Raw genomic sequence first — 115,343 nt, 5'->3', positions numbered from 1 at the left:
AGCTGGTGCTGGAGAGCCAGGGCGACATCGAACTCAATTTTGCCGATACGCTGATCCTGACCTGGCAGCAGAACGCGCTGCGTCTTGCCCGTCGCAGTCTGGTGTCAGGGGAATGGACTTATCGCTACTGGACTGGCGCTGCACGCCGGTTGCAGATCCTGTGTGACCACTCCAGCGTTGAGATCTTCATTAACGATGGGGAAGGGGTGATGAGCAGCCGCTATTTCCCGGACCATCCGGCGATGCTCACGCTGCGCGGGTGCGCAGAACTGCAGGCGCGCTACTGGTCGTTGCGTCGCTGCATGGTAGAATAAACGCTTGTTTCACTAACCGAAGCTTTGCTGTGAGAAAAACAAAACGCGTTACCATCAGTGACATCGCCGGGCTGGCTGGGGTTTCAAAAGCCACAGCCAGTCTGGTGCTCAACGGCCGTGGCGAAGAGTTGCGGGTCGCGAAGGAGACGCGTGAGCGGGTACTGACGCTGGCCCGCGAACACCATTATCAGCCCAGCATCCATGCGCGGATGTTGCACGATGCCCGCAGTCATACGCTCGGCCTGGTGGTGCCGGAGATCACTAACCACGGTTTTGCCGCCTTTTCTCATGCACTGGAAAATCTCTGCCGCGCAGCGGGCCTGCAGCTGCTGATCTCCTGCACGGATGAAAATGCCGGTCAGGAGAGGGTTGTGGTCAACAATCTGGTCGCGCGTCAGGTCGACGGGCTGATCGTTGCCTCCAGTATGCTGACCGATAGCGACTATGTCAGCCTCAGCGAACAGTTACCGGTGCTGCTGTTTGACCGCCACATGAACAACACAAAGTTGCCGTGGGTCATCACCGATGCGGTGACGCCGACTGCTGAGCTGGTTGAAAAGCTGGCGCGTGCCTGCCCGGAGGAGATCTACTTTATGGGGGGGCAGGCGGAGCTCTCCCCGACCCGGGATCGTCTGGCAGGATTCAGAGAAGGTCTGGCGCGGGCCGGTGTGACGCCGCAGCCTGCGTGGATAATCCAGGGTAACTACCATCCCGGCAGCGGTTACGAGATGTTCGCCGCCCTCTGCAGCCAGCTGGGAAGACCGCCCAAAGCGATGTTTACCGCGGCCTGCGGTCTGCTTGAGGGAGTACTGCGCTACATGAGTGAGCATGATCTGCTGACCAGCGATATCCGCATCGCCAGTTTCGATGACCACTATCTGTATGATTCACTGTCGATTCCGATCGACACCGTAGAGCAGAATGTCCCGGCGCTGGCGCAGGCCTGTTTTTCGATGCTGACCACGATGATCGCGGGTGATGATCCCGCTGACAGCCAGCTGGTGCTGCCTGCCACGCTGCGCCTGCGCGGCTGACAGTCGGGTTCGTTTGACCCGGCGGCCTCTTCACCTGGGTGCTGACACCCCGCAGACCGGACCCGCGGGTGCGGTGAACCCCGGCGGTTACCGGCCGCACCTCTGGCGGGCGGGTCAGCCATCCCTGTCACGCCAACGCCTGTTCTGCCACTGCCAGCCCCTCCACGAATGATGCTATCTCCGGCAGGGACAGGCTGCCCCTGCCGGTGCGCTTTCTGTTAAAGCGGAAAAGGATTGTCAGAGCGGCCGGGGGTCATGAGTGCCTGAAGCTGCATAACCTCCAGTTGCTTAAGGATTAGTGCGAGCGCTGAATGCGGGTGAGGGACGCAAAAAGGGTATTTTTATCACCCTCACTCAGGTGGGGTGCGGTGAGTTGTGACATCAGAAACACCTTGTCCTGCTGCGAAAAGGTGCCAACCATCAGGCGCTGACTGATCGCGGTCAGGAGCTGTGTATCCAGCTGCTCTATCTGCTGACGGGTTTCGGTCAGATCGGCCACAGACATCGCGCTATCAGGGGTGGAAAGCCAGTCTGCCCGATACCGATACTGAATAGCCTTACTGGCGTTCATTAACGCGTGAACAAACGGTTCAACGGAGTGGGGATCAAGCCCGGCATGCTGCGCATTCTGCAGCATGTGGTCCAGCACCACCTGTTCCCGAGGCAGATCTTCAACAGGTAAATGATGGAGTGCTTTATAACCCGCCACGACTTTCATTACCTGCATACGCTCATTGAGTGCGCGGGAAAGCGCCTCCAGCGAGACGGATGAAACTGAACCTGCAAAAACGTTACTGCACACGAACAGTGAAGAGAAAAAAATAGCGATAAAGTGAGTCATCTGCCTGCTCCATTAATAAAGACTGGCGCTAATTTAGGCATGAAAATGTCACTGTGTGTGATTATTTTGTTTTCAAAATGTGTACAGGGCGGGTGCCAGCGTGATTTGTTCAGGTGGCTGATTTAAATCTGTTTTTTTAAGCCTGAATTCATAAAAATTTCATTTTGATATGAAATTATCAAAAGTTGATTCAGGCTCAGTAATCCGGTGTTTCCCGCCCGCTAGTGGCGTGTTTGTCAGGATTCGGAGCAGCTCCGCCAGGGCGGCAGCACCGCCCTAACCGGTTCAGGCGTTGTCAGGGAACGAACACGGCACGCACGCAGCCATCTTCTTTTTGTTTAAACATCTCATAGCCTCGCGGAGCCTCTTCCAGGGGAAAGCGATGCGTCGCCATAAAAGCCGGATTCAGTTCGTTTCTGGCAACATGTTCCAGCAGACGGTGCATGTAGCGTTGCCCATGCTGCTGGGCGGTACGAATGGTCAGACTCTTGTTAATCATCAGCCCCAGCGGAAACTTATCCATCACGCCGTAAACGCCCAGAATGGCAATGTTGCCGCCTTTACGACAGGCGTACAACGCCTGGCGCAGTGCGGCACCGACATCGGTTTCAAGATGCAGCATCTGTTTTGTCTTGTCGTAGACCTGACTCAATCCTTCACCACGAGCTTCCATACCGACAGCATCAATACAGCTGTCCGGGCCGCGCCCGCCGGTTAACTCCAGCAGTGCTTCGTTAACATCGACCTCGGTGTAATCCAGCGTTATGCTGCCTGCGAAGTCGCGTGCCATTGCCAGCCGTTCAGGATAGCGATCGATACCGATGACCTGATGAGCCCCCATCAGCCAGGCACTTTGCTGTGCCATCAGTCCGACACCGCCACAACCCCAGACCACCACGGTGTCACCGGGATGAATATTACAGAAGTCAGCGCCCATATAACCGGTGGGCGTCGCGTCTGAAAGGAACAGCGCCTGCTCATCAGTTACGCCGTCGGGCACCACGAAGCAATCATTGTCGGCAAAGGGCACGCGGACATATTCTGCGTGTGAACCTGCATAGCCACCAAACGCGTGGCTGTAGGCGTAAATACCGCCCGTTGCATGACCCAGCACCGTTTCTCCTTTCTCCCACTGCGGATGGGTATTGTCACAGCAGGAGGGCAACTGATGCTGGCAATACCAGCAGGAACCGCAGGAGATAAAAGAGGGCACCACGACCCGATCGCCGCGACGGATATTTTTGACGGCACTGCCCACCTCCACGACTTCGCCCATGAATTCATGACCGAGAATATCGCCTTCCCGCATACTCGGGATCAGACCATCAATGACGTGCAGATCGGATCCGCAGGTGGTGGTCAGCCTGACGCGAATAATCGCATCATGAGGATTAAGCAGACCGGGGTCGGCGACGGTTTCAACGCTTAAATTGTTTACGCCATTCCAGCAGAGAGCACGCATTTATTTCTCCTTATCCTGACGTCCGGCGTGACGGCCCGCAGGCTGCCCCTGCAGGGTCGGAATTTCACCGGTCTCAGCCAGACTTTTAAAGCGATGCAACGCTTTGCTGGCCACCTCTTTTGGCAGCAGATCAAATAACGTCGTGACTTTTTTTCCCAGGACGCCACCTGGTGGCGTGAACTGCAGCGTCAGGGCCAGTTCGGTGCCCCATTCACCCGGAGCCGGGCGCAGGCGCAGTTCACCTTCGTTAGGAATCTCTGCGTCATCAAGCGAGCGCCAGGCAATAATTTCGCCTGGCTGGGCTTCGACAATGCGGGTATTCCAGCGGTAGTGCTTACCCAGCGGCCCCTGAATCTCCCAGTGTGCATCGCTCTTATTGAGCGGCGTCACACTGGCAAAATGGCTCATAATGCGGGGCAGGGTATCGGGTTCAAGCCACAGGTTAAAAAGCTCGGTAGCGGGCAGGCCCACCGTAATCCAGCGCCGTAGCGTGAGGGGATGATCACTGGCGGTACTCAGAGATGTTGTTGTCAAAACGTCCTCCGATAGTTTTCTCAGTGAAACAAAAATCATTCATGCTGAGTTAAGAACAGCCGGGGGGATTTTGCGAGCGAAGCCGTGTCCCGCAGGCCGTGTGTGCACGGCCGTAAAGGTTCTGCGATGTATGCCGGGTGATGCGCACAGTGGGCGTGATTCCTGTGAGAGACGCGGTGTAGCATGTGCCGCCAGCAGGGTTATTTTTAGCAGAAAAAAGAGGCAGATATGTTTGTAACAGAAACGTCCACCGGTGATAAAAATGTCGCGGAACGTGTCGCCACGCTGGAAAAACAGGCGGCAAATCGTGCAGATGTTAACTGGCATGAAAATTTGAAAAGTCGCACCAGAATCGCACTGGAAAAAATCAATCATGCTGCTGATGCAAAATGGATCGGTGCAGAAGAGAGTCTGAATCTGAAGCAGCGCGTTTACAGCATTCAGGATAAGTTGATTGAGCTGGCGCTGTGGTGAGTTAAATAGCCCGCCGCGCCGACCGTAAATCAGCGGGGGTAAAAAAGTGATATTTCAGCACACAACGCCGTCCGGCATTTTGCGCGCTTCGCAGAGACGGTGTATTGCCGGGCAGAATAGTGCCGGTCAGCATAGTATTATTGCCATAGTTATGGTGAAGATGCTGCAGCAACCGTTGCTGAGCCCGTGCAGCAAGTCCGCGCCCCTGAAACGCCGGAATAATCACCTCGTCCATAATCTGAAATCCCCTGATGAACGCCAGCTGTCGCGGCACGCAGATCATCAGCCCCGCCACCCAGCCCTGCCAGACAATCAGAAACACATGTTTCCCGGTGATATCATCCCGTAATTCCTGTCTGCTGGTGGCCACCAGCTGATTCCGAAGATGCGGCAGCGTGTGCCAGCTGGCGCGGTAGGCGTGGTTAATGGCTGTGCTGCAGAAGGCGTAATCTTTACGGCTGGCTGTGACAAGCGACATTTCCTCGTCGTCAGGCGCGGCGTGTGCGGCCGGAACGCCGAGGTAAATCAGCTGATCGGTTATCCCGATATCAGGAACGGTCGCGGGCAACAGAATACGCATCTTCAGCGGCCTGAGCGCTTGCCACTCACGCATAATGGCAGTCGCGGCTGCGTAATCCAGCGCCCCATCACGTGCAACGATCTCAATGAAAGGCTGGGCAGGATCGCATCCAAGATAGCGCGGGCCGGTAAGAAACCGCTGGCCGTTAATCGTCAGTTCGCGCTGCTGGAACAGATGCCGGGGCAGGCCGGTTTCTCGCCAGGGAAAGGCGTCGGAGAAATGATGATCGTGGCACAGAGCCTGCTGCTGCGCCAGCCAGCTGGCAAGCCAGTCGCTGAGACAGTCAGTTGAGACAGGAACAGTACGGTAGAGCGACACCATATAATCCAGCATAAGATTCCTTATTGCCTGCCGTCAGCGATCTCCTGCCTCTCTGCCTGCACGTTCAGCGCCGCACAGACAGGGCTGGTGAGAGTGTAAACGATGTGCTTGCTTAATGACCATCCCGAACGTAGCGGTCAGCACGATTGCGTTGCCTCGGCACCCCCTGTCCGGGCCTGCCGCACCGTTGATTGCTGAAAACAGGGGCAGATACATCCTCCTGCCGTGCGCGTAGTGTGGCCGCCGACTGTGCTGTTTTAAACACCCGAATAATAATCGACCCGGCGTCAGGCAAGCTACGCTCACATGGTCAAATTAATTGATGAAATAGTGCGAAGTTGCCCAAAAATTAAATGAAAAATAAAATATCCGTTTTTTACGTAAATATTACGGAATCAGATAATCGGCGGGCGATAAATGGATTATGCTAAACAGGCAGTTCAATAATTATAAAATGCACGATCTTTTTAACACCGGGGGTTACATGGTCCATATTGATTTATGTACCAAAGAGGGCGTGATGAAAGCGTATGCTTTCCAGACGCCCATGCAGGCGATGAGCCTGCTGAATAAAATTAAAGATGATGAATTTCAGTGGTTTAATCTTGAGTGGGAAGGGTGTCGCTTTACCTGCCCGCATCAGTTTATTAAAAGACTCAGCAGCCGTTCTTATATTAAATCGTTCTGGCGTTAATCCGATCTCAATCATTAAGCAGAGGCATAATGGCGTATTCATAACGCTGATTTAATTTAACGGTTGTACGCTTATTTCAGTGGTTATGATAAACGGGGCAGGTTCTGCCCCGTAATTTTCCGTGCCTGTATGATCTCATCATGGTGCCTGGCAATAATAAGATCGCCTCACCTGAGCAGATTGCGGCTGAATCATTATTACTGCTTAATCCTTTATGGCTGCTGATGGCAGGCTCCGCGAAATGCTCAACAATGCTTCAGGCAAGGCCGTGCGGATGGGCGCTGCGCCCGGCAATGCATCGTGATGCCGCATAAATCCTCTTCTGTTCTTCCTTTGACATTAAGCATCCACTGTTACAATCAGGTGATAATTCATCCGGATCCCGACTGCAATGCTCCATGAAAAAATGCGCCTTCGTTCGCTTCTGACTTTGCTTTCCATTGGGGGCGTCATTCTGACCTCCGGTCTGTTGCTCGGTGCGCTGCTGCTGTTTCAGAAGGCCAACATTGAAGACAGCCTGCTTGAAGGAAACATCGCGTATGCCCGCAAACTGGCTGATACCACCGATCGTTACCTGGCAACAGCGCAACGGGAGCTGGCCTGGAGTGCATCGCAAATCAAAGGCCTTAACGATCCGAAACAGTTAAAAGCGGAAACCGAGCGCCTGCGCATGCAGTCGGGCTTTTTTAATTCGGTAGTGGTGGTCAACCATGATGCCATCATTGCGGCGACCTCACCTGAGAGCCTGAATCTGATTGGCGTGAAACTTCACTCGGCTGCCAGTCTGCAGGCTATTGCCACCCGGAAGCCTTTTATCTCCGCGCCTTTTACCTCTGCCGCCGGTAACTATGTGGTGTTTTTATCCCAGCCGCTGTTCAGCGAAGCGGGGCACTATCTGGGCTACATTGGCGGGAGTATCTACCTTAAAAAGCAGAGCATGCTGAGCGAGATCCTGAGCCAGCATTTTTACACTAAAGGGTCGACGGTCAGTGTGGTCAGCAATGAGGGACTGATTATTTTCAGTCATGACCCGGCGCTCGTCGGCACAAAGATGCTGCTGAGTCTGGCGCTGCAGAAGCGCCTGACCAACACGGAAAGCGGGCATTTCACGCTTGAAAAAGGGGGGAAGCACTTTCTTACCGGCTATGGCACGCTGCATAAAACCGGCTGGAACGTGTTTATTACCGGCACCTCTGAAACGGTCAGGCATCTGTTGTGGCGTACGGCGGAAAGCGCCGCCTGGTTCGTTCTGGGCATTATTATCGTGACGGCAGGCGTGATTGCTTTTATGGCTGGCCGGATCGCGTCCCCACTGGAAAAGCTGGCGGACAGAGTGCGCGATGGCGGCAGTGAAGCGCAGGCGGAATCGCTCGCCACCGTCAAAACCTGGTATTACGAGGCTGACCGGCTCAGGGAGGCGGTGCAGGCGCATCGCCACGCCGTAGCGGGGCATCTGGCTGCGCTTAACGATGAGGCGATGACCGACCCGCTGACCGGGCTCTGTAACCGATGCGGATTTTCGGCGCTGGCGGCGCAGGCAGACAGCGAGCACGAACAGTGTGTCATCGCGATTGATATTGACCATTTCAAGAAGATAAATGACTGGTACGGGCATGACGCAGGCGATGCGGTATTGGTAAGCCTGGCGGCATTGCTGCGTCATGCCTGCCGCACCGGCGATATCGTCAGCCGGTTTGGTGGCGAGGAGTTTATCCTGCTGCTGCCGCACACCACGCTGGCTGATGCCGCCCGCACCGCGGAACGCATCCGGGAAACCGTCAGCGCCACCACCTTCCCGTTCGCCGGGACGATGACCATATCAGCAGGTGTGGCCTCACAGGATGCTCAGAGCAGCGATCGCGAGGCGCTGCTGCGCCGTGCGGATGAGGCGCTTTACGAGGCAAAAGCGGCCGGACGCAATACCGTCATCATTGCCGGGCCGGACGGATTCAGCACGCCGGAGTCTGACAGGTAAGCGCGGGACACAGGAAGGAGAGGCTCAGCACTTACTGCGTAATCGCCAGCCGAGCCACTCATCCAGCGCCGCTTCCGGCAGTGGCCTGGAGTAGAAAAATCCCTGCGCCTGGTCGCAGCCTAACTCGGTCAGCGCCGTGTCGGTTTCCGCATTTTCTACGCCTTCAGCCAGCACCGTGTAATCGAGGTCTTTGAGCATCGCAATAATCGTGCGGGCGATGACGCGCGAAGCGGTATCCGATGACATTTCGCTGATCAGCGAACGGTCCAGCTTGATCACATCCAGCGGCATGCGCCGCAGATAACTGATGTTGCTGTAGCCGGTCCCAAAGTCATCCAGTGAAAGAGTAAACCCCCGTAATTTCAGCATTTCAAGCCCCTGCATCGCGGCCGGGCTCTCCAGAATCCGTTCCGTTTCGAGACACTCAATGCCCAACAACGAAACCGGCAGCTTCGCCTTCAGCATCTGCTCTTCCAGTTCGTCAGCAAAACCCTCACGGGAAAAATCGCTGCTGCTGATGTTCAGGGTGATGGGCAGCTGAATATAACTGTCGCGAAGACGGGATAGCCGGGCGATAGCGTGCTCTGTAACCCAGGCGGTCAGCTCGCTAAGCAGGCCGGTTTGCGCGGCAAAAGGTAAAAACCGGGCAGGCGAAATTTCGCCACGCTGCGGATGCTGCCAGCGGATAAGCGCTTCCAGTCCAATCGGCTTACCGCTGCAGAGACAGATTTTAGGCTGGTATGCGAGCCACAACCCTTTATCCTGGCGTAGTGCAACGGCCAGATCATTCATCAGGGTAAAATCCTGGGTATGGCGTGTATCGCTGGCTTCACTGAACGGCATTGAGGCAACGTTGCGGGTAATCGCTTCGTGCAACGCGCTGACCGCCCGTCGCAGGATCTCCTGCGCAGGCATCTCACCCGTATTGAAACTCACCTCACCGGTGTGCGTCATCAGCGCAACCGACAGCCCATCGCCCAGGTCTGCGCTAATCCCGGCCAGCTCACTGGCCACCCAGCTGGCCGTGAGCCTGCTTTCCTGCCGTGTCAGCAGGGCAAAGCGTCCGGTTGCCACGGTGTAAAGCATCTCACCCGGGGCAGGGCGCAGGCGAAGCGGCAGCAGAGTCGCTACATCCTTCAGCAGGATCTCAACCGGCCCCATGCCCATTGAGCGTGCAAGCTCATAGGCTCGCGGCATATCGACACAGTCAATCAGCACCAGCCGTCGTGGCGTGGTGTCCCCCGAGGCGGCAAGGAACTGCAGGTCACGAATCAGACGCTGACGGTTAGGCAGGGCGGTTACCGGGTCGGCAAAGCCCGTCGAATACCAGGCATCAAGAAAGGACATCACCAGTGCCGCCAGCATTTTCAGCATGCTCACCTTCTCATCACTGAAGCAATGAGGTGCAGTGTCAGTCACGCAGAGCGTGCCCAGTATCAGACCGGTGCTGCTTTTCAGCGGCACGCCAGCGTAGAAACGGATAAAAGGCGCGCCAGTAATCAGCGGATGGGCAGCAAAGCGGGTATCCAGCAGGGTATCGGACACCACCACGGTGCTGTCACTGTCCACGGCGTGACGGCAGAGCGAGTCCTGCCGCGTGGATTGAGTGAGGGTGAAATTGTGCGCCGCTTTGACGTGCTGCATCTCATCATCCAGTACGGAGATAAAGCTGCCGGGAATGCCAATGGCCTGGCTGGCCAGCCGGACGAACTGTCGTAACACATTGTCACGGCTTTCGTCGTTACTGCGCAGCGCGTACAGGGTTCGCGAACGGCAATCGTTGCCGCCGCTAAGGCTCATAAGCATGGATTCCTCCGCACCGGCTGGTTACGGAGCGAAACTAAACAGAAAAATTGAAGGTTATAGCGTCATGACTACAGGCTATTTCTGTAAAAAGAAAGAGCCGCGACGATTTATTTTTTATTACGCTGCTTGCCAGGCCTGGGCAGAATAGCAAATCCCGTTTCTTTAACGAAATATTTTATGAATAACGATTCTATTATTTTGTCGTTAAAAACTTTTAATTTCTGAAATATCCTGCCAGGATAACAGGCATAAATATAGTGCGCTATATAATAACGCATTAAAGTAGATGACATAACTTATTTTTGTTCAATTTTAATTACACCAATAATAACACCGGGGAAAACCTCATGAACTCACTCAGGCATTTCACCATTCGCCGCGTTGTGCTGTGGATAATGATCGTCTCACTGGGCGTGATCGTGCTGGCAGGTGCCTGCACCAGCCAGATCGTGCGAGACATCTATCGTCAGACCGACCGTTCAGCCGTGCTGACGCAACAGCTGGGCTTTCTTGCGCACAGTGCTCTTGTTATGCAGAGCGGAACGGCCGCAGATAAAAATGCTCTCGTCGCCTTAACGCCAGCCGGTGCTGACTGGGATAACTTCCGCGCCGCGCTGACGACCACCCCCTCAGGCTATGCCACGGTTGCGCGTGCGCAACTGGATAACGTGACGCAGCAGCTGGCACAACAGCAGGCGCCGCTTAACGCTGACCGGCGTCAGCTTGAGCAGGTACTGCTGGCAGCACTGCTGGCGGCAGTGGCGTTGCTGCTGTTCTGCGACCGCTATCTGGTGGTCCATCTGGTGCGGCCGGTGGGTAAAATCCGCGGTCACTTAAAAATTATTGCCGGAGGTGATTTGACGCGCGAGCCGGAAGATCTGGGGCGTAACTGCGTCGGGCAACTGGTGCCGCTGGTCAAAGAGATGCAGCACAGTCTGTTGCAGACGGTCAGCGCTATCCACGACAACGCAGCCATTCTTCACCGTGAGGCTGGCGACATTGCGGCGGGTAATGCCGATCTTTCCGACCGGACCTCCACCCAGGCCGCTGCGCTGGAGCAGACCGCAGCCAGCATGGAGGAGATCACGGTGACAGTACGCCACAATGCACAGAATGCCCGTGAAGCGCGTGAACTCGCCGCCAGCACCACGGATACCACCCATCAGGGTGTGGAACTGGTTCAGCAGGTGTCGGCGGCCATCACCAGCATCGCGCAGGGATCAGAAAAAATCCGGCAGTTCACCGCCACCATCAATGGCATCGCATTTCAGACCAATATTCTGGCGCTGAACGCCGCTGTAGAAGCCGCCCGTGCAGGCGAGCAGGGACGTGGTTTCGCAGTCGTCGCCAGTGAGGTTCGTTCACTGGCGCAGCGAAGTGCTGCTGCCTCGAAAGAGATCGAAGAACTGATAGCCGATACCGTGGCGCGCGTGGAGGATGGCCGACGGGCCGCAGAGAGTGCAGGAACCACGATGGAAGCGGTTCTGCGTGGCGTTGGTGGCGTCAATGAACTGATTGGACAGATTGCCCTGGCGTCGGATGAGCAGAGTAAAGGGATTGCCCAGGTCACTGTCGCAGTGGCTGAGCTTGACCGCGTTACGCAGCAGAACGCCACGCTGGTCCAGCAGGTTTCGGCAACGGCAGGCAGCCTCAGTGGACAGACTGAAACGCTGGGCAGCGTCATTACGCGCTTCACTCTGCCGCTTCATGCTGTCGGGGTCGTGAACTGACGCGTGACAGCGATAAAAAACTGCACGCTGCGCAAATACCGGTCAGGCGTAACCTGTTCGGATAATGTGTTAATCAGCAGATCATGACGCGATGACGCAACATAACGGTTAACAGGCGATATTTTTATTGCTGAATGAAACGGTCATCTTTTTGATGCTGTTATTCACTGTGATTATTCGCTCACCGCATTCACGATTAACAATGGCGATGATTATTTTCAGCAGTGCAATAATTATCCGGTTAATGAATTAACGATAATTACCGTAAATTCCGGCGTTTGACGTTTACCTGAAGGTGCAAGATTGCCGCGTCTTAAAAACTTAACTCAAATTGATGTGTTGGCCGCAGGCATATTCCGTTGCCCGGTCAGCACACCGGGGCACCGTATGCGGAGCATATTTTATGGGAAATCAGCTTTTACAGCGGCCTGTTGCCGTCCAGCGTAACGTGCGTGAACTGCGCCTTGCCGCCGGTTTTTCGCAGGAGATTGCAGCAGAACGCTTCGACCTTAGCCAGCGCGTCTGGCAGACCAAAGAAGCCTCAAAAAATCCTGCGCTGCTCAGTCAGGGAGAATATGAACTGCTGATGCTGCTGGCGGGAGAGCATCCGCACTACGCACTGGTTCCAAAGCCTGGAAAGTAACGTGTCCTGCCGCTATTTTCCCTGAAGTTAACGTATTTCAGGCCGATATAAAGAGCCAGGCGAAGCGGATTAAACCGCTCGTCTTAAATGCTCTGGCAGGATTATTCTGGCACGGTTCGCTGTTCATCGCCGAACCGTCACAACCGCCCTGCCCGGCAGAACGTATCTACTGGCACCGCGCTGACTGCGATGCCAGCTTTAACGGGCTCAGCGCGGCAGGCTTTTGCTGCAGAGTTCACTGACGGGCCTTTCTTCCGGCAGCGGGGCGGCAGCAGATTCTGCGCGTCCTGTCTGATTGAACGTGTCCTCTTAATGCTGCGTCATGCCGGCCACAGCAGATAACATCAGAGGGAAGTTACGCTGAAACGTCCAGTTTATCATGATGCCGAGGCGGCCCGCCTTGACGCCCTTAAGCAGTATCATCTGATGGATTCGCCGCCGACGGATGCGCTGGATCGTCTTACCACGCTTGCCGCACGACTGTTCCGGGTGCCGGTTGCGTTTGTGTCGCTGATTGATGAAAAGCGGCAGTTCTTCGCCTCACGCTACGGTTTAAATATTTCCGGTACGTCGCGCAATGTCGCCTTCTGCCACCATACGCTGGTGCAGGGCAACATCCTCTGCGTGCCCGATACGCTGAACGATCCGCGCTTCCGCGACAGTCCACTGGTTCTCGGCTACCCCTTTATCCGCTTTTACGCAGGCATTCCCCTCACGACGCCGGATGGCCATCACATTGGCACCGTCTGTCTGACTGACAGTCATCCGCGAGAGCCGCTGACGGCAGAGGACCGGAAGCATCTGACCGATATTGCTGCGCTGGTGATGGATCGCATGGAGATGCATCGTCTGGAGTTGCTGCGCTACACCAGTCAGCAGCGGCTCCAGGCAATCTCATCCACGTCCCCCGACGCCATCGTCTGCACCGACCTGCGACGCGGCATCACCTTCTGGAACCCGGCTGCCACGGCGCTGTTCGGCTACAGTGCAGAGGAGATGAGAGGCCAGTACATCAGCGAGCTGATTCCGGCGCGCTGCCAGACTGACTACCGGAGTGAACTGGCCCGGATAACCTCTGACGAAGCGGCTATCTCGCATCCACGCTCATTGCAGATATGGGGTGTCACGCGTGACGGCCGGGAATTCCCGGCAGAAGTCTCATTTTCGGGCTGGCGTGAAGAGGGCGAGCGGCTGGTCGGCATGATCATCCGCGACGTCACGGCCCGCTATGAAAGTGAGGCGCGACTCTGTGAGCTGGCTTCTCTGGATATGCTGACGCGACTCGCCAGCCGCAGTGCGTTCATGGATCAGGTCGGGCTGCTGACGAAAGCGGGCGTTCCCTATACGTTACTGATGACCGATCTGGATGGGTTTAAAGAGGTTAACGATACGCTGGGCCATGCCGCAGGTGATGCGCTGCTGTGTCATGTTGCCGAACAGATTCGCGCGGTATGCGCAGGTGCCGTGACGGCGGCCCGCCTGGGGGGCGATGAATTTGTGATCCTGCTGGCGGGCGGCAGCGAAGAGGCCGCCGTCACGGCAGAAAAATTGATTGCGGCCGTACAGACGCCGTTCCGCTATCACGATTCGCCGGTTGTGGTCGGTGCCAGCACCGGCATCGCTTCTTACCCTGAACACGGCCGCGATCCCTCTTCGGTCATGTCCGCTGCCGATCTGGCGCTCTACCGTGCGAAAGCGTCAGGAAAAGGCTGCAGTATTCTGTTTATGCCCGCGTTCCGTGAAGCGGAGCAGCAGCGCCGCCGCTTTGAGCGCGAGCTGGAAACGGCGGTGCGGCAGCAGCAGTTCACGCTTTACTATCAGCCGCGCTTCGACGTGGAAAGCGGAAAGCTGGTTGGCTGCGAAACGCTGGTGCGCTGGCAGCACCCGACACGCGGACTCCTGTTGCCTGCTGACTTCATCGGCATGCTGGTTAAAAGCCCGCTTTCCATCACACTGGGCGAATGGATCATCCGCACGGCCCTGGCACAGGTGCGGCAGTGGCAGGTGCGATCGCCTGAGCTTCGCGTCAGCATCAATCTGTTTCCGCGTCAGCTGACCGTAAACAGCCTGGAAACCGTCATACGCGAGAGTGCGGGCGGCGATGCCGGTTTTGTTGAGCTGGAAGTGGACGAGCCACTGCTGGCTGTGCTGGTGCAGGATATGCCGGTTCAGCTTGACGCGGTGCGCCGGACCGGTGCTTCATTCGTTATCGATCATTACGGACGCACGCTGGGGGCCATTAACCTGCTGCGCCACAGCTTTGTTGCGGGTTTCAAAATCGATAAATCGCTGACGCACGAGCTGGGCTCCAGCATGCGGGTGCGCATGATGTTCCGGGCAATCACCGCGCTCGGCAAAAGCCTGGGTATTCATGTGGCTGCTGAAGGGGTCGAAGACAACGAGCAGGCAGCCTTCGTGAAGACAGCCGGATGCAACATCATGCAGGGCAATGGTCTGTGTCGGCCGATGACACCGGCTGACTTTGAGGCGATGCTCTGTGGGGAGGAGCATTCTCCTTCTGTCGCTGCCAGCGGTTACGATGTCACCTCACGCTGAACCCCCTGAACAGGGTAACCGAAGAGGAGGCAATCAACGCCTGTTCGGTTGCCGGTCGGGGTCAGCGTGCGGGCCGGTAATCCTGTTTCAGTAATCCGAAAACCCAGTCATCCTGCCACTGACCATCAAGAAAGTAATTCTCCCGCAGTGTCCCTTCCTGAACAAACCCCGCTGCGAGCAGCGTGCGGCGCGAGGCCTCGTTTCCTGCCGTCACCGTTGCGGTCATTTTGCGGTAAGCCTGTTGCGCAAAGCAAAACGCGATGATGGCACGCAACGACTCGCTGCCGTAGCCTTTGCCCTGTGCGTCTGCGGCCAGCATAAAACCAGACTCCGCAATACCGTCTCCGCGATCGATAAACCCGCAGAAGCCCGCCGGAAGGCCCGTCGATTTCTCCTCTATGACCAGGCAAAGCCAGTGTGTGCAGCCCCTGTACCAGGCTGGCAGGCGTACATCGAATGAGCGGGTTCGGATCTCTTCAGCGCTGCGCGGATCGCTGATGTACTTCATCACAGACCTGTCCTGACTGACCGCAAGATAAAAAGGCCAGTCCGCCTCGCGCAGTGGCCGATAGGTCAGGCGCGGCGAGGTGACGTCAAAAGGCATTTCTGGCTGAGCTTCAGCGGGCATGTCAGCAGACATCGTGCAATCTCCTGCGGAACGAAACGGTAAGTGATGGCGCAAAAATAGCACAACGCGGCAGACTGGCGGGACGCACGTTCACGACGTTGCGAGGCGTTACGCAATCCTGCTGATCTCTTTCCTTGCTCCGGTATTGCGCGGCGACCTCGGGTTTCGCGGATCATTTTTTCATGCTGCGGCTGAACTGGCGCATCTGCTCACATCATTGCTACGCTTTTAGCCAGATGCTGACATTGACCCCGATAAGAGTAATTTCCAATGGATCTGAAAACGTTTGAAGCTGACGCCTGGAGAGCACTGGCAGAGGCTGCCGCCGATCCACAGGCCGGATTTCGTTATCTGACGCTTGCTACGGTTGATGCTGCCCGACACCCCCAGGCTCGCACTGTGGTATTGCGCAAGTGCGATGATGCCCGCCGGATACTGACCTTTCATACCGATGTGCGCAGCCCGAAGTGGCTGGAGATGGCGGCGAACCCACAGGTCACCGTGCTGGGATATTGCCACCAGCGTCGTTTGCAGCTGCGGCTGGCCGGGCAGGTTGAATGTTATGCTGCGGGAAGTGCTATTGCCCGTGACGCCTGGCGTGCATTGCCCCGGCACACGCGCCAGACGTATAACGGCGGCCCACCGGGTGAAGCGCTGGCAACGCTTAACGAGACACCTGATGCGACGGCGGTGGAGGCTGGCGAATCGCGTTTTGGCGTAGTGATGGTGCAGGTCAGCGTGCTGGATGCGTATCAGCTTCAGCGCAATGAAAATCAGCGCGCCCTGTTTCGTTATCCGGCCAGTGGCGAGCAGCAGGAAAGCGGGTGGATTCACCCCTGACCTGAGGCCAGGCCTGGTTAATGCCTGATCACTGCCGTTTTACGCACCCGAAAAGAGATTTCACTGTGATTTATCCTGTCTGCCTCTTTTTATCTGCCGCATCGGTTATCTGATTTTAGCGCCATGTTATCTTCATATCGCGGCATATTTCTGCTTTTTTCTTTTCTTTACCCCTGTTTGTGCCAGGCTTTAACTACCCGTAAAGCAGTGACTTATGCTCAGGGTCTGGGGCAGTACAAATGATCGCTCTGTATGACAGGCAGGTTAACCATGAACAATCAACCTCCTGAAAAACCAGGGGCAGAGGGTAGCGAACAGGTGTTAAGTCTGGCGGAGGAAACCGTTGAGGTCCTGAAACAGCGCGTCATCGACGGGCATGTCAGGGTCACCCGCCAGGTCACTGAACATCAGCAGAAGATTGCGCTGATGCGTCGGCAGCAGACGGCGGACATTAAACGCATTCCTAAATCGGAGCGGCTGGCTGAGATGCCTGCGATCCGTGAAGAAAATGGCGTCCTGATCATTCCGATTGTCGAAGAAGAGATCGAGATCGTCCGTCATCTGGTGCTGAAAGAGGAGTGGCACATTCGCCGGGTTGTCAGCGAGGAGGAGACCGAACAGACGGTTTCCCTGCGCCGACAGCACGCCCATCTGACCCGCATACCCTGTTCGGAGCCGTCCGAATCCATCACCGAGGAACACAACATGGCGCGTGAAACGATCGTAACAATGTTCAGCAATCTCCCTCTGGCAGAAGGTGCAAAGCGTAACCTGATCAAGGCCGGGTTCCTGGATGATGACATTGATATCATCTCGGGTGACCGGTTGCGCACCGAAGGACATGAAGCCCGTCACCCTGGCTTCTGGCAGCGCCTGTTTGGCAATACGCTGGAAGAGGATCAGGCCGAAGTTTATGAAGACGCGATGCGCACCGGTGGTGTGGTGCTGTCGCTGCGGGCCGATGAGGATGAGCTCCCGCGCGCACTGGGCATTCTGGATGCGCATGAAGAGCTGACGGATCGCAGTGCCGCACGGCCTGACGACAATGCTACCGATCATGGCCTGTCTGCGCCCGTCAGGGGAACGCTTCAGGATAAAGGGGCCGTCGATCCGCTGCTGACCGATCCTGCTCAGCGCGGCGCTGCCCGTACTGCCCTGACCGGTGATGAGAGTGACGAGGATGTGCTGCGTCTGGCCGAAGAGCGCCTGGACGTGGGCAAACGGCTGGTCAGCGAAGGTTCAACACGCGTCCGTCGCTACACTGTCACCGATCGGGTGTCAGAAAATGTCTCCCTGCATGAGCAGCATGCCGAAATCTTCCGCCGTCCGGTGAATCAAACGGGGTCACCGGATTCGGTTGACTGGTCTGAGAAAACGGTTGAAGTGGAAGAGACGCATGAGCAGCCGGTCGTCAATAAAACCGCGCAGATCATTGAAGAGGTCGTGTTGCGTAAAGAGGCCAGCGATCGGGTCGAAACCATCAATGATTCGGTACGTCGTCAGGAAGTGGACATTGACCATGCCCGTACCCGCGACGATACCCATCCGGTGACGCCAGGCAGTGCGCCCGCGCACAAAGAGGGATTCGCGGAAAAAGCCGGGGATAAAATCGCCGAAGCAAAAGAGAAGGTCGAAGACAAGTTTAAAAAGCCGTAATGCTTTAACGGTGATTGTTCACTTTCAGACCTGAAACCCGTCTCTGACGGGTTTTTGCGTTCAGGCTACCTCGTGAAGGATATCTCCGACGCGGCATCACCTTAAATGTTTACTGTTCCGCACGCACCACCTGCAGCCGCTGGCGAGTCCTGAATCCTATCCCTGCGTTGTGAACACCGCGATCCCTGACTACCCTTGCTGATGTTTCTGTCCCGGAACGGGCCGGATAGCCCGGACGCCGGGTCAGCCTCTGCAATTTTTCCGTCATTAGCGGCAGGCGATCGTTAATCTGCCGTACTTTATTAAACAGGGACATCATGACAGAACAACACAACGCCGAAACTTACCGCGCTGATGAGCACATTGATCCTTATGTCTCGGTACAGGGTGCAAGAACCCATAATCTCAGGGACATTTCGCTGCGGTTTCCCCGCAATGCCATGGTGGTGTTTACCGGGGTGTCAGGCTCCGGGAAATCCTCACTGGCCTTTGATACCCTCTATGCAGAAGCGCAGCGCCGGTTTATCGAGTCGGTTTCACCGCATGCCCGTCGCCTGATCGATCAGGCGGCTGCGCCGGATGTGGACAACATCGACGGACTCCCGCCTGCGGTGGCGCTTCAGCAGAGCCGGGCTGGCGCGCAGGAGCGCTCAACGGTGGGCAGCCTCACCCGAATTTCCGTCACGCTGCGGCTGCTGTTTTCCCGTGCGGGCACAAGGCCCGACGGTGTGCCCTTTATGACCGCCGATTATTTCTCGCCCAACAATCCCAAAGGTGCCTGTCCGCATTGCCAGGGGCTGGGACGCGTGCATACCGTCAGAACCGAGGCGATGGTACCGGATGACTCGCTGAGCATCCGTCAGGGTGCTATCGCCTCATGGCCCAGAGGCTGGCATAACAAAAACCTGCGAAGCATTCTTGAGACGCTCGGCTACGATGTCGATGCGCCCTGGCATTCGCTTTCAGCCCGCGATCAGCAGTGGATACTGCTGACTGACGAGCAGCCCTCGGTGCCGATTTTTATGGGGCTGAACGCGGAGCAGCGTGAAAAGGCGTTAGCGGCTGGCGAAGCGCCTGCCTATACCGGCACCTACACCAGTGCAGCCCGCATCGTGTTGCAGAGTTATTCCGGTGGCAGCGAGACGACGAAGAAGCGGCTGGCACGCTTTGTGACGGTCACGCCCTGCTCTGCGTGCCACGGTAAAAGATTAAACCGGGATGCGCTGTCCGTGACCTTTGCCGGTGAAGACATTGCCAGCCTGAGCGCGCTGTCGGTGTCAGAGCTTGCTGAACGGCTCAGGCCTTATGCGGGCGGCGCATCGCCCGATCTGCCTGCCGAGGCGGCGCTGCGTGAGGCGGTTATCAGGATGGCATCGGACATCTGCATGCGCCTGGAGCAGCTGGAGACGCTGGGTCTGGGACACCTGGCACCGGGACGCCGCACTACGCTGCTTTCATCCGGCGAGCTGCAGCGCGTGCGTCTTGCCACTCAGCTGATTTCCCGGCTGTTTGGCGTGCTGTATGTGCTGGACGAGCCTTCAGCCGGACTGCATCCCGATGATGTTAAATCGCTGCTCGCGTCGCTGAAATCCCTGGTGCGTGCAGGTAACTCGCTGGTGGTTGTTGAACATAACATTGATCTCATTGCCGAGGCGGACTGGCTGGTTGAGGTCGGCCCCGGTCCGGGAACGCATGGCGGTGAAATTGTTTATAACGGCGAACCGGCAGGCCTGAAAGACGTCAGCGCGTCACCAACCTCAGGCTATCTCTTCTCGCAGCGCTACACCGGCCTGCGCCAGCGTCAGACCGCTGAGAACTGGCTCAGGCTTGAGCAGGTTCATTGCAACAATATTACCGGCGCAGATTTCGCCATTCCGCTGGCGAGAATGACAGCCATTACCGGCGTGTCCGGCTCCGGCAAATCGACGCTGCTGAATCGCGTGCTGCCGGAATTGCTCGGCCGTTTTGACAGCACACCTGACAGTGATGAGGGTGAGGAAGAGGATCCGGTGCCGGACGTCAAAGGTCAGGTTGTCAGCGGAAATGACGCCATAGGCCGACTGGTCAGAATCGATCAGCGTCCTATCGGGCGGACGCCACGCTCCAATCTGGCCACCTACACCGGATTTTTCGACATCGTCCGCAGGCTGTTTGCCGAGACCCCTGCGGCGAAAGCGAAAGGCTTCAGTGCCAGCCGGTTTTCCTTCAACCTGCCAGCCGGGCGCTGTCCTGCCTGTGAGGGACAGGGACAGATTTCGATTGAGCTGCTCTTTATGCCCAGCGCCACCGCAACCTGCTCAGTCTGCGCGGGAAGCCGCTATAACCCGGAAACGCTGGCGGTGAAGTGGAACCAACTGACGATAGCGGATGTGCTGGATCTCACCGTCGACGACGCCACTGAGGTGTTCAGGGGGTATGACGGGATAGAGCGTTCGCTGTCGGCATTGCGCGCGCTGGGGCTGGGATACCTGACGCTCGGTCAGCCCGCCACGGAACTCTCCGGCGGTGAGTGTCAGCGCATCAAGCTCGCCTGGGAACTGCAACGCGTTCAGCGGACCTCCACGCTTTATCTGCTTGATGAACCGTCAACAGGACTCCACCCCGCCGATATGGACAAGCTGCTGATTGTGCTGGATGAACTGGTGACACGCGGTCACACCGTCGTGATGGCAGAACACACGATGCGCATTGTGGCAGAGGCGGACTGGGTGATTGATCTGGGACCCGGTTCAGGGCTTAAGGGGGGAAAAATTGTCTCATCCGGTACGCCGGACGCGGTCAGCACAACGGCAGAAAGTCTGACAGCCCCCTGGCTTCTCGCACAGCTGAAAAAAAGGGCAGGCGACCCAGAGTAATCGGGGCAGAAGCTTACGCCGCGTAAACCGGTGCAGTGGAAGGGCCCAGGGCGAGGATCCTGAGCCCATCAGTAATGATAACGGCATGAGGCGATTAAAAGCGCATCCTGACTGACGGCATACACCAGCCGGTGTTCTGCCGAGATTCTGCGTGACCAGAAACCGGCAAGATTATGCCTGAGCGGTTCGGGTTTTCCCTTGCCTTCAAACGGTGTCCTGCTGGCATCTTTCAGCAGCTCGTTGATCTTTTTAACGGTTTTTTTATCGGTATCCTGCCAGTAGAGATAATCTTCCCAGGCTTCAGCGGACCAGGTCAGTTTCACTCAATCAAATCCCTGTCTGTTCCGTTGCCGCTTTGCAGGCTTTCAATAGAATCCATCAACCTGCGCGCATTCTTCGGCGACCGCAGCAGGTAGGCCGTCTCTTCCAGTGAGTTATATTCTTCCAGCGACATCAGCACGCAGGATTCACCGTTCTGACGGGTGATCAACACGGGCGCTTTATCTTCAACCGTCTGCACCATCGTAGCAGACAGATTCTGTCGGGCTTCGCTGTAACTGATTGTTCTCATAAAACCTCCTTAGCAGGCAATACAAATCATTGTACAATGATTTGTATTGCCTGGGAAGATTGTGTGATGAAGCAGGGCGTCTGAGGGTGATGAGGCGCGGGAAGCTCCGGGGGCGTGGCGTCGCCGGTGCAGAACGGAACGGCATCGTCCTGAGGCGGATTTCCTGATTGCCACGCCATTTCATCAGCGCAGTGGCGTATTCACCTGCAACGCATCCAGCTCGCGAGCATCGTGACTGCAGAAAAAGGTTATCTCGCTGCCGTGCTGGCAGGAGAGCTCACGCAGACGCTGCTGATTGTGTCGTCTGGCCACGTTATCCATGCCCATCATCCACTGGTAAAAGCGCAGTCCCGGCGTGCAGTGGCGCGTCTGCTGTCGCATTTCGCCGCGGTAGAACCAGGCATCCCCGCCGTGCAACAGCCAGCCGTCGGGTTGCTGAATCGCGATACCCGCATGACCCGGCGTGTGGCCTGCCAGCGGCACCAGCAGAATCTCCGGCGGTAACGCCCGCAGGCGGTTAACCGCCTCAAAACCAAACCATGTCTCCCCCTGAGGCTGATAGGTCTCCCAGGTGCTGATCCCGCCCCATTGTCCGGGACGATAACGCTCCCGTGACAGCCAGCTATGACGCTGATGGGCGGTGTCGACCTCCTGCTGCAACAGATGGATGCGCGCCTGCGGAAAATCGGTCAGTCCGCCTGCATGATCAAAATCGAGATGGGTCAGAATAATATGCCGCACATCTTCAGCGCGGAATCCCAGCGCCTTAACCTGTGACAGCGCGGTGAGATCGTCACGCCGCTGGATGTTGTTTAATGCGCGGAAAAAGCCGGAGAGGCGACTGCCGGGCGCGTGGATATCCTGGCGGCCAAAACCGGTATCCACCAGCACCAGCCCGTCGCGGTCAGTCTCAATCAGCAGACAGTGACAGACCAGATGTGCCTTCAGGCCTTTACTGAATCCATCATAGAACGCGCCGCCCAGCGGACACATACAGCCACAGTTCAGGTGGTGAATTTTCATCGGGCCTCCATAGGTCATCGGCAACATTGCTGAGCGACTACGGCCTGTCCGGCGCGCAGCACTTCAGCCTGGCTATAGAGTGTAGAGAGGGTTGAAACAGTAGGCGGAGCGGTGAAGCGGATAACCGGGCAAAATTGCCGGTTATCCGCCATAAAGCAGAGGATTAACTGTGGAACAGCGGGAAAGCACCGGTCAGCAGACCGCCTGCCATCAGCACCAGACTGACCAGGATACCCCACTTGATGGCAAAGCGCTGATGGTCACCGATATCAACTTTCGCCAGACCCACCAGCAGGTAGACTGACGGCACCAGCGGGCTCAGCAGGTGGAACGGCTGGCCGACAATGGACGCACGGGCAATCTCTTCTGCGGTAATGCCGTAGCTGGCCGCCGTCTGCGCGATAACCGGCAGAATGCCGAAGTAAAAGGCATCGTTCGACATAAAGAAGGTGAACGGCAGGCTGACCAGCGCGGTAAACACCGCCAGATAAGGCCCGAAGCTGGGCGGGATAACCGCCAGCAGGCTCTTCGCCATCGCATCCACCATGCCGGTGCCGGAGAGAATCCCGGTGAAGATACCGGCGGCAAAAATCAGCGCGGTCACCGCCAGCACGTTACCGGCGTGAGAGCTGATGCGTGCTTTTTGCTCCTCCAGCGTGGGATAGTTGAGCATCACCGCAATGGCAAACGCCAGCATAAACAGGATCTGAATGGGCATTAACCCCACCACCAGCAGCACCAGCAGAACAGTGGTCAGGATGAAGTTAGGCCAGAACATCTTAGGACGGCGGTTGGCGGCGCACTCTTCGGCATCGCCCAGACCCAGCTCGATGTTGTCGAGATGGTGATCTTTCATGGTCATCACACCTAACCGCTTACGCTCACGCAGGCCAAACAGCACCGCCATCGCCACCAGGCTGACGCAGGCGAGCAGCATTGCTGGCAGCATCGGAATAAAGATGTCGAGGGCGTCAATGCGCAGTGCCGCAGCGGCACGCGCCGTCGGGCCACCCCAGGGGGAGAGGTTCATGATGCCGCTGGCGAGGTTGACCAGACAGGTCATCATCAGCACGTTCATGCCCAGCCGGTGATAGAGTGGCAGGAAGGCGGCGATAGCGATCATATAGGTGGTCGAGCTGTCGCCATCCAGTGAAACCAGTAGCGTCAGCACCGCAGTACCGACCAGCACTTTCAGGGGATCGCCGCGCACCAGCCGGAGAATAAAGCGGACCAGCGGGTCAAACAATCCGGCATCGATCATCAGACCAAAATAGAGAATGGAGAAGGTCAGCATCACGCCGGTTGGGGCCAGCTTTTTGACGCCATCCAGCATCATGGCCCCCAGTCCCGCGTAAAACCCGCCAATCAGCGCAAATATGGTTGGTATCAGGATCAGCGCAATTAAGGCTGACATGCGTTTGGTCATGATCAGATACATGAAGCAAACAACCATGGAAAAACCCAGAATCGTCAGCAAATTAGCAGCCCTCACAATGGCGTAAAAGTAATGAAAAAGTAACATGAAGCCAGGAAAATTCAGGTAATTAGTTAGCGTGGTAACAATTAACCTGTTGTTTTAATTAACCCTGTACTGCAGGATGATAATAAAGTGTTGGCAGGATTTAGCATTTCTTTAACAAAGAAGGGTGATCACGATCATCTTTAAACGAATCTTAAACGAGTTTGTGTGACTGAGATCAAAAGGCACAAAAGCGTAACCCGGCACGTCGGGCCATGACGAGCCAGACTCCGGGGGAGGGCGATGCGTGATAAGCGCTGCAGGAATGCGGCTGAGCGAGAACGCTCAGCCGGTTTAGGGCGTTAGCTGCCGAGCAGCTGGATGATCATTTCAGGGGTTTTATTTGCCATCTTGCTGACGGCTGTCTGCCCCTGCTGGATGATCTGGCTGCGTGCCAGCTGACTCGCTTCTTCCGCATAGTCTGCATCCTGAATCCGGCTGCGTGCTGAGGCGGTATCCACGCCCTGCTGCGACAACACATTACGATTGGATTCGTAACGGTTTATTTTTGCACCGTAGAGCGACTGATACCCGCTGATCTTCTCCAGCGCTTTATCGAGCGCTTTCATGGTGGCTGAGATGCCGCCACTGGTCAGCAGCGTGGTGTTGTTTAACCCCAGCGTTTTGGTGTCCGATGGCGTTGCCGGAAGGGTATCCGACTGTATCGGCTGACCGTAATCGGCGCTGGTGATCACCTCCATCGGCTCACTTTTATTCGGCGGCGTTGCAGGCACGCCTTTGGGCTGCGGCAGATTGCCCCACGTCAGACTGCCGGTGAAGGAGCCGTTGCCCACCACCACCACAATCAGGTCCTCGCTGACGGTGTCCAGCGAAATGCGCTCCAGCCGGGTGCCGGTATTGGTGCCGTTGTTGAAATCGCCGCTGGCGACATCTTCATAACGGTCGCCGTCACCGCTGTAGGTGATGTTCATCCCGTTGTAACTGCCGCTGTTACTGCCTGCCAGCGCCCAGCTCGCCCCGCCTTCCAGCAGCTGTGAGCCGTCATAGGTTGCGCCAGTGGCAAAACCGTTACTGCTGGTCAGCAAGCGGGTTTGTGCCGTCGTCGCATCGGTAATGCCCTTGCTGACCCAGGTGTAATCAGGCGCACTGCCGTCCAGCGGTGTACCGGCCAGGTGTTTACCGTCGCGGGTAAACAGCTGGAGATCGTCATCCTGACCCAGTGAGTCAATGGTAATGCTGATTGACGTTGAGCCTGCCGGGATGTAGGCCAGCGGGATCACACCCGAGGTAAACGAGTAACTGGTGCCCGGCACCGGAAACTTAACGTTGATGGGATCAACGTTACCCAGTCTGGCAGGCGGCAGATCGGGATTGTCGGTTGCCAGCGGATAACGCCCAAAAATCTCGGTGTGGTCTGCGACATCATTGATGCCAGCCAGGATCTGCTGATACTGGCCATCGACGCTCTGGCGATCCGCGTCTGACAGCGTGCCGTTAGCGGCCTGGACCGACAGCGCACGCGCCTGAACCAGCAGATTGACGATACTGCCCAGGCCGCCACTGGCCGTCTGGGAATAGCTGATGGCGTCATTAAGGCCGCGTGCCACCACCGCGTCGGCATTGATATTGGCCGTCATACGGTTGGCAATCGCCTGACCCGCTGCGTCATCTTTAGCACTGTTAATCCGCATCCCTGATGATAGTCGTTCAACCGTTCGTCCCAGAACAGAGTCAGTGCCGTACCGCAATGTGTTCGCAATCGCGGCGGTTTCGTTATGGTTGATCGTTAACATGGTCGCTTCGAACAGGGAGAGGAGTCTCTGTTTTATCGGCAGGCTGATAAGCGGCTTTAATCTCTGCGGCAACAAAAACAGCGGCAATACGCGGGAAAGAGGGCAACCGGCTGATGGGTAACCGCTTTTCAGATAAAATAAATTAACGGTTCGGTCAAAGCAGGAAAAGTGCCTGCTGCACAGAGAGGCAGCAGGCGAGGGCCGATCAGTTAAACACCATGCCGCCGTCAATCAACAGCGACTGACCGGTCATGTAATCGGAGTCCGGACTGGCGAGGTAGGCGACGCAGGCGGCCACATCTTCCGGTTCAGAAAGACGTCCCAGCGTGATGCGCTTCGCAAACTCTGCTGTACCGTAACCGGCAGGTTTTCCGGCGGCTTCAGAGATCTGTCGGTCGATCGCTTCCCACATGGGCGTTCTGACAATGCCGGGGCAGAAGGCGTTGACCGTGATGCCGGCCGGGGCCAGATCGCGCGCGGCGGTCTGGGTCAGGCCGCGAACCGCAAACTTACTGGAGCTGTACACGGCCAGTTCCGGGTTGCCGACGTGACCGGCCTGCGAACAGGCATTGATAATTTTGCCGCCGTGGCCTTCTGCCTCAAATGCTTTGATCGCCGCCTGCATGCCCCAGATCACGCCTTTGACGTTGACGTTGTAAACCTTGTCGACCACCGCTTCCGTGATCTCAGCAATCGGCGTCGAGGGGGCAATACCAGCGTTGTTAACGATGACGTCAAAACCGCCCAGCGTACGACGCGCCTCGTCTACCGCTGCCATCACCTGATCGCGCTGCGAGACATCAACTTTCAGGGCTATCGCTTTTCCGCCCTGTCGGGTAATCTTCTCCGCCACCTGGCGGGCAGTCTCCTGGTTGAAGTCGGCTACGGCAACAGCCAGCCCATCTTTTGCCAGACGCAGGGCGATTGCTTCACCAATGCCCTGGCCTGCGCCGGTTACAAATGCCACTCTGTTTTTCATCATGATGTCCTTTTTGTGAAATTAAAGAAGCTGGCTCAGATGCAGCTGGCCCATCAGCAGCGGGTTGTCGGCGTAATCCACCGGCACAGCCACCACCGCAGGTCCCTGAACATCCATCGCTTTACGCAGCGTCGGCTCCAGTTCTGCCGCGCTGGTCACCGCAAAGCCTGCTGCCCCAAACGCTTCGGCGTAGGCTTTGAAATCGACCGGGCCAAAGTTGACGCCCGAGACGCGGTGATATTTTTTCTCTTCCTGCATGGCCACCATGTTGTAGGCGTTATCAACCCAGACGATGTGCAGGATGTTGGCTTTCAGCCGGACGGCGGTTTCCAGTTCCATGCTGGACTGCAGGAAGCCACCGTCGCCGGACACCGAGACGACTTTGCGCTGCGGATCGACCAGCCAGGCCCCAATCGCCCACGGCAGCGCCACGCCCATGGTCTGCTGACCGTTGGAGATCATGATCTGACGGGCGCGGAAGCTGTAGAGATAGCGGGCAATCCAGATGTGGAAGCTGCCCATATCGACGGTGAGGCTGACGTCGCTGTTAATGATGTCCTGCATGGCACGCACGATACGCAGCGGATGAAGGGCAAACTGATTGAGGCTGGCACCCTGCATCGCCAGCAGTTTGCGCTGCTGCTGACGATCCTCAAGAATGCTGGCTGCTTCCGCTGTCAGCTGCAAGGGTGTGGTAATGCGCGCCGCCAGTTTACGCACCGTGGCGGCGATATCGCCCACCAGCTCGGCGTCCGGCAGGTAGCGGTTGTCGGTCTCAGCGGGTATGACGTCGATGTGAATCAGGGTGGCGTTGCCGCTGTTCCACATCGCCGGTTCATATTCTACCGGGCTGTAGCCGATGGTGATGATCAGGTCAGCCTGTTGCAGCAGCCGGTCACCCGCCTGGTTGTTGAACAGGCCGACGCGGCCAGCGAAGCGTGAGAAGTGATCCTGTCGGATGGCGCCTGCGGCCTGATAGGTGCTGGTGACCGGGATGTGGCTGCGGGTGAGCAGATCGTGAATCGCTTCGCTGTTCTCTGGCTGGCTCGCCATTAATCCCAGCAGAATGACCGGATTTTTAGCCCCGGCAATCGCCTGGCTGACGGCGTCGATCATCGCGTCTGGCGCGGCACCCAGCACCGGACGGCCTTTACTGCTCAGCGCTTTGCCGGTCACCGGCTGGTCGACAATATCCTGCGGCAGGCTGATAAAAGCGCCGCCGCCCCGGCCATGCTCGGCGTGACGAAAGGCATTCGACAGGCATTCAGAGAGCGCTGAGGGATCGGTTACCTCAACCGCATATTTGGTGATCGGACGAAACATTGAAACCGTGTCCATGCTCTGATGAACCTGCTTGGCGCTGTCGGAGCGTTTCACCTGACCGCCAAGGGCGACGACCGGATCGCCTTCGCTGGTGGCGGTGGCCATGCCGGTGATCAGATTGGAGCAGCCAGGCCCGGAAGTGACCAGCGCAACACCTGCATTGCCGGTAAGGCGGCCCACTGCGGCGGCCATGAATGCGGCATTGGCTTCATGGCGAACCGGGATAGTCTGGATGGAGGAATCCAGCAGGGAGTCAAAAACCTTGTCGATCTTTGCGCCGGGGATGCCAAAGACGTGCTGCACGCCCTGCGCCTCAAGCTGGGCAACCACCAGGTCAGCGCCGCAGGTCCAGAGTGTGGTATCGGTTGGAGTTTTCATCGTCATTCCTCTGATTAGCTTTCTACCGCACGGATCGCGGCGTCGAGATTGGCGGGGTTCAGGTCGGCATTTAAGAAGTCACTGTCCTGCGGTAAATCCACGACCAGCTTGCTGATGGCACCAAAGGTCAGGGTGCCCTGTTCCAGCGCATAGTCGAGAATGTGGCCGCCACCTTCGCGGTCGTCGGTAATAAAATGTTCGTGATAGCCCGCAACGTTAATGCCCTGCATGTATTGCGGCGTGCGGAAGCCAATCAGTTCACCCGCACGCTGGCTGAAGGAAAAGGTGGGCTGATCGCCCAGCACTTCCGGCATGGAGCGATAGGGACGGCACTGACATGGCACGGTGCGGGTGTCCACGCGGCTGAAACGGCCGCTGATGCGCAGCGCGCAGAACTGGTTATCGGAGGTGATTTCACTGTCGATCACCCGATGGATTGCCTCACGGGACATCGGCCGGTCAAACTCGAACAGGTGCTGCGGTTTGAAAAAGGTCATCACCGCAAACGGGGTTTTTTGCGCCGGATCGGCCGGATGCGCGCTGCCATCTGAGTGCAACTGATAAACCTTGCTGTCGAACGCTATCATTTCGCCATCCAGCCGGTTGAACGTGCCCAGGCCGAAGTCGCCTTTGCGCAGAAGGTCGGCAATCCGGACGTTACCGTCATAAACGCCGCTCAGCAGCGCACTCATCAAAGAGGTCTGATAGATAACGCTTTCTGGTGCATCCTGGGAAAGTGTCAGGACAGTATGTTTTAGTTGATCCTCACAGGAACAATCAGTTACACAATTGCTCATTTGATGCCTCATCGATTAACCGTTAAGCCGTGTTAACCTAATGGTGAACCGATTCAGTCGGTGGGTCCAATAGCGAAACCTGTTAACTTTGAGACGTTTTTGATATGGAACTGCGCCACCTGCGTTATTTCGTTGCCGTAGCCGAGACGCTTCACTTCACCCGTGCCGCTGAAATGCTGGGGATTTCGCAGCCGCCGCTGAGTCAGCAGATCCTGCGACTGGAACAGGAGATTGGCACCCCGTTGCTGAAGCGGCTGACGCGCGGGGTTGAACTCACCGAGGCGGGTGAGGCGTTTCTGGCGGATGCACAGCAGATTGTGCAACTGGCCGATCAGGCGCTGGAAAATGCGCGCGGTATTGCGCGTGGCATCAGTGGTCAGCTGTCGCTGGGGTTTGCCAGCTCAGTGGCGTTTACGCCGCGCATCTTCACCCTGATCCGCCAGTTCACGGAACGTTATCCCGCGATGGAGCTGCTGACCCGCGAAGAGAATATGGCGCTGCTGATGCAGGATCTGCAGGAGGGATTACTGGATGCCGCCTTTATCCGGCTGCCGTGTGAAAGCAGCAAGGCGTTTAACCTGCGCGTGATCTCCACCGAAAAGATGCTAATTGCGCTGCCGCGCACGCATCCCCTCAGCGGGACACCCACCGTGGCGCTCTCCGCACTGGCGGGTGAAACCCTGGTGATCTTCCCGCGAGATGTCTCGCCAAGCTTGTATGAGCTGATTGTCACAGCCTGCCTGCGGGCTGGCTTTTCACGGCACACTTTCCAGCAGGCACCGCAGATCACGACGTCACTGGGCATGGTGGCGGCAGGCTGTGGCATTGCGCTGGTACCGGCGTCGATGCGCTGCGTCGATAACCCCGAAGTGAGCTTCTGTGATATCGAAAACAACACGCTGTTTACCGATATAGCCTTTGCCTGGCGTCGGCATCATCCGTCCAAAGCGGTGCTGCATCTGCTGGCGATGCTGGCGGAATCACCGGCCACACCAGGCGAAGCGGGTTGATAAGCGCCAGCTATTGTACTGAAAACAATAACCAGCTGGCGGCCTGGGGCCGTGATGCCAATAATCGGTTCATGACTACATACCGCGTAAGAGTCGGGTATCACAACCCGTCAGCCCTGACATTCAGGCAACTGGATGAAATTCTGGAGCCGCAGCGATTCTGGAGAACAGACTCGGCGGGCGGCCAGTTCCGCTATTTCATGGAGTATGAGTACCAGTCTGACGTGCGCGACCTCTGTTCGGTCTGCTCGCTGGCCTACAGTCAGGCCTGCAAAGTCAGAAAGTGCCCGCTGATTCTGGTCGAGGTGATGAACTGAATACGTCCGGCGACCCCGCGGCTTTCTGCCGGGATCGCCGGGCATGATTTTAACGGACCTGTTTTAACGAGAACGTGGCTGCATCAGCAGGCTTAACGCGGCGGGCAGCACCGTAAGCGTCACCAGCGTACCGCTGACCAGACCGCCAATAATCGCCAGCGCCATCGGCCCCCAGAAAACCTGATGGGCGATGGGGATCATACCGAGGATCGCCGCACAGGCGGTCAGCAGGATAGGACGCGCCCGGTGATGAGCGGCCTGACGGATGGCATCATTCGCGGACAGTCCGGCGCGGCTATTGGCATCCACCTCACTGATCATAATGACGGCGTTGCGGATGATAATCCCCGCCAGCGCAATAATCCCCAGCAGCGCGACAAATCCCAGCGGTGTGCCCGCCGGAAGCATCGCAGACACAATGCCGGGCAGGCCAAACGGGGCCATGCTCAGCGCCAGCAGCATGCCGGAGAAGCGTTGCAGCTGAATCATCAGCAGAACCAGCATGACGCAGAGCGTAACCGGCAGCAGGGCAAACACCGAGCCGTTGCCTTTGTCAGATTCTGCCGCCACGCCACCTTCTTCAATACCGTACCCGGCAGGCAGTGAGGCGCGCAGGGCGGCGACCTCCGGCGCGAGCCGCTGCGAGACCTGCTCAGCCCGCTGCCCCGGCGCAATATCGGTCTGCACGGTAATGTAAGCGAGCCGCTGACGTCGCCAGATCACCGGGTCATCCACGCCCCAGTTCAGGGTCGCCACCTGACGCAGCGGAATTTTCTGTCCGCTGGCATTTGTGATCATCAATCCTTCCAGCGTGTCAGTGTCCTGCCGCTCGGGATCATTGCTGCGCAGCACCACATCGATCAACCGGTTGCGATCGCGCAGGGTGGTTACTACGCTGCCGGACATCAGCGTGTTCAGCGTGGTCGCCAGGGTGTCGGAGGAGAGCCCGGCGGCGCGGGCAGCGGTCTGGTTCACCGCCAGCGTCATGACCCGTTCCGGCTCCCCGGCGGTGAGATTGACCTCACGGGTCAGCGGAGAGCGGGCGATCAGCGCTGCCAGCTCACTGGCCGCCTGTCGCACGCGGGCATTGTCCGGTCCGGTGATGCGATATTTCAGCGGCCAGCCGACCGGTGGCCCCAGCTCCAGCGGCGAGACCCGCGTGGTGATATCACTGAAATCCTCTGCCAGTTTCTTCTCCAGTCTGCTGCGCAGCCGATCGCGTACCGCCAGGCTTTTCGCCACCACCACCAGCTGTGCGATGTTTTCATTATCGAGCAGCACATCCATCGGCAGATAGAAGCGTATTGCGCCTGAGCCCACGTAGCTGGTGAGGTTCGCCACATCCCGATCGTTGCGCAGCATCTGTTCCAGTTGTGCGGTGCGACGTGTGGTTTCCGCCTGGGCCGCGCTGGCGGGCAGCGTCAGGCTGACCAGCAGTTCGGGGCGGTCTGACGCCGGGAAAAATTCACCCTGCATAAAGGTGGTGGCATAAAGGCTTGTCAGCAGTACCACCAGTGCCGCGCCAGTTGTCATCAGCCGGTGGCGCAGAATCACCTCCAGCAGCCAGTGGTAGCCGCGCGCCAGCAGACCGGGTGGCTGGTGGGCTTTGATGCGTGTCGATGAAAGCAGCCAGCAGCCCGTGAGTGGCGAGAAGATGACCGCGACCCCCCATGAGCAGAGCAGCGCCAGCGTAATCACCACAAACAGTGAGTAGCAATATTCCCCGGCACTGGACGCGGCAAACCCGACCGGAATAAAACCGGCGATCATCACCAGCGTACCGGTCAGCATCGGAAAGGCGGTGGTTTTGAATGCGTAGGTTGCGGCCTGCCATTTGCTGTCGCCTGCTTCCAGCCGTGCCACCATCGCCTCGACGGTGATCATGGCGTCATCCACCAGCAGCCCCAGTGCAATGATCAGTGCGCCCAGCGAGATGCGCTGCAGGCCGATGCCTGCCAGTAACATGCCGGTAAAGGTCATGGCCAGCACCAGCGGGATGGCCGCCGCTACAACCAGACCGGCACGCAGTCCCAGTGAAACAAAGGAAACGGCTAACACGATGACCACCGCTTCGCCCAGTATCCGGACAAAGCCGCTGACCGCCTGTTTCACCACAGAAGACTGGTCGGCCACGCGGGTCATGGTGATACCCTGCGGTAACTGAGCGGCCAGACGCTGCATGCGCTGATTAAGCTGTTTACCGAAATCGAGCATGTTGCCGCTGGCGGCCATTGAAACTGCCAGCCCGATAGCCGGAACACCGTTAACCCGAAACGTGGGTGCAGGCGGTTCAGCAGGCTGCAGGCTGATGGTCGCCAGATCGGTCAATGGGATGAAACGCTCGCCGATATGCAGGGTAATCGCCTGCAGGCTTTCGACAGAGGTCAGGGTCCCGCTGACCCGCAGCGCGATATTTTCGCGGTCGGTACGCAGACTGCCAGCGGGAACCACGTCGTTCTGGGCTTTGATGGCGTCGCTGACCTGCTGTAAATCGAGCCCCATGCCGTTCAGCTTGCGCGGAGAAAAGGCGATAACCACCTGCTGCTCCTGGACACCCAGCAGGCTGGTTTTGCCGATGTCAGGCAGACTGGCCAGGCTGCGACGCAGATTATCGACCCGGTCGCGCAGTTCCCTGGCTGTAAAGCCATCCGCCGTAAAGCCATAAATCGTGCCGTAGGTGTCATCAAACTCGTCGTTGACCGCCGGGCCCTGCACGCCCTGCGGCAGCGAAGGGGTAACGTCATGCATCTTTTTACGCAGCTGATACCAGATACCGGCCACCTGAGACGGCGGGGTATCATCGCGCAGATTGACATAGATGACCGTCTGTCCGGCACGGGTTTCACTCTCAACCGCATCCAGCGACGGGATCTCCTGCACCTTTTGTTCCAGCACATCTGTCAGCAGTTGCACGGTGGTCTTGACGTCAGCGCCGGGCCACTGAGCAGAGATCACGGCGGTTTTGATGGTGAAAGCCGGGTCTTCATTGCGTGACAGATGTTCATAACTCAGCACACCCGCCGCCATAACCAGCAGCATGAAAAAGATCACCAGCTGCTGATGCGCCAGCGCCCAGCCGGAGAGGTTAAAGCCAGCCGATTTTTTCATGAACCCTCCTGCGCCAGCGCCACTTTTTCACCTGGCTGCAGGGTGCCGACACCGGCGGTGACGACGCGCTCGCCTGGCTGGATCCCGGCAGAGACAAAGATCTGCTGTGCGCTGAAGCGGGCCAGCACCACCGGACGAAGCTGTAAACGTGATGCCGTATCCACCACCAGCAGGGCGGGTTTGTCTGCAAAGCGGGTCAGCGCGCTGGCGGGCAGGGCGATGACCGGCGGTTGCGCATCGGGAAGCGTGACGGTGACCGTAGCACCCAAAGCCATCGCCTCGGGCGGCAGGTTCATTGAGAGGCGCAGCCGCCAGGTACGGGTCTGTGAATCGGCCTGCGGGCTGATGTCACGCAGCGTGCCAGTGGCCTGTACGCCGGGATCGGCGAGCAGCGTCACCGTCAGCGGCGTCCGGTCGTCAGCGTGCAGCAGTGCAGGCGTTGTCAGGTCAAACACGGCATCACGGGCATCACCGGCGGCCAGCGTCATCACCGTCTGTCCGGCGCTGACCACCTGGCCGGGCTGAACCGGGACAGCGGTGATCCGGCCTGCTGTGGGCGCCGTGAGCTGCGTCCAGCTGAGATTATCCTGCGCATTTTTCAGGGCCGCTTCGCTGCTGACGCGGCGGGATTGTGCGCTCTGCCAGTCTGCCTGGGCACTGTCCAGCTGGCTGCGGGCGATGGCACCGCCGGGCATCAGCAGCTGCATCCGGCGCAGGTTAAGCGCGGCGACGCGTTCTGCGGCGCGGGCGCTGTCGAGATCGGCCCGCGCACTGCTCAGCTGATTGCGTGACGGGTCATTTTCCAGCGCGGCCAGCGGTTGCCCGGCGCTGACGCGATCGCCCAGTTCAACGGCTCGGCTCACCACCCGGCCATCCAGCCTGAAAGCCAGCGCAACCTCTTCATGGGCGCGGATTTCACCGGTCAGCACGCGTGACGCGGCATTGCCGGGCGGTGGCGCAATGACGGTTTTCACCGGGCGGGGCGGGGCAGCAGGCGGGGCAGCATTGTCGTCCCGGCAGCCGGTCATGATGAATACGCCGGGCAGCACGAACACGAGCGGCACGAAGAGGTGAACACTGAAGAGATGACGCCACACCTGGCGGGCAGCATCCGATATGAAGTCTGTCATAACCGGGTTCCTGTAATGAGTTGTCCTCATTGAACCCGGCCTGTGTCCAGAAACGTTCCATGAACCATCAAGAAATGGTCAAGTCAGAACAATTTATCTCGCCGGTAGCGTTATCCCGATCAGCAGACCGCCATCGGCAGGCAGCGCGGCGTGAATCGACCCGCCGTGCGCCTCGACGATGGCTTTGGCAATAGAGAGCCCCAGACCACTGCCGCCGGAATGACGGGCGCGTGAGGAGTCAGCGCGGGTAAAGCGGTCAAACAGCTGCGGCAGGAAGTCTGGCTCTACGCCCTGACCGTCATCGCGGAAGGTCAGCGTGGTCGCCTGTTCGTTCTGGCTGGCCGTGATTAACAACGCGCCTCCGTCGGCGGCGTAGCGCAGCGCATTTTCACAGATGATGGTCACAACCTGACCCAGGCGGAACGCGTCGGCATGCAGCTGAATATCGCCGGGTGATAGCACGCTGATGGCAACACCCGCTTTTTCTGCCTGCGGCAGTATCCAGCCTGAACGCTCGCGCAGTAACTCACAAAGATTAAACCGCTCGCGGTTCAGGGTAAGCTGCCCGGCATCTGCCAGCGACAGCAGATGCAGTTCATCCGTGAGGCGGCTGAGCTGAGTCAGTTGCTTCATGATCATCGCCAGCTGCTGCGGTTCGGCAGGAAAGACACCATCCAGAATACCCTGCAGGCGGCCCATCGCCGCCGTCAGTGGCGAGCGGAGTTCGTGTGCCATCGCCACATGCGAGGTGCGCAGCTCGCGCTCGTAGCGCGCCAGCTGCTGCGTCATCTGGTTAAAATCGTCGGTAAAGCGCACCAGCTCCTGCGGGGCGTCTTTCACCACCGCCGCCGTCCGGCCAAATTCCCCTTTTGACACTGCACGCGCCGCCGTAGCCAGCTGGCTGAACTGCACCGACAGCGGCCGGGCGAAACGCAGCGCCATCATCACCATAAACGGGATGGTGACCACCACCAGGACCAGCACGGTCAGCCAGTCAGATGACGCCAGTGACGGATCGGAAAAGGTGATCCCCCACCACTGATCGACAATCTGATGAAAGCGTGTCGGATCGCTGGCGGGATGATGGCGCAGTTGCACAAACTCATTGAGCAGCGCGGGCGGCATCCGGTGGTAGACCCAGAACGCCTGCACCGCGAAGCGCAGCCACATACAGACGGCGATCACGATTACGCTGCCAATGGCCAGAAACAGTACCCGGATGCAGATCCAGCGCCAGAGTGAGGTATGCGTATCGTTCTTCATGGCTGTCTGAACCGGTAACCGACGCTGCGTACCGCCGGTAAGACGTCAGAGATGCCTGCGGCTTCCAGTTTGCGGCGCAGGTTATAGACGTGGGTATCCACCACCCGCTCCAGCGCATCGCTTTCCGGCAGACAGTGCTCCAGCAGAAACAGGCGGGTAAACGGACGCGTCGGTGCGCGCATCAGAGTGACCAGCAGGGAAAACTCAGTGGGTGTCAGATCCAGGCGGCGCGGCGCATCACTGGTGCTATCGACGACGGCAGTGAGCGCGACAGGGTCAACCACCAACCCCGCCCAGCGCAGCGTTTCTGACGCGGGAGCGTGACTCTGGCTGCGGCGCAGTACGGCCTGAACGCGCGCGACCACTTCGCCCGGATGGTAGGGTTTGACCACATAGTCATCTGCGCCATAGCGCAGTGCGCCGATGCGGTCCGGCGCATCGCCCATCGCCGTCACCATGATTACCGGGGTATCGTCACGACGTCGCAGCGCGGCCAGCACTTCGGTGCCGTTCATGCCGGGCAGCATGATATCCAGCAGAATCAGGTCGGGCAGCCAGCGTCCTGCGGTGTCCAGTCCACCGGGTCCGTCACCGGCAATCATGACCTCATAGTTTTCACGTTTCAGGTAGGCCTCGAGTACACCCGCCGCATCCGCGTCATCTTCAATAATCAGTACACGTTTTGACTGCATTTTCGGATCACCTTGACTGTTTCTTCATAAATCCCTGGTCGTTCATTGACACTCGCCTCGCATACTCCGGCCAGTGACGCGGCACTGAATCCCTCAGCTCCGCACCTGATGTGATAATGAGGAAACGTGATGATAACCGGAAAAATAACGCTTCACATGGTCTGTTTTTCGCTGGGATTGAGTACCGCTGCTGTCATGGCTGATGAGAGTGCCACGCCACCCCCCAGCCTGACGCTGGGCATTGCGGGTATCAATGCGCCGCGCTACAGCGGCGCAGATAAGCAGCACTGGCAACTGATGCCGGTGATTCAGGCGCGCGACGGGGCTTTCTTTCTGGACTCGCAGAAAGGCATAGGTTACGACCTGCAGGCGGATAACGGGCTTTATCTGGAGCATACCCTGGGCTACGGGCTGGGCCGTTCTGACCGCAATTCCGCCTGGCGCGACGGTGATGACCGCCTCAGAGGCATGGGAAATATCGACGCAACGGTTAACACCGCGCTGGCGGTGGGATGGTCGGTCACCCCGTGGTTTGTGGTTGAAGGCAAAGCGACGCTGCCCTTAAGTGACAGCCAGGGCGTGCAGTATCGCACGTCCGTGACCCTGATCCCCTGGCAGACCCGTGACGACACGGTGGCATTGCAGGTGGCCGCTCTGTCTGGCGACGGGCGTTACATGAATACCTGGTACGGCGTGAACAGCGAGCAACATGCCCGCAGCGGATTTAAGCGCTATGACGCTGCGGGGGGATTTTATGGCACCGACACCAGCCTGACCTGGAGCCATCAGTTTACGCCCGCCTGGGCCGCCAGCGTGATCGGTGATTACACATGGCTGGATAAACAGGCTTCAGATAGCCCCATCGTCGCCCGGCACACTGGCGCATCGGCCACGCTGGCATTGAGCTACACCTTCTGACGGCACGATGAAAAAAAACCGGATGCACAGCCACCGACCGTTGCTTGCTGCGCTGATTCTGTTGTATCTGCTGGTTTATGCGCTGCTTGTCGTGGCGCTGAGTCTTTTTGATGCGCCAGTGACGGGGCAGGGGTAGCCCGCCCCTTCACTGGGTACGCCGCCGTGCCAGAAACTGCGTGGACGCTGTGACAGCGCGGCCCTGAGCGTAAACTTGGATGGAAATGACAGGCCTTGTCACCGACGAGCTGGCTGAAATTCAGCATGACGCGCCTGCAGAAAGGCCCGGTTCTGGCATATTATTTCAGCGTAAATGCTGAATACGCCGTCAGGCCTTTCCGCCCGGCTGGCGCTGCAGGAAATTCCAGGTTGCGCCCAGCATGCCGGAGTCGTTACCGTAGGTTGCGGCGTCTATGCGGATATCAATATCATATTTAGCCAGCTGCTCGCCCAGTTCATCCAGGAAGGGGTCTCGCTCGGTAATTCCCCCGCCGATAAAGATCATCTGCGGATCGAATACGCTGAACAGGTTATATAAGCAGGCCGCCAGATCCTCATAAAACTTATTAACTACCTGCTGTGCCGTTTCTTCATTGCGGTCGTATGCGTCAAAGACATCTTTGCCACTGACATCGTCGGCAGGCTTGTCGATAAGCTGACTGTAATGCTCACGCAGCGCCGTCATGGTACAGCTCTGGCTCATGGTGTGGCGTTCAATATTGCTGCTGGTGGGACGCGATGTCAGCAGGCAACCAAACTCGCCAGCCCGATTGCGTCCACCCCGGATCAGTGCGCCGTTGCAGAAGGCCGCTCCGCCTAATCCGGTACCGATAGTTAACATCAGAAAATCGTTGAGCTTTTTTGCCTTCCCCAGCCACTGTTCAGCCAGCAGGGCGCAGTGTGCATCGTTTTCAACTGTGGCAGGCAGTGACGTTTTTTCTGTCAGCCACTGGCTCAGATGGAACTGGTCAAAGTCACGTATGGTGCCGCCCATGGCAATATAACCGGCTTCTGCATCAATATAACCGGGTGTGCTGACGGCGATGCCTGCGCAGCCGGGATTTTTCTCCAGCCAGGCCAGGATCTCATCAAGTATTTTATCGCGTGCGTTATGGGAAATATCAGCACTGTCACTGGTCAGAATATTCCCCTGATCGTCAATCACGCCCATTTTTAAAGAGGTACCACCGATATCAAAAGCTGCAATTTTCATCAACGTTCTCTGATTTTGTTTTCATCCGGTTAATTGTAGTGCTGAAAGAAAAGGGCAGGCGGCGGGGCGACGGCAATTTTGTCAGGAAAGGTACAGATTTATAAAAGCTGATGCGGCGCTCAGAGCGGATGTGCGAATGCAGGCAGGATGCCCGGCAGGACCGCGCGTTCCCCTGTCCGTTATGGATGGGGTCATGGTGATAGCCTGACAAATCAGAGATAGGTGAAAAATTCAGAGACCACTGTGATAGGTGGTCACATTTCAAGTCCGGTTACGGTCAACAGTCATGAATTGCCGTTCTGGCAGGCCGCTGTTTACCCGGCAGAGACACCGAGACTGAGCCGATTCAGCAGGCATGAAACCGTAACGGGATCATGCCGTTGCTGATTTATTCCTGTGTCGTCTCCGCGTCATCGCGCTGTTCTGACTGACCAAACAGCGCCTCAGCCGTGACCTCGCTGAGTACGCCATTTTTCAACAGAATGATTTTATCTGCACTGCGGATTGTTTCCGGCCGGTGCGCGATGATGATTCGGGTGATCTTCATCTGCCGGATGGCGTCATTAATTTGCGCTTCGTTGTAAATATCCAGATGACTGGTCGCCTCATCCAGAACCAGAATCTGAGGTTCGCGATACAGCGCGCGCGCCAGCAGAATTCGTTGCAGCTGACCACCCGAGAGAAAGGACCCCATATCGCCGACCAGACTTTGATAGTTCATCGGCATTTTCATGATGTCGGCATGAATCTGTGCCAGGCGTGCGACGCGGGTGATTTTTGCGTGATCGGGTTCGTTATCAAAAAAGCTGATGTTCTCGCTGATGGAGCCTGAGAACAGAATGTCATCCTGCATTACACAGCCGATGCGGCTGCGATGATGTTCAAGTCCGGTCTGGGTAATATCCATCCCCCCCACGCTGATTGTGCCGTGTTCCGGCTGCAGCAGGCCCAGAATGATTTTCGCCAGCGTCGTTTTTCCCTGACCGGAAGGGCCGACAATCGCCAGGCTCTCACCGGCTTTGATTTCCAGGCTGGCATCCGTGACAACCCAGGGTTCGGTCGTAGCGTAGCGGAAATGGATATGTGTCAGCCTGATATCCTGCGGCGTCTGCGCATCTTCATGCATGTCATGATTGATCAGACCCGCACTGGTTTCTGAACTGACTTCGGGTTCTGACAGAACAATATCTGCCAGGCGCTCACCGTGCATACGCAGCATTCTGAAATCGATAATGGCGTTAATCAGGCCTGCTCCCCGGCTCAGAAACTGATCGGAAAAGCTGATAAAAGCGGTAAGCATACCCGCAGAGAAATTGCCATCCAGTACCTGGAGCGCGGCCAGCCAGACTAATACCACCCGGCCTACCGAGGTGAGCAGACCTTGTGCTGAGCCAAACAGAATATTCAGCTTCTGTATGACGATGCCTTTGTTGGTGGAGTCCACCAGAAAATTCATGTAAGCAGCGAGACGGGGAACCTGTTTGTTATTGGTTTTAACCGCCTGAATACCGCGTAACGTTTCGAGAAGTGAGGACTGCGTTCGCGCTGAACTGATGATTTGCTCTTCATTGGCGCGCCGGACCGGATCGTAAGCCACAAAACGCAGCAGCGCATAAGCAATGAACAGTCCGATGACCAGCCAGGCAAGTTGTGCGTTATAGATGAAGAGCATGACAACCGTCACAATCGACATCACGCCGTCTAATACGGTACTGATGAAGCGGGTTGTCAGTGTACTCTGAATGGTGTTGAGCGAATCGTAACGGGAAAGAACGTCACCCACATGCCGGGATTCAAACCATTCCAGCGGCAGCTTTAACATGTGATGGCAGACGTTGACCGTCCATTGCACACTGAGTTGACTTGAAAACCAGCTCATCACCCAGGATCGTAAAGCGGTTACCATCGTCTGGAATATCGCAATCATGATAAAACCGACTCCAAGCAACGTAAGTAATGAGTAGTCGGCGGAGACCAGCACCATATCCATTACCCACTGCATGAAGAAGGGGGTCAGTACGCCAAAAAATTCCAGGGCGACCGACAGGATGAGGACCTGGGCAAAGGCAGACTTCACCCCGGTTACGCTCCCCACCAGCTTCATCATTGAGATGCTTTCTTTTTCTTCTTTGACTTCAAAATCGGATGAAGGCACCAGCTCCAGCGCGACACCGGTGAAGGCAGTCGATGCCTCTTTGAATGTCAGTTCACGGACGCCGCGTGCAGGATCGTGAATCGTCATTTTATTGCCGCGCACTCTCTTCAGGACGACAAAGTGATTCAGTTCCCAGTGAAGAATGCAGGGCATACGTAATTTAGACAGCTCGTCCATGTCGAGACGCAGCGCACGTGAACTCATATTGAGTTGCTGTGCCATAGCAATAACGGCAGCCAGCGTGGCACCCTTAAGCGAGGTGGCGAACTGACGGCGCAGCGTGATCATGTCGATCTCATGGCCGTAGTAGTTAGTAATCATCCCCAGACAAGCCAGACCGCATTCCGCTGTCTGAGACTGACGAATCATCGGCAGGCGGTTAAACCATTTAAAATTAAGTTTCTCTAATAACTGCACAGAACAGACCTTTTAAATCAAATGGAAATTTTGTGTCCCAGCGCGAAAATCGGCTCCAGCACCCATTCATATAGACGACGCTGGTCGACGATGAAGTCGGCTTCCAGCGCCATACCTGGTTTCAGCTTTTCATCCCGTGCATAGGCCGTTATCGTCTGGTTATCCAGCGATACGAGCACGCGATACTGTTGTTCCTGAATATTATTTATGCCGGTCAGCGTGGTGACTTCCTGCGGAGAAAGCGCCGTGCGGGACACGTCGATCACCCGGCCATATTGCTGACCAAATTTTTGATAGGGGAACGCTCTGTAGCGGAGGACAACTCGCTGGCCTGGCTGAATAAAACCAATGGATTGCGTTTTCACCATGAGGCGCGCAACCAGGCTTGAATTGTCGGGAAGAATGGAAACCGCTGACTGACCGGCACTGAGCATCTGACCATTTTTAGCCATGATCATACCGACGTACCCGCTTTTCGGTGCGCGCAGCTCGAACGATCGACGCGCTTCATTTTCAGCCATCGACTGACGGATTTCGGCCAGCTGGCGTTTGATATCGTTACGCTTCCTCTCATCATCCAGCGGCATTTCATGCAGCTGCTGCTCCGCCTGAACAATCTTTTGCGACGTGTCCAGCAGCTGACGCTGATACTCCTGATAACGTGCCTGACTGTCGAGCAGCGTGGACTCCTGCTCTTCCAGCTGACGGTTTGAGGCGTATCCCTCCTGATGCATGGCATTGAGTTTATCCAGCTGCAGCTTCGCTAACGCCACCTGTTTACGGCGGTGTGTAAGCTGTAACTTCAGCTGCTCCTTCTGGAGTCTGAGACTGGCGATGGTGTCGGTTAACCCTTTCCGTTCGACGTCATGTAATTTGGTCAGTGTTTCAAGATCCTGCTGAAGGCGCTCCCGCTGACTCAGCAGATTTTCAGCGATGACCTGACGTGTCTGTCCCATCTGTGTTGAAACTTCCGATGACAGGACCATAAGAACATCATCTTTTTTGACCCGTTGTCCCTCTTTAACCGGGATATCAACAACGGTTGCGCTCACAGCAGGCGGCACGATCAACATGCCATTTTCAGGCATCAGTTCACCGGTCGAGGATTCATATTTGGTGTAGCTGCCAAACAGGAAAAAGAGGGCTGTGACGGCGGTAATAAAAATCACCACAGAAATAACCAGCCAGCGATAGGGAGGGCAGTAGAGCGCCACGGTGCCCAGGTTACCCCGGTTGGCTGCATCGAGTGCCTCCTGGCGGAAAAGCGACTGTTCCATTTATGCGTTCTTCATGATTAAGGCGTTAATGACACTGAAAAAAATTCAGCATTTCGGATGAAAGCGCACCGGTGCTCTGCGCCAGATTGATCAGGGCATTGAGGTAATTTAATCGGACTTCAGCCTGGTCTTTCAGCGCACTGTAGTACTTTTGCTGCGCCTCCATTTCATCGTTTACCGTGCGAAACCCCATCTCCCGACCGTACTGCACCGACACCACCTGCTCATGGGCTGAGTCGACGGTATTCTTCTGAGCCTGAATTAATGCTTTGCCACTGACCAGGCCAAGCCATGCAGACCGCGTATCGGTGGCTGCTTTACGCTGTGCATCGTTAATGGAGAATTTTGCGGCCTGGTGGCGATAGGCGGCTTCAACCGATTGCGACAGCTGACTGCCGCCTGCAAAAAGGGGAACGGAGACGTTAACGCCATACTGGAGGTTGTTAGTTTTCGACGTCGTGCCGAAAATGGCGTCATACAGAACGTTGTCATCGTCATCGTTGCGACTCCAGTTTTTTCCGTACCGGGCATAAAGCGACACGACAGGCATATGAGCACCCTGCGCCGCCAGCACATCGGCATCCGCCTGATCGTTCTGCAACATCGCGATTTTTACCCCGGTATTGCGCTGCTGGCTCGCATTGATCGCATCGACCAGTGAGGGATAAGGTGCATTGCTAAGACACTGGAAGTTTACAGGCTCGACGGTATCCGGGCTGATGCCTGACAAGCGCCGAAGATTTTCCTCAGCAAGCGATAACTGATTTTCCGATTCAATCTCTTTCGCCTGCGCAAGGGCATAGCTGGCTTTAGCCTCATTAAGCTCGGTGCGGGTATTCTGACCATTGGCCAGTCCGCTTTGAAGTTTCTGCTGTTGCTGACGGAAGTTATGGCTGGCTGATTTTGCTGCCTGTAAAACTTCCTGCTGATAAAGCACCGTAAAGTAGGCTTCACTGACAGCCACTAAGAGCTTTTCTTCAGCAAGCCGGACCTGGGCCTCTGCGGTGTTCGCAATCGCGACACCTTTGCGCCATCCCGCATATTTACTGAGATCAAACAAAGGTTGCCGGACACTCAGATCGTAACTGTGGTTAGTCACCCCGCTCTGATACTTTTTATCGGGCTGTTCCTGACGGTCCCAGTTGCCGTCCAGCGTCAGCGTCGGCAACAGTTCTGCCATACCCTGCCAGTATTTCTGTTTATCCGCTTCACTGGTCATCCTGCTGGATTGCAAAGCCGTGTCATAGTTTAGCGCTGCCAGTGCAGCCTGTTGCAGATTGGTTGCGGATGTGGGCAAAGGCCAGCACGTCATTATCAGCAGTGACGTTACCGCGTTTTTTATTTTCATATGATTTTTCGTGGGTAATCCAGGCGTGGAGCTAGATAAGTTCGTGTGCAAATACATATTTGATCAATTCTGTGTTGGTACTGAGATGAAGCTTGCGCATGGCATTGTATTTTTGAGTTGAAACCGTGCTTATGCTCCTGCTGCGTACTTTTGCTATCTCCATCAAGCTGTGGCCCATTGCAAACAAACGGATGACTTCCATTTCGGAGGGGGATAAACGATTTTGAGCAGGCTGCGTTGCTGCTAACTGTGCCAGGCTTTTCATCGTTTCAGAGTAATAAACACCGGAGTGAGCGGCGGAAATCCAGTGAACGGCTTTGACAAGATCGTGTATTTCATCACGCTTACTCACGACGGCACTGACTGGCAACTGCAACATCCTTTTCAGGAAGCTCAGACTGCGTGACGCGGTAAAAACCAGAATCCTGAGGTCAGAAGATTGTTTATGGATCTCCTCAAGTTTACTTACGCCATTTAAGTCATTGCAGTCAAAAGTAAAGAAAGAATCCGTAATCAATATATCGGGGATGTCCTCTTTCAGGCGCAGTAAAAGATTTTTGGTATCGGGTGGATAGGTATAAATCTCCAGATCATTAAACTCAGCTGAAAGGATTGATCGCAAAGTGTAAATAATGAATGGGCTTTCATCAGACAAACCTACACGAAGTCGCTTTCTGCTCTGTGACATAATGTTGATAATTCCTTATAGCAGTAAGATGTAATGAGCTACATCCTAAAAAATCCCTTTAACATTTTAGATTTACGGGGGAAGAAGCGCGTAATTACCGGCAGCCTGAGGGTGCAGACGCCATTTTTAACGTGAGGCTCTGTGGATCCCGAAGATAATAGTCAACATCATAACGAAAAATGGCGCTAACCGTGCGGTATAAAAGAGAACTCACCGTTGGACATGAAATTTAACCAGGCCTGCTTGTTAAAATATTATCTCAGTAAAGTTAAGTTCACGCTGTTGAGCGTAATGCCAGCTTGTTAAACTGACCCGCAGATGCATCCTTGTAAGGAATATTGATGTATTAAGCGTGCTGGTTGTTTAAAAACCTAAGAATCTTCTCGCCCTATTCTTGCTCATGGCATGTCTGTTTTTTACTGTGATTTTTCAGTTATTTCTTCATCGCAGGGCGCGTAAGGTTATCAGGCACCACTCAGAGGTAATCATACACTCCTGAACTTATAGGGATTTTTTGAAGCGAAAAACTTACAGTAAAAACATCAACCAGACCAGAAATAATGATTTTTATGTGTTTCATTTCACAAAAAAAGACATTCTTAAATGACATATCAATGTTGAATTGCTTTTAACAATCTGGCAGTAGATATTTAACAATCAACGTGCGCGAACCCTGATTTTAAGCCCAGGCAGAATGCAACTTTCTCACGCATGCATGATTGCAGCAGGTGTAAACCTGTTTCTCATGAGTTAACCCTGCATGCCGTTCGGTAAACCAGGTCAGAAACTACCCGCCCTGCAACTCGCAAAAAAGGAAGCTTCTTAAAGAATGAACGCAGGAAAGAAATTCCGAAAGTGAAGAGCGGTTTCAACTGCGGTAATCAGAAAACGTTAACCTTTGATTTTCGTTGTCAGCATGAAATCTCCCGCCTGTCTGACAATCAAGAGCAAATTATAAATATAAAGCAACCGGACGTTATCATGGAGGGTTGTTCTGCTTACTGTAATTTTACTGCTATAAAAAACTATTTAATGTTCAATTTTTAATTCAAAAGTCGAGGTGATAATGGCGAGATTTAATTATTTTCACAAAGCGGTTTTTGTCAAAATAGCTAATGATTAACCTGATAACATGACTTCCAGAATGAATTTGACTTTTAACAATATTAATTTTTTTTGCATTTTTTGTTATTGAGTGATAATTTAAAAACCTAAAGCGCAACATTTAAAACCAATTAAATCCGAGGTATTTTTTTTACAGAAAAAGTTATAACACTGTCAATAACGCTCAAGTTTCTGAATTAATCTGCTAGCTAAGTGGTATTTCACTGGCGTGAAATCTGTTTGCTATGAATGTTATTGGTGTTTTCTCCTCCCTTTTTGCCTGTTTATGGTGTTGAGTTTTATAAGAAGAGTTTTATTATACCCAATTATATTGGAGGGTTACTTACGCTTAAAAAAAGGAGGTGGGCTAAAAAAACGGCAGTGCACCAGGAGAAAATAAAGACCATAACAAAGTGATTTTACAAATTTTGCTACCAATTCCTAACCATTGTGTTAGTTACATTGAGTTAATCAATATGTATAGAGTGACTAAAAATCATGAAAGGATTATCGACGCATTAGCAGGCTATGCACAAATTGCTAATCCAGATGAAATTTCCCGGGGTAAGCGTCGCTATCATTTAACGAAAGATAATGTGCGTCGTGTCATGTTTATCCTTGAAGGCGACTTTTTACTTAAACTAAAAGGTGGGAGTAAGGTTCTCAATATCCTGTGCGCGCCACACGTTGTAGGTATAGCACCGGCACTGGATGAACCTCCCGTTTATCTGGAAAGAATCGATTATGGCAAAGTCAGTTTTATCGAGTACGATGTTTTATGGCGACTCATCTTTGAAAGGGATCTGTTCAATGATGCCATGGCAATTCTGTCAGGCAAGTATTCTGATTTAATGAACTATATCCAGTTGCCAAAAAGTAACTCTCACGATGAGGTCATTTCTTTGATTAATCGATGGGAAAAACTCCCATCCCATCTGAAGAAAAGATTTTCTGCACTTTATCTTATTGAAAACAGCTCGCATCTTTCAAAAAGTTCCATTTGTAGAGTGCTTAAAGAACTAAAAGAAAAGGGCGAACTTACGTTGGTTAACGGAAAATTCACATAGTCTTTCATTTGAACTTTTGAGATGCCCAATGGAAAAAATGGATTTTAATATATTTTGTACTGATGGAAATTACTACTTTAAGCTGGGCATCTCAAAGATCATCGAGGGCGCTCTGTTATCTGACGTTAATGTGAAATTTTTATCAGGCTCAGTGGATGACAGGTTACAAAAAGCTGATCTTATCCTGATCAATTTCTCTAAATGGCGATTGTATATGTGTCATCCGGCATACCGTAACCGGAAACCGGGCAGTGCGATCATTGTCTTTGTTGACAAAAAAGATGAAATTATCGCCAGTCAGCTGCCCGTCTGCTATCAATCCCTGATTGTTTTTTCCCGTAAAGACTCTGTGCGCCTCATTTCTGAAAAAATCACAGAGGTTTTACTCACCAGGGAGGAGCGGTCCGGAGGATTCGTCCCCACGGATTGCCTGAACTGCAATTATTCACATATTACGGTTGTACAGCTTCAGGTACTCAGCCTGTTGAAAAAAGGGTACAGCGCAGGTCATGCCGCAAAAAGACTCCATTTATCCAGTAAAACTATCTATGCACATAAATATAATGTGATGAGAAAGTTTTCCCTGAAAGGCGATAAAGAATTTAACGCTTTTATCAATGATCTCTCCCTGCTGGAGCTCTATAACGGCGTAATCAATGAAGGCTGATTAACGGCTGCCTGAAACCGTTGTTTTACCTGAGCCTCATTTTCGGATGATCTGCGCATTGCTCTGTCAGGTTTACTTTAAGGCATGCGTTCCTGCGTGATTGTCGCATTAAGACGATTCAGGCAGTTAACTGAGAGGCAGACATGAATTTTCTCAGGCCTTCCCGGTTATCGAAGGCCGGTCTATCTATCGAAGCCGCAGCACATTATCAGGAGGATGCGTTGATTTAAAGGCCTGCTCACGTCAGATTTTCTGCGGTGTAAATCATGAAATCGACTTTCCCACTGGCATATTCATCGGGTTGTACTTTCTGCTCCAGATAATTCAGCATCAGCTGTACCGCTAGCTGGGCATGCTGTCGGGTATTCTGATCCAGCGTCAGCGCGACACTCTGCTGCGCCATCAACGTGCGGGTGGTGGCATAAAGTTCATGGGTGATCCAGACGCACTGATTCAGCTGGCGATGCCGTGCCAGCGCCTGCCCGATTTCGGTATTCCCCAGCCCGGTGTTGTAGATTCCCCGCAGATTCCCGCTCTTAACCAGCTGCTTCTCCAGTAACTTACTTAGTGCGTCGCGATTTTCCTGAGCAGCCAGAACGTCGCGCAACTGCAGATGAGGAAACCGGCGGGTTATCAGGTCACGAAATCCTTCGATGCGCTGACGATGCGCACTGTAGTCCTGGTGTCCACTGACCATCAACACCTCGCCGGGCTGATGCACCATTTTGCCCAGCAGCTGAGCGGCGGTGCGTCCTGCCTGCATCTGGTCAATCCCCACATGACAGAGCCGGGCAGCACCGGGCAAATCAGTGACCAGTGAGATCACCGGCACGCCACGCGTCTTACAGTGGTCCAGCGCCTCATAAATAGCGGGATGTTCATGGGCAAATACGATTAACCCATCCCGCTCACCGCCTTGCCTGATAAGTCTTGCCAGCCGTTCAGGCTGCGCTTCGGGGACAAATGTGCGGTGCAGCGTTAACCGGCGATAGCCCAGATTCGATGCGATTTCAGTAAAATCCTGCGCCAGCTGCTGAAAGAAAAACGAATCGTTGCTGCTTAGCAGCAGTTCAATTTGCCACGGATGACGATGCTCCTCCGGCAGAATGCGGTTGAGCCCGACTTCCCGCGCAGCCTGTAATACCCTGTGGACTGTCTCCGGTGCGACGCCACCACGTTCATTAAGCACCCGATCCACGGTTGCCAGCCCTACACCTGCCCGCCGGGCGACCTCTTTCAGCGACATGCCATCCTCCTCTGAGGTAAACACCTCAAAACACCATGCCGGTAGTGTAAAACGCCGCGTTATCCTGCCAGTGCAGCTTTCTGCCGGACTATGATGGAGTTCAAATAATGAATAAAAAGCAACGTGTTGCCCTGCTCGGGTGTGGCTTTATTGGCGACGTTCATGCGGCTAATCTTCAGGCGCATCCCGCGGCTGAACTGGTGTGGGTTGCGGATGCGGAGCCTGCGCGCGCTGCCGCGTTTGCGACACGTTTTGGTGCCCGTGACGCATCTGTCCAGCAGGCGATAAATGATGCTCAGATAGACATGGTGCTGATTGCCAGCGCAACGCCAACCCATGCCGATCTACTGGAAGCCGCCGCCCGCGCCGGTAAAGCAATCTACTGTGAAAAGCCGGTTGATCTGTCGCTGGAGCGCGCCCGCACGGCAGTGGCTAATGTCCTGCCTTATAACGTGCCGGTCACGGTGGGGTTTAATCGCCGTTTTGATGTCAGTCATCAGCAGCTTAAGCAGCAACTCCGCCAGGGACGGATTGGCACGGCGGAACTGATTCAGATGGTCTGCCGGTCTTCAGCCATGCCACCGTTAGCCTATCTTCAGGCGTCCGGCGGACAGATGCGCGATCAGGCTATCCACTTTTTTGACCTGCTGCGCTGGCTGACAGAAGAGGAGGTGACGGAGGTGGCGGCGATGGGGGCTGCGCTGGCTCTGCCTTCGATCAGCGATTTTGCTGACGTGGACACCAGTACGCTGCTGTTGCGGCTACAGAGTGGGGCGCTGGCCCAGCTCGATAATGCCCGCCGCACCGGCTATGGCTATGACGAGCGCATCAGCGTGATGGGGGCAAACGGAATGCTGGAATCGGCCTCGCAGCCGCAGCGCGGAGTCAGCTGTTATCAGGGCGCGCAGATTCAGCAGCCCGGGCTGCTGCCCGACTGGTTCAGCCGGGTACAGCCAACCTATTATGCTCATCTGGATGCCTTTATCCGATCGCTGAACGGTGAACAGGTTGACGATTTGCCTGGCCTGGAAGATGGCCTGAAAGCACAGGCAATTGCGGAAGCCGCGGTGATCTCCCTGGCAGAAAGGCGCTTCTGTCAGGTGGAGAAGGTGCTGATCTGATTCCGCATGAAAGCTGCGTGCTGAAACGCTGGCCGACAAGCAAAGTGATGCTGTTTCGCTTCGCTTCAGGATGGCAACGACATGCACAGCGGTGACAGTCAGCGCGGCTGTCACCGCTGTGCGGCAATCGTCAGCGCGATATTTACACGATCGTCAACCACCCCAACCAGCCGATCCATACCGAAGGCAGAGCGGGAGATAGCCGTGGAGGCATGCAACGCCAGCGAGCGAGAAGCAGGATCAATTGTCTTATTCCCGTCCAGCGAGGCCAGCATCACCACTGGCCGACTGACAGCTTTAACCGTCAGTTCGCCAAAAATCCGGTAATTCCCGCCACCCAGTGAAGCCACGCGACTGCTGACGAAATGAATACGCGGATACCGTTCTGCATCAAAAAACAGGTCACTTTTCAGCTGCCAGGTCAACAGGCTGTTCGAGGCGACCAGCGTTCCCACCGGAATCGTCACTTCGATACGGTCGTCCCGATCTTCATCAGGATTGAGCGTTATTGTGCCGGTCACGCCCTGCAGTCTGGCCTGCGAAAAGTCATGACCAAAGGCACGCCATGACAGTCCAATCAACGTCTTGTCAGGGGTAATGGCGTAGGTTACCGGCGCGGCGTAAAGCACCGGACTGGTCAGGGCAAACAGAGTGCATAAACAGGCGGCACGTATCATGGATTTTCTCTTGTTGGCAGGCCAGACCCTAACGCCTGAATCACGATTTTATTATGCCTGTTTTACCACACCGGCAAAGATAATCTGACAGATATTAGTTGACTGTCACCTGAGGTTCACCCGTGTGTAATGATTATTTCGGAGGCGGAGTATTAATAATCAGAAATATTAAGAATACATTAAGGCGGCTTTATTAGGTTGCCCTTTTTCTGACGCCCGATCAGGCGCTGTTTTTCATTTTTTCGAGCTGCCGTGGGGTGCTGGAATTAGCTGGAAAAAAATCAGTGCGTTAAGGGGGGCACTTGAGGGGGGATGTCCCAGACAGGCTCAACCTGGACTGACAGCGGGCTGGCTTGCTGTTTTTAAACAAAATATCAATAAATCAAAAAGAACTGAGGGCAGGATAAATATTATTGAAATAAGAATGAACTTTTTCAGTATTCATCAACTTAACCCTCCCTGAATTTATTGTAATAAAACTATTCATTTAATGTTCAGTTAACTTTCATGCGTTAGCTTGTATTTACCGTCCGGGTTTTAATGCCATAACCAAAAATTTGTTATGGGTAACACGAATGCCGGATGTCGTTAAATCGCTATTCCAGTTATTTTCCGGCGTTGTGCCCGATTAACAACGCGCGACAGTTTATGGGTTTGATTTGCAGGAGTTTTAGCATGGATTTTTTGCCATTTTCCCGCCCTTCATTCGGTGATGAGGAGCTGGCTGCTGTTAAAGCGGTATTCGATTCCGGATGGATAACAACCGGGGCGAAATGCGCTGAACTGGAGCAGGCTTTTGTTCAGCTGACGGGCAACCAGCATGCCATTGCAGTGAGCTCTGCCACGGCCGGAATGCATGTCACGCTGATGGCGATGGGAATCGGGCCTGGCGATGAAGTGATCACGCCGTCCATGACCTGGGTCTCTACCCTGAACCTGATCACGCTATTGGGCGCTACGCCTGTGATGATTGATGTCGATCCTGACAACCTGATGGTAACGGCAGAACTGATAGCACAGGCCATTACGCCCCGCACCCGCGCCATTATTCCGGTGCATTACGCCGGTGCGCCCGCCGATATCGCACCAATCTATCAGCTTGCTGAGCAGCATGGCATCGCCATCATTGAGGATGCGGCTCACGCGGTGGGCACGACGTATCATGGCAAGCCGGTCGGGCATCGCGGCACGGCAATTTTCTCTTTCCACGCTATCAAAAACATCACCTGCGCAGAAGGCGGCCTGGTGGTAACCGATGATGCCGCGCTTGCCGATCGTATCCGCAGCCTGAAGTTTCATGGCCTGGCGGTGGATGCGTTTGATCGACAGACGCAGGGGCGTCTGCCGCAGGCGGAAGTGATGATGCCCGGCTTTAAATACAATCTGCCCGATATCAGCGCAGCGATTGCGCTGGTGCAGTTACAGAAACTGCCGGGTTTTATTGCTCGCCGCCGTGAGATTGCCGAACGCTATCTTGACGCGCTGCGCTCGCTGCCTTTCACGCCACTCTCTCTGCCAGCAGGGTCACATCAGCATGCGTGGCACCTGTTTATTATCCGTATTGATGAGCAACGCTGCGGACTGTCTCGCGATGCCTTTATGCAGGCGCTGAAGGCGCAGAACATCGGCAGCGGCCTGCATTTTCGTGCAGCGCACACCCACAAATATTACCGCGAGCGCTACCCCGATCTGCGCCTGCCCGCCAGTGAACGTAACAGTCAGCAGATGTGTTCGATTCCGCTGTTTCCGTCAATGACGGATCAGGATGTCGACCGCGTAATTCAGGCTTTACATGACATTGCGGGAGCCTGAGATGCGCGATAGCAAACCGATCAATATGTTGTCCGTGGTGATCCCGGTCTATAACGAGCAGGAGAGCCTGCCAGCGCTGATGCAGCGCACCTGTGCCGCCTGTGACTCCATCAACCTTGAGTATGAAATTCTGCTGGTGGATGACGGCAGCAGTGACCGCTCTGCCGAACTGATCGAACAGGCCGCCACGGTTCCCGGCAGCCGCATAACGGGCGTGTTGCTTAACCGCAACTACGGTCAGCACTCCGCCATCATGGCCGGATTCAGCCAGGTCCGGGGCGACCTGATTATTACCCTGGATGCCGATCTGCAGAATCCGCCGGAAGAGATCCCGAGACTGGTAGAGGCTGCGCGTCAGGGGTATGACGTCGTGGGCACCGTCCGGCAGCAGCGACAGGACACCTGGTTTCGTCGTCAAGCCTCACGCACGCTCAACCGCCTGATTCAGCGGGTCACCGGTAAAGCGATGGGTGATTACGGCTGCATGCTGCGCGCCTATCGCCGCCACATCGTCGAAGCGATGCTCAATTGCCATGAGCGCAGCACCTTCATTCCGATTCTGGCCAACACCTTTGCCCGTCACACCCTGGAGCTGCCGGTGATCCACGCCGAGCGGGCTTTTGGCGATTCGAAATACAGCTTTATGCGCCTGATCAACCTGATGTACGACCTGGTGACCTGTCTGACGACCACGCCGCTGCGATTGCTCAGCGTGGTCGGCAGCCTGATTGCGCTCTCGGGCTTTGCTTTCTCGCTGGTGCTGCTCGTGCTGCGCCTCTTTTTTGGTGCGGCCTGGGCGGGTGATGGCGTCTTTGTCTTGTTCGCCGTGCTGTTCATGTTTATCGGTGCCCAGTTCGTGGGTATGGGACTGCTCGGGGAGTACATCGGGCGCATTTACAACGACGTTCGCGCGCGTCCGCGCTATTTCGTTCAACGCATTGTTCAGGCTCCTGAAGAGCCTTCTGTACAGGATACTCAATCATGAAGACCGTTGTTTTCGCCTATCACGACATGGGCTGTGTCGGCATCAATGCTCTGCTGAATGCAGGCTATGAGATCACCGCCATTTTTACGCACAATGATGTGGCGACCGAAAATCACTTTTTCGGCTCCGTTGCCCGTCTGGCGGCAGAGCACGGCATTCCGGTCTATGCGCCGGATGAGGCGAATCATCCGATCTGGCTTGACCGCATCCGTACCATGGCACCACAGATGATCTTCTCCTTCTACTATCGCCATCTGCTGAGCGATGAGATCCTGCAATGTGCCAGGAAGGGTGCCTTTAACCTGCATGGTTCGCTGCTGCCAAAATACCGCGGCCGGGCACCGCTGAACTGGGCGCTGGTCAATGGCGAACAGGAAACGGGCGTCACGCTGCATCGCATGGTGAAGCGTGCGGATGCCGGTAATATTCTGGCGCAGCAGAAGGTGACCATTGACGATCAGGACAATGCGCTGACGCTGCATCGAAAATTAACCCAGGCTGCCGGGCAGCTGCTGAGCGACATACTGCCTCGCCTGCGGCACGGTGATGTCAGTGAGTGGCCACAGGATGAGCGTCAGGCAACCCGCGTAGGCGGTCGTTCGGCCGAGGATGGCCGCATTGACTGGAATCAGCCTGCTCAGGTCATTCACAATCTGGTCAGAGCGGTCACCGATCCCTGGCCTGGCGCATTCGCCTTTGCCGGTTCGGTTAAATTTATCGTCTGGAAGAGCCGGGTTCATCCGCAGCCGCATCAGGCGAAGCCGGGCACTGTCATTTCTAAACAGCCGTTTCTTATCGCCTGTGGTGAGGGCGCGCTGGAGATCCAGACCGGACAGTCTGAGCATGGCGTTTACATGAACGGCAGCCAGCTGGCGCAGAGCCTGGGCATGGTGCCAGGCGCACTGCTCTATTCACAGCCGCAGTCGGCGCTGCAGCGCCGCACCCGCGTACTGATCCTCGGTGTTAACGGCTTTATCGGTAACCATCTCACCGAGCGTTTGTTGCAGGATGCGAATTTTGAAGTCTACGGCCTGGACATCAGTTCCGATGCCATCAGCCGCTTCCTGGAACATCCGCGCTTCCATTTCGTTGAAGGGGATATCGCCATTCATTCCGAATGGATTGAGTATCACATCAAAAAATGTGACGTCATCCTGCCGCTGGTGGCAATCGCTACGCCGATTGAGTACACCCGCAACCCGTTGCGCGTGTTTGAGCTTGATTTCGAAGAGAACCTGAAAATCATCCGCGACTGTGTGAAGTATCAGAAGCGCATCATTTTCCCGTCCACATCTGAGGTCTACGGCATGTGTACGGATGCCAGCTTCGATGAGGATTGCTCAAACCTGGTGGTAGGGCCGATAAACAAACAGCGCTGGATCTACTCGGTATCCAAACAACTGCTGGACCGGGTGATCTGGGCCTACGGTGAAAAAGAGGGACTGCGTTTTACCCTGTTCCGTCCTTTTAACTGGATGGGACCGCGTCTGGACAACCTCAATGCGGCGCGCATCGGCAGTTCCCGCGCGATCACTCAGCTGATCCTCAACCTGGTAGAAGGTTCGCCCATCAAGCTGATTGACGGCGGCAAACAGAAGCGCTGCTTTACCGATATCAGGGATGGCGTTGAAGCGCTGTTCCGCATCATCGAAAACAAACAGCAGAATTGTGATGGCCAGATCATCAATATCGGTAACCCGGATAACGAAGCCAGTATTAAAGAGCTGGCCGAACAGTTGCTGGAAAGCTTCGAGCGTCATCCGCTACGCAGTCAGTTCCCGCCATTCGCCGGTTTCCGTGAAGTAGAAAGCAGCAGCTACTACGGTAAAGGCTATCAGGATGTTGAGCACCGCAAACCTGCTATCCGCAATGCGCGTCGTTTACTCGGCTGGACGCCGACCGTCACGATGGATGTCACTATCGACAACACGCTCGACTTCTTCCTGCGCACTATCGAACAGCAGGCTGATAAGTGATGAAGAAGATTGGCCTGCGGATTGACGTAGATACCTGGCGCGGCACGAAGCAGGGTGTGCCAGCGCTGCTTGAGCTGTTCCGGCGTCATGCGGTACGGGCCAGCTTTTTCTTCAGTGTGGGACCGGACAACATGGGCCGCCATCTCTGGCGGCTGGTGAAACCGGCCTTTCTCATAAAGATGCTGCGCTCCCGTGCCGCATCGCTCTATGGCTGGGACATTCTGCTCGCCGGAACGGCCTGGCCGGGAAAGGAGATGGGACGCGGCCTGCGGCACATCATGGAAGACGCCACCCGCCAGCATGAGGTCGGCCTGCATGCCTGGGACCACTTTGCCTGGCAGACCTGGGCGGGCATCTGGCCACAGGACAAGCTGGTTGAGCAGATAGCTCGCGGCACTGAAACGCTGAGTGAGATTCTCGGTCATCCTGTCAGCTGCTCGGCTGTCGCGGGCTGGCGCGCTGATGGCCGGGTGATCGCCGCCAAACAGGACTTTGGTTTTCACTATAACAGCGACTGTCGTGGCAGCGGCCCGTTCCGGCCCCTGTTACCGGATGGTCAGATTGGTACCGTACAGATTCCGGTGACGCTGCCCACGTGGGATGAAGTGGTTGGCCGCGAGGTCAGCGCTGCAGGCTACAACGATTACATTCTGGCGAAGATGCTCGCTTCTGATGAAGGTGCTGTTTATACCGTGCATGCTGAAGTTGAGGGGATTATCGGCTATGCGGATTTTGAACGGCTGCTGGATGCGGCAGAACAACACGGTATTGTGTTCTGTCCGTTAGGCGAGCTGCTGCCCGATGATCTGAGCACTTTGCCGACAGGCAAGGTAGTCAGAGGCGAAATCCCCGGACGGGAAGGGTGGCTGGGCTGCCAGAAACTGACTGAAGAGGCGGACTAGTGCGGATGCGTAACAACACGAAGTGGGTGCTTTTTTTCAGCTTCTTCATTCTCTATTACCTGATTCCACCCGTATTCCGCGATCTCTGGCAACCGGATGAGACCCGCTATGCGGAGATCAGCCGCGAGATGCTGGCGACCGGAAACGGGGTCACGCCGCACTTCTTCGGCCTGCGCTATTTTGAAAAACCGATAGCGGGCTACTGGGTCAACTCGCTGGGTCAGTGGTTGTTTGGTCACAACAATTTTGGCGTGCGGGCGGGATCGATATTCTCAACGGCGATCACCGCTGCGCTGATTTACTGGCTTGGCAGAAGACTGTTTGGTTCAACGCGCACCGCCGCTGTCGGCACCCTGATTTTCCTCAGTTCGCTCCTGGTTTATGGCGTTGGCACCTATGCGGTGCTCGATCCGATGCTGATGCTCTGGCTGGCGGCAGCGATGTGCAGCTTCTGGCTGGCGACAGAAGCCAGCGGACGCGCCAGACGCGCGGGCGGCTATCTGTTGCTGGGTCTCGCCTGTGGCATGGGCTTTATGACTAAAGGCTTTCTGGCGCTGGCGCTGCCGGTACTGGCCATTCTGCCCTGGGCAATCTGGCGCAAGAGAATGCAGGAGCTGCTCTGCTTCGGGCCTCTGGCGGTGATTTCTGCCGCGGCAATCAGCGCACCCTGGGCGGTGGCAATCTATCATCAGGCACCCGATTTCTGGCATTACTTCTTCTGGGTTGAGCACATCCAGCGCTTTGCGGAAGACAATGCGCAGCATAAAGCGCCTTTCTGGTATTACCTGCCGATTTTGCTGCTGGGCACGCTTCCGTGGCTGGCGCTGTTACCGGGCGCGTTGATGACCGGATGGCGTGAACGTCAACCTTATCCCGGCGCGCTCTATCTGCTGAGCTGGACGGTGATGCCGCTGCTGTTTTTCAGCCTGGCAAAAGGCAAACTGCCGACCTATATCCTGCCCTGTTTTGTCCCGCTGTCGCTGCTGATGGCCCATTATGGACTGAACGCTGCGCAGCGGGCAGGTCGCGTATTAACGGTCAATGGCTGGATCAACCTGATTTTCGGCGTCATCACCCTGGCAACGGTCTTGCTGGTGCTGGCACCCTGGAGCGTGACGCATCATCCCTTGTTCGCCACGCATGAGATGCTGAAGCTGGCGCTGGGGGCACTGGCGTTTCTCGTCTGGGGTCTGGTGGGTGCATACAGTTGCCGATCTTCACAACGCCGCTGGCTGGTGGCCGCGCTTTGCCCGCTGGGCATCGCGCTGTGTATTGGATCAGCGATCCCGGATAAAATTCGTGATGCCAAACAGCCGCAGCACTTTGTCTCGACAATCAGCGACCGTCTGGCGTCCAGCCGCTTTATTCTGGCGGACAATCCTGGCGTGGCGTCTGCTGTCGCCTGGCATCTGCAGCGTAGTGACATCGGCTTCTACGACACCAAAGGCGAGCTGGAATATGGGCTGAGCTATCCGGATGCCCAATCCCGCTTTGTCTCTCAGGCAGACTTTGGCGGCTGGCTTGCCGACCATCGCCGCATCGGAAGCGTGTCTCTGTTACTGCTGGTCGACTCGGTACACAGCGATATCGGCGAGGATGTCCCGGTGCCGGATGTCGTCTATCGCCAGGGCAGGCTGGTCTGCCTCTACTACAGTCAGATGAAGTGATGCTGCTGCTGATTGTGCTGGTGAGTCTGCTCAGCTGCAGTGCGCAGCTGTGTCAGAAACAGGCGACCCACGTGGCTTCACGCCAGGTCCGCTTAATCTGGATTGGGGTGAGCATGCTGTTGCTGGGCATTGCTATGCTCCTCTGGCTGCTGGTGCTGCAGCGGGTGCCAGTGAGCCAGGCCTATCCGATGCTGAGCCTCAACTTCATTTTCGTTGCGCTGGCTGGCCGCATCCTCTGGCATGAGCGTTTAACACTGCGTCAGATCGCCGGAACCCTGCTGGTGGTTACGGGTGTGGCGCTGATGGCGAGCCAGCTATGAAAGGGTACGGATGGGTCGCATGCAGCGTGCTGCTGGTTTCAGCGGCACAGCTGATGATGCGCTGGGCGATGCCGCAACTGCCCGATGCCAGCAGCCTCATGTCGCTGCCTGCTGTTGCCATACTGCCCGCATTACTGTTGCTGGCCGGGCTGGCTGCTTATGGTATCTCCATGCTTTGCTGGATTCGGGCACTGCACTATTTTCCGCTTAACCGGCTTTATCCGATGCTCAGCCTGAGTTACGTGCTGGTCTGGCTGGTGGCTGTCTGCCTGCCTGTGTTTCATGAGGCGTTCAGCTGGCATAGTCTGGCGGGCGTGGTGATTATTGTCATCGGGCTGCTGTGCATTGTGGTTAAACCCTGAACAAAAAATTAGCGTTTCCGCATCATAAATCCTTTTTATTACTGTTTTCGGGCAGCAATTAATGCTGCCATGACAGGGATTATCCCGACGTAACCGGGCATGTGCTCTATACCTGCAAAGTTATACCACCGCGCCGAAAAGAGATGGCTGATGAAGCGCGCGTATTGGTGACATTCCCGCGTGCACAGCAGCATCTGAAGGAAGACGGCCCGATCAGGACGCGAGCCGCATTATTCGTATTGAAGGAAAATGGCTGGCAGCTCGCTGGCAAGCTCAAAAAAGCATTTCCGTGCTGGACGACATGACTCTTTCCGGGGGCATCGTGGAAGCGATCAGATCGGCGTTTAAGACCCAGGCAGGCTGAGTGTCATGTGAAGCTACGGCTTATTGCATCTGGCAGAGCGGTTTAAGCTTTTCGGCCAGTGCTCCCAAGTCGCTGACAATCAGATCGGGTACCGGTGCCAGCGGATAAAGTGCCTGTCCCTGACGGCTGACAAAGGCGGTCTTCATCCCTGCACGTTTTGCGCCACCCACATCCCAGCCATGCGCAGCCACCATCATGCATTCTGACACGGGCTTGCCCATCTCTTTCATGGCCCACTGATAAACTTTCAGATCGGGCTTGTAGACCTGCACCTGCTCTACGCTAAGAATGCGTGCGAACAAGGGTTCCAGCCCGGCTGAACTGAGCTGTTTCTGTGCCAGCGCGGCAGAAGAATTGGTGAGTGCCACCAGCATATAGCCCTGCTGCTGCAAGGCAGTCAGTCCCGCTAAAACATCAGGATGCGGCGGCATCGCTGCGATAATGTCAGCCAGTGGCGTCGCATCAGCTGGCAGAGTAATGCCGTAACGCGCAGCGGTCATCTCCAGTATCGCTTCGGCAATCTCACCAAAGCTGTGCCAGCTGCCGGTTACCGACTCAACCAGTGAATGATGCAACAGTGAGGTAAACCAGGCCTCCGCGCGCTCTGGCTTGTTGCCAAGCCGCTGCGCGACGACCCGGTTCAGTTCGGTGGTGTCCAGCAGAGTCTCATTGACATCGAAAAACAGAGTGCCACTGTACGGTGCAGGATTTTGGTTATCGGTCATCGTGACTCCGGTTGGCTTGATGGTATAGCATTATGGGGTTGATTGAAGGTAGGACACTGAGGACGATTGCTCAAGATTGGGGGCTTACGTTTCGTGTCAGACTGGAAAGCTGGAGATGATGTCAGGGGATTTATGTCAAAGCCAGGTAGAAGTGACCGGGTTCAGGCAAACCTGAGATGTCCGATATTATGTAATGACATATGTTTGACGTCGACTCTGTTTTATTTTTATCCTCAAAATCAGCTACGCTGACCTGCATCGGAAATGAATAAGGAATTATCCAATGCGTACCCGTGATTCTGCACGTTTGCTTATTATGAACTCCCTCAATCAGGTCTTATTATTCAGGTTCAGGCATGAGAAGGATGCGCTGGCAGGTAAAGTATACTGGGCAACTCCCGGTGGAGGCGTGGAATCAGAAGAGACTTTTGAGCAGGCAGCTATCCGGGAACTTAGAGAAGAAACAGGTATTTATGTTAACGATGTAGGCCAGTCGTTAACGGAGAGAACTTTTGAAATGACTCTGCCCAGCGGTGAGGTGGTTCTGGCACATGAGCGATTTTATTTAATTAAAATAGGCGATGAAGATATCAGTACCAGCGGATGGACCGAAAATGAAAAATCAGTCATTAATAATTATCACTGGTGGGATCTTAATGAACTCCGAAATACTGACGACGTTGTTTATCCCTCAAATATTCCTGATATCTGCTCAATACCGGATTAATTACCAAATATCTCCTGGCTTCCTGCCTGTAAATCAATCAGCGCCTCCGGTAAATCATCCTCATTAACCGCATGTTGCCGCATTTTAGCAGAATCTTTCTTCAATATGCATGCATTACCAAACCCCGCCTCTCTACCGCATCCTTTCACTGGCAAGATGATAAACATCGCTGCGCTCACGTTTACCGACAGCCACAACGGCAATGATCAGTTGATCGTCGATCACCTGATAAACCAGCCGAAAACCGGACGCCAGAAGTTTGATTTTGTAACAGTCTTTGATCCCACGTAGTTTTGCCGAGGGGATATGGGGATTGTCACAACATTTCTTCAGCTTTTTAGCAAACTGTTGCTGGAGAGATTTGTCCAGCTTCTGCCATTCTTTAAAAGCCTCTTCTCTGAATTTGACCGTATAACTCACAAAAGCGCATCCAGATCGACATCAAGCAGAGGCTGCTTGCTGCGTTCGTGGACCAGCTTAACCAGTTCCTGATCGTCAAGAGCATCAAGCATCTGTTCATAAAGCTCAGCTGGTACGCAATAAAATGCAGGCTGGTTGCGGTTGAGAATAGCGACGGGATAACCGTCCCCGGCATTGACAGTGGCCATCGGGTTTTTTTTCAGTTCACTGACGCTGGCACTGGTATCGCTTAAAATGATGTGTGGCACAGGGCCTCCAGGACTGCTTAACAGGTCTTTATAGTATCAGGATGAAGACCTGTTAACCAGTCCTGGCGTACTGACAGAACCCGGTTTATCCAGAACGGAAAGCGCCAGTTCAGTTAAGGAAGCGCTGCTGAATATGACTTGCGCGACACCCTGTAGCTTCGGCAAGGTTATGTCATCCGATATCATGCATCAAACCACAGACAGGCAGTTTTTGTTCTCCTTCTTTCCACCGCCTGAATGTGTCTCAGGTGTTCTGAGTTATCCTTCAGGGTTTCAGGATGACTTTTGTCCAGCCATTATCCCGGTCATCAAAATGCTTATAGCCTTCGGGTGCGTCTGAGAGTGCAAGACGATGCGAGATAATCTGCGCGGGATTGGCTCTGCCCTGATGGATAAGCCTTGCGAGCTGGCGGTTGTAGGCTTTCACGTTACACTGGCCGGTCTTCATTGACTGCCCTTTAAACCAGAAAGTACCAAAATCGAAAGGTACTTTACCCTCTTTCGCCAGGTCGGTCGCCCCGCCGGGATCCTGTGGAACAAAAACGCCTACCGTACCAATGCCGCCTGTGGCTTTGGTTGACGCGACAAGGCTATTCAGCGTGGCGGAGTTATCCTCGTGGCCATGTTTATTGCAGCATTGATAACCCACGCATTCGCACCCGCAGTCCGTACCGCGTCCGTCGGTTAATTCGAGGATTTTATTGACCGCATCGTCACCCACACCGTTGATTGCCACTGCACCAAGCTGTTCGGCTAACGCCAGCCTGTCCGGATGGGTATCGACCACAAAGACCTGTGATGCGCCTTTAATCATGGCCGAGTGCGCTGCCATTAAGCCGACCGGGCCAGCGCCGTAAATGGCAACACTCTCGCCAGGGCGTAATCCTGCCAGTTCAGTGGCATGCCAGCCGGTGGGGAAGATGTCGGAAAGTAAAACGTAGTCCTCCTCTTTTTCAACCGCATCGGGCGGCAGAACCAGACAGTTAAAATCAGCATAGGGAACGCGAAGAAGCTCCGCCTGTCCGCCATCCCATTCACCCATCTCCGCAAAGCCATAGGCGGCACCGGCCGCACCCGGATTGGCTGTCAGACAGTAACCGGTTAACCCTTTCTCGCAATTTTCACAGAAGCCGCAGCCGACATTAAAGGGCAGACAGACATAATCGCCGACTTTAACGCGCTCAACCGCGCTGCCGGCCTCAATTACCTGTCCCAGATTTTCATGCCCGAAGATGCGACCCTGCTCGAAGCTGGTTCGCCCTTCGTACATATGCAGATCGGAACCGCAGATATTGGTGGTGGTAATACGGACAATGACATCAGTCTGGCGAACAATTTTGGGATCCGGAACGTCTTTGACGGAAACGTCAAAAGGTCCGTTATAGACAACTGCTTTCATAATGTTCTCCTCACGTGCATGATCAGTTTTGAGGGGGGCGACAGCATAATGCATTGCTGTCGCCGCCCTCTTCGTGATGCTGCTTTTTCAATCAAACGTCCTGACTGAAGGTGTAAGTGTAGAACAGCTTATGGAGCAGTCTGGTGAAATAAATATGGTGTAACTCTTTGAAATATAGGCACCGCTTCGCTAAAGCCCGGTTTTTAAGTCCGCGGCGTCTTGCTTATCCGCCCCCGGGTGCCACGCATCAATTTTCCTGCCTGGCAGCAGTTTGCGGGACGCCCGGCCTCCGTACCTGGTAAATACCAGGCGGGGTTCATCCTGTCACCCCCCGTATATTCCCTACTGCTTATCCAGTGACCACGTGGCGCTGCGTATATCAACCTTCACCGGCAGCAGACCAATCCCGGTAAACTTATCCGCCAGCGCCTGCTGCTGGGTGAAGACTTCAGGCGTCATCCGCTCTGCGCCATAAGGCATTCTTGCGAGCGCCCGCTGCCAGACAGGCTGCGGCAGACCGGTTGAGGTGGACATGATTTTTGCCGCCTCTTCCTGATGCTGATTAGCCCAGGTGCTGAGTGAACCCAGTTCATCCACCACCTGGCTGGCGATTTGTGGATAGGTTTCCGCGAACTTACGGCTGGCAAGATAGAAGGTGTAGTGCGGCACCAGCCCTTCGGCATTTTTAATCAGCCGCGCATGAGCGTTAGTTTCCACTTCTGCGTAATAGGGGTCCCAGATGACCCAGGCATCGACTGCGCCACGCTGGAAAGCGGCGCGTGCATCAGCAGGTGGCAGATAGACCGGCGTAATGTCTTTATAGCTCAGCCCAGCCTGCTCCAGCGCGGTGACCAGCAGATAGTTAACGTCAGAGCCTTTATTCAGCGCCACACGCCTGCCTTTGAGATCTGCCACGCTTTTGACCGGAGAGTCAGCGGGCACCACAATCGCTTCGGTTTTAGGGTTGGCTGGCGAGTGTGCCAGATAGACCAGATCGGCCCCGGCAGCCTGCGCGAACGTTGGTGGCGCGTCACCGGTAGCGGCCAGATCGATACTGCCGATATTTAAGCCTTCCAGCATCTGCGGTCCGGCGGGAAACTCAATCCAGTGAACCGCAATCCCCTGTTTTTTAAATTCCTGATCCAGCGTGCCGCGATATTTCAGCAGCGCGAAGATATTCGCTTTCTGAAAACCGATGTTCACCGTCTCGGGCTTCTCTGCTGCCTGGGTGTTGAAAGCTAAGCCCGTCTGGGCGGCAATAATTAATGCGCTGAGTAAAACTCTTTTCATCTTTCATTCCTGGGTCTGGTTGTTGTCAGCGCAACATAACAAACGTGGATGGAAGGGCTTAGCGATGAAAAGTTCGATGCTTAGCTGAAAAACCGCTATGGATGCCAGACCGATTCGCGCACCCGGATGGCGCGGCTGAATAATCCCAGCGCATAGAAGCGGTCTGCGATGCTCTGCTGTTCCCGGATGATGGCCAGATCCATACGCTGAGTCTGGTGGCTGCGCCGGGCTAAGGCATGCATCAGTGAGGTTGCAGAGATGCCAAGTTCGGTGGCGAGCAGCCCGGCCGCTTCAGCGCGATGCGCATCAATGTAGCGGCCGGTCTGCTCCAGCGCGGTGAGCAAAACCTGCAACAGATCGCCGCTGTGCGCCGCAAATCCGCGCTCAGCCAGGTAAAACTGATGGTTATTGACCCGGCCGGTGCCATCCGCGATGACCCTGAACTGTCCGCTGTTCTCCGCCTCGCTGAGCAGCGGATCCCACATCATCCAGGCATCCACCGCGTTGAGATCGCTGGGCGTCAGCGGATATTTGGGTGGCGCATAAACGATGCGCACATCATCCAGCGCTAAACCCGCCTCATCCAGTATCTGCAACAACAGATAGTGCACGTTGGAGCCACGGTTTACCGCGATACGTTTGCCTCTGAGATCGCCAGTCTGCTGAACCGGACTGCTGTTCGGAACCAGCAGCGCCACGCTCTGTGGGGCGGCAGGCTCCCAGGCAACATAGACCATCGGGCAGTTACTGGCCTGCGCAAACAACGGCGGGACTTCACCGGTGGTCCCGAAATCGATCTCCTTATGGCTTAGCGCATGCAGAAGCTGCGGACCTGCAGGAAACTCACTCCACATGACGCTGACGCCCTGCCCGGCCAGCTGTTTTTCCAGCGACTGGCGTGCTTTCAGGATGCCGAGGTTGCCAAATTTCTGATACCCGATACGCAGTTCCCGCTCCCTTTCAGGCTGCGGACGCCGTGCGATGTCGCCCTGACGCACTGCACCACGGCGCGGTTTGATCACCCCCAGATGCCCCAGCTGTGTGCGCAGCGTATGCCGGCTGATGCCCAGCAGCGCGGCTGCCTGTAACTGATTACCCTGGGTAAGTTCCAGCGCATTTTTCACCAGCCCGGCAATCACCCTGGGATAGAGCGGTGCGTCACTCTGCTGCATCTGCTGGCGCAAAAACTGATCCAGCGCCTCCTCTCCCTGTGGCAGGTCGCTTCCCATCAGAGGCGTAAGCCGCAGCTGCTGTGGCGTAACCAGTGACGTTTTGCTGAGCAGCACCGCGTTGTGCAGCGTGTTCTCCAGTTCACGGATATTGCCCGGCCAGCTGTAATCCATCAGCGCCGTTATAGCCTCATCACTGAGGCGTAGCTGAGGACGACCCAGACGACGCGCATAGAGCTGCAAAAAGTGACTGGCCAGCACCGGGATATCTTCGCAGCGCTGGCGCAGCGGCGGCAGCGTGACGCTGGCCACATTCAGACGGTAATAGAGATCTTCCCGGAATCGCCGTTCACGAATCGCCACGGCCAGATCCCGGTTGGTCGCCGCAATGACCCGCACATTCACCTTCACTGCCCTGGACGAGCCTACGCGGGTGATTTCGCGCTCCTGAAGCACGCGCAGCAGCTTCACCTGCAGCGACAGACTCAGTTCACCCACTTCGTCCAGCAGCAGCGTGCCGCCCTCTGCCGCTTCAAACCAGCCGCGATGGCGGTCCTGGGCACCGGTAAACGCGCCTTTCTCATGACCAAACAGCTCTGACTCCGCCAGGCTTTCAGTGAGTGCGCCGCAGTTAACCGCCAGAAAAGGTTGCCGGCTGCGGGCGCTGTGATGATGCAGGTAGCGCGCCATCACCTCTTTGCCGGTGCCGGTTTCACCGATGATCAACACGGTTGCATCGGTGGGCGCGAGCTGATCCAGCACGCTTTTAAACGCGCGTGATGCGGGGTCAATTAATTCAGGGCTGGAAATCTGCATCTCGTTTACCGGGTGACCAGAGGAGTAATGACCATACCGCGCTGCAGACGCCGAAACGAGAGGCGAAACGCGCCAGATTGTTGCTAATGCAGCAGGCTGTCACCGGCGCTGTTGCGAATGCAGCAAAGCGGATTCAGCCAGGCCTGGTTTATCTCTTTGAATTTTAATAATAAAAATCTGTCTCCGTGCTGGCACGCATCCTGCTAATAGCTATATAACCAAAGGGATTAACCCCATGTGTTAAATTTTAATATCGTTATAAAGGAATCTGCTAATGCGACAGGCGACACAGGAAAACCTCAACCTCTTCTGGTTTCTGCCCACCCACGGTGACGGGCGCTATCTGGGTACCACTGAAGGTGGCAGAGCGGTCGATTTACCGTATTTACAGCAGGTTGCGCTGGCGGCAGATAATCTGGGCTACTACGGTGTATTAATCCCGACCGGTAAAAGCTGTGAAGATTCATGGCTGGTGGCTTCGGCACTGGCGCCGATCACCAAAAAACTGCGCTATTTAGTGGCCGTACGGCCGGGCCTGCAACCGCCCAGCCTGGCGGCGCGTATGGCCGCGACGCTGGATCGGCTCTCTGGCGGCCGGTTGCTGATTAACGTGGTCACGGGTGGCGATCCGGTGGAGAACAAAGGGGACGGTATCTTCCTGAATCATGAAGAGCGCTATCAGGTGACGAAAGAGTTCCTTGAGGTTTACTCCCGCCTGCTTAAAGGCGAGAAGGTAGACTTTGACGGCGAGCATATCCGCGTAGAAGGGGCTGAAATCCTCTTCCCGCCGGTGCAGGAAAATGGCCCGCCGCTCTATTTTGGCGGTTCGTCTGATGCGGCTATTGATGTTGCGGCGAACCAGATCGACACCTATCTGACCTGGGGTGAACCGGTTGAACAGGTTGCAGAAAAACTGGCGGTGGTGCGGCAGCGGGCGCAGGAAAAAGGGCGTACGCTCTCTTATGGTATCCGGTTGCACGTCATTGTCCGTGAAACGGAAGAGGAAGCCTGGGCAGCCGCCGATCGGCTGATTTCTCATCTGGATGAAGAAACTATTGCCGCCGCGCAGAAGATCTTTGCCCGCATGGACTCGACCGGACAGGCGCGGATGAGCGCGCTGCATCAGGGCTCGCGAGAAAGTCTGCGTATCGGGCCTAATCTCTGGGCGGGTGTCGGCCTGGTGCGTGGCGGCGCAGGCACTGCACTGGTCGGCAGTCCGCAGCAGGTCGCCGATCGCATCCGGGAGTATCAGGCACTGGGCATTGAGAATTTTATTTTCTCCGGCTATCCGCATCTTGAGGAGGCGCATCGCTTTGCTGACCTGGTGATGCCACTGTTACCGCTCGCCGCCAACGCTGAAAAGAAACAGCGCAGCGTAAACACCGGCCCGTTTGGTGAAACCATTGGCGGCGACCGTCGTCCGGTTAAACAGACCAGCGCCAGTTAACAGAAAAAGGCTCGCTTATGTCACAACAGCAGATTGTCATTATCGGCGGTGGGTTCACCGGCACCGCGCTGGCGATCCATCTGGCCCGGCTGGGTGAGACGGGATTAGCGGTGACGGTGATTGAACCCCGGGCGCAGCTGGCTCAGGGTGTGGCATACGGCACCACCGATCCGGCTCATCGCATCAACGTGCCCGCCGACAGAATGCAGCTGGCGGGTGATGAAGAGGGGCTATTTGATCGCGATTATCGCGCCTCGTCCGACTTCAGCGCCGATCCGGCAGCATTGTGGCGTGACGGCAATGCTTACCCGCAGCGCGCTGCGTTTGGTCGCTGGGTCAATGCGCAGTTTGTGCATCAGCAGCAGCACTCGCCGGTAAAACTGCGTCATCTGCGTGACAGTGCCGTGGCCTTTAAGGAGGGTGTGGTGAGCACGACCACCGGGCAGCACATTCATGCCGACCAGGTGGTGCTGGCGATCAGCCATCCGCCACCGGATCTGCCTGCTTTGCTGAAGCCACTACAGGGGCATCCGGGGCTGATTGCCAATCCCTGGCAGAATGATGCGCTGGCACAGGTCGCCCCTGACGATCGGGTTGCCATTGTCGGTTCAGGGCTGACCATGTCCGACGTCGTGGCGTCGCTGCATCGCCAGCAGCACCGCGGAAAGATTACCGTCTTCTCCCGTCGTGGCCAGTTGCCGCGTGCCAACCTTAGCGGTAGCAATGAGACCTGTGCCCTCGATTACGGTCAGCCACAGCCCGCTACCGCACGCGGCTGGCTGCATCGGGTGCGTCAGGAGGTCAGGCAGGCAGCAGCGCTGAATCTGCCCTGGCAATGTGTGCTGGATGATATCCGCCGCAACGGTCAGCACATCTGGCAGAGCCTCTCCCTGCATGAACAGCAGCGTTTTCTGCACCACCTTCGTCCCTGGTGGGATGTTCATCGTTACCGGATCGCCCCGCAGGTCAGCCAGATTCTCAGCCAGCAGCAGGCGAGCGGACAGCTCTCGCTGCTGGCGGCACGTCTGATCACCGCTGAAGCGCCAGATAAAACAATCCTGCTGACACTGCGTTTGCGGGGCGCGCAAACGGAAAGTCGGGTGGTGGATAAAGTGATTGTCACGACCGGGCCAGCACACAATGCCCTGCTTAACAGTAATGCGCTGCTGCGTCAGCTGCACGGCGACGGCCTGATTGCGCCTGATCCGCTGGCGCTGGGGATCCATGTAAACGCGCTGTCTCAGACGCTGAATGCGCAGGGTAAGGCTAATCCCCATCTCTATGTAGCCGGACCTGCTGCACGGGGTCGCTTTGGCGAACTCATGGGATTGCCGCAGGTGGCGGAACACGCTGAGTCCGTAGCACGGCAGCTGCTTGCCGCCCCGCCGCAGCCCCTCAGCGAGCGATGTCCCGGCTCCCTCACTGACTGAATCGTCCTTCTAAAAACAAACTTTAAAAGTGGGCGGCAAGCGATTGCCGCATCCGCTCAGGAGTCGCTATGTCATCGCAACGTGAAATTCGCCTGAATGCTTTCGATATGAACTGTGTCGGTCATCAATCACCCGGCTTGTGGGCGCATCCCCGCGACCGCTCCTGGCAGTACAAAGATCTGGAATACTGGACCGACTTAGCACGCCTGCTGGAGCGCGGTAAGTTTGACGGGCTGTTTATTGCTGATGTGCTGGGTGTTTACGACGTGCTGAACGGTAACAACCATGCAGCAATCCGTCAGGCTACTCAGGTGCCGGTCAACGATCCGCTGGCCTTAATTACGCCGATGGCGCTGGTGACGACGCATCTGGGTTTTGGCCTCACCGCCTCGCTGTCGTTTGAACACCCCTACCCCTTTGCGCGGCGCATCTCCACCCTCGATCACCTGACTAAAGGCCGAATCGGCTGGAATATTGTGACCTCGTATCTGGAAAGCGGTGCGCGCAATATCGGGCATCAGGCTCAGACCGATCATGATGCGCGCTATGACTATGCCGATGAGTATCTGCAGGTTGTTTATAAGCTGCTGGAGGGCAGCTGGGAAGAGGGGGCGGTGCTGCGCGATCGTGAGCGCCATATCTTCAGCGACCCGACTAAAATCCATCCTATTAACCATCAGGGAACCTTTTTCCAGGTGCCGGGCATTCATCTCTGCGAGCCATCGCCGCAGCGCACGCCGGTGCTTTATCAGGCTGGTGCATCCAGTCGCGGTAAAGCCTTTGCGGCGGAACATGCTGAATGTGTCTTCGTCGCCGCACCCTCGAAAGTGCTGCTGAAGAAAACTGTAGCGGATATTCGCCGCCGGGCCGCTGAGGCCGGACGCGACCCGCGTTCAGTGCTGATATTCAACCTGCAGACGGTGATTGTGGGAGAAACCGATCTGGCGGCGCAGGCCAGATGGCAGGAGTACAAAAGCTATGTCAGTTATGAAGGTGCGCTGGCGCTGATCTCGGGCTGGACGGGTATCGACTTCGGGCAGTATCAGCCGGATCAGGTACTGAAACATCTGCATACCAACGCGATTCAGTCAGCCGTCGAGACATTCTCAACGGCCGATCCTGACCGTCAGTGGACGGTGCAGGGTCTGGCAGACTGGGTGGGCATTGGCGGATTTGGTCCGCTGCTGGTGGGCAGTGCGGAAACCGTGGCTGATGAGTTGCAGAGCTGGGTTGAAGAAACCGATGTCGACGGGTTCAACCTCGCCTATGCGGTGACGCATGAAACCTTTACCGACGTGGTGGAACTGCTGGTGCCGGAACTGCAAAAGCGCGGCGTCTATAAACAGGATTATCAGCCCGGCACGCTGCGTGAGAAGTTGTTCGGGCAGGGACCCCGACTGGCGTTGCCGCATCCGGGTGCCGGTTATCGCCGGGCTGCCGGTGCTGACCAGCCAGCAGCAAGCACGGCGATTTCAGGATCGTGAGAGCTGGCATCCGAGCGAGATAATCGTGAGCCTTAGCAGGCATTAATGGTGGCTATCACCGGACCGGGTGAGCCAGTGCGCCGCTGCTGAACGGGTACAAAGCAAATTTCATCGGGTTTAGCAGCATAAAACAGAGATCAACGCGACCTGCGACCGGATAATGTTCACGCATTATCCGGTGTTTTGCATGGGTGAAATTACCTGCTATCTTATTGAATTTATTATAATCGTTATCCATATTTGTTGGTTGTTTACTTCACCGGGAATACTTATAAAACCCTCGTTACCTGCTGAATATAATAACGAGGATACGATGAGTACATTAGAGATTGACAACACCCTGACCGCCCCGCCGCCACACTCCACGCCGGTTCGTTCGGTGAGTGATGTGGCCCGTCTTATTAACTCCCGAAGTGAGAAAAACAGTTACGCCCGCTGGATCGTTTTCCTGGCGCTGGGCGGCGTGTTCCTTGATGCCTACGACCTCACTACGCTCTCTTATGGCATTGACGATGTGGTGAAGGAGTTTGGCCTGACGCCGGTACTCACCGGGCTGGTGACCTCCTCCATCATGATCGGCACTATTGTGGGCAATCTGGTCGGCGGCTGGCTCACCGACAAATATGGCCGCTATTCGGTGTTTATGGCGGACATGCTCTTCTTTGTGGTTTCGGCGATTGCTGCGGGTCTGGCACCTAACGTCTGGGTGTTGATTGGGGCGCGGTTTCTGATGGGCGTGGGAGTAGGGATCGATCTCCCGGTTGCCATGGCTTATCTGGCAGAGTTCTCTAAATTCTCCGGTAAGGGTAACAAAGCGTCACGCCTCGCCGCCTGGTGCCCGATGTGGTATGCCGCGTCATCTGCCTGTTTCTTCATTATTTTAGCGCTCTATTTCCTGCTACCCGCTGAACACATCGACTGGTTATGGCGCGCCTCGCTGCTGTTTGGTGCGGTACCGGCCCTGCTGATTATTGCGGTTCGCAGCAGGTTCATGAATGAATCACCGTTGTGGGCAGCCAATCAGGGCGACCTTAGCGGCGCGGTACGGATCCTGCGCGACTCCTACGGCATTATTGCCCATGAAGCGCCGCCCGAAAAAAACGACGCCGTGAAGGCGGCCCCAAAAGTGCATCTCCGCGTGCTGTTTCAGAAGCCCTACCTGGAACGCACGATCGTCAGCGCAGTGATGAACGTCTGTATCGCATTTGAGTACACCGCCATCGCTTTCTTCCTGCCCTCTATTCTGGCGCAGTTTCTGGGCGCGGGCGTCTTTGAAACCCTCCCCGCCTCCCTGGGACTGAATGCGCTGTTTGCCTTTACCGGCGGTCTGCTGGGGATGCGTCTGGCATGGAAATTTCCGTCCAGGCATGTGGCGATTGCGGGCTTTGCGCTGCAGTTTATCGCGCTGATCGCACTGGCGTTGATCGGTCATCCGCAGGCCATCCCCGGCGTCGTGTTTGCCGTGCTGATGCTGGGACTCTGGCTGTTTGCCGAAGGGTTTGGACCCGGCGCACAGTTGATGATCTATCCGGCGCTCTCCTACCCGACCCACATTCGCGCAACCGGTGTCGGTTTCAGTCGCTCGCTGTCGGGTATTGGCAGTGCGCTGGCGCTGTTTATTCTGCCCATTTTACAGGCCCGCTACGGCACCAACATGTTCTGGATTGTCTCTCTTGCCGCCCTTATCCCCATTATTTTCCTGCTTATTATCCGGTTTGAACCGACCCGACAGGATATTGATGAACACCCCGAATCTGGAGAAGATCATGTCTGAATTGACCCCTGCTGAATTTGCTGCACTGACTGAACAGTTCCGGCCACTCTTCAACCGCATTGCTGAAGGTGCCGCCGGGCGTGAAACGAATCGCACTCTGCTGCATGAGCCCATTCGCTGGCTGAAAGAAGCGCGGTTCGGCACCCTGCGCATCCCCAGAGAAGAAGGTGGCTTCGGCGTCTCGCTGCCACAGCTCTTTTCACTGCTGACCGGCCTCGCCGAGGCGGATTCAAACCTGCCACAGGCGCTGCGCGCGCATTTCGCCTTTATCGAAGATCGCCTGAACCAGCCTGCGAGCGACGAACGCCGTCGCTGGTTCAGACGTTTTGTTGATGGTGAGCTGGTGGGCAGCGGCTGGAGTGAGATTGGTGCAGTGAAGCTGGGTGAGGTTAACACGCAGGTCTCCCCGGTTCAGGATGGATGGGCGCTCAGCGGCGAGAAGTTTTACAGCACCGGCACGCTCTATGCCGACTGGATTGATGTTTATGCACAGCGTACCGACAATGGCCGCGATGTGATTGCGCTGGTGAACACGCATCAGAAGGGAGTGGAACGGGATGATGACTGGGACGGTTTCGGACAGCGGCTGACCGGCAGCGGCACCACACGCTTTCAGGAGGCGCATGTGGAGCAACCGCACGTTTACGATTTCAGCGAGCGCTTTCGCTATCAGACCGCCTTTTATCAGCATGTTTTATTAGCCACGCTGGCCGGTATCGGGCGGGCAATAGTCCGTGATGCGGCACAGGGCGTGGCACAGCGTAAGCGGATTTACAGCCACGGGAATGCACCCCAGGTGAAGCAGGATGTGCAGGTACTGCAGGTCGTCGGGCAGATCAGCAGCTGGGCCTGGGCGGTTGAGGCCACCGTTGAGCGCGCAACCCACTCATTGCAACGGGCGTTTGAGCTGCAACTGCGCGGCGCGGATGAAGCAGAGCTTCACGCGGCGAACGTACTGGCAGAGGTCGCGTCAGCCCGGGCGCAGGCGGTCGCCGTCGAGCTGGTCACGCGTGCCGCCACGGAATTGTTTAATGCGCTTGGCGCGTCAGATACCCGCGTCAGCAAGGCGCTGGATCGACACTGGCGCAACGCCCGGACAGTGTCATCGCACAATCCGGTGATCTACAAAATCCGCAACGTGGGCGACTGGGAGGTGAATGGTAAAGATCCAACGTTTATCTGGCAGATAGGCAATGGCGGGTAAACCAGTTAAATATATCGCACAGATAGCGGTGTCCAGTCTGATAACACAGACTCGCATCGCTATTGGTTATAAATGAGAACCTGCGTTGCGATGAAAAATGTATTTCTTGCCTGATGATTTGTGAGGGGGTTTCCCGGCGTAATAACGCGGTTGAAATAAATTAAAATATCAACGTAAATTGTTAAAGCGTGCTTTTAAATATAAATCGTGAGCGACCTGAAAAAGGATCAACAGGAGTTGCCTGCTTTACAGATGAGGTCTGAAACATCATTAACTCGCGCCGTGTAACGAAGCGGGTTTCACTCTTGCTTGCAGCCGATAAGTGATGGTGGATGTTCTCCAGCCCTTAATCTGCCGGGCTAGCAGGCGTCAGTTAATCTGCCAACATGAGGATTATCAGCCGTTTTTTAAGGTATCTCATAATCGTCTGTAAATAAATTAACCGGCCTTCATGGCTAAATAACAGATGCTAAAAGGTAATTTTTTTTTGGTTAAGGGTGCCGATTTTCTTTTTGAAACTCCATCTTCATTAAGTGAATTTTATTTCGCAAGGTTTTGTTTGTGAATATTCAGATGGCACACGTGAGGGGCTTTTTTTGGCATCCTGGAAATGAGGGTGTGAGGCTAACCCATGCGCGATGCAGAAAAATCGTTGAGGCGTCGATAACATCATTAGCGAACGTTAAATTTTTATTAACGCAGTTTCGGTTTAATAATTTCTGCCATCCGCTACGCATTTTATCTTTTCCACCTGATTGTACTCAGGGTCGGTAGTAAATGAAATAACACGTCATAAATAACGATATTTATTGTGGCATCTGGTTTTTGTTCAGTGCTCTGCCAGCCTGTGTCGTCAATATGGTGACCTGTTATCAGGTTGTCCTACGCCACATCCGGTTCTGCAACCGGCCCCGACTGGAGAAATCAGACAGAAAACGTGCAATCTTTCTGACTTCGTATAATTATTCTTATACGAAATCATGACATGATGATCGGGTCGGGTTATGATGACAATCAGCAGAGTCCGCTCTGTAAAATGGCAACGCTACGTAAATTCTGACCGGTTACCCCCCTGGTAAATTCTCAGAATTCATGTAGCGCGATCATACTGTTTTCTGGTTAATAAGTGAGCGAAAATGAGTGATGCAGGGCCACTGAACAGCCTGACGGTGAGCCGGAACAGCGATATTGCTGAACGGCTCAGACAGTTCGTCCAGGATAAAGACGCATTTTCACCCAACACCTGGCGCCAGCTGCTCAGCGTCATGCGAATCTGTCATCAATGGTCGGAAGATAACCAGCGCACCTTCCTGCCGATGAGTGCAGAAGATTTGCGCGATTACCTCACTTTTCTGGCTGAAAGTGGCCGGGCCTCTTCGACCATCACTTCGCATGCGGCATTAATTTCGATGTTACACCGTAACGCCGGACTGCTGGTACCCAATGTCTCTCCGCTGGTTTTTCGCACCATGAAGAAGATTAACCGGGTCGCCGTTGTCAACGGCGAGCGTGCGGGTCAGGCGGTCCCCTTCAGGCTGACAGATCTGATGGCGCTGGATAAGCAGTGGTCAGGTTCTGACAACCTTCAGGTTCTGCGCGATCTGGCTTTTTTGCATGTCGCCTATGCAACACTACTGCGTATCAGTGAATTGTCGAGATTGCGGGTGCGGGACGTGATGCGTGCCGCTGACGGTCGAATCATTCTGGATGTGGCATGGACAAAAACCCTTGTTCAGACCGGCGGATTGATCAAGGCGCTCAGTACCCGCTCAACGCAGAAACTCGAACAGTGGATCGCGGCGTCCGGGCTTTCCAGCCAGCCTGATGCCTGGCTTTTCAATGCAGTTCACCGCTCAGGCCGGGTACTGATTGCCGAAAAACCCATGAGCACCCGGGCACTGGAACAGATTTTTAACCGAGCCTGGCACACGGCTGGAAAAGGCAGCGCAGTGAAGGCCAACAAAAATCGCTATACCGGCTGGAGCGGTCACAGCGCAAGGGTCGGTGCCGCTCAGGATATGGCAGATAAAGGGTATCCTGTCGCCCGGATTATGCAGGAAGGCACCTGGAAAAAACCGGAGACACTGATGCGCTATATTCGTCACGTGGAAGCGCATAAAGGTGCGATGGTGGAATTCATGGAACAATTTGCTGAACCCGATATTACCGGCTGATGTCCCCCTAAAGCGCGTAATTAACGCGTTTTCATGGCAGAGTTATCCACAGAAAAAGTGGACAGCCTGTGTGTAAGCCGGTACGGTTTCTCGCTGAGACGGGGGCTGACGGGTTCATCCGGCTGATTTAATTGATCTCTTTATGCTGCCATACAACCTGCTGCGAATCTGTCTTCGAAACAAGAGGCCAGCCTAAAGGGAACGGCTGATACTCAGGGTGCGCCCGGGTCTGTTAATGAACAGCCTTTAAGGCTTAGCACGGTCGGCAACAGAACGCGCGCCTCTGTCCGCTGCGACACGGGTAAACCCGCATCACAACGGGTCTATCTTTACTGAACGTAGCCTTTCTGTTTATCACAGCCGCCGTGGCAGCCGCGACAGTTTCTCTTTTCCTCATGAAGCATGACCGGTATTGCCTGCACCCTGCTTCCCGCTTTGCGGAGGGCCATAAGAATGATTCCGTTCAGTAACAAAAGGCTTATCAGACAGGTCGCACTGAATAACGGATGCGCGTTAAAAGTGACGATCTGATAAAAGAACGTGGCCAGGGTATAGGCGATGTTCAGCCCCCAGAAGAAGGAGAACATCATCCATTTTTTTCCCGCCTCACGTGCGATAGCGCCCATCACTGAGACGCAGGGAATGTAGAGCAGGACAAAGATTAAGTAGCTGTAAGCGGCAAACCCACTGCCAAATTTGGCCGACATTACGCCCACAGAACCGGATGCCATCTCACCATCGCCTTTGCTGGCATCGATGGGATGCGCCAGCGCATCAATTCTGAATGCCGCCGTCAGGCCCGCCCAGGTTTCTGTCAGCGCCTCTTTCAGTTCATCTGCCAGGTTAAAAGCCTGCGGATCAAATGGACTGCTCTGGATCGCCTCCGTGGTGTACAGGCTGTTAAGCGTACCGACCACAACCTCTTTCGCCATGATGCCGCTCACCAGTCCCACTGTCGCCTGCCAGTTATCCTGCGTCACTCCGATGGGTAACAGCACGGGGGTGATCGCTTTGCTGGTCGCCGCCAGTGCAGAATGGTTTATGTCATCAACCCACTGGCCATTAAATGCAAAGCTGCTTAGCAAACCAATCAGCATGCTCACCAGGATGATGACCTGACCGGCACGCACCACAAACATTTTCAACCGTTGCCAGGTCTGCAGCAGCAGGCTTTTAAAATGAGGCCGATGGTAGACCGGCAACTCCATGATAAACGGCGAAGCCTCGCCACCCAGAAGCGTATGCTTAAGCACAAGCCCGGTAGCAATCGCCACAACAATGCCCAGCAGATAGAGGGAAAATACCAGGCTGGAACTGTGTGCATCGAAGAAAGCGGCGGCAAAAACGGCAAAGATGGCCAGCCGTGCGCCGCAGGACATAAAGGGAGCAATCAGCACGGTAAGCAGGCGCTCACGCGGTGTGTCCAGCGTCCGCGTCCCCATCACCGCGGGCACATTACAGCCAAAGCCGACAATCAGCGGCACAAAGGATTTTCCCGGCAGGCCCAGTGACTGCATCAGCCTGTCCATCACAAAGGCGGCGCGTGCCATATAGCCTGAATCCTCAAGGAAAGAGAGGAACAGGAACATCAGGCCAATCTGCGGAATGATGGGCAGCACCGTATTGATACCGGCACCGAGACCCTGCGCCAGGAAAACCGTCAGCCAGGTCGGGAAGTGACAGACATAACCCAGCCATTGCGCGCCATGAATGAATATTGCCACCGAACTCCCGTCAAACAGCGGCTGCAGCGCGGCACCGATATTGATTGAGAGTACAAACATCACATACATCACGGCCAGGAATATCGGGATCCCAAGCCAGCGGTCCAGCACGATGTTATCGATCTGGCGGGTAAGGCTGGCCGGGATGGCCTGATGAATGTTACTGACCGCCGCGCAAACTGCGTTGATGGCACGATAGCGATAATCGGCAATCTGTACGCCAGTATCACCTTCCGCCTGCTGCATAGTGCTGTTCAGAAAGGGAAGCAGCTCAGGACACAGTTTCTGGCTGTTGATATCGCCTTCAAGCAACTGTAATGCCAGCCAGAAGCGCTTTTGCGGGGCTATCGTCACGGGCATCTTAAGGCAGAGCTGCTCAATCGCCTCTTCAATCGCGGCCGGATAACGCACCCGTTCCGGTGCGCGGTAAACAGGGGGCTGATCGATCAGTGCTTTCAGCTGAGCAATGCCCTGGCCTTTGGTTGAGGTCAGGGAAACCACCGGACACCCCAGACGATCTGACAGCGCTTCGGCATCGATAACGATGTTCTGATTTGCGGCAATATCCTGCATGTTCAGAGCAACAATGCAGGGCACGCCCAGCTCCAGCAGCTGGAAGGTCAGGAACAGGTTGCTTTCCAGACTGGACGCATCCACGACGTTAATCACCAGATCGGCGTTATCCTGATAAAGGTACTGGCAGGCGATGCTTTCATCAATGGCGCTTTCCGCGGATAGCGTGGTCAGGGAGCGGGTGCCGGGCAGATCAATAAGTCTGACATCTGACTGCGCGGTAAAAAACTGCCCTTCTTTACGTTCAACCGTGACGCCAGCCCAGTTCCCGACCCGCTGGCGCGCCCCGGTCAGCTGATTAAACAGCGTGGTTTTACCGGTGTTAGGATTTCCAATCAGCCCGATGGTTATCTTTTTCATCAGACGATTTCCTCCAGAATGATGTCAGCCAGATCACGCTGTCGCACCGCCAGGCTGACGCGGCGGGTACGGATCTGTACCGGGTCGCCCATAGGCGCCACGCGAATAACCTCAATCACTGCCCCTGGCAGCATGCCCATCGTCAGTAATTTCTGGCGCCATGTGGAGTTTACCGATGGCTGATAACCCAGAATCCGGTAGGTGCTTCCCATGTTAATTGCCATATCACGCCCTGCTCTGATAAAGAAGCGTTCATTTTATAAATGATAAGCGTTTCGGTGTTTGATCTGGGATCGTACTGACAGGGAAAATTCTTAACCAGGGTAACAGCAGCGCACTTCGTGGATTACGGGCGGTGCTTCAGCGGCAGGGTGGGTAAGATTCGCGCTCATCGTCCGGACGCATTCTGCGTTGGCAAGAGCGGATGCACTTTTGCGATAAACCACACCGTCACCCCAGAACCCGGAAAGAGTCAGGTAAACCTGTTAGTTACATCATTCATACGCTGTTAAAACATCATCACGGCCCTTCGGGCCCTGCGGGGCGGCCAGTCAATGGGCACTCGGTGTGTCAGGACGGCTCCGTTTGGGTTTCGCCAGAAAGGGGCAATATCCGTCAGAATTCCGTCCGGCATACTGAGAACGCTTAAAAGGGTGTTGTAACTATTTAGCGCGCAGATGAGGATGTTGCTTATCACCAGCGGGTTATCCTGAAATTTATTACTGCGAAGATAAAGTGCCTGTTCATCGGCCTGCCGCATCAAATGGGGTAACAGTGATGACCACGGAAAAATGCGCCCTGCTGAGCACGACTCCATCGGGGTATGACATTACTTCAATGCACGACCCGTTCTCACATCCATTTCAACGCTGCACCGAATCTCGCTTTAAAACAACATTCATCAGGAGGCTGATTATTCTTTACAGCGTTGAAGGTCGATATTGACGTGAATTGCACTCTCGTTGAGTTTGTACCGTTGATGCCCACCCTGTCGGACAGACAAATCGCAGATTGAAGTTCAGCAATAGCCGTCTGTCAGGCCACGTCAGCACCCTGGCCTGATTTTACCGGTATTTACGCATCATCATTCTGCTGTGCAGTACGCTGACGCCGGCAACGTTCAGAGCAATACATTACGTCATTCCAGCACTTTTCCCACTTTTTGCGCCATGACATGGGTTTATTACAGGTTTTACAGTAACGAACCGGCAATGACTTTTTATTACCTTTAAACACGTCAGACCTCTGCAGGAGCAATCATCGCGCTATCGTTAACGCCTTAGTCGGTTAAGTGTAGCTTAGCCTGCGGTTATTCTTTATCAGTGTCACTGAAAACAGCAGCACAGCCTGTCCGGATCAGGCCATACTGATGCGTGACGTCATCACCCCAACGTTTAAACTGATTTAATGCGCGAATTTATTATTCGCAACTATTTCGCTTTTTGTAATCGGGAAATGACCGTTGCATAAGCGAGACGTGGAAGGGTTAATTACATCAGGTTACCGTCTCGCGTGGTTCATGCCCGGATTGATCGGGCCGGTTATTCATGACCCGGCCCTGTGTTATGCGACGGCCTGGTGATATGTGAACGTTGTTAACAGGGTTAATATCACGGCTAAGTGGAGGTTGAGCACTGGCCGGAGCGTAGCAACGAAGAGCTGGATTTAATGCGCCGTGAGCAATAATCCGGGGGATAAAGACATCCAGGCCTGAATGCACAGTGTGTTATGAGCGTAATAGCGTCAGACTTTGATTGAACACGGGGTAATTATTACCGTAAATAATCAGTTTAATGGCGGTGATCAGGTGATGATTTGTCTTAAACTCTGTCGGATTGTGCGGCACATTTCACTGATTTTAAAACCAACCGGCAGGCAATTTTGCAGCGCGGGCAGGGTCATGTTTCATTGCTGAAATTAAAGCGCGCTACACACAAAAGCAACTTATTATCATGAGTTTATCACTGTGGCGCTGTATCAGCTGACCTGAAAATATATTAACGCAATAATTCATTACGGGATCTTTACAACGTAATTATGCGCAACATCATTGCTCTGTGCGTTAACTGCGGATGAGCTTTACAGCTCACGTTATCCCCTTGCTCAGAGCGCGCATACGAATAGCGAAGCGACACCACTGGCACAACAGAAGAACCGGCACGATTAATCCATCCCCCAGCTAAATTACCCTGTGTCTCAGTAAGACGGATTTTAAGCATTTTGAGTGAACTGAGTAAAAAATGGCGTAAATTTACTTTTGTTTAACGAGCATTCGTTAAATAGAGTTTCAACTCTCTCAGAAACAGATTAATATGTTAAGGTTGAACTATTGGTTCTGTATTATGATTCTTCGAAGGCAAGCATTTTAAAAAAAGCAGGTCTGACGAAAAGCATCAGCGTGAACCCGCTCTGTATTTTTATTATCTGAACATGACTATGGTGACTTTGATGAGTGACACTCTCAACAGCTTGAATAATATCCGTACACTCCGCGCAAATGCCCGCGAGCTTGACCTTGCTGCCCTGGAAGAAATGCTGGAAAAACTGTCGGTTGTGGTCAGTGAGCGACGTGAAGAAGCTCAGGCTTCAGAAGCGGCTAATCGTGAAAAAGCTGAAAAACTGGCAAAATACCGTGAATTGCTGTTGCAGGAAGGTATCGATCCTAATGAGCTGTTAAATGGTATGCCGACTGCGCCTGCTGAGAAGAAAAAACGTGCGCCGCGTCCGGCTAAATATCAGTACACCGACGAAAATGGTGACGTAAAGCAGTGGACGGGTCAGGGCCGTACCCCATCGGCTATTAAATCAGCTATCGATGCAGGTAAATCACTGGACGATTTTCTGATTTAATTCGGAATGCCAGAATGAGATCCCGCCTGACGTTGATCAGGCGGTTCTTTATCAGCATCTGATACCGGCATATCAGCCACCAGCCACTACGCCTTCTGTCTTTCCTTTCACAGGTTGCTTATCCCCTTCATACCCAATCCTGTTCAGGCACGCTCCTGAAATACCCCGCGCAACACCGTTACAGGTAAACGCTTTTATTCAATTTCCTGAGCCATTATTTTTCTCAACTGATTGAGACTGGCGGGCCGTGATGATTTCCAGCCCGATCTGCTGACCGTATGAAAGTTCGAGCGTATTACCATCGGGATCGGCAAAAAATGCCCAGTAACCCACGGGGGCTTCAGATTGCAGTGCTGCACGTCGAAGGACGCCTTCACGCCGTGCGATCGCAACTTTTTCATCAATCTGTTCGCGACTGGTACAGGCTACGCCAATATGACCAAATGGCCCCAGAGGCGTATCATCACTGCTGTCAGATTGCACCAGCACCAGGGCAAAAGGTCGGGTCAGGTCTGACAGCCATGCTACTTTCTGCGCCTCCGCAACACCCGGCTCACGCTGATGTATGACCTGCATCCCGGCATAACGCTGATAAAAATCCACGCTCTTGTCTAAATCGCGGACCTGTAAAGCAAGATGAGTAAAACCGGTATCGTTTGACATGATCGCTCCCTGTCGAGGTTGAGCGATCACCCTGCCACAGATGCAGTTCAGTATTTGATCACGCGTGCCTGGCCGCACGCTCTTCGCACATTACCTGATTACGCCCTGCCCGTTTCGCGCGATACAAGGCCTCATCAGCGCGTTCAATCAACGCCTGTTTCCCCTGTCGTGCGTCAGAAGCAAGATACACAGCGCATCCTGTACTCAGAGTGACCTGTTTTTGCGGCAGTTCGGAGGTGATATGTGGAATAGCAAGCTCGTTAACGGCTGCGATGATGGATTCCGCCAAAGCCAGCGCAGCGGACAGCGGTTGTTCAGACAGAATGATGGCGAACTCTTCACCGCCATAGCGGGCCGGGAGTTCGTTTTTACGCCGCGCGACGTTCTTCAGAACGCCAGCCACTTTTTTCAGACAGTCATCACCGGCTACATGGCCGTAAGTGTCGTTGTAACGTTTAAAATAGTCGATGTCGAACAGAATCAGCGACACCGGCAGGCCGCTCAGCTCCGCGTTCAGCAGGCTTTCTGTCAGCATGTGATCGAAATGACGACGGTTAGCCACCCCTGTCAGCCCGTCACTTTGTGCCTGATTCTCCAGTAAGCGATTCGCTGCCGTCAGCTCATCACGTAATCGTGTCAGCTCACGCTGATAACGCAGCGTATGCCGCGCCTGACGCAGCACAAACGCACCCAGTGAAATAATAACGACAAGCAGCGCCAGGTTCAGAATGAGATCCTGTACCCAGCTCTTAAACCAATGGTTAAAAAGCGCACGCTTGTCGTATCCAGCGGCGACCACCAGCGGATATCGCTGTGAGCGGACAAAGCCGAAGATGCGTTTTTTACCATCGAGCGCGGCCATCCACTGACCGCTGCCCTTATCGGAATTGGCCAGCATTTTCAGGAACAGCGGGCTTACGGAAATATTTTTGCCGATATAGCTGTCGGGCATCGGGCGGGCATACAGCACCGTACTGTCTGCCAGCATCAGCACCAGTACATCACCATCACTGAGCTCGTAGTAGCTGTAGAAACGGCGAAAGTAGTCCACTTTGATGGTGGCGAGCAAAACACCCTTAAAACCGTGGAAAGCATCGTTGACGCGAAGAGTAACCGGAATGACAAGTTCATGCGTGGTGCGACTGCGTATCACCGGGCCGATATGCAGGGTATTTCGCGGGCTGGCGCGATGATAATCGAAATACTCACGATCGGAATTATCAATGCCCGGCGGTATCCTGCTCATCGAGGTCGCTATCCACCGGCCCGACTGATCATAGTAGAACAGGCCGTGAAGTTGCGGCAGGCGGCTCTGCAACAGATGCATCGTCTGACTCAGCGCTTTGCCATCAACACCGTTTATGGCGATCTGCTTTTCAAGCTCGCGTTGCACCTCGCGCAATGAAAGTTCGGTTTGCAGAAACGTATCGTCAGCCTGCCGTGCCTGCGACAGTGACAGGTTGACCGCCGTGTCTTCAGCTTTACTGACGGTTTCATTCCAGTCTTCCCGCATCATCCACAGATTAAGACCTATAACCGCCACGGTAAGTAATACCCCTGAGAGCATAATGCTTCTCAGCAGCGGCGAAATTTCTGACGCCGGAGCATCATTTTTACGGCGAAACTTCATGCCTGTCCTTAATAAACCCTGTTGACTGATTAAAGCACAGTTAATTAAAAGCAAAAATGCAAGCCCCCAGCACTGTCAGACAATGCAAAACCGCATTTATCCAGCAGAATTCGCTTAAATCTTCTCCTTATCTGGCGCAATCACTATCTATACTGCAGCATTAACAGCTAATAAATCCACATTTAACCTTCAACTCTCACGCAGGTAAATGTTACCCTTGCCGGCTGAATAATTTGCACTTGATTGATTAACTTGAGTATTTGAGGAATGTTATGACTAAGAACCTGAGCAGCCTGAATAATTTCCGCACGCTTCGTGCAGAGGCGCGCAATATGGCTCTGGATAGGCTGGAAGAGTTGTGCCAGAAATTAGAGACCGTGGTAAATGAGCGCCGTGAAGAGGAAAGTGCGCGTGCAGCAGAAGCCCGTGAGAAAGCGGAGAAGCTGGCTTTTTATCAGGAATTGTTGATGGAAGAAGGGATTAATCCAGCAGAACTGGTGACGAACAACGCTCTCGCCGTGCCCGTTAAAAAGAAACGCGCAAAACGTCCGGCGAAATACCGTTACACCGATGAAACGGGACAGGTTCATGACTGGACGGGTCAGGGCCGCACGCCTTCCGTCATTAAGGCGGCGCTTGAAAAGGGTCAGTCGCTGGATGATTTCCTGCTTTAATCGCCATTCACTCCTGCCGGAAGAGTGACCGCTATCGCGTGGCATGATTCCGGTATGGAACGCCCCCGGATGCCGGTCATCGTTCCCGGCTGCTCATAAACGCAAACAATAGACAGACTTCTCTTTTAGCAGCAATACCCTTCGTCGTTGCCTGTTGAACGATTCGCCGTGTAAAGTCCGATAATCCGCACTAATCACAGACCTGAAACGGGTTATTCACTTTTAAGAGGAGAGAGGGTGAACGATCGCTGGAAAATACACTGGCTGGAGGCATCCGGTGATGTTGAGCAATTCAAATCGGCCATCGTCAGCGCGGCTGAGACTGCCTGCCAGTACCTCTCCTCTGTCACCCGCGTTCCGCGTCTGGATATGCTGGTCCAGTGCGTACCGGACGCGGTAATACCTGAAACAGGGTTTGCAGGCCGGGCGTATCACTCCACATTGTTCAGTCTGGCGATTGATCCGGCAAATCCGAATCTCAAACAGAAGCTGGACGATGGCACGCTGGTGCGACAGATCCTTCACGAAGTCCATCACTGCATACGCATGCGCGATCCGGGATATGGCTGGACGCTGGGTGAAGCCCTGGTCAGTGAAGGCCTGGCTGGTCAGTTCGTCTGCTGGCTGCTAAAAACTGACGCAGAACCCTGGGAACGTGCCGTTGCGCTCAGTGAATTACAGGCTAATCCCGTGACGCTGGCAACGCTGCAAAGCCCTCATTATGATCATTCAGCCTGGTTTTTCGGAACGGGTGATTATCGCCGCTGGTATGGGTATACGCTGGGTTATCAGCTGGTAGCCGCCTGGCAACGTGCTAATGCGGAGTGCGTAACAGAGAAATGGTTCAGTGTGACAGCCGATGACGTGCTCGCTGCGGGGCTGGCGGAGGGATTGCTGAGAAACTGACGGTAAAAAAAATGCCGCAGCGGGCTGCGGCATGACGGTTCTGATTCACATCAGAAATCAGCTTTCAGGACCACCCGGTAATTGGCTTTACCGGCGCGGACGTGATCCAGCGCTTTGTTGATGTCTGACATCGGGAAGAACTCAACCTGTGGCGCAATATCGGCGCGAGAAGCGAGGCGCAGCAGCGAACGCAACTGGCCTGGCGAACCGGTTGATGAACCCGTCACCGCCTTGTCACCCAGAATCAGATCAAAAGCACTCACTTCAATTGGCTTCATCAAGGCACCGACGGTGTGGAATTTACCCTGCGGTGCCAGCGCCGCGAAATAAGGTTTCCAGTCCAGGTCGACGGCCACTGTGCTTAGGATCAGGTCAAAACGGCCCGCCTGCTTCTTCAGAGCTTCAGGATCACGGCTGTTAACCACTTCATCAGCACCCATATCCAGAATGGACTGCTTCTTATCCGGCGTTGAGCTGAATGCCACCACTTCAGCACCCATTGCGTGCAGGATTTTGATCGCGATGTGACCCAGACCGCCGATGCCAATCACACCAACCCGGCTGGTCGCCGTAATGTTGCTCATCAGCAGCGGTTTAAATACGGTGATACCGCCGCACAGCAGCGGACCGGCGCTCGCCGCATCCAGTTTTTCCGGCAGCGGGATAACCCATTGCCAGTCAGCGCGCAGCTTCTCGGCAAATCCACCCTTATTCATGATGGTCGGGATGCTGCCCTGCTGACAGTTAACCTGCTCGCCGTTAATACAGGCATCGCAGTGCTGACAGCTTTTGGCTGTCCAGCCGATTCCTACACGCTGGCCGACTGACAGACCTTTGCTTTTAGCCGCTTCACCAAGGGCAGAGACCCGGCCAATCACTTCATGTCCTGCAATCACCGGGAACTGAGAGATGCCCCACTCGTTATCGATCATCGACAGGTCTGAGTGGCAGACGCCACAATATTCAACCTGGACTTCGACTTCTTCGGCTGCCAGCTCGGCGGCATCGTACTCATAGCGTTCAAGGGCCTGGCCAGCCTGCATGGCTGCATAACTTTTGATTTTCATTAGTACCTCTGCGTGGTTAATCACCGACAAGTGTAACAACTGAAAGCCTGCCTTGCCTGGCCGTTACGCTTACACCGCACGTTTTTTGACTTTTATGCTGATAAATCAGCCTTTAACCTGCGCACCGGAAAGCGTTTGTAACACTTTGAGTTGCGCGACCGCTTCCTGCATCGCGTCCATTCCCTGCGTCAGTTCACGCAGGCTGCCAAGATGTTTCGCAATGTCGGCGCGCTCATGTCGGGTCTGCTGATTCATGGCCGCCAGCGTATCGGCCGCGCTGATGCTGCGCTCCGCCATCTCTGCAGCGGTCTGTGCCGAGTCACTGGCCACCAGCCGGATACGTGAAATGGTGGTGACCGCCTCGCCGATATTACTTGCCGTGGCTTCAGCCTGCTCTTTTGATGAGTGCGCCAGACGACGAACTTCACCCGCAACCACGGCAAATCCACGGCCCGCCTCGCCTGCGCGTGCTGCTTCGACTGCGGCATTCAGCGCCAGAATATTGGTCTGGAAAGCAATATTGCTGATGCCATGCGTAATCTCATTGATGCCGTTGGAGATTTTTTCCAGATCGTCCAGCCCTTCATCCAGCCGACCCTGCGCCTGCTGACTTTCAGTGGCGATGTTGCTGATGTTACGGATACTGCTTTCTGCAAGACTCAGCGTTTCGCCCTGGCTCTGCGTCGCCGTTTCGAGTACCGGTAGCGCCTCCATCAGTGGCGTCAGCGCCTGCTGATAGTTGATAACCCGATCCAGCACCCGCGTCTGAATACTGTTCAGCGCTTCCCAGCGGCGCAAGGCCCGCTGCGCGTAGTGTGCCGCATAGCCGGCATACTCCACCGGGAACTGGCTCATCGCTTTGACGTCATGATTAAAGAACACCAGTGCAGAAAGCGTCTGGTTGATAGGCACACCCAGGATTTCACCGAAGCTGGAAAAACCGGCGGCGGCAATCCCTTTAAAGAAGTGGGCATTATGCAGTTTGTCGGCATTACCGACCCGACGCAGGATACAGTCGTTCATCAGAATCGCCGCCGGTTTACCATGCCGGGCGGTAAAAGCCTGCCATTCCTGCTGTGTCGTCTGTCTGAACTCTTTTTCCTCCATCAGGAAGAGCCGATCGCCAAATTCAAGATCGCAGAAAAACTGCACGCCGCCCGATTCAATTTTGGCGATAGAGCGAATAAAGAACTCCCCGCCGACTTTGACACCAAAGGTCAGCCCTTTCAGACGTTCGCTCAGCTGCGCTTCGGTGCAGTTAAGATGCTCACACAACGACGTGACAAACGGCTGCTGCTGCCCCTGACGGTTAAACACGGATGTCACAGTGCGCGCAATCGGATCGGCTTCGGCAATCAGCCAGCTCTGCTCGCGGGGTGTGAAGTTCTGGCTTTTAAAGGGCGCAAATGATTTTCCCGGAGCCATCTGACAGAACACAATGACCGCTTTGCCCTGCAGCACCCTGCCACCCGCGCCAATCCAGGTGCCATCAAAGGTAATTTTGCCCCCGGCTGAACCGCCAATCGCCAGGCAGGGAAAGCGTCCGCTGTTGTACCAGGCCTGCATCAGGAAACCTTCTGACGCCGATAAGCCGTCGCAGTAAATCATTGCGAACGTACGTTCGGCCGAGAGAGGCATCCGCACCTGCAACCGCATCAGCTCCTGCTGGATGGCGGTGATACGCTGGCTGGCGGTCTGCGTGTCGGCAACATGAAGATCGATAATGTGCGTCTCATGGCGGGCAATCAGCGTGTCAGGCAGCCAGAGGTAGCTTCCCTCAGGTCCATTGCCTTCACAGTAGGTGCTTTGCGATCGGCTGCTGCTCAGTGCGCCATTGGACGAGAGCGTCAGCACCGTCAGATCGCTGGAGTTAAAGCGCTGCCACGCCTGGCTGGCCCGCTGAAAATCCGCCTCCGGCGGAACAAAGGTCATCAGAATCCCGCCCGCACGTGCGCTCAAACCGATGGCGGAAAGTGAATCGGGCAGCGCACGACAGTCCCAGGTGCCATTCGCTGGCTGACTGCTCCGCCCGAAACGGGTGACAGGCAGGCGTCTTTTGATCGTCTGAATGATCGACATATTATTATTTTCGCTTTTATTTGAGTAATTTGCGCTTAAATCGCGTTTTCTGGTGTGTGTAAAAAGGAGGGCTAAATGCAGGTCCGTTCGCGTTCAGAACTCGTCGCTGAGTGCCGGGTTCATCATTGATCGGCGCGCTCAGCGCCAAGGGGTTATCGCCAGCAGCGGGAAAACCTTTAGCGATTGCTGCAGTTGGTTTAATGAATGAATTTGTTACATTTTATTAGCATAAAATAACCCAGGACGGCGCTATGCCGGGCAGATATAAAGCTATGCCGGTAACGATGTAAACCGGATAGCTTCACCGTTTTGACACCAGGCGTGTCCTTGCTTACCTGTCACTCTGCTGGTGCCAGTGCTGTTCGCAGCGCTCCCGCGCTTCTGCTGGCAAATCACGTAAATCGGGCAGCGTGTCGCCGGAACCGTAGCCCAGTGATCCCGTCGCTTCGTCCTGCTCATCCTGCGCGGCGAAGGTGATTTTCTCCTCCAGGGGCTGCCAGCTATCGCCCTGCTGTCGATAAATCACAGCATAAGTGGGCGTCTGCGCATCATCGCCGTAGATTTCATATTTCTGCTTCTGCTCATCAGAACCAAACTCAAGCGTGTCGATTAACGTCGCGTTGCTCATAGCATTCTCCGTTTTCGTCAGGCCTTTAAGCGTAGTTCATCGAGCGCTGCCCTGCTGCGGCGAACAGGCCTTCGACGATTACGCGCTGCCTTATCAAGGCTTTTACACAGTGCATTTGCATAAACGAAGCGGGCGACTAAGCTTCCAGATGTGACTAGCTAGTCCTTTTTATCTTATGGAACATTGATATGAGGTCTTTCTATGACACAACAGAAATACAGAGGTGGCGCCGGTAATTTTGCCAACGATCCAGAACGTGCGAGTGAAGCTGGCAGTGCAGGAGGCAAGGTCAGTGGGGGCAATTTCAGGAACGATCATGAAAAAGCCAGGGAAGCCGGTCGGAAAGGAGGCAAGATCAGTCGCCGTCCTTCTAAGTAATTCTGATTAAAGCGCTTTAGGACGTTTTACGCCAGGGACTGGCATCTCTTCGATCAGTGCGTTCACAACACCGCCCGAAACTGCATCTCATCTGTCTCTGCCCTGCGTTGCTTTTAATAACCGCTCGCGGAAGCGATTGCTGTTACCCGAACCTGACGCCGCGATGTCATCATGCCCGGTAAGTGCAGCCCGCATGCCTTAACAGACAGACGGGCTGACCGCGTTATTTTGCGTTCCGATGCCGGGTCAGGTAGTGCTTCACCAGCACAAAGAACACAGGAACGAAGAACAGTGCCAGCACGGTGCCCGCCAGCGTGCCGCCAATAATACCGGTACCGATGGCGATACGGCTGTTTGCACCGGCACCGGTCGCCACCGCCAGCGGGATCACCCCGGTGATAAAGGCCAGTGACGTCATCATGATGGGTCGCAGACGGGTGCGTGACGCCTGCAATGCCGCAGCACTCAGCGACTGTCCGCGACGCACCGCGTCCTCAGCAAATTCAATGATCAGTATCGCGTTTTTAGAGGTCAGCCCGACCGTGGTCAGTAGCGCCACCTGGAAGTAGATATCGTTGCTTAATCCGCGCAGCGCCACGGCCAGCACCGTGCCCAGCACACCGAGCGGCACCGCTAACAGCACCGAGAACGGCACCGACCAGCTCTCATACAGCGCGGCCAGACAGAGGAAAACCACCAGAATCGAGATCGCATAGAGCGTAGCTGACTGCCCACCCGCCTGCTTCTCCTGCAGTGAAAGTCCGCTCCACGCGCCGGTCGTCCCGGCCGGTAATTCATTGGCCAGCCGCTCAATGGTGTTCATGGCGTCACCGGAGCTGAAGCCTTCCGCGTTCTGACCCTGAATTTCATAGGAGGCGGAACCGTTATAGCGGTTAAGGCTTTCCGGTCCCATGGTCCAGCGGGTCGAGGCAAACGCTGAGAACGGCGTCATGGTGCCGTCACTGTTACGGATGTACCACTTATCCAGGTCCGACGGCGCAGAACGATACTGACCATCGCCCTGCAGGTAGACCCGCTTCACCCGGCCCCGATCAATAAAGTCATTGATGTAGGCTCCGCCCCAGGCGCTGGTAAGCGTGTCGGTGACATCGTCCAGTTGCAGTCCCAGCGCCACCGCTTTGCTGGTATCAATATCAATCTGCAACTGCGGTGTCTGCGGCAGGATATTCGCCCGCACGCCGATCAGCGCCGGGTTTTGCGCTGCGCTTTGTAAGAGCTTATCGCGCAACGTCCCTAACTGCTCACGCGTGGTGCCACCGCTGGCCAGCAGCTCATAGGTAAAGCCGTTGTTCTGCCCCAGCCCCGGCACTGATGGCGGCGTCAGCGCAAAGATCTGCGCATCCTGAATTGACGCAAGCGCATAAGTGGCCCGCCCGGCAATCGCTTCAGCAGAGTTCTCACTACCCGGTCGCTGATCCCAGTTTTTAAGCTTGATAAATGCCATACCGGCATTCTGCGCCGCACCGCTGAAGTTAAAGCCGTTGATGGTGAAGACCACATCAATATTCTGTTTCTCCTGCGTCAGAAACCAGTCAACGATCTGCTGATTAACGGCCTCAGTGCGGCTGGCCGTGGCACCAGCAGGCAGCGTCGCCTGGAGCATAATGCTGCCCTGGTCTTCGGTCGGCAGGAAACTGCCGGGCAGTCGGGTGAACATCACAAACAGCACCGCGCCCATTACCGCGTAGAGCGACACCATGATGAGCGGACGACGTAACGTGCTCACCACTTTGTGACGATACTGACGCTCGGTGGCAGCATAAAAGCGGTTAAACCCGCCAAAGAAACCTGTGCGATGAGGTGCTGTCGGGCGCAGCAGCATGCCACACAGCGCAGGCGTCAGCGTCAGCGCCACAACCACAGAGAAGGTCATGGCGGCAATGATCGTAACGGAGAACTGCCGGTAGATTACGCCGGTTGATCCGGCGAAAAAGGCCATCGGCAGAAATACAGCTGAGAGCACCAGCGCGATAGCTACCAGCGCACCCGAGATCTCTTTCATCGACTTTTCCGTGGCCTCACGGGCTGGCAAGCCTTCGTCATGCATGATGCGTTCGACGTTTTCAACCACCACGATCGCATCATCCACCAGCAGTCCGATGGCCAGCACCATTGCAAACAGCGTCAGGGTATTGATGGTGTAGCCGCACAGCGCCAGTACGCCAAAGGTGCCGAGCAGGACCACCGGCACCGCCAGCGCCGGGATCAGCGTAGCGCGAAGGTTTTGCAGGAACAGGTACATCACCACCACCACCAGCGCAATCGCTTCAATCAGGGTGATCACGACATCCTCAACCGAGATTTTGATGAAGTCGGTGCTGTCGAGCGCATAGGCCACTTCGTAACCTTCCGGCATGGAATGGCGATATTCTTCCACTTTGTTTTTCACCAGCGTTGCCGTGGCCAGCGCATTCGCACCCGGAGCCAGCATCACCCCGACACCTGCCGCAGGGTGCCCGTTAAGCCGTGTGGTCATGTCATAGGATTCGCCGCCCAGCTCCACCCGCGCCACATCCCCGACGCGCACAATGGCTCCGCTTTTATCACTTTTCACGATGATGTTGCGAAACTGCTCTGGCGTCTGCAGCCGCGACTGTGCTCTGACCGTAGCGGTAAGTTGCTGATTAGCGGGCGAGGGCAGGCCGCCGATTTTACCGGCTGAAACCTGAATGTTCTGCGAGCGTATCGCCGCTGATACATCTGAAGGCTGCAACGCAAAGGCGTTCAGTTTAAAGGGATCGAGCCAGATGCGCATCGCGTACTGACCGCCGAAAACCTGGATGTCCCCGACCCCTTCCGTCCTGGCCAGCGGCTCCTGCATATTGCTGACCAGCCAGTCACCGATATCCGTGCTGTTACTTTTTCCGGTGGTGTCATACAGCCCCATCACCAGCAGGAAGTTTGACTGTGACTTAGTCACGGTCACGCCAAGCTGCTGCACTTCGCTGGGCAGACGGGAGAGCGCCTGCTGCACCTTGTTCTGAACCTGCACCTGAGCGGTGTCCGGATCGGTGCCCTGACTGAAGGTGACGGTGACCGATACATTCCCCTGCGAGCTGCTGCTGGAGGTAAAATAGAGCAGATTATCCAGCCCGGTCAGCTGCTGCTCAATCACCTGGGTGACACTGTTCTCCAGCGTCTCCGCTGAAGCCCCGGTGTAAGTTGCACTGATATTCACCGAGGGCGGGGCGACATCAGGATATTGTTCAACCGGCAGCTGGGTGATAGAGAGCGCGCCAAGCAGCATAATTAAAATGGCAACAACCCATGCGAAGACGGGGCGATAAATAAAAAAGCGAGAAAACATCAGCGGATCTCTTCCATTGGGGCGGGAGCAAAGCCTGCATTCCTGCAGGCCAACAAACTGCGTTGATTATAGGGTGTAACATCCGCTTAAACATCCCGGCGTTATCTTTTCTTAACCGGCCTGAGCGCGTCGCCCTGCTGCCTTTTCGATGGTGAGCGAGCGGGACATCTGCGGCGTGCGCATCAAAAAGATCGGTACGGCATGAATCTGACGATGCACTGAGCAAAATGGTTATCCCTGACTATTCTGAAATAAAGGATATTCATCAGGAGACAACTATGAAATTTTTCTACTTCGTTTCGCTTATCGCCTCTGCGCTCTATTTACTGGTGTTTCTGCCCAAACTCCGCACCCGCCGTGAGCCTGTAGCCTACTGGGGATGCTGGATTTATCTGGGAGCTAATGCGATTTTCTGGGCTGTTTATGGTGTACGGCACTACCTTTAGCGCGGCGTTTTAAGCAAAGCGCTAAATTGTCACGTTTCCGGCGCTACCCTGCTGATTAGCAGGCTTAGCGCGGGTGTAAAGCTGAAGATGTCAAGGTTCACAGATTTGCCGGTTCCGGCAGGGCGCGTCTTCGCCCTGCTTGCCGCGGGATTTCTCCTTCGGTTCCGTTGTGGGATATAGTGGCGGCATTCTCGTGAACACCTTTTACAGGTAATATCTGCAATGGCTCTGATCCCCAAAAATTATTCGCGGCTGGAAAGCGGCTACCGTGAGAAAGCGTTAAAAATTTATCCGTGGGTGTGTGGGCGCTGCTCACGTGAATTTGTGTATTCAAATCTGCGCGAGCTGACCGTGCATCATATCGATCATGACCATACCAATAATCCGGAGGATGGCAGTAACTGGGAGCTGCTGTGTCTCTATTGTCATGACCACGAGCACTCAAAGTATACCGAGGCTGACCAGTATGGTACCCGCGTGGTGGCAGGCGAGGATGCCCAGAAAGATGTGGGTGAGGCGACCTACAATCCGTTTGCCGATCTGAAGTCGATGCTGAATAAGAAGAAGTAACCCTGACGTACGGCCTGTCAGAACAACAAAGCGCTGACAGGCTCAGCCCCTGACGCACAGAAAGCGCCCTGTAACTGGCAGGCTGGCTTCATGCTATCCGGTTCCAGCCAGGGATCGCCCTCTCTTAACCAGAAAGCAGCACCGGGCAGCGCTACTGATAAGGCTTTGCCTCATAATTCAGGCTGATGTCCGCTGAACGATATTTAAGGCCAGTTCGGGTAATTAATGTGGACGGTAATAACGACCCGTTATATTTCCCCTGCACGCAATTCCCGTTACGCTAACCATGCCGTTGTGAATATTTTTACTGCTGAAGCGCACAGGCGTAAATATTAACCGGAATGACTTTATCAGCCAGCAATCATATGCCATAACCCCTTCAGACCCGCATCAATAACTATCCTTTTAAAAACAGACAATTAAAAGAGCCAGCTTAATTATCCGTCATCACTGACATCGGTTCCTGATAAATTTTCCAGGTCATTACGCAGGGCCGTCTCGTTTATTATTGCGTTACCCTTACGCTTATTTCAGCCCGGCCATTCACAACACCTGCCCCTTCGAAACATTTTGAGAAAAAATTTCGCTGAATAATAGCCAGAATCCACGTTGCTGTTCCCTTTTATGTACCAGGCTTAGCCAATAACAATAGAAACAATGTGGAGCATTATGAAAGAGCAAAATCGCACAAATGGCATCGCGCCTTATGGCGGCGCTGCCGGTGGCTGGGGCGCACTGAAGGCGGTTGCCGATGCTATCCGTGGCCAGATGTCAGTGAAGCAGGATGTGATTGCCCTGTTCAAAGTCAACCAGCCACAGGGCTTTGACTGTCCGGGCTGTGCCTGGCCCGACCCGCAGCACGCTTCATCCTTTGAATTCTGCGAAAACGGTGCCAAGGCGGTGTCGTGGGAAGCCACCAGCAAACGCACCACGCCGGAATTTTTTGCTGCCCATACCGTGACGGAATTGTGGGAGCGCAGCGCACTCCATCTTGAGGGCGAAGGCCGCCTGACCCATCCGATGAAGTACGATGCCGCTACCGATACCTATCAGCCTGTCGCGTGGGAGACGGCGTTGCAGGAGATCGGTGAACATCTGCGCAGCTACGACGACCCGGATAGCGTGGAGTTTTATACCTCGGGCCGCGCCTCCAATGAAGCCGCGTTCCTGTGGCAGCTCTTCGCCCGCGAATATGGCACCAATAACTTTCCCGACTGCTCAAATATGTGTCATGAACCCACCAGCGTTGGGCTGCCGGAGTCGATTGGCGTCGGCAAAGGCACGGTAGAGCTGGAGGATTTTGACCACTGCGATCTGGTGCTCTGCATCGGTCATAACCCTGGCACCAACCATCCACGGATGCTCGGCACGCTGCGGGAGGTCTCTAAACGCGGTGCCACCATCGTGGCGATCAACCCGTTACGTGAACGCGGGCTGGAACGCTTTACCTCGCCGCAAAGTCCCATTGAGATGCTGTCGCTTAGCTCTACTGAACTGGCTTCAACCTATTACAAAGTGCGGGTGGGCGGTGATGCGGCGATGCTCAAAGGGGTGATGAAAATCCTGCTAATCATGCACGAGGAGGCGCTGAGCAAAGGCGAGCCTGGCGTGATTGATGAGGCGTTTATCAGCCAGCACACTGAAGGCTTTGACGCCCTGAAAGCTGACCTGGAGAGCACCGACTGGGACCATATCCTGAAAGTGTCAGGCATGGCGCGGGAGGAGATTCAGCACATTGCCCGACTCTATGCCAGCGCGGAACGGACCATTATCTGTTATGGCATGGGGATCACCCAGCATCAGTACGGCACGCAGAACGTGCAGCAGATTGCTAATCTGCTGCTGATGCGCGGCAACTTCGGAAAGCCGGGCGCGGGCATCTGTCCGTTACGCGGTCACTCCAACGTTCAGGGCGACCGCACCGTGGGCATCACCGAGATCCCGCCGCAGTCGCTGCTGGACAGTATTGAGAAGGTGTTTGGTTTCCGCCCGCCACAGAAACACGGGCACGGTGCCGTTGAGGCGATTAAGGCGATGCGCGACGGCAAAGCCAAAGCGCTGCTCTGTCTGGGTGGCAACCTGGCAGAAGCGATTTCGGACCCGCAGGTGACCTTCCCGGCAATGCGTAATCTGGATCTGGTCGTGCATATGGCGACCAAACTCAATCGCTCACACCTGTTACTCGGCAGGCACAACTACTTGCTGCCGGTGCTGGGCCGGACTGAGACCGATGTGCAGGCGACCGGCGCACAGAGCGTGACCGTTGAAGATTCAATGTCGATGGTGCATGCCTCGCGCGGTTCGCTGGACCCGGCTTCGCCTCATCTCAAATCTGAACCGGCGCTGGTGGCCGCACTGGCAAAGGCAACCCTGCCAGACAGCGTGGTGGACTGGTCCGCGATGGCCGCCGATTACAGCCGCATCCGTGATGCCATTGAAGCGGTCTTCCCGGCGTTCGACAACTTCAACGAGCGGATTAAGCAGCCGGGGGGCTTCCGGCTCTATAACGCGGCGTCAGAACGCGTCTGGCACACGCCTTCAGGCAAGGCGCAGTTCAAAGTGATGCAGGGCATCAACGAAGATCCCCGCTCGCTGAAGTGCCATGATCTGGTGCTCACCACCCTGCGCAGTCATGACCAGTACAACACCACGCTTTACGGGCTGAACGACCGTTACCGCGGTGTGACCGGTCGCCGCGATGTGCTGTTTATCAATGCCGAAGAGGCGGAGAAACGCCAGCTGCGCGTTGGCGACCGTGTCGATCTGATGGCGCTGGACCCGGAGGGCAATCCCACTTCGCGCCAGATGAAAAATCTGACCATCGTGATTATTGATATGGCACCGGGTTCAGTCGGCGCTTACTATCCCGAGGCAAACGTGATGGTGCCGCTCGACAGCCACGATACCAAAAGCGGCATCCCCGCCTATAAAAGTATTCCGATCTCGATGACGCGCGTTACCGACGAAACTCAGACCACCTCAGGCGTTTTACGCTAGTCTGACGCGTCAGGTCGTTAACCTTACCTGCGTGGCCGGTGCGCCGGTCACGCTGTTTTGCTTTTATCCCCGCCCCCTCCTGATTAATGGCCTGCATAGCACCCGGGGTAAAGTAACCCGAACGGTAGCATCGTATACACTTCAATGCGGAAAACAGCATCACAGACGATCGTCTCTTATTTGCCTGCGCTGACATTCAGCGCCCTACCGGAAGACTGCCATGTTTCACCTGATTTTCAGCTTGCCGAGCTGGTATGTTATTGCGCGCGTCATCATTCCCCTGTCACTGCCTCTGGCCTTAAAAATCCTGCTTTCAGCACTGGTGCTGCTGGCTTCACAATATCTGCTGGTAAGCCGTTTTACGTCGGGGGGGATTTTCTCCGCCGAAATGCCCCGCATTATCATCATTCTGTTTAACTGGGCGTACAGCACCGTGCTGCTGCTGGCGCTGCTTCAGATGGTGATGGATGCCGTCATGCTGCTCGCCCTCCTGTTGCGTCATCCGCTGGCGCTGGCTCCGGCGGTTCGCTATCTGGCCGTCGTCATCGCGATGGCGCTCGCTGCCGCTGGCGTCCAGCAGGCGATACGGGTACCGCCGGTCAAAGAGGTGACGCTGGTTCTGCCCAACCTGCCCCCCGAGTTTGAGGGGTATCAGCTGCTGCAGCTCACAGACCTGCATATCACCCGGTTATTTAATGCGGCCTGGACCGCCGCCGTGGTTGAACGGGCGATGACGCTTAACGCCGATCTGATTGTGGTCACGGGCGACGTGATCGACGGCAGCCTGGCGCACCGGCGGCATGATGTCGCGCCGCTGCGCGTGCTGGCAGCGCCTGACGGCGTGTGGGCCATCACCGGCAACCACGAATATTTCTTTCACCAGGCAGTCTGGACGGCGCATCTGGCCTCACTCGGGTTGCAGCCTCTGCTCAACAGCCACACCGTTATCCGGCGCGGCGCGGCAAAGCTGGTGATTGCAGGTTTGCCGGATATCTCCGCATCAGGCAGACAGGCCACCGGCCCGGATCTGGCCCGTGCGCTGGCGCAGGCACCTGAAAATGCACCGGTGATCCTGCTGGATCATCAGCCACGTAATGCCCGCCAGAATGCGGCACAGGGCGTGGATGTGCAACTCTCAGGGCATACGCATGGCGGCCTGATCATCGGGCTGGATCGGCTGTTTGCTAAACCCAACGGCGGATTTGTGTCCGGGCTGTATCAGGTGGGCGGAATGCAGCTCTATGTGAATAACGGCACGGCGCTCTGGCCAGGCATGGCGGTCAGGCTGGGCCGTCCCTCGGAACTGACGCGAATTACCCTGCGCCGCCAGCCGTAATCGAATAGCGACAGTGCGTCGCGAACGTGCAGTTTTCACCGGTACGCATAAGCTTGAGGGAAACGAAGGAGAACGCTATGACGATGTTATGTACCGCCTGTGGAACCGCCTATCCCCCGCAGGCTTCGCCTCAGCACTGTAAAATCTGTGAGGATGAACGTCAGTACGTTCCGGCAGCGGGTCAGCGCTGGACGACATTTGATGCGCTGCGCGCCAGCCACGCCAACAAGTGGACGGCCCACAGCGATGCGCTGTTAAGCCTCAAAACCGTGCCCGCCTTTGCCATTGACCAGCGAGCCTTTCTGCTGCGCACGCCGCACGGCAATGTGCTGTGGGACTGTATTGCCAATCTTGATGACGCCACCTGCACGCTGATCGCGGCGCTGGGCGGCATTGATGCTATCGCCATTTCCCATCCGCACTACTACACCACCATGCAGGCGTGGGCGGAGGCGTTTAACGCGCCTGTACATCTGCACATCCGCGATCGGCAATGGGTTGTACGGGAGAGTCCGCATCTCCGGTTCTGGGAAGGCGAATCACTGACGCTGATGCCATCAGTGACGCTGTTGCGACTGGGTGGTCATTTTCCCGGTGGTAGCGTGCTGCACTGGGACAAGGATGAAGGGGTCATGCTGGCGGGCGATATTATTCAGGTCACGCCGGGGGCGCATGGCGTGTCGTTTATGTGGAGCTACCCGAATATGCTGCCGCTGTCCGCCGCCACGGTAGGTGACATCCTGCATCGGCTCGCAGGCGTAAAATTCGGGCAGCTTTATGGCGCGTTTGAAGGTCAGGATATGCATGAGCAGGCAAAAGAAAAGGTGATGCGATCGGGAGAAACGTATCTTGCCTGTCTGCGGGATCATCAGGCTTAGCGAGCGTTAAAGCTAAGAAGATAACAGCCGCCAGCAGGGGGCGGCTGTCTTAATACGATTATGCAGTCTGGAACACCGCCACCATCGTACGCAGCTGGCCTGCGCGCGCGGCGAGCTCATCGGCAGATGAGGCCGACTCTTCAACCAGCACGGCATTCTGCTGTGTCACCTGATCCATCTGGTTCACCGCAATATTGACCTGCGAGATACCGCTGCTCTGCTCCTCGGAGGAAGAAGAGATGTCGCGCATCAGCTGAGACGTCTGTTCAATGGCGCTGACGCTCTGCTTCACTTTGTCACCTGCGTTCTGCGCCATGGCGATCCCTTCCTGCGCATGACCGACCGACTGCTCAATCAGGCTCTTGATCTCTTTTGCTGCACTGGCTGAACGCTGGGCCAGCGCACGCACTTCCGACGCCACAACGGCAAAACCTTTGCCCTGCTCACCGGCACGCGCCGCCTCAACCGCTGCGTTCAGGGCCAGAATATTGGTCTGGAAGGCGATGCTGTCGATCACGGAGGTGATCTCTTCGATCTGACCCGAACTGCCACGGATTTTGTGCATCGTCTGCATCACGGAATCCATCGCTGCGCCACTGAGCAGGGCCGCCTGCGTGGCCGACTCTGCGCGATCAGAGGCAAAGCGGGTGTTATCTGCGTTCTGCTGAATGATTGATGCCAGTTGTTCCATGCTGGCCGCGGTTTCAGCCAGAGAGGCTGCCTGCTGTTCGGTACGTGACGACAGGTCGCCGTTGCCACGGGCAATCTCTTCAGAAGAGTGGGCGATGGTGGCAGCGTTACCTTTGATATCCGAAACCAGCTGGGCAAGCCGCTGCTGCATCTGCATCAGCGCGTTCAGCAGCTCAGCCATTTCATTACTGCCCGTAATCGTCAGCTGGGCCGTCAGATCGCCTGCCGCCACGCGACTGGCCACTTCGACCGCGTCTTTGACCGGGCGGGTTACAGAGCGGGTAATCATGGCTGCCAGCAGAACTGACAGCAACGCAATTGCCAGCAAGCCAGCCAGCAGCAGGTACTGCGACTGACGACGCTCATCGATTTGCGATTGCAGTAACGATTCCAGCCGGGCGCTGCTCTGGGTACTCAGCATGCCGTAGCGGTTGATCGCCTCGGTCAAGACCCGCACATATTCAACCGGCGTAATGCTGACCTGTCCGGTGACGATGGCACCTTCAGCCAGCTGCAATGCACTCAGGGCCTGTTGTTTCGCATTCTGCGCGAGGTCACCAAAAGTTGTCTCAAGATCAGGTTCAATCTTGAACACCTTATCCATGTTGCTGCTGAACTGTGACAAAGCCGTTTTGCCATTATCAATCTGAAATGCCAGACGACTGCGATCGGCATCAGACGCTGTACCGCTGGCAATCAGCGAGGCACCATTCCCGCGAATCTGACCCAGCGTTTCAGTGAGCAGCGGCAGGCGGCTGTAGATACTGACGATCAGCTGGTAGGTATTTAAATCGGCATCCAGTGAAAGCTGATAAAAATCCAGTACGTCCTGATTGGTGTCCAGTAGTATCTGAATCAAGTGCGTATGCCGCGTCAGGCTGGTCGCCAGCGTCAGTCGGCCGCCATTGAGATCTTCCTGTAACTGACGCCACTCCTGCTTGCCCTGCTCAAGGCGCTTTAAAGGCTGCGCCTGCTCATCGCTTTGACGTAAATCGGCAGCAATGCTGTCCGATAAGCTATCAATCTGTGTCACCAGGGCTAAGCGCGGCGGGTTATCCGTTTTGTTCTGGCTGATGGCAATCGCGCTCTCAGCCCGGTGGCGCTGGAGGAGGTTCAGCAACTGCAGGACTTTTTTCTCAACCGGGATACCGGTGAGCTCAACTTTTTTAGTATCGATAAGCTGGTTGCCTGTCTGAATAAACAGAAAGGTCGGTAAAATAAACAGCACCAGCGCAAAGGATCCCAGTAACAGGAACTTTGCTGGCAAATTAATCCGGTCGAGTAGTTTTTTCATTCTTTTCCGCTCTGATGTGTGAGGCGTGCAGGTGAACCGTGCACAAAATAGTTTGTGTAATATTATTTTTATCCTTTCGTTTACATAGCCAGAGGCGCCTCATTCAGCGCAATATCGCCATGAAGAAAGGGGTTTAGTATGTGAATTCAGGAGTGCAGATTACAACAGAGAGGAGTATAGATTGCGTTACGTTATTTAACAGTGAATGAAATGACGATATTTACTGCAATATCCATCTAAGCCAAACCGATAAATAGTGATAAATATCATAATGATAAAATAACAGTGCTTATTTTAACCCTTTTAGCCGTAAGCCGGGCTTCAGCATCACCGTTATGAAAATAATGAAAGTAAAGTTAATGCGACCTTCGCCGATAATACCCGCCCGGGCTATATCGAATTAATTATCATTACGCTATTAACCACAGCGAAGGCTTTCAGAAGAAATACCAGCATCGCTTCACATCACTCTAAAGAGTTAATTGCCGCATGGCAATCTAATAATGAAATCGATTTCATGTTATTTTCAATTTTTCATGAATTGTTCTTTATTCCGTCAATTAAAGATAAAAAAAAGCCCCCACAACGTGGAGGCTATTCGTTACTGCACAGCTATCAGAAACTTTCCCAGTTCGCCTGCGCCATGTCGAGGGTCTGGCGCTCAGGCTGCTTTGGCTGCAACACCGGACGACGCACGCCAGCGGTTTGCGGCTGCACGGCACGCTGGTGACTTTCCAGCGTAAAGGTTGCCACCAGCCCTGACAGTGTCTCGGCCTGTTCCTGCAGAGACTTAGAGGCCGATGAGGCTTCTTCTACCAGCGAGGCGTTCTGCTGCGTCACTTCATCCATCTGGCCAATGGCCTGATGAACCTGTTCGATGCCCTTGCTCTGTTCAGAGGTCGCCGCGGCAATTTCATTGACCAGATCGGCAACCTGCTGAATCGCCTGACGGACGTTTTCACTGTTAGAACCTACGCCGCTGGCCTGCTCTAAACCGTGTTCCACCTGTGAAACGGATGTTGAGATCAGATCTTTGATTTCGCGTGCGGCAGAAGAGGAGCGCTGCGCCAGATTACGCACTTCTGAAGCGACCACAGCAAAGCCGCGACCGTGTTCACCGGCGCGTGCTGCTTCGACGGCTGCATTCAGGGCCAGAATATTGGTCTGAAATGCGATGCCTTCAATCAGGCCGGTAATTTCAGAGATTTTAGCCGAGCTGTTGCGGATCTCATCCATGGTGCTGAGCATCTGCTTCACCGCCGCCCCGTTCTGGATTGACATGTTGTTGGCGTTATTCGCCAGGCTGCTGGCCTGGTGCGCCCCTTCTGAGTTCTGTCGCACCGTTTCGCTCAGTGTAGCCATGCTGGCAGCGGTCTGCTCCAGTGATGCGGCCTGCTCTTCCGTACGTGCAGAGAGATCTTCGTTACCTGCCGCAATCTGCGTTGAGCCGGTACTGACCGATTGTGCAGCATGATTGACAGAAAGCAGCGTGCCGGAAACGCGCGCCAGTAACTGGTTGAACGCCATTGCCGTTTTGCCGATCTCGTCTTTGCTGCCGACTTCCGCGGTATGGGTCAGATCAAGCGTGTGGCTCACCTGCGTCATGGTATTGACGATGCCTGAAAGGCTTCTTTTAATGCCAAGGATCACCTTAGCGGAGAAACCCGCCAGAAGCAGAACAAGCAGCAGCGAACCGCCAGTCATCACCCACAGCGTCTGGGCGTACACACGTTTATTCTCAGCCCGGAGTTGTTCGCCAATATCAATGTTCAGCTGAATCTGGCGAGTGAAATCGGCTTCCATCTTACGTGTTGCGGCACCAATCCCGTCCTCGCCCTGTAAGAGCGGCAACGTAACCGCGTCATTATGCGCGCGTGACGCAGCAATAAACGCGGGCAATGCGCTGCGAACCGCATCCAGATTCTTATTGGCCAGCTCTGTCATCGCCTTGTCATCATCGTTGGAGATGTCGTTAGCCATATAATAATCATTGAGTGACTTAATCTGCGTCAGCAGATTCTCAATGCGCTCTTCGGCAGCCGGGAGTTTTGTCGCATCACTGGTGCTGTGATGGCGATAAAGTGCAATGCCTAACTGATTGGTGACACTGATCGATTTATTAAGATCGCGAATGCTGGGTATCGCGTTCATCTGTACATATTCAAAACGCGACTGAAAGCCTGAAATGACTGATAAAGAAATGATCACCAGTGCAATCAGTGACATTGCAAGCAGTGAAAAAATCAGTACCAGACGCTGTGTAATAGTCATAAACGTCCCCTGGAAAGAAAATGATTCTGAATAAAGTTCGAACTGGATTGTTTTTATCGGCTTTCGTCTGCGGGGCTTTAATTAATCGCAGGGATATATTTTTTTATTTTTCCTTGCGTCTGGCAGAGAGTGAACTACCCCGGGAACCTGTCAGGACCTGATCCGCTGTCATTTTTCTTCCCGCTCACAACGCATCGTCAGCAAAAATTTTTGCCGGTCGGTTGATCTGGCGTCTCCATGACAGATGGTCATAACCGGACTTCAGACGGTTTTCATCGATACCTGATGATTAGCCTGCTAATTCAAAAGAATAACTGACCAAAATTGTTGCTGAGAGGGCGTTTGCGCCATGACGAAAGCGCTCACGGATCCTGTACTGGCTGGGCTGAGAGGACGCAGGGCTACAGAGAACAGCCAGGCACAATGTATGCCTGACATCAGATTAACTGATACAGGAGATCGTGGCCGGACAATCGCTGGCAGGAGATCTGTGAGATTTTAACCATTTGTGTCAGGGCCAGATTAAATCAGTGAATTCACTGGCGGAATGCTGATTCTGGTCTATGCTCACTGGCCCGACCAGGCTTAAGTCTGTCGTGCAGCAATAACGCAAACAATAAAAAAGGTAGTTCTCATGGATTTAGCCACATTTGAAACCAGAATCGGTCTTTGGCCACACATGCAGTTTACGGATGTTGAGTATGAAGTCTGCAGCGCAGGCGTCGAGGTCTATGCCATTGATGTGAGTCGCCAGACCAAGAGCAAGCTCTTTATCTGTTGCGTCGCAAACGAACAGCAGGCAGCGTCGCTGACGGCACAGTTCAGGGAATGCCTGCCAAAGCTGAAGCTTAAAAAACGCAAAGTTGCGCTGAATCTGGCGCGCAGGGCCTGCGAAAAGAGCTATGCCGCAACGCCTGGCTATCAGGATCGGTCGGAGATGCATCGCAACACATCCAGGCTCTGATGCCCTTCAGTCAGCCTCTGTCTGAGCAGACAAGCTGAAACGCTTGCTTCGTTGTCTGTTCTGTTTCAGTCCTGTGGCACGTTTTCATCACGCGCCGCAGGCATCTGAAACAGCCGGCATTCTCCAGGTCCGACAGAGATATCACTGAAGGTCGTGATATGCATCTCTATCCAGCTATTTGCCGCCCGCAGTGTATGCGGCGCGTTGCGCTGTTGCAGTTCCGCCACAAAATCCTGGGTACTGACAGTAAGCTGACCGGCGTTGTTTCGTCTCGTCGCCTCTCTGAACGCACACCAGATCTCATCATCCTGTGACATCACATTGACCTCATAATGCATCTTAACTGAAAATGACTGTATGTATGAACAGTATAAGTAATCTGTTCAGGGGTCAAGTCTGCCCTGTAAGCCCGCCTCAGATTGCTGCGTCATGCCGGAATTGTGGCCATCCGCAGCAAGAGCAGCAGGCAGATCAGGACTTTAATCCTAATCTTAGTAATCGTTTTCATAACTGATTAACTGATTGATCAAAAAAGTAATTCTTATTTTGAGTATTTTAATTATTTGATATCTAACTAAAAAAATCGTTAACCGTAGCGGAAATACCCGCGGTTTTGCCCTATCTTTAAATGGCTCTGTAACGAAATCCACTTCTGTTACAGCGTGATCTGACTCCTACCCTTGCCCCCTTTTACAGGGGGCGCTTTTTCAGATAACGCCAATCCCGACACCTGATTAGCGCTGCAGACCGGCAATGTTGACGCAATACATGTCAGCCTGCTGATGATGTTAAGGCTGTAACTGGAAAAGTGGTGGATTTGTAACCTGATAATTCAGCAACCGGGCTTAACGCAGTACAGGCTCAAATCAGTTGATTGAATTTAAGGGCAATTTCTGAAGCATCAGAAAAACTGATTTTTACCCGCTTAAAAATCCTGCCAGACGGACATGGTCAGGAGGCGATAAAGCGCGTAATAATCAGGCACACCCCGATTAACCGGCGCCTCACCAGGGATGCCGTAACGTTATAATAATGCGCTATATCCGCTCTTCGCCCCCGCTTTTGCGGGGGCTTTTCTTTTCCCGCGTCGTGTTCACCGGATCGTGGCAATAAGGCCATCTGATAAGCGTATTCTCAGCCCCCGAGATCTTCTCCTGCCGCACGCCCGATTTGATGCCGCAAGCAGAACGGCATATTGCCCGCAGTTATGCCCTTAACCATCAATATTTCTGTGGTATGGTTAATTGGTAATCTCCTGCCATGTGAGTCTGCTTATGCTCTCCACCCTTATTTATCGCAGTCAGCTTGCGGGTTCGGTCTCACCAGAGAAACTTCAGGCGCTGGTGGAGCGCGCCAGTATCAAAAATGCCGAAGCTCAGGTCACCGGAATATTGCTCTATGACGGCCAGCACTTTTTTCAGGTGCTTGAGGGGAGCGTCGACAACGTTCACACGGTTTTCCAGCGTATCAGCCAGGACGATCGGCATTACAATCTGATTGAAATGATGCGCGATTACGCACCTGCACGTCGCTTTGGTCAGGCTGGTATGGCCTTATTTGATTTACGTGACTACGAGAAACACACCGTCGTGGATGCCCTGCTTAAGCGGGTTTCCCTGAATGATGAGCGGATCAGACATGATCGGGTAGTGAAGTTTCTCCGTTCTTTTGTCGAGGGACGGGATAAAGAGACGTTCATTGAGATCGCCCCTGCCAGCGAGTGGACGCTGACTACGCCACAGACGGTCAATGCCCAGCCATCCTTTACACCCGCAGCGGATCAACGCTGTGAATTTGCGCTTCAGCCCATCGTAGATGCCGCTAATCGCCGGGTTGTGTCCTGTGAAGCCCTGATTCGCGGTCTTCAGGGTGCACCACCCGCGGACTACTTTTCACAGCTGCCGGAAAGCGAGCGCTATCAGGCCGATCTGCACGCCAAAACGTACGCGTTTCAGCTGGCCAGACATCTGGGCCTGCGGGAACAGACCCTCTCGGTCAACCTGCTGCCCATGTCGCTGGTGGTGATCGACGATGCGGTTGAACATCTTATCCAGCAGATCAGGCAGCAGGGATTGCGGCCTGAGCAGGTGGTGGTGGAGGTGACGGAAGATGAGGTCATCTCCCGCTTCGATGCATTTCAGTTTGCTGTGCAGCAGTTAAAAGCCGCCGGCATCAGTCTGGCTCTGGACGATTTTGGCGCCGGTTTCGCAGGCCTGTCGCTGCTGGCCGACTTCCAGCCCGACAAAGTTAAAATCGATCGCAAGCTGATCACCGATATTCATCGCAGCGGCCCGCGTCAGGCGATTGTGCTGGCCATCCTTAAATGCTGCCAGGCGCTGGAAATTACGGTCATTGCAGAAGGCGTCGAGAAAATTGAAGAGTGGCTCTGGCTTGAAGGAGCCGGGGTGCGCTATTACCAGGGCTATCTGTTTGCCCGTCCCGCCCTGAATGCCCTGCCTGCCGTGAGCTGGCCCGCACCCCGCCGGTAATTATCTCCGGCAGAACCCGCCCTTTTGCTCAGAGTTTGACCCGGCTCACACCGTCTCGCTGCAAAAAGCAAAAGCTGTGCCATGCTTGATCCATCTGACAGCCAACCGGCAAAACAGATATTCATCAGGTCCCTGGATAACAACCGAAATCGGGAGAGTCACCATGAACGAAGATCGCATTAGCGGTAACTGGAAGCAGTTCAAAGGTAAGGTCAAGGAAAAATGGGGCGACCTTACGGATGATGATATGACCGTGGTAGAAGGGAAGCGTGATCAGCTGGTCGGTAAAATTCAGGAACGCTACGGCTACGAGAAAGATCGTGCCGAAAAAGAAGTGAAAGAGTGGGAAGATTCCAACAAGTACCACTGGTAACGCGTTCCTGATCGCCGGGCGTTTCTGCGCCCGGTACCTGCCCGGCTGGTCCCTTTCTGCCTCTCCACCTCCATTTCTGCTATCTCAGCCCTGTCGCAGGGGCAGATTATGGAAATGATTGTTTCTTTATTTATTGCTGACGCGCATACTGCGGCCATCTTCGCCGCGCGTGCGAACTTTACGCTACCCGGATGTCAACTATGCCTCAGCACTCTACCGACACTGTATGTGGTCTCGTCGGTGTTCTTCCTGAAACCCTGCGTCGCTGGCGCCGTGCCGGGCTGATCACGCCGCCTGGCCCGGCTGGCTACTCAGATCATCAGCTCACGCGCGCGCTCTGCGTTCGTGATATGACCTCAGGAGGTCACACGCTGTTTGACATCCATGCTGCACTTAACTGGCCCAGCGTCACGCTGCCTGGCGGCTGGGCCTGTCGGGAAGAGGATATGTTGCACCTGCTGGCGAATCATCCGGACGAAGATATTGAACGTGAGCTCCGGATGATGAATACCGACTATTGTGGCGATGATTACGTTAATCGCTATCTGCGGCCGCTCAACCTCTGGCTGCGCGCTGATCCCAGCGAAGGCGCGGCACGGCGTCAGCAGCGCTTTCATACCGCCGTGATCAGTCAATGGCAACGCCTGTCGCTGGCCGCACAGCGACGCAGCACTGTACCGCTGTTTCTTGAAGCGGTCAGCGTCTCAGATGAAACCGAGATCTGGATGGAAGCGATACGGCTTAACGGACAGGGCTTTCGGGTTGAAGTTGCAGCGCATGCATCGGGTGTTCCCGCCGTGGCGCGCCGACGCTTTGAGCATCATCTGATGTGGTGTGGTGATGGTATCAGCGCATTAATGAAGGCGGCATTTCACTCCAGCCTTGAGGCGGGCGCACCGATCATGCTGACCGGAACCAATACCGGCTTGCAATCGTCCGTCTGCTCTCTATCTGCCAGCGCCTGACGCGGTTGCCCCTCTTCCCTGCCAGCAAGTAAAAAAGAATGGAAACTGCCTGAGCTATTTCCGCCCTGCTCCCATGACTGATGTTCCAGCGTTCATGGACCGCCGACAGCAAGCGATATGCGGCGCGGTTTCGCGCTTTCCGATCTCTCCTGGATCAAATCAGTGCTAAGCAGACCTTGCGCCAGACTGGCTCCGGTCACCTTCATGTGCGAAGGAACATAAAAGCGCCTCGGGAAATTGTGCCGGGAGAGGCCGCGATGGATCCCGTCGCTGTTTTCTTGCCGGGCCTCGCCGGACGACGCCCGGAACTCATTTCTACGCAAAACCGTCCGCCACGCAGGTCAGTCTCCAGCTTATGCGCTTTACAGCCCGGTACGCTGGCGGTCAGCGCATAGCAATTATCCTCAGGCCGCTACAGACAGTAAGCGGGAACGGATCTGTCGCCAGTCAGCTGGCTGAACAATTTATTGGTACGGCTAAAGCGACCTGAAGAGACAGAATCCGTCAGCGCAGGGAGAACAGATAATTAGTGTACTGACATGGTGATAATCTCCTGAACAGGTTCATCCAAAAGTTCATCTGACCGGATTCATATTTCCGATCATCGCGATATACAGTTATCAGCTTTCAGGCAGGTAAATAACCTTTTACCGTCACCGAACTGTGGGTTATCACCGAATTAAATATCAGGATAGTAATTGAGCCGTTATTTTTTGCTCTGGGGGGCAAGAACGAAATGGGGATGGCAGCCAGCCAGTAATAACAGCAGTTCATATTCACCCTGACTGAGTAGCGTCGGGTTACCTGCGGCTTCTTTGGTTTGCCAGACTCTCAGGCTAAGGTCAAAGCGCTCAGCCGCGCTCTGCTGTGAAAGGCCGGCGGCAAGACGAAGTTCACGAACATTACTCTGGACAACGACAGGCGGCTTGGGGGGACGGTTAACCAAACAAAGACTCCTTCAACATGATTGAAAACGCAAAAGCACAACGCCTCGCCATTAATAAGCGAAGCGACCTGGAAGCACGCATAGCAAAAGACCAGAGAATAATTGACTATTTTGAATAAATGTCAAATTTCAGGATTGCGATTTATGCATGTTTTTTGCGTAAGCGAAGCGGCATATTTTACCCTGACTGCGCTTTTCTTTTTTTCTTAGAGTACTTTATTTCTCCTGCCAGGAATTATCCTGATATTTGACTTAGGGAGCATTCAGGGATTAATCCGCTACCTCACTGCCTCTTTCTTCATCAGGATAGATGTTTAGCCTGAGGGTGATGTTCAGGCTGCATCATAGAAACCAGAGGAGGATAATAAATGAAAAATCCTATCCAGCGTCGTTCACCCGACGATCTGTCGCATGTGGACATTCGTGAACAGTGGCAAATCACCTACTGGACGCAGGAACTGAAGACAACGCAGGAAAGACTGACACGCGCGATACGTGAACGCGGCGCGCGGACCGAACAGGTGCGTAACTGGCTGGAAGAAAATCCGCCCCCACGTCGTCCTGCTCAATCTCCGGATGGCATCAAACGTTAACCTGATTGCTGACTGTAACGCTGTGTCAGCGCAAGCTTTGCGGTGAACTGACCAGCGTCAGTCGGGAGTGCGCTGGCTGGTCGCCTTTGCCGATCCGGGCTGCTTTCCGGCTTTTACTATGTGTTTGAAGAGCTTACCTTGCAGAGTAATCTGCGCACAGCCATCCTGCCGCCGGGATCAGGCCTGCTTTTAACAAAAACTGACTTAGAAATACCATTAATCATCCTGAATGCTTATTGTTCGGCTGCCCGGAAATAAACCTTAGCAACACTGAAGATCCTGGCTGAAAATATAAAAGGTAAATAATCAGACGCCGCTTCGATTAAATTTTCGAATCGTAAATATGCCTTTAATGCGTTAAAGAAAATATTAAGAGACACCCGCCGCATACTCCCTTATCATCTGGATGAAAATAAAAATTACGCTATATTTCCTGCCGCCCGAATGAAATTTCGCTCCGGACAGTTTTCTTTTTTCGCTCCGTAATCAGCCGGTGCGGAGGTTCTACATACATGCTTAACAATCTTAACGGCGACAATGAACGCCGAAGCCGCGCCTTACAGGCGCTGCGCGATCCTGATGAAAGCCGCGATGACGTTTTGCGGAAGTTTGTCCGGTTAGCCAGTCAGGCCCTGGGTATCCCGGGCAGTTTTATCTCGGTGCTGGATGATGAGTTCCAGACCGTGCAGGCGTCGCACAATTTCAATCTGCAACGTTCAACGCGCAAGGATTCACTCTGCCGTCACGTTGTTGACAGCGAAGGTGCCGTGATTGTCCCCGATACGTATCACGATGCGCGCTTTGTCACGCATCCCCTGATCACGGGCGCGCCGTTTATTCGCTTCTATGCTGGTGTGCCGCTGAAAACCCGCGACGGCATTATTCTGGGCACGCTCTGTGTGACCGACACCGAGCCGCATGTCTTTGCCGTTGAACAGGTGACGACATTAACGCTGCTCTCCACGCTGATCATGTCTTTTCTTGAAGCCTGGCACTCGGCTGGTTTTTGCGATCCGGTGACCGGATTGCCTAACCGCCAGCGCCTGATACGTGATTTGCAATATCTGGCCGTGGCCGGTGACACCACGCCACGCCGTCTGGTGCTGATTGATTGCATCGACATGTCACGTGCTTATGAGCTGGCCCGCACCATGGGAATGAGTCCGGTTGAAAGTCTGCTGAAGGATATGGCTACCCTGCTGCCGCTGCGCCTGCGCCCGGCAACAGGTGAAATGATCTACACCGTAGCCACGGGCCGGTTTGCCATTCTGACCCGGGCCGATAGCCGACTTAGTGCAGCCTGGGTCGCCGGTCGTCTGGAAGGTATCAGTGCAGACATGGATGAGGGGTTGTCAGTTGCACTGACGCCGCATACCGGTGAGGCTGGTTTTGTTGCTGGCAGCATGCCACCGTCGGAAGTGTTACGCCGTGCGGTCAGCGCACTCAATGAAGCGGTCGGGCGCGGGCTTCCTTCTCAATGCTTTGACATTGAGGCGGAAACACAGCGCTCAGAAGATTTCCTGCTGATGACCGATCTCAAAACAGCATTGCGCGACAACATCGGGCTTTATATGGTCTATCAGCCTAAGATCTGCCTCCAGAGCGGCAAACCGGTGGGGCTGGAAGCGCTCATCCGCTGGCGGCATCCCAGCAAGGGCGAACTTTCACCGGCTGCCTTTATTCCTCTGGCTGAACAGACCGATTTGCTCTCTGTGCTGACCACCTGGATTATCGACCAGGCAATTGAACGTCTCAGACGGTTGCGTAATAACTGCATTCAGCTGCCATTAACCATAAACGTCAGCGTACGCGATTTTGCCTGTGAGGGATTTGCTTCAGCGCTGGAAAGTAAAATGCTGAAGTCTAAGCTTCCCACCTCGCTGCTGGGCATTGAATGCCTGGAGACGGAACGTATTCTTGAAAGTCCGACCGCCCTGCACGGCCTGGAGATGCTCAGAGAGCGAGGCTTCACGATTTCACTCGATGATTTTGGCACCGGCTACAGCAATATCAGTTATCTGCGTCGTATGCCGCTGGATGTGATTAAGCTGGATCGCTCCCTGATCAGTGAGCTTTCTTCGGATACCGCTTCGCGCATCATCGCCCGGAGCATTATCGCCATGCTGAAAGAGCTGGATTATACGGTGGTGGCTGAAGGGGTTGAGTGTCCGGACGCCGTGTCATCACTGACAGAGTATGGCTGCGATCAGGCTCAGGGCTATTTCTATTCGAAGCCGTTAGACGAAGAAACGCTGGATCACTGGCTTCACTGGAAACTGCGTGGCGAGTGCCATTAACCCTGCGCACGTTAAAATCCCCGGCGCACGTGTTGAACATTGATCGTCAGGCACGGCATCGCTGATCAGATTGCATTGTCATTATTAATAAGGCATCAGTGCATCCGCTGAGAACCCGCCGCATTCATACTGCTACGGTGACTGAATTCAGGTCTGCCGGTTTGCCGCTTCGCTTAGTGCCGCCTGATGTGGTGCAGTCTGTGCGACTGCGGACAAGTAAAGGTGAAACATCTTTTGAACAATGTTAGCGTGTCCGCAACAGTCACGTAAAAAGGAGCTGCAAATGCTAACCACCATAATATATCGCAGCCATATCTCAGATGATTTTCCGGTCAGAACCCTTCCGGAGATGGTCGACAACGCCAGCAAAATTAACTCGGCTCACAGCGTGACAGGCATCCTGTTGTTTAACGGGACCCATTTTTTCCAGTTGCTTGAGGGGCCGGAAGCGGGCGTTCAGGCAATTTATCAGCGGATTTGTGCCGACCCCCGTCACCATAATGTGGTGGAGCTGATGCGCGATTACGCTCCCTCCCGCCGGTTTGGTAATGCGGGCATGTCGCTGTTTGACCTGCGTGAACACGATCGCTCATCACTGCTGCAGGCGGTGCTGGACAAAGGTACGTCTAAATATCGCCTGACCTATGATGATCGGGCACTGCAATTCCTGCGTACTTTTGTAGAATCCCGTGAGAAAGAAAACTACTACGAGGTTCTTCCGCCTGGTTACTGGGAGTTTATTTCTGAGCATAGTCATGTCCCGGACTCCCGCCCCGAGACAGAAGGCGTGAGCTTCCGCCCGGTGGTCGATCCGCTTGCTCGCACGGTGACCGCGATTGAAGCTGTCACCGTCAGACCAGCGCTTGTCGGCGACATTTCAGGCGATCGGCTTTACGTTGACGATCTGGAAACCGTGAAAAAAACCTTTGCCCACGCAGGCCTGGTCTGCCCCGACGGGATGACGCTTTACGTCAGCCTGCTGCCAATGACACTGGTTGTTATACCTGATGCCGTCGGGCACATTGTGGCAGCCATTCAGCAGGCGGGTCTGGTACCGGAGCAGGTCGTTATTGGTGTGAGTGAAACCGGCGTGATTTCACAGCTGGATGCATTCTCCGAAGCCGTACGCGCGCTAAAAGCGGTCGGGATCAGCCTGTCGATCGACAATTTTGGAGACGGCTCCGCGGGATTATCATTACTGACGCATATTCAGCCCGACCGTATTCGAATTGATGCCGGCATCACCCGCGACGTCCACCGCAGTGGGCCAAAGCAGGCGGTGGTACAGGCGATCATCAAGTGCTGTTCAGCGCTGGAAATCACCGTCATCGCAGCGGGGATTGTACAGGCCGAAGAGTGGATGTGGCTGGAAGCCGCAGGTGTGATCAATTTCCAGGGAACGCTGTTCGCCGCAGTGGGTCGCTATGAGGCACAATCGGTCGCCTGGCCGGAATATCGCGAAGCGATATAACGCATCCTGTCTGAATCACCATAAAGCGGTACGCCTTAAGCGGCCGCTTTTTTCATTGATGGCCCTTACAGACTTTCAGGAACAGGCGTCAGTAACCTTCCCCCCTGTATTTCTCCGCGCCTTACGCTTTGCTTTCACAAACATCCTGACCCGGTACTGACACGCTTTAACAGGCGACACACATCCGTTACGCTTTTGCGGATAACCACTATAGCGAGTAACTTTTACGGCTTAACCACTATAGCGAGTGAATCAGGAGATGGAGTCGCGTTATGCGGTTCCTGAACGTGACAGATATCCACTATAGCGAGTAAAAATGTCCCTGAAGCATTACTGTCAACCACTGTAGCGAGTAAGTAGCGGAATAATCATCCGGATCGTTTCGATAAAGCGCACTAATGCCCGGATAACCACTGTAGTGAGTGCCTGCACACCCCTCTCCTCTGGTGATAACCACTATAGCGAGTAGACCATCCAGGAGAGGGGGCTGAGCTTTTCTGTGCTCAACACAATGGCTGCACGGTGGTCTCCTGCAGGATAACCACTGTAGCGAGTAAAAGGTGGCGCGAAGATGCCGATGAGTGGGACAGCATGATAGCCCTGCCCCGCTTTATCTCCTTTTGCAAAATCACTTTGTTCTGATGGCGAAACCATTCTGATCATCCTGCATCCCAACCACTGTAGCGAGTGCCTGTCTGACCCAATATGGCGTGCCGTGTAGCAAGGATTTTAACGTCGTACAGGGTGCAAATCGATAGTAAGTGCTCACACTAAACCCCTGTGTCTTATTAACAGGGAGGCTAAAACGATACCATCAACCACTATAGCGAGTGATTTCCCCCTCTTACGGACCCCAATGAGTAACCACTGTAGCGAGAATGTTGTGTTAGCCAGAGCTGCCACCTGATCATTCTCTGAACGAATCAGCCAGTAAATCACCAGAAAACCCCTAGAGCGGGTGAATTTCACAGGTACAGAAAGGCGGGAGTGTCGTTTGCCAGAGGCAATAACCACTGTAGCGAGTAAAGGAGAACGGCTGAATATGCCACGCATAGCGTCAGACACTGCGTCCGGCCCCGGATAACCAGACCAGACCAACCACTGCAGAGAGTAATAAGCATAACGTCGGTCCGCCGCATTTGCAGACGGGCCGCGATACCTGCTGGTTAACCCTGACAGGTCGAGGATCGCTTATGACACTCAGTGTAACGACTTCGCCTGGAAGGCAGAATTGAAAAACAGCAGGTTGCAGGATCCTTTTCAGACAGGCGCTTCAGGATCGGATGCCTATTCGGGATAGGAATAACCACTATAGCGAGTAAGACTACTCGCTATAGTGGTCAGGGATGTCAGGGGTCATTAAACAGCCCTTTTTCTCGCTACAGTGGTTATCAGGCAGCATGTTTCATGCGGGGTGCGGTGAAAAGGTGACTTAGGATTTTTTCTGTTTCCTGATTTTATTCAGCAACTCTTTTTCCTCACGCGAGACCATGACGAGCTCACTGCTTTCATCCTCACTCACCGGTTCGGGCAGATTGACATCAATGATAGTGGGATCGTTGTCCAGATCGTCAAACTCGTCCATCTCATCATCGATCAGCCCTGCCTTACTGAGCGGCAGCTCAGCCGGGCGCAGTTTGGGGTGACGATAATGGACCCAGAAGTAGACAGATGAGCCGCGTCGGGTTTCGGTGTAATCGAGATAACCTATCTCTTTTAACTGCTCCATCGCCTTTCTGACCGTCGCATTCTGCGTGATCACGCGCGAGGTAAGATTGAGTCTTGCACGCAGGCGCGCCATAGATATCGGCGCGGGCTTGGGCGGAAGGCTTTCAATGAACGTGTAGAGCGCCTGAGCGGACTCTTTGCGTGCCAGCTCGTTGATGGCCTTAAGCTGCAGCAGGACCTTTCTGTCGAACTGATACAGCTCAAAGATCTTGGGGTCGGCCTGTAAGGTTACCGTGTCTTTTTTGACACTGTATTTAGCGGACTGCACCAGATGCGTTGTGTAGTTCTCTCCGCCCTTGCTGGTAAAAGTCAGGGTGTTAGAGGCAATACGCGTCAGCGAAGCATCCAGACGGCTCCTGAGCTTCGAGGAGAGACGCGCTGAAGGGATGCCGCAGAGTTTTGCAAATTCAACGAACGAGAGCGTTACCGTGTCTCCCAGACACTCATGCGTGGCGAATGCGCGGATGATCCCGACCCAGGTCTTGAAATCATTATCCATATCCAGACGGGCACCCAGGATCTTGATGTTGTCATACCCTTCCGATCTGACCAGGGATAACTGTTTCAGATCCTGCGTGACATCCATAGCATTCATCTGGTTTTTCTGACTGCGTGCCGTGGATTTCAGCGTTGGAACAAATAAGCCGAGCCGCATCAACGCTACCGGCTGCACAGTGTTATTGCTGTTGGGCGTCAGAGTAACAACTTCGCCTGTACGCTTGTCTGTTTCGCTAAACGCATCAGCTATGTTCAGGATATCTGGTTCTTTTCTTGGCAT

Annotated in this window: 95 protein-coding genes (1 of these 95 running past the window's edge); 49 read left to right on the top strand and 46 right to left on the bottom strand. The window is 55.0% G+C overall.

Annotated elements, in window-relative coordinates:
- Both N5J69_RS18880 and N5J69_RS18875 read left to right on the top strand, forming a co-directional pair.
- On the top strand, positions 1-314 hold the 3' end of the coding sequence (locus tag N5J69_RS18880; RefSeq protein WP_279772168.1) for a sucrose-6-phosphate hydrolase. The gene continues 1,096 nt to the left of window position 1, outside the view; the window shows 314 of its 1,410 coding nt (coding positions 1,097-1,410); its start codon lies beyond the left edge, outside the window; its stop codon occupies positions 312-314.
- Positions 315-343: 29 nt separating this feature from the next.
- Positions 344-1,348, top strand: coding sequence for a substrate-binding domain-containing protein (locus N5J69_RS18875; protein WP_279772167.1), 1,005 nt, complete (start codon positions 344-346; stop codon positions 1,346-1,348).
- Positions 1,349-1,643: 295 nt separating this feature from the next.
- Here the strand turns inward: N5J69_RS18875 and N5J69_RS18870 are convergent, their stop codons facing one another.
- The 3 genes from N5J69_RS18870 to N5J69_RS18860 all read right to left on the bottom strand — a co-directional run bounded on the left by N5J69_RS18870 (position 1,644) and on the right by N5J69_RS18860 (position 4,185).
- Positions 1,644-2,189, bottom strand: coding sequence for a chorismate mutase (locus N5J69_RS18870; protein WP_279772166.1), 546 nt, complete (start codon positions 2,187-2,189; stop codon positions 1,644-1,646).
- Positions 2,190-2,484: 295 nt separating this feature from the next.
- Positions 2,485-3,651 carry a zinc-dependent alcohol dehydrogenase gene (locus N5J69_RS18865; RefSeq protein WP_279772165.1) on the bottom strand — a complete coding sequence of 389 codons (1,167 nt, stop codon included), beginning with the start codon at positions 3,649-3,651 and terminating at the stop codon, positions 2,485-2,487.
- Positions 3,652-4,185 carry an SRPBCC family protein gene (locus N5J69_RS18860; protein ID WP_279772164.1) on the bottom strand — a complete coding sequence of 178 codons (534 nt, stop codon included), beginning with the start codon at positions 4,183-4,185 and terminating at the stop codon, positions 3,652-3,654.
- A 228-nt stretch (positions 4,186-4,413) separates the two neighbouring features.
- Here N5J69_RS18860 and N5J69_RS18855 point away from each other — a divergent pair, with 228 nt between their 5' ends.
- Positions 4,414-4,659: a hypothetical protein gene (locus N5J69_RS18855; RefSeq protein ID WP_279772163.1), complete on the top strand. Its 246-nt coding sequence runs from the start codon at positions 4,414-4,416 to the stop codon at positions 4,657-4,659.
- Position 4,660: 1 nt separating this feature from the next.
- Here the strand turns inward: N5J69_RS18855 and N5J69_RS18850 are convergent, their stop codons facing one another.
- Positions 4,661-5,572: an N-acetyltransferase gene (locus N5J69_RS18850; RefSeq protein ID WP_279772162.1), complete on the bottom strand. Its 912-nt coding sequence runs from the start codon at positions 5,570-5,572 to the stop codon at positions 4,661-4,663.
- A gap of 472 nt (positions 5,573-6,044) precedes the next feature.
- Between N5J69_RS18850 and N5J69_RS18845 the strand changes: the two genes are divergently transcribed.
- Positions 6,045-6,254, top strand: coding sequence for a hypothetical protein (locus N5J69_RS18845; RefSeq protein ID WP_095708307.1), 210 nt, complete (start codon positions 6,045-6,047; stop codon positions 6,252-6,254).
- Between the two features lie 391 nt (positions 6,255-6,645).
- On the top strand, positions 6,646-8,229 hold the full coding sequence (locus N5J69_RS18840) for a sensor domain-containing diguanylate cyclase (protein ID WP_279772161.1): 1,584 nt from the start codon (positions 6,646-6,648) through the stop codon (positions 8,227-8,229).
- A gap of 24 nt (positions 8,230-8,253) precedes the next feature.
- On the opposite strand, the gene N5J69_RS18835 is transcribed toward N5J69_RS18840, so the two are convergent.
- Complete coding sequence (locus tag N5J69_RS18835; protein WP_279772160.1) at positions 8,254-10,035, bottom strand: sensor domain-containing phosphodiesterase; 1,782 nt, start codon at positions 10,033-10,035, stop codon at positions 8,254-8,256.
- 347 nt (positions 10,036-10,382) lie between these two features.
- Here N5J69_RS18835 and N5J69_RS18830 point away from each other — a divergent pair, with 347 nt between their 5' ends.
- The 3 genes from N5J69_RS18830 to N5J69_RS18820 all read left to right on the top strand — a co-directional run bounded on the left by N5J69_RS18830 (position 10,383) and on the right by N5J69_RS18820 (position 14,964).
- On the top strand, positions 10,383-11,765 hold the full coding sequence (locus N5J69_RS18830; protein WP_279772159.1) for a methyl-accepting chemotaxis protein: 1,383 nt from the start codon (positions 10,383-10,385) through the stop codon (positions 11,763-11,765).
- A gap of 403 nt (positions 11,766-12,168) precedes the next feature.
- Positions 12,169-12,408: a transcriptional regulator gene (locus N5J69_RS18825; RefSeq protein ID WP_279772158.1), complete on the top strand. Its 240-nt coding sequence runs from the start codon at positions 12,169-12,171 to the stop codon at positions 12,406-12,408.
- Positions 12,409-12,834: 426 nt separating this feature from the next.
- A complete protein-coding gene (locus N5J69_RS18820; protein ID WP_279772157.1) occupies positions 12,835-14,964 on the top strand; it encodes an EAL domain-containing protein in 2,130 nt (709 codons plus the stop codon).
- 61 nt (positions 14,965-15,025) lie between these two features.
- Here N5J69_RS18820 and N5J69_RS18815 read toward each other — a convergent pair whose 3' ends face one another.
- Positions 15,026-15,604 carry a GNAT family protein gene (locus N5J69_RS18815; RefSeq protein ID WP_279772156.1) on the bottom strand — a complete coding sequence of 193 codons (579 nt, stop codon included), beginning with the start codon at positions 15,602-15,604 and terminating at the stop codon, positions 15,026-15,028.
- Between the two features lie 258 nt (positions 15,605-15,862).
- Here N5J69_RS18815 and N5J69_RS18810 point away from each other — a divergent pair, with 258 nt between their 5' ends.
- From N5J69_RS18810 to N5J69_RS18800, 3 genes are all read left to right on the top strand, one after another.
- Positions 15,863-16,432: a pyridoxamine 5'-phosphate oxidase family protein gene (locus N5J69_RS18810; RefSeq protein ID WP_279772155.1), complete on the top strand. Its 570-nt coding sequence runs from the start codon at positions 15,863-15,865 to the stop codon at positions 16,430-16,432.
- Between the two features lie 270 nt (positions 16,433-16,702).
- On the top strand, positions 16,703-18,088 hold the full coding sequence (locus N5J69_RS18805; RefSeq protein WP_279772154.1) for a DUF2382 domain-containing protein: 1,386 nt from the start codon (positions 16,703-16,705) through the stop codon (positions 18,086-18,088).
- A gap of 317 nt (positions 18,089-18,405) precedes the next feature.
- Positions 18,406-20,943 carry an excinuclease ABC subunit UvrA gene (locus N5J69_RS18800; protein ID WP_279772153.1) on the top strand — a complete coding sequence of 846 codons (2,538 nt, stop codon included), beginning with the start codon at positions 18,406-18,408 and terminating at the stop codon, positions 20,941-20,943.
- A 68-nt stretch (positions 20,944-21,011) separates the two neighbouring features.
- Here N5J69_RS18800 and N5J69_RS18795 read toward each other — a convergent pair whose 3' ends face one another.
- The 8 genes from N5J69_RS18795 to budA form a co-directional block, all read right to left on the bottom strand.
- Complete coding sequence (locus tag N5J69_RS18795) at positions 21,012-21,266, bottom strand: Txe/YoeB family addiction module toxin (RefSeq protein ID WP_279772152.1); 255 nt, start codon at positions 21,264-21,266, stop codon at positions 21,012-21,014.
- On the bottom strand, positions 21,263-21,514 hold the full coding sequence (yefM, locus tag N5J69_RS18790; RefSeq protein ID WP_279772151.1) for a YoeB-YefM toxin-antitoxin system antitoxin YefM: 252 nt from the start codon (positions 21,512-21,514) through the stop codon (positions 21,263-21,265). The genes N5J69_RS18795 and yefM overlap by 4 nt, the downstream gene beginning before the upstream one ends.
- Before the next feature lie 183 nt (positions 21,515-21,697).
- Complete coding sequence (locus tag N5J69_RS18785) at positions 21,698-22,537, bottom strand: MBL fold metallo-hydrolase (RefSeq protein WP_279772148.1); 840 nt, start codon at positions 22,535-22,537, stop codon at positions 21,698-21,700.
- A 163-nt stretch (positions 22,538-22,700) separates the two neighbouring features.
- Positions 22,701-24,014, bottom strand: a complete 1,314-nt coding sequence (locus N5J69_RS18780) for a CitMHS family transporter (protein WP_279772147.1) — start codon at positions 24,012-24,014, stop codon at positions 22,701-22,703.
- Between the two features lie 344 nt (positions 24,015-24,358).
- Positions 24,359-25,810 (bottom strand): flagellin, encoded by a 1,452-nt coding sequence (locus tag N5J69_RS18775; RefSeq protein WP_279772146.1) that lies wholly within the window; start codon positions 25,808-25,810, stop codon positions 24,359-24,361.
- Between the two features lie 205 nt (positions 25,811-26,015).
- Entirely contained in the window at positions 26,016-26,789 is a 774-nt protein-coding gene (locus N5J69_RS18770) for a (S)-acetoin forming diacetyl reductase (RefSeq protein WP_279772175.1), read from the bottom strand.
- A 21-nt stretch (positions 26,790-26,810) separates the two neighbouring features.
- Positions 26,811-28,490: an acetolactate synthase AlsS gene (alsS, locus tag N5J69_RS18765; protein WP_279772145.1), complete on the bottom strand. Its 1,680-nt coding sequence runs from the start codon at positions 28,488-28,490 to the stop codon at positions 26,811-26,813.
- A 14-nt stretch (positions 28,491-28,504) separates the two neighbouring features.
- On the bottom strand, positions 28,505-29,287 hold the full coding sequence (gene budA / locus N5J69_RS18760; protein WP_279772144.1) for an acetolactate decarboxylase: 783 nt from the start codon (positions 29,285-29,287) through the stop codon (positions 28,505-28,507).
- Between the two features lie 104 nt (positions 29,288-29,391).
- On the opposite strand from budA, the gene N5J69_RS18755 reads away from it, so the two are divergent.
- Positions 29,392-30,297: a LysR family transcriptional regulator gene (locus tag N5J69_RS18755; protein ID WP_279772143.1), complete on the top strand. Its 906-nt coding sequence runs from the start codon at positions 29,392-29,394 to the stop codon at positions 30,295-30,297.
- A 71-nt stretch (positions 30,298-30,368) separates the two neighbouring features.
- Positions 30,369-30,614, top strand: coding sequence for a hypothetical protein (locus tag N5J69_RS18750; RefSeq protein ID WP_013356609.1), 246 nt, complete (start codon positions 30,369-30,371; stop codon positions 30,612-30,614).
- A 63-nt stretch (positions 30,615-30,677) separates the two neighbouring features.
- Here the strand turns inward: N5J69_RS18750 and N5J69_RS18745 are convergent, their stop codons facing one another.
- The 4 genes from N5J69_RS18745 to N5J69_RS18730 form a co-directional block, all read right to left on the bottom strand.
- Entirely contained in the window at positions 30,678-33,722 is a 3,045-nt protein-coding gene (locus N5J69_RS18745; RefSeq protein WP_279772142.1) for an efflux RND transporter permease subunit, read from the bottom strand.
- Positions 33,719-34,852 (bottom strand): efflux RND transporter periplasmic adaptor subunit, encoded by a 1,134-nt coding sequence (locus N5J69_RS18740; RefSeq protein WP_279772141.1) that lies wholly within the window; start codon positions 34,850-34,852, stop codon positions 33,719-33,721. Before N5J69_RS18740 ends, N5J69_RS18745 begins: the two co-directional genes overlap by 4 nt.
- 93 nt (positions 34,853-34,945) lie before the next feature.
- The gene (locus N5J69_RS18735; RefSeq protein WP_279772140.1) at positions 34,946-36,115 is read right to left on the bottom strand and encodes an ATP-binding protein; all 1,170 of its coding nucleotides are present in this window, start codon (positions 36,113-36,115) and stop codon (positions 34,946-34,948) included.
- Positions 36,112-36,807: a response regulator gene (locus N5J69_RS18730; protein ID WP_279772139.1), complete on the bottom strand. Its 696-nt coding sequence runs from the start codon at positions 36,805-36,807 to the stop codon at positions 36,112-36,114. The genes N5J69_RS18735 and N5J69_RS18730 overlap by 4 nt, the downstream gene beginning before the upstream one ends.
- A 129-nt stretch (positions 36,808-36,936) precedes the next feature.
- Here N5J69_RS18730 and N5J69_RS18725 point away from each other — a divergent pair, with 129 nt between their 5' ends.
- Complete coding sequence (locus N5J69_RS18725) at positions 36,937-37,725, top strand: MipA/OmpV family protein (protein ID WP_279772138.1); 789 nt, start codon at positions 36,937-36,939, stop codon at positions 37,723-37,725.
- Positions 37,726-37,732: 7 nt separating this feature from the next.
- Positions 37,733-37,861, top strand: coding sequence for a hypothetical protein (locus N5J69_RS18720; protein ID WP_279772137.1), 129 nt, complete (start codon positions 37,733-37,735; stop codon positions 37,859-37,861).
- A 189-nt stretch (positions 37,862-38,050) separates the two neighbouring features.
- On the opposite strand, the gene N5J69_RS18715 is transcribed toward N5J69_RS18720, so the two are convergent.
- The 5 genes from N5J69_RS18715 to N5J69_RS18695 all read right to left on the bottom strand — a co-directional run bounded on the left by N5J69_RS18715 (position 38,051) and on the right by N5J69_RS18695 (position 44,820).
- Positions 38,051-38,935, bottom strand: a complete 885-nt coding sequence (locus N5J69_RS18715; protein ID WP_279772136.1) for an ROK family protein — start codon at positions 38,933-38,935, stop codon at positions 38,051-38,053.
- 388 nt (positions 38,936-39,323) lie between these two features.
- Positions 39,324-41,507: a peptidase domain-containing ABC transporter gene (locus tag N5J69_RS18710; RefSeq protein WP_279772135.1), complete on the bottom strand. Its 2,184-nt coding sequence runs from the start codon at positions 41,505-41,507 to the stop codon at positions 39,324-39,326.
- Positions 41,508-41,524: 17 nt separating this feature from the next.
- The gene (locus N5J69_RS18705; protein WP_279772134.1) at positions 41,525-42,784 is read right to left on the bottom strand and encodes an HlyD family efflux transporter periplasmic adaptor subunit; all 1,260 of its coding nucleotides are present in this window, start codon (positions 42,782-42,784) and stop codon (positions 41,525-41,527) included.
- A 25-nt stretch (positions 42,785-42,809) separates the two neighbouring features.
- Positions 42,810-44,132, bottom strand: coding sequence for a TolC family outer membrane protein (locus N5J69_RS18700; RefSeq protein WP_279772133.1), 1,323 nt, complete (start codon positions 44,130-44,132; stop codon positions 42,810-42,812).
- Positions 44,133-44,163: 31 nt separating this feature from the next.
- Complete coding sequence (locus tag N5J69_RS18695; protein ID WP_279772132.1) at positions 44,164-44,820, bottom strand: response regulator transcription factor; 657 nt, start codon at positions 44,818-44,820, stop codon at positions 44,164-44,166.
- 1,580 nt (positions 44,821-46,400) lie between these two features.
- Here N5J69_RS18695 and N5J69_RS18690 point away from each other — a divergent pair.
- Together N5J69_RS18690 and N5J69_RS18685 are read left to right on the top strand one after the other, a co-directional pair.
- A complete protein-coding gene (locus tag N5J69_RS18690; RefSeq protein ID WP_279772131.1) occupies positions 46,401-46,991 on the top strand; it encodes a transcriptional regulator in 591 nt (196 codons plus the stop codon).
- Between the two features lie 28 nt (positions 46,992-47,019).
- Positions 47,020-47,658: a LuxR family transcriptional regulator gene (locus tag N5J69_RS18685; protein WP_279772130.1), complete on the top strand. Its 639-nt coding sequence runs from the start codon at positions 47,020-47,022 to the stop codon at positions 47,656-47,658.
- 238 nt (positions 47,659-47,896) lie between these two features.
- Here the strand turns inward: N5J69_RS18685 and N5J69_RS18680 are convergent, their stop codons facing one another.
- Positions 47,897-48,904: a LacI family DNA-binding transcriptional regulator gene (locus N5J69_RS18680; RefSeq protein ID WP_279772129.1), complete on the bottom strand. Its 1,008-nt coding sequence runs from the start codon at positions 48,902-48,904 to the stop codon at positions 47,897-47,899.
- A gap of 107 nt (positions 48,905-49,011) precedes the next feature.
- Here N5J69_RS18680 and N5J69_RS18675 point away from each other — a divergent pair, with 107 nt between their 5' ends.
- Positions 49,012-50,025: a Gfo/Idh/MocA family oxidoreductase gene (locus N5J69_RS18675; protein ID WP_279772128.1), complete on the top strand. Its 1,014-nt coding sequence runs from the start codon at positions 49,012-49,014 to the stop codon at positions 50,023-50,025.
- Positions 50,026-50,135: 110 nt separating this feature from the next.
- Here N5J69_RS18675 and N5J69_RS18670 read toward each other — a convergent pair whose 3' ends face one another.
- Positions 50,136-50,702 (bottom strand): YceI family protein, encoded by a 567-nt coding sequence (locus N5J69_RS18670; protein ID WP_279772127.1) that lies wholly within the window; start codon positions 50,700-50,702, stop codon positions 50,136-50,138.
- A gap of 675 nt (positions 50,703-51,377) precedes the next feature.
- On the opposite strand from N5J69_RS18670, the gene arnB reads away from it, so the two are divergent.
- The 8 genes from arnB (at position 51,378) to N5J69_RS18630 (ending at position 59,031) form a co-directional block, all read left to right on the top strand.
- Positions 51,378-52,514: a UDP-4-amino-4-deoxy-L-arabinose aminotransferase gene (gene arnB / locus N5J69_RS18665; protein WP_279772126.1), complete on the top strand. Its 1,137-nt coding sequence runs from the start codon at positions 51,378-51,380 to the stop codon at positions 52,512-52,514.
- A 1-nt stretch (position 52,515) separates the two neighbouring features.
- Entirely contained in the window at positions 52,516-53,499 is a 984-nt protein-coding gene (arnC, locus tag N5J69_RS18660; RefSeq protein ID WP_279772125.1) for an undecaprenyl-phosphate 4-deoxy-4-formamido-L-arabinose transferase, read from the top strand.
- Positions 53,496-55,475, top strand: coding sequence for a bifunctional UDP-4-amino-4-deoxy-L-arabinose formyltransferase/UDP-glucuronic acid oxidase ArnA (arnA, locus tag N5J69_RS18655; protein ID WP_279772124.1), 1,980 nt, complete (start codon positions 53,496-53,498; stop codon positions 55,473-55,475). The genes arnC and arnA overlap by 4 nt, the downstream gene beginning before the upstream one ends.
- Positions 55,475-56,377, top strand: a complete 903-nt coding sequence (gene arnD, locus N5J69_RS18650) for a 4-deoxy-4-formamido-L-arabinose-phosphoundecaprenol deformylase (RefSeq protein ID WP_279772122.1) — start codon at positions 55,475-55,477, stop codon at positions 56,375-56,377. Before arnA ends, arnD begins: the two co-directional genes overlap by 1 nt.
- The gene (gene arnT, locus N5J69_RS18645; protein ID WP_279772121.1) at positions 56,377-58,044 is read left to right on the top strand and encodes a lipid IV(A) 4-amino-4-deoxy-L-arabinosyltransferase; all 1,668 of its coding nucleotides are present in this window, start codon (positions 56,377-56,379) and stop codon (positions 58,042-58,044) included. Before arnD ends, arnT begins: the two co-directional genes overlap by 1 nt.
- Positions 58,044-58,364, top strand: coding sequence for a 4-amino-4-deoxy-L-arabinose-phosphoundecaprenol flippase subunit ArnE (arnE, locus tag N5J69_RS18640; protein ID WP_279772120.1), 321 nt, complete (start codon positions 58,044-58,046; stop codon positions 58,362-58,364). The genes arnT and arnE overlap by 1 nt, the downstream gene beginning before the upstream one ends.
- Positions 58,361-58,726: a 4-amino-4-deoxy-L-arabinose-phosphoundecaprenol flippase subunit ArnF gene (gene arnF / locus N5J69_RS18635; RefSeq protein WP_279772119.1), complete on the top strand. Its 366-nt coding sequence runs from the start codon at positions 58,361-58,363 to the stop codon at positions 58,724-58,726. The genes arnE and arnF overlap by 4 nt, the downstream gene beginning before the upstream one ends.
- A 143-nt stretch (positions 58,727-58,869) precedes the next feature.
- Positions 58,870-59,031 carry a hypothetical protein gene (locus N5J69_RS18630; protein WP_279772118.1) on the top strand — a complete coding sequence of 54 codons (162 nt, stop codon included), beginning with the start codon at positions 58,870-58,872 and terminating at the stop codon, positions 59,029-59,031.
- A 79-nt stretch (positions 59,032-59,110) separates the two neighbouring features.
- Here N5J69_RS18630 and N5J69_RS18625 read toward each other — a convergent pair whose 3' ends face one another.
- Entirely contained in the window at positions 59,111-59,815 is a 705-nt protein-coding gene (locus tag N5J69_RS18625) for a haloacid dehalogenase type II (RefSeq protein ID WP_279772117.1), read from the bottom strand.
- Between the two features lie 283 nt (positions 59,816-60,098).
- Between N5J69_RS18625 and N5J69_RS18620 the strand changes: the two genes are divergently transcribed.
- Positions 60,099-60,542, top strand: coding sequence for an NUDIX domain-containing protein (locus tag N5J69_RS18620; RefSeq protein WP_279772116.1), 444 nt, complete (start codon positions 60,099-60,101; stop codon positions 60,540-60,542).
- A gap of 132 nt (positions 60,543-60,674) precedes the next feature.
- On the opposite strand, the gene N5J69_RS18615 is transcribed toward N5J69_RS18620, so the two are convergent.
- From N5J69_RS18615 to N5J69_RS18595, 5 genes are all read right to left on the bottom strand, one after another.
- Positions 60,675-60,962, bottom strand: coding sequence for a type II toxin-antitoxin system RelE/ParE family toxin (locus tag N5J69_RS18615; RefSeq protein ID WP_279772115.1), 288 nt, complete (start codon positions 60,960-60,962; stop codon positions 60,675-60,677).
- The gene (locus tag N5J69_RS18610; protein ID WP_279772114.1) at positions 60,959-61,210 is read right to left on the bottom strand and encodes a type II toxin-antitoxin system Phd/YefM family antitoxin; all 252 of its coding nucleotides are present in this window, start codon (positions 61,208-61,210) and stop codon (positions 60,959-60,961) included. The genes N5J69_RS18615 and N5J69_RS18610 overlap by 4 nt, the downstream gene beginning before the upstream one ends.
- 265 nt (positions 61,211-61,475) lie before the next feature.
- Complete coding sequence (locus N5J69_RS18605) at positions 61,476-62,609, bottom strand: glutathione-independent formaldehyde dehydrogenase (protein ID WP_279772113.1); 1,134 nt, start codon at positions 62,607-62,609, stop codon at positions 61,476-61,478.
- A gap of 342 nt (positions 62,610-62,951) precedes the next feature.
- Positions 62,952-63,899, bottom strand: a complete 948-nt coding sequence (locus N5J69_RS18600; protein WP_279772112.1) for a sulfonate ABC transporter substrate-binding protein — start codon at positions 63,897-63,899, stop codon at positions 62,952-62,954.
- Between the two features lie 95 nt (positions 63,900-63,994).
- The gene (locus N5J69_RS18595) at positions 63,995-65,884 is read right to left on the bottom strand and encodes a sigma-54-dependent Fis family transcriptional regulator (RefSeq protein ID WP_279772111.1); all 1,890 of its coding nucleotides are present in this window, start codon (positions 65,882-65,884) and stop codon (positions 63,995-63,997) included.
- A 274-nt stretch (positions 65,885-66,158) separates the two neighbouring features.
- On the opposite strand from N5J69_RS18595, the gene ssuD reads away from it, so the two are divergent.
- The 6 genes from ssuD (at position 66,159) to N5J69_RS18565 (ending at position 75,397) form a co-directional block, all read left to right on the top strand.
- Positions 66,159-67,331: an FMNH2-dependent alkanesulfonate monooxygenase gene (gene ssuD / locus N5J69_RS18590; protein WP_279772110.1), complete on the top strand. Its 1,173-nt coding sequence runs from the start codon at positions 66,159-66,161 to the stop codon at positions 67,329-67,331.
- A gap of 17 nt (positions 67,332-67,348) precedes the next feature.
- Complete coding sequence (locus tag N5J69_RS18585; RefSeq protein ID WP_279772109.1) at positions 67,349-68,761, top strand: FAD/NAD(P)-binding protein; 1,413 nt, start codon at positions 67,349-67,351, stop codon at positions 68,759-68,761.
- A gap of 68 nt (positions 68,762-68,829) precedes the next feature.
- Positions 68,830-70,245, top strand: coding sequence for an LLM class flavin-dependent oxidoreductase (locus N5J69_RS18580; RefSeq protein ID WP_279772108.1), 1,416 nt, complete (start codon positions 68,830-68,832; stop codon positions 70,243-70,245).
- A gap of 313 nt (positions 70,246-70,558) precedes the next feature.
- On the top strand, positions 70,559-72,019 hold the full coding sequence (locus tag N5J69_RS18575) for an MFS transporter (RefSeq protein WP_279772107.1): 1,461 nt from the start codon (positions 70,559-70,561) through the stop codon (positions 72,017-72,019).
- The gene (locus tag N5J69_RS18570; RefSeq protein ID WP_279772106.1) at positions 72,012-73,223 is read left to right on the top strand and encodes a monooxygenase; all 1,212 of its coding nucleotides are present in this window, start codon (positions 72,012-72,014) and stop codon (positions 73,221-73,223) included. Before N5J69_RS18575 ends, N5J69_RS18570 begins: the two co-directional genes overlap by 8 nt.
- A gap of 1,136 nt (positions 73,224-74,359) precedes the next feature.
- Positions 74,360-75,397, top strand: coding sequence for a tyrosine-type recombinase/integrase (locus N5J69_RS18565; protein WP_279772105.1), 1,038 nt, complete (start codon positions 74,360-74,362; stop codon positions 75,395-75,397).
- Between the two features lie 329 nt (positions 75,398-75,726).
- Here the strand turns inward: N5J69_RS18565 and feoB are convergent, their stop codons facing one another.
- The 3 genes from feoB to N5J69_RS18550 form a co-directional block, all read right to left on the bottom strand.
- Positions 75,727-78,054, bottom strand: a complete 2,328-nt coding sequence (gene feoB, locus N5J69_RS18560; protein ID WP_279772104.1) for a Fe(2+) transporter permease subunit FeoB — start codon at positions 78,052-78,054, stop codon at positions 75,727-75,729.
- Positions 78,054-78,278: a FeoA domain-containing protein gene (locus N5J69_RS18555; RefSeq protein WP_279772103.1), complete on the bottom strand. Its 225-nt coding sequence runs from the start codon at positions 78,276-78,278 to the stop codon at positions 78,054-78,056. The genes feoB and N5J69_RS18555 overlap by 1 nt, the downstream gene beginning before the upstream one ends.
- 850 nt (positions 78,279-79,128) lie before the next feature.
- Positions 79,129-79,290 carry a DUF2256 domain-containing protein gene (locus tag N5J69_RS18550; RefSeq protein ID WP_279772102.1) on the bottom strand — a complete coding sequence of 54 codons (162 nt, stop codon included), beginning with the start codon at positions 79,288-79,290 and terminating at the stop codon, positions 79,129-79,131.
- A 1,212-nt stretch (positions 79,291-80,502) separates the two neighbouring features.
- Between N5J69_RS18550 and N5J69_RS18545 the strand changes: the two genes are divergently transcribed.
- Entirely contained in the window at positions 80,503-80,904 is a 402-nt protein-coding gene (locus tag N5J69_RS18545) for an H-NS family nucleoid-associated regulatory protein (protein ID WP_098049800.1), read from the top strand.
- Between the two features lie 198 nt (positions 80,905-81,102).
- On the opposite strand, the gene N5J69_RS18540 is transcribed toward N5J69_RS18545, so the two are convergent.
- The gene (locus tag N5J69_RS18540; protein ID WP_279772174.1) at positions 81,103-81,570 is read right to left on the bottom strand and encodes a VOC family protein; all 468 of its coding nucleotides are present in this window, start codon (positions 81,568-81,570) and stop codon (positions 81,103-81,105) included.
- Between the two features lie 55 nt (positions 81,571-81,625).
- Positions 81,626-83,197 (bottom strand): sensor domain-containing diguanylate cyclase, encoded by a 1,572-nt coding sequence (locus N5J69_RS18535; RefSeq protein ID WP_279772101.1) that lies wholly within the window; start codon positions 83,195-83,197, stop codon positions 81,626-81,628.
- A gap of 272 nt (positions 83,198-83,469) precedes the next feature.
- Between N5J69_RS18535 and N5J69_RS18530 the strand changes: the two genes are divergently transcribed.
- Together N5J69_RS18530 and N5J69_RS18525 are read left to right on the top strand one after the other, a co-directional pair.
- Positions 83,470-83,871, top strand: a complete 402-nt coding sequence (locus N5J69_RS18530; protein WP_279772100.1) for an H-NS family nucleoid-associated regulatory protein — start codon at positions 83,470-83,472, stop codon at positions 83,869-83,871.
- 237 nt (positions 83,872-84,108) lie between these two features.
- Positions 84,109-84,777: a DUF2268 domain-containing putative Zn-dependent protease gene (locus N5J69_RS18525; RefSeq protein ID WP_279772099.1), complete on the top strand. Its 669-nt coding sequence runs from the start codon at positions 84,109-84,111 to the stop codon at positions 84,775-84,777.
- Between the two features lie 50 nt (positions 84,778-84,827).
- Here N5J69_RS18525 and N5J69_RS18520 read toward each other — a convergent pair whose 3' ends face one another.
- The 3 genes from N5J69_RS18520 to N5J69_RS18510 all read right to left on the bottom strand — a co-directional run bounded on the left by N5J69_RS18520 (position 84,828) and on the right by N5J69_RS18510 (position 88,551).
- Positions 84,828-85,844: an NAD(P)-dependent alcohol dehydrogenase gene (locus tag N5J69_RS18520; RefSeq protein ID WP_279772098.1), complete on the bottom strand. Its 1,017-nt coding sequence runs from the start codon at positions 85,842-85,844 to the stop codon at positions 84,828-84,830.
- A gap of 105 nt (positions 85,845-85,949) precedes the next feature.
- Complete coding sequence (locus N5J69_RS18515; RefSeq protein WP_279772097.1) at positions 85,950-87,923, bottom strand: methyl-accepting chemotaxis protein; 1,974 nt, start codon at positions 87,921-87,923, stop codon at positions 85,950-85,952.
- 331 nt (positions 87,924-88,254) lie between these two features.
- Positions 88,255-88,551 carry a hypothetical protein gene (locus tag N5J69_RS18510; protein ID WP_279772096.1) on the bottom strand — a complete coding sequence of 99 codons (297 nt, stop codon included), beginning with the start codon at positions 88,549-88,551 and terminating at the stop codon, positions 88,255-88,257.
- A 201-nt stretch (positions 88,552-88,752) separates the two neighbouring features.
- On the opposite strand from N5J69_RS18510, the gene N5J69_RS18505 reads away from it, so the two are divergent.
- Complete coding sequence (locus N5J69_RS18505) at positions 88,753-88,929, top strand: general stress protein (RefSeq protein ID WP_279772095.1); 177 nt, start codon at positions 88,753-88,755, stop codon at positions 88,927-88,929.
- 223 nt (positions 88,930-89,152) lie between these two features.
- Here the strand turns inward: N5J69_RS18505 and N5J69_RS18500 are convergent, their stop codons facing one another.
- Positions 89,153-92,257, bottom strand: a complete 3,105-nt coding sequence (locus N5J69_RS18500) for an efflux RND transporter permease subunit (protein ID WP_279772094.1) — start codon at positions 92,255-92,257, stop codon at positions 89,153-89,155.
- A gap of 278 nt (positions 92,258-92,535) precedes the next feature.
- Between N5J69_RS18500 and N5J69_RS18495 the strand changes: the two genes are divergently transcribed.
- The 5 genes from N5J69_RS18495 (at position 92,536) to N5J69_RS18475 (ending at position 98,484) form a co-directional block, all read left to right on the top strand.
- Positions 92,536-92,703, top strand: coding sequence for a hypothetical protein (locus N5J69_RS18495; RefSeq protein ID WP_279772093.1), 168 nt, complete (start codon positions 92,536-92,538; stop codon positions 92,701-92,703).
- A 222-nt stretch (positions 92,704-92,925) separates the two neighbouring features.
- Positions 92,926-93,273: an HNH nuclease YajD gene (gene yajD, locus N5J69_RS18490; RefSeq protein WP_013356513.1), complete on the top strand. Its 348-nt coding sequence runs from the start codon at positions 92,926-92,928 to the stop codon at positions 93,271-93,273.
- 669 nt (positions 93,274-93,942) lie between these two features.
- A complete protein-coding gene (locus N5J69_RS18485) occupies positions 93,943-96,270 on the top strand; it encodes an FdhF/YdeP family oxidoreductase (protein WP_279772092.1) in 2,328 nt (775 codons plus the stop codon).
- 220 nt (positions 96,271-96,490) lie between these two features.
- A complete protein-coding gene (locus tag N5J69_RS18480) occupies positions 96,491-97,606 on the top strand; it encodes a metallophosphoesterase (protein WP_279772091.1) in 1,116 nt (371 codons plus the stop codon).
- Positions 97,607-97,683: 77 nt separating this feature from the next.
- Positions 97,684-98,484, top strand: coding sequence for an MBL fold metallo-hydrolase (locus N5J69_RS18475; protein ID WP_279772090.1), 801 nt, complete (start codon positions 97,684-97,686; stop codon positions 98,482-98,484).
- A 58-nt stretch (positions 98,485-98,542) separates the two neighbouring features.
- Here N5J69_RS18475 and N5J69_RS18470 read toward each other — a convergent pair whose 3' ends face one another.
- Together N5J69_RS18470 and N5J69_RS18465 are read right to left on the bottom strand one after the other, a co-directional pair.
- Positions 98,543-100,468, bottom strand: a complete 1,926-nt coding sequence (locus N5J69_RS18470) for a methyl-accepting chemotaxis protein (RefSeq protein ID WP_279772089.1) — start codon at positions 100,466-100,468, stop codon at positions 98,543-98,545.
- Positions 100,469-101,083: 615 nt separating this feature from the next.
- A complete protein-coding gene (locus N5J69_RS18465) occupies positions 101,084-102,739 on the bottom strand; it encodes a methyl-accepting chemotaxis protein (RefSeq protein WP_279772088.1) in 1,656 nt (551 codons plus the stop codon).
- A 634-nt stretch (positions 102,740-103,373) separates the two neighbouring features.
- Here N5J69_RS18465 and N5J69_RS18460 point away from each other — a divergent pair.
- Positions 103,374-103,703: a hypothetical protein gene (locus tag N5J69_RS18460; protein ID WP_279772087.1), complete on the top strand. Its 330-nt coding sequence runs from the start codon at positions 103,374-103,376 to the stop codon at positions 103,701-103,703.
- A gap of 65 nt (positions 103,704-103,768) precedes the next feature.
- Here N5J69_RS18460 and N5J69_RS18455 read toward each other — a convergent pair whose 3' ends face one another.
- Positions 103,769-104,020: a DNA polymerase V subunit gene (locus N5J69_RS18455; RefSeq protein WP_279772086.1), complete on the bottom strand. Its 252-nt coding sequence runs from the start codon at positions 104,018-104,020 to the stop codon at positions 103,769-103,771.
- Positions 104,021-104,977: 957 nt separating this feature from the next.
- Here N5J69_RS18455 and N5J69_RS18450 point away from each other — a divergent pair.
- The 3 genes from N5J69_RS18450 (at position 104,978) to N5J69_RS18440 (ending at position 107,530) form a co-directional block, all read left to right on the top strand.
- The gene (locus tag N5J69_RS18450) at positions 104,978-106,192 is read left to right on the top strand and encodes a diguanylate phosphodiesterase (protein WP_279772085.1); all 1,215 of its coding nucleotides are present in this window, start codon (positions 104,978-104,980) and stop codon (positions 106,190-106,192) included.
- A gap of 163 nt (positions 106,193-106,355) precedes the next feature.
- Positions 106,356-106,565 carry a CsbD family protein gene (locus N5J69_RS18445; protein ID WP_064738984.1) on the top strand — a complete coding sequence of 70 codons (210 nt, stop codon included), beginning with the start codon at positions 106,356-106,358 and terminating at the stop codon, positions 106,563-106,565.
- A gap of 200 nt (positions 106,566-106,765) precedes the next feature.
- Positions 106,766-107,530 (top strand): MerR family transcriptional regulator, encoded by a 765-nt coding sequence (locus N5J69_RS18440; RefSeq protein WP_279772084.1) that lies wholly within the window; start codon positions 106,766-106,768, stop codon positions 107,528-107,530.
- Between the two features lie 92 nt (positions 107,531-107,622).
- Here the strand turns inward: N5J69_RS18440 and N5J69_RS22220 are convergent, their stop codons facing one another.
- Together N5J69_RS22220 and N5J69_RS18435 are read right to left on the bottom strand one after the other, a co-directional pair.
- On the bottom strand, positions 107,623-107,853 hold the full coding sequence (locus N5J69_RS22220; RefSeq protein ID WP_347882084.1) for an Hsp20 family protein: 231 nt from the start codon (positions 107,851-107,853) through the stop codon (positions 107,623-107,625).
- Positions 107,854-108,236: 383 nt separating this feature from the next.
- Positions 108,237-108,476 carry a transcriptional regulator gene (locus N5J69_RS18435; protein WP_161736648.1) on the bottom strand — a complete coding sequence of 80 codons (240 nt, stop codon included), beginning with the start codon at positions 108,474-108,476 and terminating at the stop codon, positions 108,237-108,239.
- A gap of 368 nt (positions 108,477-108,844) precedes the next feature.
- Between N5J69_RS18435 and N5J69_RS18430 the strand changes: the two genes are divergently transcribed.
- The 3 genes from N5J69_RS18430 (at position 108,845) to N5J69_RS18420 (ending at position 112,837) form a co-directional block, all read left to right on the top strand.
- A complete protein-coding gene (locus N5J69_RS18430) occupies positions 108,845-109,069 on the top strand; it encodes a DUF3606 domain-containing protein (protein WP_279772080.1) in 225 nt (74 codons plus the stop codon).
- Between the two features lie 512 nt (positions 109,070-109,581).
- On the top strand, positions 109,582-111,366 hold the full coding sequence (locus N5J69_RS18425) for a GGDEF and EAL domain-containing protein (RefSeq protein WP_279772078.1): 1,785 nt from the start codon (positions 109,582-109,584) through the stop codon (positions 111,364-111,366).
- A 283-nt stretch (positions 111,367-111,649) separates the two neighbouring features.
- A complete protein-coding gene (locus tag N5J69_RS18420; protein ID WP_279772076.1) occupies positions 111,650-112,837 on the top strand; it encodes a diguanylate phosphodiesterase in 1,188 nt (395 codons plus the stop codon).
- A gap of 1,432 nt (positions 112,838-114,269) precedes the next feature.
- On the opposite strand, the gene N5J69_RS18415 is transcribed toward N5J69_RS18420, so the two are convergent.
- Positions 114,270-115,343 carry a RepB family plasmid replication initiator protein gene (locus N5J69_RS18415; RefSeq protein WP_279772074.1) on the bottom strand — a complete coding sequence of 358 codons (1,074 nt, stop codon included), beginning with the start codon at positions 115,341-115,343 and terminating at the stop codon, positions 114,270-114,272.

This window comes from Pantoea sp. GD03673 (assembly GCF_029844725.1).
GTDB lineage: Bacteria > Pseudomonadota > Gammaproteobacteria > Enterobacterales > Enterobacteriaceae > Pantoea.
The sequence above is the reverse complement of the archived record's forward strand: the minus strand, read 5'-3'. Positions and strand labels throughout refer to the sequence as shown.

Bases quoted from the DNA above. Each gene is read 5' to 3' on its own strand.
- N5J69_RS18870 (WP_279772166.1), bottom strand. From the start codon at position 2,189: ATGACTCACTTTATCGCTATTTTTTTCTCTTCACTGTTCGTGTGCAGT.
- N5J69_RS18865 (WP_279772165.1), bottom strand. From the start codon at position 3,651: ATGCGTGCTCTCTGCTGGAATGGCGTAAACAATTTAAGCGTTGAAACC.
- N5J69_RS18855 (WP_279772163.1), top strand. From the start codon at position 4,414: ATGTTTGTAACAGAAACGTCCACCGGTGATAAAAATGTCGCGGAACGT.
- N5J69_RS18850 (WP_279772162.1), bottom strand. From the start codon at position 5,572: ATGCTGGATTATATGGTGTCGCTCTACCGTACTGTTCCTGTCTCAACT.
- N5J69_RS18845 (WP_095708307.1), top strand. From the start codon at position 6,045: ATGGTCCATATTGATTTATGTACCAAAGAGGGCGTGATGAAAGCGTAT.
- N5J69_RS18840 (WP_279772161.1), top strand. From the start codon at position 6,646: ATGCTCCATGAAAAAATGCGCCTTCGTTCGCTTCTGACTTTGCTTTCC.
- N5J69_RS18835 (WP_279772160.1), bottom strand. From the start codon at position 10,035: ATGCTTATGAGCCTTAGCGGCGGCAACGATTGCCGTTCGCGAACCCTG.
- N5J69_RS18830 (WP_279772159.1), top strand. From the start codon at position 10,383: ATGAACTCACTCAGGCATTTCACCATTCGCCGCGTTGTGCTGTGGATA.
- N5J69_RS18825 (WP_279772158.1), top strand. From the start codon at position 12,169: ATGGGAAATCAGCTTTTACAGCGGCCTGTTGCCGTCCAGCGTAACGTG.
- N5J69_RS18820 (WP_279772157.1), top strand. From the start codon at position 12,835: ATGGATTCGCCGCCGACGGATGCGCTGGATCGTCTTACCACGCTTGCC.
- N5J69_RS18815 (WP_279772156.1), bottom strand. From the start codon at position 15,604: ATGTCTGCTGACATGCCCGCTGAAGCTCAGCCAGAAATGCCTTTTGAC.
- N5J69_RS18810 (WP_279772155.1), top strand. From the start codon at position 15,863: ATGGATCTGAAAACGTTTGAAGCTGACGCCTGGAGAGCACTGGCAGAG.
- N5J69_RS18805 (WP_279772154.1), top strand. From the start codon at position 16,703: ATGAACAATCAACCTCCTGAAAAACCAGGGGCAGAGGGTAGCGAACAG.
- N5J69_RS18800 (WP_279772153.1), top strand. From the start codon at position 18,406: ATGACAGAACAACACAACGCCGAAACTTACCGCGCTGATGAGCACATT.
- yefM (WP_279772151.1), bottom strand. From the start codon at position 21,514: ATGAGAACAATCAGTTACAGCGAAGCCCGACAGAATCTGTCTGCTACG.
- N5J69_RS18785 (WP_279772148.1), bottom strand. From the start codon at position 22,537: ATGAAAATTCACCACCTGAACTGTGGCTGTATGTGTCCGCTGGGCGGC.
- N5J69_RS18775 (WP_279772146.1), bottom strand. From the start codon at position 25,810: ATGTTAACGATCAACCATAACGAAACCGCCGCGATTGCGAACACATTG.
- N5J69_RS18770 (WP_279772175.1), bottom strand. From the start codon at position 26,789: ATGAAAAACAGAGTGGCATTTGTAACCGGCGCAGGCCAGGGCATTGGT.
- alsS (WP_279772145.1), bottom strand. From the start codon at position 28,490: ATGAAAACTCCAACCGATACCACACTCTGGACCTGCGGCGCTGACCTG.
- budA (WP_279772144.1), bottom strand. From the start codon at position 29,287: ATGAGCAATTGTGTAACTGATTGTTCCTGTGAGGATCAACTAAAACAT.
- N5J69_RS18755 (WP_279772143.1), top strand. From the start codon at position 29,392: ATGGAACTGCGCCACCTGCGTTATTTCGTTGCCGTAGCCGAGACGCTT.
- N5J69_RS18750 (WP_013356609.1), top strand. From the start codon at position 30,369: ATGACTACATACCGCGTAAGAGTCGGGTATCACAACCCGTCAGCCCTG.
- N5J69_RS18745 (WP_279772142.1), bottom strand. From the start codon at position 33,722: ATGAAAAAATCGGCTGGCTTTAACCTCTCCGGCTGGGCGCTGGCGCAT.
- N5J69_RS18740 (WP_279772141.1), bottom strand. From the start codon at position 34,852: ATGACAGACTTCATATCGGATGCTGCCCGCCAGGTGTGGCGTCATCTC.
- N5J69_RS18735 (WP_279772140.1), bottom strand. From the start codon at position 36,115: ATGAAGAACGATACGCATACCTCACTCTGGCGCTGGATCTGCATCCGG.
- N5J69_RS18730 (WP_279772139.1), bottom strand. From the start codon at position 36,807: ATGCAGTCAAAACGTGTACTGATTATTGAAGATGACGCGGATGCGGCG.
- N5J69_RS18725 (WP_279772138.1), top strand. From the start codon at position 36,937: ATGATAACCGGAAAAATAACGCTTCACATGGTCTGTTTTTCGCTGGGA.
- N5J69_RS18720 (WP_279772137.1), top strand. From the start codon at position 37,733: ATGAAAAAAAACCGGATGCACAGCCACCGACCGTTGCTTGCTGCGCTG.
- N5J69_RS18715 (WP_279772136.1), bottom strand. From the start codon at position 38,935: ATGAAAATTGCAGCTTTTGATATCGGTGGTACCTCTTTAAAAATGGGC.
- N5J69_RS18705 (WP_279772134.1), bottom strand. From the start codon at position 42,784: ATGGAACAGTCGCTTTTCCGCCAGGAGGCACTCGATGCAGCCAACCGG.
- N5J69_RS18700 (WP_279772133.1), bottom strand. From the start codon at position 44,132: ATGAAAATAAAAAACGCGGTAACGTCACTGCTGATAATGACGTGCTGG.
- N5J69_RS18695 (WP_279772132.1), bottom strand. From the start codon at position 44,820: ATGTCACAGAGCAGAAAGCGACTTCGTGTAGGTTTGTCTGATGAAAGC.
- N5J69_RS18690 (WP_279772131.1), top strand. From the start codon at position 46,401: ATGTATAGAGTGACTAAAAATCATGAAAGGATTATCGACGCATTAGCA.
- N5J69_RS18685 (WP_279772130.1), top strand. From the start codon at position 47,020: ATGGAAAAAATGGATTTTAATATATTTTGTACTGATGGAAATTACTAC.
- N5J69_RS18680 (WP_279772129.1), bottom strand. From the start codon at position 48,904: ATGTCGCTGAAAGAGGTCGCCCGGCGGGCAGGTGTAGGGCTGGCAACC.
- N5J69_RS18675 (WP_279772128.1), top strand. From the start codon at position 49,012: ATGAATAAAAAGCAACGTGTTGCCCTGCTCGGGTGTGGCTTTATTGGC.
- N5J69_RS18670 (WP_279772127.1), bottom strand. From the start codon at position 50,702: ATGATACGTGCCGCCTGTTTATGCACTCTGTTTGCCCTGACCAGTCCG.
- arnB (WP_279772126.1), top strand. From the start codon at position 51,378: ATGGATTTTTTGCCATTTTCCCGCCCTTCATTCGGTGATGAGGAGCTG.
- arnC (WP_279772125.1), top strand. From the start codon at position 52,516: ATGCGCGATAGCAAACCGATCAATATGTTGTCCGTGGTGATCCCGGTC.
- arnA (WP_279772124.1), top strand. From the start codon at position 53,496: ATGAAGACCGTTGTTTTCGCCTATCACGACATGGGCTGTGTCGGCATC.
- arnD (WP_279772122.1), top strand. From the start codon at position 55,475: ATGAAGAAGATTGGCCTGCGGATTGACGTAGATACCTGGCGCGGCACG.
- arnE (WP_279772120.1), top strand. From the start codon at position 58,044: ATGCTGCTGCTGATTGTGCTGGTGAGTCTGCTCAGCTGCAGTGCGCAG.
- arnF (WP_279772119.1), top strand. From the start codon at position 58,361: ATGAAAGGGTACGGATGGGTCGCATGCAGCGTGCTGCTGGTTTCAGCG.
- N5J69_RS18630 (WP_279772118.1), top strand. From the start codon at position 58,870: ATGGCTGATGAAGCGCGCGTATTGGTGACATTCCCGCGTGCACAGCAG.
- N5J69_RS18625 (WP_279772117.1), bottom strand. From the start codon at position 59,815: ATGACCGATAACCAAAATCCTGCACCGTACAGTGGCACTCTGTTTTTC.
- N5J69_RS18620 (WP_279772116.1), top strand. From the start codon at position 60,099: ATGCGTACCCGTGATTCTGCACGTTTGCTTATTATGAACTCCCTCAAT.
- N5J69_RS18605 (WP_279772113.1), bottom strand. From the start codon at position 62,609: ATGAAAGCAGTTGTCTATAACGGACCTTTTGACGTTTCCGTCAAAGAC.
- N5J69_RS18600 (WP_279772112.1), bottom strand. From the start codon at position 63,899: ATGAAAAGAGTTTTACTCAGCGCATTAATTATTGCCGCCCAGACGGGC.
- N5J69_RS18595 (WP_279772111.1), bottom strand. From the start codon at position 65,884: ATGCAGATTTCCAGCCCTGAATTAATTGACCCCGCATCACGCGCGTTT.
- ssuD (WP_279772110.1), top strand. From the start codon at position 66,159: ATGCGACAGGCGACACAGGAAAACCTCAACCTCTTCTGGTTTCTGCCC.
- N5J69_RS18585 (WP_279772109.1), top strand. From the start codon at position 67,349: ATGTCACAACAGCAGATTGTCATTATCGGCGGTGGGTTCACCGGCACC.
- N5J69_RS18580 (WP_279772108.1), top strand. From the start codon at position 68,830: ATGTCATCGCAACGTGAAATTCGCCTGAATGCTTTCGATATGAACTGT.
- N5J69_RS18575 (WP_279772107.1), top strand. From the start codon at position 70,559: ATGAGTACATTAGAGATTGACAACACCCTGACCGCCCCGCCGCCACAC.
- N5J69_RS18570 (WP_279772106.1), top strand. From the start codon at position 72,012: ATGTCTGAATTGACCCCTGCTGAATTTGCTGCACTGACTGAACAGTTC.
- N5J69_RS18565 (WP_279772105.1), top strand. From the start codon at position 74,360: ATGAGTGATGCAGGGCCACTGAACAGCCTGACGGTGAGCCGGAACAGC.
- feoB (WP_279772104.1), bottom strand. From the start codon at position 78,054: ATGAAAAAGATAACCATCGGGCTGATTGGAAATCCTAACACCGGTAAA.
- N5J69_RS18555 (WP_279772103.1), bottom strand. From the start codon at position 78,278: ATGGCAATTAACATGGGAAGCACCTACCGGATTCTGGGTTATCAGCCA.
- N5J69_RS18545 (WP_098049800.1), top strand. From the start codon at position 80,503: ATGAGTGACACTCTCAACAGCTTGAATAATATCCGTACACTCCGCGCA.
- N5J69_RS18535 (WP_279772101.1), bottom strand. From the start codon at position 83,197: ATGAAGTTTCGCCGTAAAAATGATGCTCCGGCGTCAGAAATTTCGCCG.
- N5J69_RS18530 (WP_279772100.1), top strand. From the start codon at position 83,470: ATGACTAAGAACCTGAGCAGCCTGAATAATTTCCGCACGCTTCGTGCA.
- N5J69_RS18520 (WP_279772098.1), bottom strand. From the start codon at position 85,844: ATGAAAATCAAAAGTTATGCAGCCATGCAGGCTGGCCAGGCCCTTGAA.
- N5J69_RS18515 (WP_279772097.1), bottom strand. From the start codon at position 87,923: ATGTCGATCATTCAGACGATCAAAAGACGCCTGCCTGTCACCCGTTTC.
- N5J69_RS18510 (WP_279772096.1), bottom strand. From the start codon at position 88,551: ATGAGCAACGCGACGTTAATCGACACGCTTGAGTTTGGTTCTGATGAG.
- N5J69_RS18505 (WP_279772095.1), top strand. From the start codon at position 88,753: ATGACACAACAGAAATACAGAGGTGGCGCCGGTAATTTTGCCAACGAT.
- N5J69_RS18500 (WP_279772094.1), bottom strand. From the start codon at position 92,257: ATGTTTTCTCGCTTTTTTATTTATCGCCCCGTCTTCGCATGGGTTGTT.
- N5J69_RS18495 (WP_279772093.1), top strand. From the start codon at position 92,536: ATGAAATTTTTCTACTTCGTTTCGCTTATCGCCTCTGCGCTCTATTTA.
- yajD (WP_013356513.1), top strand. From the start codon at position 92,926: ATGGCTCTGATCCCCAAAAATTATTCGCGGCTGGAAAGCGGCTACCGT.
- N5J69_RS18485 (WP_279772092.1), top strand. From the start codon at position 93,943: ATGAAAGAGCAAAATCGCACAAATGGCATCGCGCCTTATGGCGGCGCT.
- N5J69_RS18480 (WP_279772091.1), top strand. From the start codon at position 96,491: ATGTTTCACCTGATTTTCAGCTTGCCGAGCTGGTATGTTATTGCGCGC.
- N5J69_RS18475 (WP_279772090.1), top strand. From the start codon at position 97,684: ATGACGATGTTATGTACCGCCTGTGGAACCGCCTATCCCCCGCAGGCT.
- N5J69_RS18470 (WP_279772089.1), bottom strand. From the start codon at position 100,468: ATGAAAAAACTACTCGACCGGATTAATTTGCCAGCAAAGTTCCTGTTA.
- N5J69_RS18465 (WP_279772088.1), bottom strand. From the start codon at position 102,739: ATGACTATTACACAGCGTCTGGTACTGATTTTTTCACTGCTTGCAATG.
- N5J69_RS18460 (WP_279772087.1), top strand. From the start codon at position 103,374: ATGGATTTAGCCACATTTGAAACCAGAATCGGTCTTTGGCCACACATG.
- N5J69_RS18455 (WP_279772086.1), bottom strand. From the start codon at position 104,020: ATGTCACAGGATGATGAGATCTGGTGTGCGTTCAGAGAGGCGACGAGA.
- N5J69_RS18450 (WP_279772085.1), top strand. From the start codon at position 104,978: ATGCTCTCCACCCTTATTTATCGCAGTCAGCTTGCGGGTTCGGTCTCA.
- N5J69_RS18445 (WP_064738984.1), top strand. From the start codon at position 106,356: ATGAACGAAGATCGCATTAGCGGTAACTGGAAGCAGTTCAAAGGTAAG.
- N5J69_RS18440 (WP_279772084.1), top strand. From the start codon at position 106,766: ATGCCTCAGCACTCTACCGACACTGTATGTGGTCTCGTCGGTGTTCTT.
- N5J69_RS18430 (WP_279772080.1), top strand. From the start codon at position 108,845: ATGAAAAATCCTATCCAGCGTCGTTCACCCGACGATCTGTCGCATGTG.
- N5J69_RS18425 (WP_279772078.1), top strand. From the start codon at position 109,582: ATGCTTAACAATCTTAACGGCGACAATGAACGCCGAAGCCGCGCCTTA.
- N5J69_RS18420 (WP_279772076.1), top strand. From the start codon at position 111,650: ATGCTAACCACCATAATATATCGCAGCCATATCTCAGATGATTTTCCG.
- N5J69_RS18415 (WP_279772074.1), bottom strand. From the start codon at position 115,343: ATGCCAAGAAAAGAACCAGATATCCTGAACATAGCTGATGCGTTTAGC.